The following is a 115,343-nucleotide window of genomic DNA, read 5'->3' on the forward strand; positions in this document are numbered from 1 at the left end:
AATAAATCCTGTAGAAAAAATTAATATACTTACGCAGAATACCCTAATCATAAATAATTTCAATACATCTTGTATACTATTACGAATACGTTGTCCTTCCAAAAAAGTATGGGGCAAAGAGGCGAAAGAATTATTCAACAGGACAATATCTGCCACGCTACGAGTCGCCTTACTACCTCCTTCCATAGCGATCGCTAAATTAGCTTCTTTCAAAGATAGAACATCATTAACCCCATCTCCGATCATAGCTACATAATGACCTTGTTTCTTAAAACTATGGATCAGTTTAGCTTTTTGCTTAGGAGTGACAGAGCCAAAAATTGTCTTAGATTTTGCTGCTTGAATAAACTGATCTTCGTCTAGTTTAGCTAATTCAGAACCAGAAATAACTTGGATATTAGAACTAAGTCCTGCTTGCAAGGCCAAAGTAGCTACAGTCTGAGGATTATCTCCAGAAATCACTTTGATTTTTATTCCTACTTTTGAAAAACCTTCTATAGTCTCACGAGCTTCCGGCCTAAGTTCATCTTGAAAGCTAATAATTCCCAAGGGAAAAAGTTCTGTAGGTAATTGTAGTTTTTCTAAATCCTGGTCTAAGCTACTGATGTTGGGGTTATAGGCAAATAAAAGTACCCGGAATCCCTTTTGTGCTAATTTTTGAATTTGCTGAGTAAATTTCCTACTAAGAGGTGTAACTTCAGCTAATATTTCTGGAGCACCTAGAATGTATGTCCCAGATGGTGAATTTTGCTCTTCAGTGGCAAAGCTCATACCACTCCATTTACGAGCTGAAGCAAAAGGAATTTCAAAGGTTAGAGAACGTTTAGGTCTTGGAAAGACCCTTTCTAGAGCTTCAATAGTTTTATTTTTAGAAGTGGTACTGGCTGCATATTCACCTAATATATTTTCCAACTTGATTTCATCAATTCCTATGGGATAAATTGCTTGTAAACTAATATGGTTAGTGGTTAACGTTCCAGTTTTGTCCAAACATAAAATATCTACATTACTTAATGATTCAACAGCATTAGCTTGCTGAATTAGGACTTCCTGTCCCACCATTTTGACTGCACCCAAAGCATAAGCAAGAGTGATGGCTAAATAAAGTCCACTTGGTACTAAGCCAGCAATTACAGCAGCATATTGAACAGTGTCAACAAATTTATAAAATCCAAAGTACCAGTTAATGGAAACTAGTATCCAGAGAAAGCATGATAAGAGTAAAAAGACTCTGATGACTAGGTTAATTTCCTGTTGGAGAGGGGTATAAATTTGGCGAAATGCTCTGGCACTAACTGTTAGTTGATAGGCAAAACTTTCGGTTCCTACTTTTTGGGCTTCATAATGAGCAGTGCCACTGACACAGAAACTACCAGAATAAACTGGCTGGCCTGCTTGTTTAGGAACTAGATCTGATTCTCCTGTTAGGAGTGATTCGTCTACTTCTATTTGCCCTTTTCCTACTACTTGTCCATCTACTACTATTTGATCTCCAGAATGGACTACTAATATATCTCCTACGACGATCTCACTGGGATCTATGTTTTGTTGTTTAGTTTCTCTTATAACTGTAGCTAATGGTCTAGCTAATAAGGCAATTTGATCTAATTTTTGTTTCGCCCATATTTCTTGGCAAACACTGACTATGACACCACCTAAAATAACGATGATTACCAGGAAAGCATCACCATAACGAGAAAGAGAAATTAAAACTAGGCTAATGCTAAGGAAAACGGTATTAATAAAGGTAAATAAGTTTTCTTTTAATATCTGGCGGTAGGAGCGACTTGTGTCTAGTTTGATATTATTTCCTCGACCGACAGCACGAAGATTTATGACTTGGTCTTTTGTGAGACCGTGAATAATTGAGGTATTGTGAATATTTTGGCGATCATTCATGGCATTTGGACTTAAGATCAAAAAGTTTGTTTAATACCAATTATGAAAAATATTGCTACATTATTTTTTTTTGTCTTCAAAAAACTTAATTGTAGGCATTGTTTGATGATGAAAAGTAATATTACTAATTTATAGAGAAGTTATAAGTAAGGTTAAGTTTGATAAATAACCTTTGGCTTTTTTGATTATGATCAACTTTAGTGATATAGAAATTTTAAATGATTCGATTTAGATTTGCTATATTTTGATAGTATTAGATTATGTCTAATTTGATTCTGGGGGTAACAAGCAAGTTATAAAGTAGATATAATAATAATTTGAGATAATAAATTGAATAATAATTTCATAAAATAAAAGAAAGCTTATTAAGAATGGGGTCGTGGCGATCACCAATTTACTAAGTGCTAAAGTGCTACTACCTGATTTGATTACTTTTTCATTTAAGCTAATGGGTAAAATAGTTAAAAATATAATCAAATAAAAGATAATTTGTAAACTTTACCAAAGTCTTGATTACTTAGTTTTTAGCAATTACTTCTTTCCCGCTAGAAGATTAACAATTATATAGTATAAATATTACAAAAGCCAATTAGAGCAGCAAAACAATAAAACCTTTATCCGATATAATGGTTCAATGATCGCGATCTTAGACACTGAATTACGGCAAAAACTATAATACAAACCTCAAAAAGAATATTTATCAGAACAATTATTGGTAGTTATTTATACTTTAATCTAGCCATGCTAAAAGTACGCAAATATGCCGAATTATATTTTGCATTTGTTCAGGTGTCTGAAGTTGATTAAATTGAAAAAAATTTTCTAATTTATCTTAAAATTGTTGAATATTTATATCCCAGGAAAGGTGATGCAACAGTTTAAGTCTTAAAATATGAATAATATATTCAACTCAATTAAAATTAGGAAAATATGTTGGAGTATGAATAAAATCTACAACAATTTTATCTGAATATTTGAGCATTAATGAGATGAAATTTTAATTGAGATTTCATTTTATTTTTATCTGTCGAGTCCAGATCTAAAATAATAGTCAATTTATCAAATCATTCTGTTAAAAAATCTTGATCTCATTGTAAAAAGTAATCCGAAACTTCCTCTGCTTTAGATTTTTCTTTTAATTTTAAAGACTCTTGAGCTGTAAAGGCATCAACTGAAATCATTCCATTCAGTTTATTTCTACATCCCTTCTCATTACTGGCTACTTCAGGACCTGTCTTTTTTTTTGCCTATCCGTAAAAAATGCTTGGGCGCTCATAAACAGCAAATTCATCAAAAAATACTATTTTTTCTTTCTTTATTTTAGATACCAATTTTTTGAGACTTAAAATAAATATCTTTTACTGTTATTGGCTGGTATTAGGATAATTTCTATGGGCTTTTTGAGCTGATAAATTTAATTCATTGAAAATTTCATATATTCTTGTTGTTTTCAGTTTTACTCCCCATCTTAATTCAATAACATTACTAATAATTTTACCAGCTCCATTTGTTTCTATCTACCACATAATCTCTGGGTAATTCTTCCAGTATCATTATTTTTAATTCCTATTTCTGTTTTATATTTAATCTTGATGATACTTGGTGAGTGATTAGTTATATTAAATTCTTTAACCCTCCTTCTAAAAATTTATCTATCCAAGTAGATAAAGTTTGGTAATGACAATCTAATAAATCTGATACTTCTGCTCTATTTTTTCCTTCATACAAGTATTTAATTGCCAATAATCTTTTCCTTAAATATTCTTTTTGACACTTGTAGTAAAATTATGACCACAATTCTAAATATAATTGGCGATCGCCTAACCTAAAAGTTCTATTCCCTAAAGATTTAATCATGATTCATTCCTTATTATTTATCACGTAATATATATTATTACATAATAGGTAATTTTCTAGCGGGAAGAGAGTAATGCAATCAGATGAATATAAAATAGAAATTAGGGCGTTCCTGAAGCGCGGGCATGATTTTGAAAAAGATCGATCACCAATATAAGTCATACCAATTTTATTAGCCTACATTACTTAATCTTGGTAAGATTATATAATTTCATTATTGAGTATGATGTGTAGCTATACTCAAGTAAATTGACATTAAAATTATTCGGATATAATGTAATTATATTGAATTAAATAATACTGTAAACAGATGTTTTTACTGAGGATATAAACTGTGGACGAAAAAAATCTAATTCCTCAAAGCGGCCTTGATTTAATTAAGGAATTTGAGGGGTATGGGAAAGAACTTCCTGATGGCCGAGCACAAGCGTATGCCGATCCCATTTATGGGTGGGAAGTTGCTACAATTGGCTATGGAACTACCAAGTATCCCAATGGTGTGCGACTCGTTGGCCATTAAACCTTGAACTAGGATATAAATGGCTGTTCCAAGTCAACACATGAGGATAATCTCGACTTGTGAATAACTCTTATGACCTTGTAGGTGAGATTCCTACTGCCTTGTTGTTGGGTTGACAGCGTAGGCCACAGGGTAGAGACTGAACATCAATCCCTGAAGCTGGTCTAAACGAGGTCAAAGCTTTAACTACCAAATAAGTGAGACTTCTAGCAAAGACTGACAAGTAGACGAACAGAAAGGTAATAAAACTCTCGTCAGATATGACCATTCCAAAGGTAGTTATGGAATGTAGGACGAATGTCAGAGGGTCTATGGATAACAATATGCCATTGTTGTTATCAAACAACTGTAAAGAACCCTCCGGGAGATTTTACCCTACTAAATCAGTCGTAACAAAGGCATAAGGGAACGAGGAAACCTCTTTAAGACACCTAAGTATATAGGTCGATAACTTAGGAAGCCATTCAAGGTAAATCTACGCAAAAAAATCGTAGGTCTTAGGGAGAGTAGGATTGGGTAAAAAGTATAATTAGCAGACGTACCCACTGTTAAACGTGATGTAAGGTAACAATTAGTGATGAATAAGGCTAAAACACTAAAAAGACATAATGGTAATTCTAAACCATTTTTAAGTGTGGCATGGGATACAGACGATACACCTTTACAATTCTCTGTATGTCTCAATCTTAAGTGGCAAGACATAGAATGCAAGGGTGTTCTCAAGAATGTATTTAAGTTGCAAAAGTTAATTTACAGAACATCCAGCTGTGGCGAAATCCCCAATATGCCTGAATACTAAAAACTTCTGACTTCTAGTTATTACCCTAGGTTACTAGCTGTTTGGTGCGTGATACAGGACAAACAAGATCAAAAAACTGCTGGAGTGGATGGGATGAAAAATTTACTTTCACTACAGGGGAACTTCACTGTAAGGTTTACTTATTTAAAATTACACATACATAGCAATATTGTAGCGGTATGAGTAATGAGTGAAAACTATGTGAAGAAATAGCTTGATCTTCCTTGCGATGTTGTTGCCTGAATAGCGAAGATAATTTACAGACTGCGGTTTGCGGTATATGGGTAAAACACCGAAGCTAGCTCCAAAGCTTATACAATTCCACAGGTAAGTTTGGATAAGTTTAGTAGAACTGTAAAAACCGAAGTTAAAAAACTACTTAAAAGTTAGAAAAATAGTTACGCATTTTGTGGGTTAACTTTAAGACCAATTGACCTAATAGAGGTAGAGAATATAATGCCTGGGTCTAAAAGTGGTGACAACAAATGTAAGAATAAATGATTGTTGCACAAAATTGCCACGATACTAAAACTGTCTTAGATTACAATAGTTGTCTAAAACTGAAGTTACAGGAATTACCTGATAATTATTTATGGATGGATGACGCTAAGACAGGGATGTACCCTTGAATTAGGGCGTTTAGGAGAGAAGCCGTGTGAGGTGAAAGTCTCACGCACGGTTTTGAAGACGAGTCTGGTAAGGTAACTTACTGGGCTTAGTTTAACAGTAAAGTTCAAAGAAACGATATTATTACTTCTGTTGAAGCACAGAAGTATTTAGCCTGGGAAGTTGAAGAAATTTGTAAACCTGCCTTAGAAAGAATACCTACTTGGTCTCAGATGAATCAAAATCAAAAGGGAGCACTTTATAGTTTTGCCTACAACTTGGGTGCAAATTTTTATGGTGGAGCGAATTTCCAGTCTATTACAAGGGTTTGTGATACTGTTTCTAGGTGGAAAGATCAAGGTTGGATAACAGAGCAATTTGAAAAATATCGAAACCCTGGTTCTGCTGCTGAAGAGGGTTTGCGGAGACGCAGACATGCTGAAGCTAAACTATTTTGTAAGCCTGCAGAAAATATTGAGTTTCATCAAAATAAAATGGAGGAAACAATGGAAATTACTACTGTAAGTTTTACCAATTCAACTTGGTTAAAATCCAAACCTATACAATCTTCAGAATTGTCGAACAATCAGAAGATATTTGTCAGACAGGAAGACAAAATCAAGGTAAAGGGAGTATTTCCAGATGCTAAACAACATACTTTACTTACATTAGAAAAGTCAAAATTAGCAGCTGATGGAAAGACCTCTCTTGAAAAAGTTTATGCTTATACACCTCACCTAAAATTAGAGCAACCACAAAATGAGCGGGTGAAAAAGCTAGATGTGCCTTATTTCTCTCAATTAGATAATTCAACTTTGCTTTTTGGTGCAGGAAGTCGCCAGTGTAATTTAACTTCTTGTTCTATGTTCTTAGCGGCTTTAAAGCCACAGTTAGTAAAAGAATCAAAAATTGATAATTACGAAGAATTTGAAAGTTTTTATGGGGAAAAATTAGTAAAATATGGTGATACCACTAACCATGATGCAGTGCGACTCGTTGGCCACTAAACTAGGAAACTAGGTATACATGGCCGTTCCAAGTCACCACATGAGGACAACCTCGACTTGTGAATAACTCTTATTACCTTGGTGGTGAAATTCCATCCGCCTTGTTGTTGGGTTGACAGCATAGACCACAGGGTAGCGACTGAACATCAATCCCTGAAGCTGGTCTAAAAGCGGGAAAATACCAGTTACCGAGGAACGATACCGCAAGCAAAGGCTGACAAGTGGACGAACAGGAAGGTAATAAAACTCCCGTGAGGTCGAACCATTCCAAAGGTAGCTATGGGATGTAGGACGAAAGTCAGGGGGTCAACGAACATAAGTATTGCTTTGCTTATGTTAACAATCATATAGCACCCTCCGGGGGAGTTTACCCCACTTAAGTTGGCCGTAATAAAGGAATAAGGGAACGAGGAAACCTCTTTAAGACACCTAAGTATATAGGTCGAAAACTTAGGAAGCCATTCAAGGTCAATCTGCACAAAGTTGCAGGTCTTGGGGAGAGTAGGATTGGGTAAGAAGCTCATTGAGCAGACGTACCCACTGTTAGACGTAATGTGGAGTAATAATTAGCAATGAATAAAGCTAAAACCCTAAAAAGATGTTTGGGAAACCCTAAACCATTTTTAAGCGTGGCGTGGGATACAAACGATATACCAAACCCATGTAGTGTTAATCCTAATTTCAAATGGAAAGACATCAATTGGAAGAAGGTAGAAAAGTATGTATTTAAGTTGCAAAAATTAATCTACAGAGCATCCAGCCGTGGCGAAATCCGCAAGGTGCGTAAATACCAAAAACTTCTGACCAAAAGTTATTACGCTAGGTTGCTAGCTGTTAGGCGCATAACTCAGGACAATCAGGGTAAGAAAACTGCGGGTATAGATGGTATAAAAAATTTACCCTCTATGCAGAGATTTAACCTGGTAGACTTATTAAAGAGACATCGCTTCAAAGCAAGCCCAACCCGTAGAGTCTGGATACCAAAACCAGGAAAGGATGAAAAGCGACCGCTCGGAATCTCTACAATGTACGACCGTGCATTACAAGCCCTGGTAAAGCTAGGTAGGTCACCAGAATGGGAAGCACACTTTGAACCTAACAGCTATGGCTTGAGACCAGGACGGTCAACACATGATGCTATTGCAGCAATCTATGTCAGCATCAACAAAAAACCAAAATACGTTCTAGATGCTGACATATCCAAATGTTTTGACCGAATTAACCATGATGCGTTGTTGAGAAAAATAGGACGAACACCCTACAGACGCCTAATTAAACAATGGCTCAAATCCGGGGTATTCGATAACAAACAATTCTCAGACACTCTGGAAGGTACACCACAGGGAGGGGTGATATCAACCTTACTAGTAAACATCGCCTTACACGGGATGGAAAAATGTCTAGAAAAATACGCCGAAACTCTACCGGGTAAAAAGCGTGACAATAAACAGGCATTATCCTTAATACGCTATGCTGACGACTTCGTTATCCTACACGAAGACATCAAAGTAGTAATGCAGGCAAAAACCGTAATACAGGAATGGTTAAACCAGGTAGGATTAGAGCTAAAGCCAGAAAAAACCAAGATTGCTCACACCCTGGAAGAATACGAAGGAAATAAACCCGAATTTGACTTTCTGGGGTTCAACATCAGGCAATATGAAGTTAAGTCAACCAATCAAGGATTCAAAACAATAATCAAACCATCATCCAAGAGTGTCAAAACTCATTATCGGAAACTGGCGGATAGATGTGACAAGAACAAAACCGCCCCCGCAAAAGCTTTAATAGCTAAACTCAATCCGATAATAAGGGGATGGGCCAATTACTTCTCCGCCATAGTTAGTAAGAGTACATTCAATAAGTTGGATATGCTTTTGTGGAAAAGGCTAGGTCGATGGGCAAGTAGGAGGCACTCGAACAAGTCGGCCAAGTGGGTTAAAGAAAAGTATTTCCCTCGCTACAAAGAAACCAGGAACTGGATACTTAATGATGGCGAATATATACTCAACCAACACCTTGACGTGCCTATAATAAGACACGTCAAAGTGAAAGGTAATAAATCCCCATTAGACGGTAACTGGACTTATTGGAGTAGTAGAATTGGCAAACATCCAGGCGTAAGGAAAGAAGTCACAACGCTGCTAAAACGGCAGAAAAATAAATGCGCATTTTGTGGGCTAACCTTCAGGTCAAACGACCAAATGGGAAGTAGACCATATAAAACCAAGATCTGAAGGTGGTGACAACACATATAAAAACAAACAACTGTTGCACCGACATTGTCACGACAGTAAAACTGCATCAGACAAAGAGACATATCCTGAATTCAGGCCAAGGGAAGTTCCCGAAGGATATCAATGGGTTGATGATATGTTGATTCTGAAGCAGGATGTACCTATGAAAAAGGACGTCTAAGAGAGGAGCCGTGTGAGGTGAAAGTCTCACGCACGGTTCTGAAGACGAGTCGGGTAGGGTAACTTACCTGGCTTAGTTTAACCAGACTAAAGCATTAAGAGATTTCGGAGTAGAAACTTATTTTTCTGTGCGACTCGTTGGCTAATAAACTAGGAAACTAGATATAAATGGCCATCCCTAGTCAATATATGAGGATAACCTCGACTTGTGGATAACTCTTATGTCCTTAGTGGTGAAATTCCACCGCCTTGTTGCTGGGTAGAAAGCATAGGTCACGGAGTAGAGACTGAACATCAATCTCCGAAGCTGGTCTAAATGCGGACAAAGCTCTAACTATCAAAAGAGTGAGTTTGCTAGCAGAGGCTGAAATGTGGACGAACAGGAAGGTAATGAAACTCTCGTTAAAGTTGACCATTCCGAAGATAGCTATGGAATGTAGGGCTTATAGAGTCAGGGGGTCAATGGATGACTATGTAGAAAAGTAGTCATTAGCAACCATACAGAACCCTCCGGGAGAATTTACCCCGCTAAATCAGTCGTAATAAAAGGCGTAAGGGAACGAGAAAACCTCTCTAAGACACCTAAGAATATAGGTCGAGAACTTAGGAAGCCATTCAAGGTCAATCTACGCATAGGGTTGTAGGTCTTAGGGAGAGTAGGATTGGGTAAAAAAGCATATCTATGCAGACGTACCCACTGTTAGACGTAATGTAAAGTAATTAATAGTGATGAATAAAGCTAAAACACTAAAAAGAAAGCCTTGTAATTCAAAGCCCTTTTTAAGCGTGGCATGGGATACAGATGATATAACGTCCCAAGTGAGTGTCAATCCCAATCTCAAGTGGAAAGACGTTAATTGGAAACGGGCCCTGAAGAATGTATTTAAGTTGCAAAAGTTAATTTACAGAGCATCCAGCCGTGGCAAAATCCTTAAGATGCGCAAAGACCAAAGGCTTCTGAGCAAAAGTTATTACCTAAGGTTACTAGCTGTTAGGGGTGTGACTCAGGATAATCAAGGGAAGAAAACTGCGGGTGTAGATGGGATGAAAAAACCTTTCTCCAATGCAGGCATTTAACTTGGTTGACTTATTAAACACAGGCTACCTTAAAGCAAGTCTCACCCTAGAGTCACCGATACCAAAACTAGGTAAAGATGAAAAACGATCGCTAGGCATCCCAAGGATGTATGATAGGGGGTTACAACCCTTGATTAAGTTTGGTATGGAACCTTTTGAGGGAGGCACATTTTGAACCTAATAGCAAAGTATGTTCTGGGTGCTGATATATTTAAGTGTTTTGACTGGATATACTATGATGCACTGCTAAGAAAAATTGGTAGAACATCATATAGATAATTAATCAAAAAATGGTTAATGTCTGGAGTGTTTGACAACAATTAATTTGACCTACTCCTCTTGTTACCCTCCTAATGAAGGGATGGGGTTGGTTAACCAAAGGTAGGGGTTGTCTGACCTCTAAAGTGCAAACATAGTCCTACACTTTATGGAATAAAGGCTAATGGAATTTGTCGAAAAACTCCCTCTAAAATATTCAAGTGGGAAAACAGACAAAATGAGATTAACGACACAGCCTATCCTTAATAGGCTATCCTGATGACTTTGTAATCCTACATGAGGACATCAAAGTAGTGCTACCAGCAAAAGCCTTAATACAGGAATGGTTAAACCAAGTAGGATTATATCTAAGACTAGAAAAAACTAAAATTGCCCACACTCTTGAAGAATATGAAGGGAACAAACCCGGATTTGACTTCCTGGGTTTCAATCTTAGGTAAGGTCAGGTAAAGACAGCTAAAAATGGATATAAAACTTTGATTTAACCATATGCAAAGAGTATGAAAACTTATTATCGGAAACTAGCAGATATATGTGACTCTTGTATAACTGTACCAGTTGAAGTTTTAATAGCAAAACTAAATTTGGTAATTAGAGGATGGGCTAACTACTACTCAACCATAGTCAGTAAAAAGGTATTCCATAAAATGGATATGCTTCTATGGAAACCCATAAGGCACTGGGCAAGGTCGTTGGTATCCAAATAAGAACCACACTTGGGTAAAGAAAAGGTATTTCCTAAAAATTGAGAATGATAACTAGATTCTTGATACCGGCAAATATATGTTAGATAAACACTCAGATGTACATACTTAGTTGGGCATATTAAGTTAATGGGTAATAAAGCTCCCTATGATGGTGACTGGAATTATTGGAGTACCAGAACAGGTAAATATCCAGGGGTAAGGAAAGAAGTCTCAACGCTGTTAAAACAGCAAAAGAATAAATGCGCATTTTGTGGATGACACTTTTGACCAACGGATATAATTGAGGCTGACCAAATCATTCCTAGGTCTAAAGGCGGTAACAACACCTATAAAAATCAACAGGTGTTAGACCTAAATTGCCACGACGTTAAGAGTGCCGAGGATTTAAAAGGAGTTAACCATTAGGACTCATTAGGTCTAAGGTGAAATTTTAAGGATGTACCCATGACTTTGGGGCGTTTAGGAGAGGAGCCGTGATGAGGTGAAAGTCTCACGTCCGGTTCTGAAGACAAGCAGACTCTATAAAGGGCAACCGGAAATGGGTTTACTTAGTTTAACTATACACTCTCTATTGCTGATTTAATACTTTGTCTAAAGGCTGGGTATCCAGTAGTTATAGGAGTAGCTTATAAGAGTAGCGGACATATAGTTGTAGCAACAGGATTTGATCTGGATAAAGAGCAAGTTTTTGTTCATGATCCTTATGGTATCAGGTATGGTGCTAGTAATAATTATGAAATAGGTGCTTATGCTGCGTATGATCCTTATAGTTTTACCCTTCTTGAGCAAATATGGGTTGATATGGGCTCTGAGGCAGGATGGGGAAGAGTTACTCTTGCTGTAGATAATAAAAAGACTGGTTTGCCTGATAACCTCTAAAAATAAGCTCTAAAAATAATATTTGCCTTCTAAGGTTATTGATGGTTATTGAGCTATTATACTTATCTAAAAATACCAGTTTTTAAGGGGAAATAAGGGTTTGAGAACCTTTTGAAGAAGAAGCCTATTAGGAATTTATTTTCTCTAGGCAGAACTTAGGCATAAACTGAGTTATGACGCAAGATTTCGTCATTTGAAAGCTAACTATTTGGGCAGTCAACCCTATTTATTGGTTAGTTTGCTTAAGTCCTAATCAAATTAAATTTATCTACCTGTATTTTCAGGTAGATAAATTTATTTATTTTTTGATGAAAATTAGGATGCTATTGGGCTACAGAAAAATTAAAAGTTAAAAGTAATTGCTCAATGAATTTTCAGCTTTGAAATGCTACGGGAACAGTATTTTTCAATGTGCTATACCAAGTATTCTTTCCTAATAATTCAACAAAGGGACTTGGAATATCACCAAAGATACTACAAACAGTAAAATTATACTCCAAGGAGTAAAAATAAGGCTCAAAAGTAGAGATATTAATGCTATTCCTGCTGTTACTACTTTGACAATCATATATAGTAATCCGATCATCAATCGCGCTGAATAGCTAATGATTGTAAAATCCCTTCAGTTTCTTCCAGAGGACTGAGGCCTTCTCTTAATAAATTTTCTCTCAAAGATAATTGGCAGGCATCCTCATCATTGAGAGAGCGGATAACTACAGGGACAGAAGTTAGTCCAGCTATTTTTGAAGCTCTTAAACGCCTTTCACCTGCAACCAACTCGTATAAATTGTTGTCGGTAGATCGTGCTAATAATGGTTCAAGTACGCCAAACTGAGAAATAGAAGTACTGAGTTGACACAGTGTTTCTTCGTCAAAATAAGGATGTGGTTGAGAGGAAGGTAGAACAATTTTAGCTATGGAGTCTCTTTTTGTCCTATTGAATCTTGCTTCTGGACATTATGTGATATTTCTGATGCAGAGGTGTGTTTTGTGTCAAGTATAAAGTTGTGGAGGGAATTCGTTGAGTCATTTCTATGAAGCTTTGGATTTAGAGGAGTTGGATTGAAGAAGACTTAGTTTTTTGAGTAGAGGGTTTTATTTCTATTCCCGCATTAGAAAAGACTTCTTTGAATAATGATTCAAACTCAGATGGTGAGGAAGCAGCTATAGAACTCGACGTATAAAAAGCAGTGATGTTTTGTCCAGGAGCATCAGCCAGGCATTGTCTTTGATAGATGAAAGTTGACAAAGTGGAAATGTCCAATTCTCCTAAAACCTGCTGGGATCCTCTGAGGCGAATCAAGCTATGAAGTCTAAAATTTGGCCAAACATAAAATTCTTTTCAGTTAATAGTTAGGCGATCGCTAGCCAAGAAAAAAGGTTAATCAAGGCAGGAGGAGGAATAAAAAAGTCTTTCAGCAAGACAGAAGAGATAATGTTGACCTTATATTATTTGCATCATGTACCAAAATTTCAGCGACTAGGAGCAATATTTGGAGTTAGCTCATCAACAGCAAATAATATTTTTCAGGATTTGGATAGATATTTTGAGGTAATTATTACCATCTAGTTTACTAGAGGAATTCTCGGAAAAAGAAAACGAATATTTATGGATAAAAGAGGCTTTGACAGAAATAGAATTGATAGTTGATAGTATAGAGCAGGATAGGGAAAAGCAAAAAAAAATGATGATAAACAGAAAAAGTATTATTCAGGAAAGCCAAAAATTTATAGGGTTAAAAATCAAATAGTAATCACAGAAAAGGCAGAAGAAATTATAGATGTAATAGTAGGAAAAAGAGGTCGAGAAGGTGATATAAAGTTATTCAAAAAAACACAAAAAAAAGTTTGATATAGAAGAAATACTTCAAAGAGACAAGGGGTATCAATGTGGTCAAAAAATTAACAAGCTAAACAAAAAAAATAAGCCATAAAATGCCAGAATAAGTAAAGAAATAGAATCAAAAAAAAGATAAAAAAATAATATTTGTAAGATAAAAAAAATAATATTTGTAGAAAAGATTATAAGACTGATAAAAATATTTATATTGGCACGAGAAAGATTGAGGTTGAAAGAGACTAATTATGACAAGTAATTTTAAAATATATGATTTAGTAAGATGAATAAGAGGAGAATTTATATTATTATAAATCATAAGTTTTGCTCTAAAAAAAAGAAATAAATAACCAGATAAACATGGTGAATAATTAACAGTAACTATCTGTAATACTATAAAGCCCGTAAAAAATGACTATCTGGTGGAGCTGGCGATCGCTCCCCAAAAGATATTTACAGTAAGGGAAGTGATAATTTTTGGAGATGTCTATTAATAATTTTGACATAGTAACTAAATGCAGCTTCTCTTAAACTGGAAATATAGAAACTTTCATATTTTGTATTGTTTAAACGCCAGGGTATTTGAGCAGGTTCTTTTAGGTTAATGGATTCAGGAATGACAAGTAAATATTTGATAGGATGTGTCTTTTTAGATTTAATTTATTCAGTTATAACTTTTGATAAAATCAAATAGTGGCAACCAATGAGTAAAAACAGAAGAACAAAAGCAGATTTTTTGGGTTCTTAACGTTGATTGTTTTTTGCATTCTATTATGTCGAATGCTTGCACCAGGATATAACTAACTAACTAACGATAGGAGTATAACCTTCTATTAATTTATGGTTTTAGGGTTACATAATTTATGACTAAAGTTTTGATTAATATAAGAGTTCAACTGTTTGTAATAAAGACGAGTTTTTACACCATAAACTTGAAAAAATATTGAGGTTTTGGAATTATTTACCTTTCAGTAATAGACAAAATTGCTGATAAATTACTAATTTTATTAATAAACAAAGTAATAAATGAGGGTAAGGTTTTCAGCAATTTAGTTCCTGATGCTTTGTATTTTTTCAGCAATTGTTGTAAAAATTTGTTGTGTTGTAATAATGTAGTATTTAGTGCTTTATCTACATAAATTTTATTGATTAATTGCAGAGATTAAGGATTTAATACTGTTAATTAAATCAGTTCTATTTTATCTACTTAAAATTCTTATTTAAGCAACCAATTTAATACTATTTTTCTTTTCGATTCTAGTTTACAATAACGTTATATGGAGTCAATTTTTATGATATTTTACCTACTCTTTGAGATGGCTTAGAAAATATTTTTTCGAGTTTTTTTTAGAAATATATAAATTCTTAATAGTGGTATAATTTCAATATCATAATTTTAGATAATTGTAGATAAAAATTGAGACATTTTAATAATTATTATGGAGAATCATTGTAATTATAATATATAATATAAATAAAAAAATTATTGGCAACAAATACTGTCAAAAATAAATGCTTAGAATACACAGATTAGTAGAAATATTTCCACCTATGACTCCAGAGGAATTTGAGAGTCTAAAAAAAAGTATTCATCGTAACGGTCAACAAGTACCTATTAAAGTTTTAAAGTTAACTAATGAAATTATTGATGGAAGACATCGATACCAAGCTTGTCAAGAATTAAATATTGAACCTTTAATTGAATGGATTGAAGATGATTTGAAAGAAAAAAGGTTACGCTCTCTAGTTGTTAAACTTAATCTGGATCGGAGGCATTTAACACCTTCTCAAAAAGCTTGGATTGCTGCTAGTTTTGCTGATTTAGAAAGAGGACAGTTTCATGGAAATAGATATACTGAAACCTTACATTCTAATATCGGCAATTCTGCCAATACTAAACTACCTCTAGGGCAAACTCAATCTGCAATTGCTAAATGGTTTGGTTCATCTGAAAGAGCAATTCGACAAGTAAAAAAAATCAGACGTGAAGCTCCTGAATTCAATAATTATATATATATGGGAGAGGTGAAAATTGATGATGCTTACTGCTTACTATCTGAAGTTCCAGAAGTGAGGCAGCAGGTATTAAAGAGGTTCAATGAAGACAAATCTTTGAATAAGAAACCAAAAAAGCTTTGCCAATATAAAAATGACATACTTAAAGAACAAGCTCAGTCTAATATAAAGAAGGCGATCGCTAATAACTTTTTAATAGAAATATCAGAATCATTGTTAGTACAATTAGGAGAAACTTGGCAACTTGGTAGACATCAATTAAGTTGCTGTGACTCTTCTACATGGAATCCTCCTTATGCAAAACTAGCCTTTGCCGACCCACCATATAATTGTGGAATAGCAGAATGGGATTTCCATTTTAAATGGAAGCATGACTGGTTAATCAACAAAGCTGATTTAGTGTTAGTCACACCAGGGGATGAATCTTTAGCAGGATTCCTCAAAAAAACTGAGATGCCTTATAGATGTACAATTGCTCACTGGATAAAAAATGGTATGAGCAAGGGAGCAATGGGCTATGGTAATCATATATTGGGATTAGTATTTTGTAAGGAATCTACTCCTTACAAAGTTACAGGAGTCAGAAACCAAAGTTTTTCTACTGGTGTAATTAAATTAGACGAGACTAATGAGACTAGTCATCCTGGCAGAAAACCTTTAGATTTTTTAGTAACTTGGATAGAAAAGTTAACTAAACCAGGGGATTTTATTATTGATCCGTTTTTAGGCAGTGGTACTACTTTATTTGCAGCATAAGCAACTAACAGAACTTGTTATCGAGTAAAGATGTCTCCTAAGTATTTTACAGAAATAATAGGTAGATGGTTAGTATCAAATAAAGAAAAATCTGTTAGGATTTAACAAATTAAAGTAATCATGTGCTAGTGTATTTTTACAACTAAATAAGGACTTCAATCTACTCAACAGAAGGATTTAATTAATAACTTCCATCCTAGAATGGAAGAGTTAATGAGAAAAATACAGGAAAGCAAAGATAAAGATAACATCAGAGAATGTCTCTTACAAAACAAGCATATTTACGAATATAAAGGTGAAGCTAGTGAAGAAGAAGTATTAGGAGTTGATGCAGCTACAGCTTTTTGTGACTATGGAGAAATATCAACGGCTTTAGCTACAGGAGTTGTTTCTTCTACTTCAGAAAATGTCAAACCAGTGTATAAATATAAAGCTGTTTATGGTACATCTAGTGAAACTTTTTCTAGGGCAACTAATTACTTAAGATGTTGGTCTGAATTAGCTGCATTAAAATATGCTACAGAACAAGACACTTGGGTTTTGTATGATGGGAGCTTTACAAGTATTAATTTTGAAATGGGCAAATGGGCATCTGTAATGCCAAAAGAAGGAGATATATCTCGTGATTTTGTGGAATCAGAACTACTAACTGACTTATTTGTTGAGTCTATTAAAAGTGAAGATTCGGATTGGTTTACAGTATTTGGAGATAGAAAATTAAATAAGGTAATTTCAGTTGGGAAAAGAGGGATTAGTAAATACTACTCAACGAATGTAATTAAAGATTTTGAGATAGAAGATACTGCTTTTCTCCCCTCTGATAAATTTATTTTAGGCACAGTTTTGCAAGCTAATGAGTATACAAAATCTTTGTCTTATGAGCAAGTATTTGTCAAATCACATGGCTCAGGAACGCCTGGTTATGGTCATCCAGGATTAAAGTCTGAAGACCGTTTTAATTCAATGCAAAATGACGTGGAAAGAACATATAAAAATTTACAAATTTTGCATTTTAAACCCTGGCCTTGGTCGCCTGTTTTGAAGATAGAATATAATAAGGAACGTTGCGAGTTAAATGATGTATTAGCAGTTATAAAAGGGCAAACTAAGACTCGTTCAATTCTTGAACCAATGGCTTTGTATTTAGCGGATTTATTAGCTAAACAAACTCAATCAGTAATGAATTTTTATGGTGATATAAATACTCGCCGTTATCCTAAACTATTTTCAGCATATCGAACATCAAAAAGAGGTTAAAATGACAAACATTGTTGAGATTGCTTCAATCAATAGTTATAAAGGTGGAAAATTAAATGTAACTATTCGTTCTCAGGCAACCAGAAAGAGCTTAACTGGTAAAATGTGCGAATTTAAAATCGAAACATCAGACCAAGGTACACTTAGAGTATTATGTCGAATCAACTCAGTAGATATGGCTAACCCTATCCATGAGAATCGTGGTTTTCAACAAGCGATCGCCGATCAAGGCAAACTCCAATATTATTCTGGTGATTGTGATGTAGTAACAGCAACAGTTGAAATTATTTCATGTATAACAGCAGATAAATTGATACCTACAAGTATTGCTTGTCCTCCACAGTCGGGAACGCCTTTAAGGGAAATAAAAGGAAATAGTATTATTGACTTTCAACCTGAGAAACAATATAAAGGGACAATTGGAAATTTAATTGATGCACCTGAGATGCCCATGTCAATAACAGTTCGACACTTTGGTGCTTATGACAAAGGAGGTTATGGAGAAGCAAAACATAGTGTAGTTTTTGGTCAAAATGGTTCTGGAAAAACTGTTATTGCCTTGGCTAAAATAGCCTGTGAATTGGTTCAAAATCCGCAAATGGGTTGCTTAATTCCTGATACAGCAGGGGATATTGCTAAACATGGTTCTCATGATAGAGGTGATTTTAAGTTTAGTTTTTTAGAGTTGCTGGATAAAGGAGGTAGATTAGCCGAACAAATTAATATAGAAGATATTCGTCTAGTTTCCAAAACTTTTTTCAAGCAAATGTTAACGCCTATCATCCGACAAAAACTTAATACGATGCCAGATAATGCTACGCGTTTAACAGACAAAATTACCGAAAGCTTATTTGATAAAACAGTTGATATTACTAAGGCAACACCTGATGTAATTTTAAACATGATTGTTGAGAATGTAGCGACCGTTTTTTCAACTAAAGCTAAACAAAAGGAAAAAACAGAACAAGCTCAGGAGCTTACTCAACAACCCCTTAAAAGAGAGTTTATCAAAACTTATAATGCCAACGTCGTTCATTTTTTTGAAGGAAAGTATGCTTTGCCAGAACTCGTTGATGGTTTTCTTGATAGAGGGCGGGTGATTTTACTCAATATGTCTAAACTATCGGAGCAAGCACAGCGCAGTGTAATGTATGAGATATTTGCTTATGTAAAATCAAAGTCGGAAAAGGACTATAAAGCTTTTAGTAAAACCCGAAATGGCTTAATTGTTCTTGATGAAGGACCTCGGTGGTGTCCGCAATCAGGTGGAGATGAAATAACCAGTACAATAATAGACGCTTACAATACTACCCGAAAGCTGGGTATTGGTTGGATGATTATTTCTCAAAGAATTACTGCTATTGATAAAAATATCTTAGCACAAGCTCATACAAAATTTGTCGGGCGTGGAATGGGTATAGGTGCTGATGCTGAATATATTAGTACTTTATTTGGTAAAGAAGGGTTAGTTATGTATGATTCATTAAGACTTAGGGGAGGTTATTTCTGGTTAGCAACAGGACATCAGGTTAACTATGGTCAAGGTTCTCAATATATGGCTTTTGATTCTTTTGGGGGAAATGCAACAGCTAAGATAATTAAAGCTAATCCTCATATTTGGCAAAATCAAGAAGAGATGTCTTTAGTTGTGGGAAGGGATGATAAAACTTTATCCTAACCCTGAGTTTTAAAATTCAGATAGGGGGATAATTAAGGTTACACATTTTCTAGGCATAAAAATTCTTATTTGCGTAGCATGACAAACGGCAAGGTTAGTCTAGGTATAATATATATCAGATATAGTAGCGCTACTTCCTTTTCTCTCAAGTTTATTACTTCAGAGACTTCCCTTTCAAATTTTGGTACAGACTCTCAGAAAATAAATGTTTGAATTCCAAATAATTGACTATTGACTACAGAATTTATTGATAGCAATTCTATTTTATTTATGTATAAAAAACCTTACTGTTTTTAGGAAACAAACAACAGGCAATAGGCAACAGGCATGATTTTCAAGTTTTTTATCTACTTTTTTATTTGTCACAACCTATTTAGGATTGCTATATAAAAAAAATAGATTTATTTGTTTGAATAAATAAACTAAAATCTACTGCAATCAATAGATGTGGAGGTTTTTATTTTAACTGACGTTTTTCGTATAAAATTTATTCTATTTGACTTGAAGTGATTTTGCATAAATTTAACCTCCTTAGTCTATGTAAGCAAAAAAATATAAAATATAGTATAATAAAAATACCTAGAGAAATGCTACCAACATTTTTCTAGGAAGTCAAGTAAATCCTCAGAGACTTAAAGCTGACTAGGCAATTTATCTGAGGCTCTATAATTTAAATATAGCATAAATGCTACAAAAAACAAAAAAAGCTGTAGTTACTACAGTTAAAGTTGGTCATATCGAATTTGAAGGCTTAATGCTGCCAAATGGTAGCTATGCAATAGCCATAAGTCAGTTAGACGCTCTTGGTTTGATCCGACAAAACAAAGCATCAAAAGTTCTGAAAGCTTCGCTAGGAAATAGTTTCCAATTCGACAAAACTATTTCCGAACTAAACCCTAGAGCGGTTAATATAATCTCGTTATTGGATTTTGAAAAGCTATTAATCAAGTTAGACAGAAAGGGACATAAACCTGCGCAAGATTTAAGAGATGAGTTAATTGGTTTATCTTTTAAGCAGGTGTTATCTGAGGCTTTTAGGCAAAAGTTTGAGAAAGATGAGAATCAACAATGGCTCAAAGAGCGTCAAGATGGGAAATATATGCGACGTACCTTCACTGATTCAATAAAAGACTACATTGAAAATAATCCACAACTATCAAATAACGATAAAACCTGGATATATTCAAATGCTTCGGATACTCTTAATAAGCTAATGTTTGGGCGAACTGCAAAACAGCTTTGTAAGTCTTATCAATGTAAGAAAGACCAACTTCGTGACCAGTTTGAGCGCAAAGATATAATAGGCATCCGACGGCTAGAAGAGCATGCAATGAACCTTGTAGATCGTCAAAATGTCCACCCCGTTCAGGCTGTTAAAGAAGCTTTTAGTTTCTGGGATGGTGCTAGGGTCTGATTTCTGTAATTGTTGCTTTTGCTGTGGGCATTAAATTTAATTTGATCATATCTTCATTAACAGTTCTCAACTTAAAGGAGAAAATTCTGCTCAAGAGTCAATAGCTAATATTGTAGGGGTAACTCGGAGTAGATGATATCAAATCTCACAAGCGATAACAGAAGGGGGATATAAGCAAATCAAAAAAATGTTAGTTTTGTTTGTAGAGAGTATAAACAAAACTAACATTCCCAAAAAGAGGCTTTCTCTGAGTTACCTGAGGAAGTTAAATGGTTTATTGAGGAGTAGATTCCAAACTTCCATGAATAGAGAAAGGGGAAAATATAGAGGAAATAGCCCAACAAGTAGAGGTTATGATAGCAAGTTTTGGAGAAAAGATTCTAGAGCATATCCCAATAAAGACTCTTTTACCCCTAATAAAGTTGTTTTTGGCCCCAATGCCCCCTGCTTTTTGGGAGAATTTGCGATCGCAACTAGACCCGATACCTATTTGATGTCCTAAAATATTTAAAAATCTAAGTCCTATTATTGATAGGCCTGCTTTGTTATGGCTTAATAGACTTCTAAGTTAGGCTCGCACAAGATCCCTATTATATGCGCCGAAAAATATCATATCCTCCCGTAAGGGAGCAAATCTCCTCTATTAAATAATACTAAAATATACTTGTAGTATTATTTGACTAATTAGCCATTTAAATAACTAACACTATTCTGATTCAGCTTTTTTATCCAATAAAATCTGATAACCTTTCTGAACTATTTGAGTATTAGGATGTTCATCTCCCAACAGCCTCTTAAATATTTCTAATGCTTACAAATACAAAGATTCTACTTCTTTATACCTTCCTTAATTATCATAAAGTGATGCCAAATTATTGAAGCTACTGGCAACATCAGGATGTTTATCTCCCAACAGCTTCTTATTTTATGATTTTGATACCATTTGATACCATACTATACTATTATTTTTATTATTTTAGATATGTGTAATTAATTTTGTGTACCTATCTTATAAGTATTGCTTTGGATCAAGCTCAACTACAAACAAAAAAAAGAGAGGAAATCAAAGCTTAATATTTAAAGTCTCTCTTTTTTTTTTACAAAAAAAATTACCTCTGGGTTATTTTTAATTGTTTAATTTTTACCTCTGATAACTGGTAATTATTAACTGATAAACTTCATAATAAACTATCTCCAAATTCTTCACTAAAAATATCTAACTGCTCCACAGTTATAATTTCTTCCTCTTCTTTTTTATTAATTCCTTTTCGTAAACCAATAGCTATTTTGCTATGGTTTTCAATTTGCTGCATTACCTGTCTTGCTCTTGCAATTACTGAATCTGGTAAACCAGCTAATCTTCCCGCTTCAATACCATAAGACTTATCCGCCCCACCAGGTTGTACTTGATGCAAAAATACAATTTTATCCGGCAATTCTTTCACTGTTACCTGATAGTTTGCCACATTATCCAAAATAGAAGAAAGTTCATTTAATTCGTGGTAATGAGTAGCAAAAATTGTCCGAGACAAAATTTCCGTTGCCAAATATTCTGCCACTGACCAAGCAATCGAAATTCCATCAAAAGTTGCCGTTCCCCTGCCAATTTCATCCAACAAAACCAAAGACTTTTCCGTAGCATGATTCAAAATATTTGCCGTTTCATTCATCTCCACCATAAAAGTTGATTGACCAGTAGCTAAATCATCCACAGCTCCCACACGAGTAAAGATGCGATCGCTCACCCCTAAAACAGCAGAGCTTGCCGGAACAAAACTGCCAATTTGTGCCATTAATTGAATCAATCCTACCTGCCGTAAATAACAACTTTTACCACTAGCATTAGGACCAGTTAAAATAATTAAATCCGGCGCCGAATAGGGAGTAATTCCCGAATTATTTTTCTCTAAATTTTTACTTCCCAATATAGCAGTATTTGGTACAAAAAACCCAGCAGGTAAATATTTTTCTACCACCGGATGACGACCTTCAATAATTTTCAATTCTCGGCTATCAACCATAGTAGGACGGACATAATTTTGATAAATTGCTACATCTGCCAAACCACATAAAATATCAAGAGCTGCCACAGCGCGGGAAACATTTCTAATCTCTTCTGCATATTCCCCTACTTCATTTCTTAAATCAACAAAAATATCATATTCCAGCTCATTCAAATCATCTTGTGCCGTTAAAATTCTAACTTCTCTTTCCTTTAATTCCTCAGTAATATAACGCTCCTCATTCGTCAAAGTTTGCTTCCGAGTATAATCATCCGGAGCCAAATTTGCCTTTGATTTAGAAATACTAATGTAATAACCAAAAGCCTTATTATAACCAACCTTTAAATTAGGAATTCCAGTCCTTTCTCTCTCCGTTGTCTCCAAAGAAGCAATCCATTTTTGGTCTTCTTCTGCTAACTTCCGCATCTCATCTAATCGTTCATTTATACCAGGGCGAATTAACCCTCCTTCTTTTAACTTTTGAGAAGGAGACTCAACTAAATTGGAATGAATTTTTTTTCCCAATTCTTGTAATATTGGTGGTATTTTTTGCAACACCTTTAAATAAGGAGAATTACCTTGAGAAACGAAAGTAGAAAGTTCAGGAAGTTTCGTTAAAGAGTCAGCTAAAAAAACTAAATCTCTAGCATTTGCCGTACCAGCACCAGTACGGCCAGTTAAACGCTCTAAATCGTAAATTTGACGTAATACTCTTTGAATATCTTGACGTAGATCATTATTTTGTATCAGCTCGTCAATAGTATCATGTCTAGCACGAATACCCTTCAAACTAAGAAGTGGTTGTTGCAACCAACGTCTTAAAGCACGCCCACCCATTGCAGTACTAGTCTTGTCAACTACCGACAACAACGAACCTTGATAACTACCATCCCGCACCGTTTGAGTAATTTCTAAATTCCGCCGACTCTGGTGATCGAGAATCAAAAAATCTGCCAAAGTATAGCTACGCAAACGTTGTAAAGGAACTTGATTTTCCTTTTGGGTTTCTTCAAGATATTCCAGTAAACCTCCCGCAGCACGCACCCCCAAAGGAAGACGTTCGCAACCGAGACCTTCGAGGGATGCCAGTTGAAATTTCATCAACAGTCGCTCCTTTGCCTCCCCCAAACTAAAAGGTTGTTGTGGGCGCAGAGAATAGCAAAAAGAATGAGGGAGATATTCCGGTAAATGATCCGATCTTTCTCCTGGCCGTAACATAAAACCTATATCTGGTGCTTTAGTCGGAAATAGCACCTCCGAAGGTTGCAAACGCATTAATTCTTGGGTTAGCTGGTCTAAACCTTCAGTTTGAGTCGTGAGAAACTCTCCAGTAGAAATATCCGTGTAAGCAAGTCCCCAATAATTTTTGGCAATAACGACTGCAGCTAAATAATTATTGTAGCGTGCTTTCAGCATTCCATCATCGGTAAGAGTGCCGGGAGTAAGGATGCGAGTAATTTCACGCTTGACTTGACGGTTTTCTTTTTTAGCAATAGCAGAGTCTTCTACTTGATCGCAAACGACCACCGCATAACCTTTTTCTACTAAGAAAGTAGCATATTTTTCTACCGCATGATGAGGTACACCAGTCATGGGGACTCTACCAATTTCTTTGCCAGCGTGTTTAGTGGTTTGTACTAGTTCTAATTCTTGCGCGATCGTAACAGCATCCTGAAAAAAACACTCAAAAAAGTCACCTACTCGAAATAGTAAAAGAGCATGAGAATATTGTTGTTTAACTTCCACATAACGTTGCATCATTTCTGACAGTTTGCTAACGTCAATTTTACTATAATCAGCATTAGTAGGAAGAGAATTTTCTAGTTCCTCTTCTTTGGGTTGTGCAGATTTTGGAGTAGATGTAGATGCGGAATATTTCATAGATATTAAATCGTTTATTGAATTTTATTTAGTCTAATTGTCATTAGACTGTATCAGAAAAATTGTGTGTTACTTTAGATAATAGGAAATAGGAAAGAAATTACAGAGAAATGTCCTTTAGTATAGGAATTACCCACGCCGAACAAGGAACCAGGTTTATTGCTCTGATTATTTTTTGGCACAACCAAAATTGCCCATCATAATCAGGTTTTTGTGTAAATCCTAAGAGAGTAGATGGGAGAGTAGATATTAGTATGATGGGACATCTAATACTTTAAGTGAATGGAATATACTTTTTTATGCCGATACTACCAGTACTTTGAGATTTTTGAAACTGAAAATATCTTAAAACCAACTATTACCAAGGAATACATCATTCTTGGCTAAAAATTAGATGAAATCTAGATACATCAAGAAAACAGCTAATTTAATTGAAAAACATTTCTTAATAACATTTTGACCTTATTTTTAACCTATTTTTTCCTAAAGTCCCACTACCAAATTTGATATTACCGCAAACTCCAAATTAATATAGTCCAATTTAAGGAGGTAAATATTTTTTACGTGTTGCTAAATTTAGGGATGAATATAATTAGGGCGGGCATTCTACCTGCCCAAAAATATAACGAACAACATTTGACCATGAGCATAATTTGTGTCAATGCCTTGAGAATTCATCAGCAAGCCCTAAATAGAAAAAGAGGCCATCATGGTCTCTTTTTGAAAATTCAGATTCTCTTTGTAGCTAAAGGCCTGGAGATTCTCCTCAGAATAGGATTACCCATTTGCATTCCCCAACTATAGGCGTTTTATCTTCCAGGGGCAAAATCTTGAGTCCACTTAAATTCAACACTTTGCAACGTTTAATCTAGAGGTGGTTCTGATTTATATAACTGATATAAAACAGCACTTGTTTATGATATTTCAATATTTACAAACTACTTTTGTTCTAGGTAAAGCATTTACTGGTCTGAGCGATCATCTTGATTCCATCTTTGTACTCTTGTACTGGTCATTTATGAAATAATTACCAGTTTTTTTTAATAGCCCCAACCACTATTCCTATAGTTAAATAATCGTAAATATATGCCTTAATACCATTTATGATGTGACTACTTTATTCCTACTTGAGGGAAAGCGCATATATTAACTCCTAATATTTCAATAGCTTCTCTTGAGTTGACAAATTTTACCACAATTATGACGAATGAATTACTAGCACACTCGAGACTCTTAGATTAGTAAATTGTCAACTAAGTTATAGCTATCTTCAAAGATTTGTTTTATTGGAAAAACTGGTTGACCTATAAAATTTTACTATAAAATTTTAGGGGGAAGCTTTGAACCCAATTATTGGTAATTTAAAGTAACCCAGTATTTGCCCCTTGTTTACCAGTAGCCAACTCTACCTTGACAATTTTTCCACCCATTTTCATAATTCTTTGCTGTTCTTTGAACCAGTTATCATAAGGAACAAGCTTGGTAAAGTAGGTATTTTGTAGTTCTCGTTGGGTACGGATCCGAGTTTGACTAGGAACGCAAGCTGTGATCTTAAACATTCTCATGGTAAAAATTTCTCCTAATATTTGGTCAAGGTTTTCTTATTTCCTTACACTGATTTCTTTGTTACAAATGCGCTTAGAAGCTCTTAAATATATAGTTTATAAAAATATAGTTACACAAGACAGAATATCCTGCATGACAGGTATTTTCTTGACTGTGTGAACTACAACAACTATTATCCCATGCTCAGAGACATCAGGAAGCTGCTTTTCTCATAATGTTCAATAATTTTTCACATTACTATTTGATTAATCCTTTACTGTCGATACTTTATGCATTCCTCTTTTTACAATTTTTCCCTAAAAAAAAAGTGCCTTGATTTTTTGTGCTTTTCAAATGAAAACCGAAGAAAATCGTTATCTATAAAACTTGCTTTTGAGGTATGAGGTATAGGCATAATATTCTACAATAACTATTACATTTATCTCTACCCAATACGGCTTTATAAGATTAAATTTAATTAACTTAATTATAAGGGATACAGACAAAATATGAAATATTTCTTTTCCCTAAGTTTACCTTTTGCTTCTCGTCTTCATCTTGGCCTCTTATCAAAGTTACTCTATATCTGATTAATCAGGATATCAATAATCATTCATATATGCTTTACTGAAATAATCATATATGAATGAATTCTTTTTTTAATATCAGCCTTTTCAGTCCTAAGCTTAATTAATGTTTCTAGAGTTAAGATTTTAGGAAGCTTTTAAATTTATTATAGTATTGATTGATAAATTTTAATAGTCTACCATTTATCAAGAGCGGTTTAATTCCGGCTTGATTAAAAATTTCAGCTCTAGAGCCCATAAAAATATAGCTAAATTGTTTAATCCGAAACCAATACTGTGGCAACGATTTTTCTTTAGCTCCTATTGTTTTTAAGTAGCTTCATAAATAACTTTAATTGACTTTATAGTTAAGTCTAGGAACGAGAGGAACTTGTTAGGAATATGAAGTGGGTACTAAGATTTTTAAATAAATCCCAGTTTGGATCATATGAATTATTCCTTGCTTAAATTGCCTCTAGCTGGTGGCTTGTATCGTCAAATATCGAACATTGCTTCTAGTTTTTTTATTTTAATATCTAAAAACCTTGACTGTTTCTCTTTAAAAAATTCATTCGTTGCTAAAAAACTCTTCGGAGTTTCTCTCTAAAATCATCAATAAAAGTTGAGATACTTTAACTAGCATTGCTTAATTGCTTGATAGTCTCCTTGAGATTGCAGTGTTTTTTGTAGATCATAATAGTGACTATAAGTATTTTCAAATATCTATGACTGACGAACTAAATAATTAGTCTAGCCACATAGAGATTTATATATCAAGAAACTAAGTCAATCAATTTAAGCCAAAAACAGATGATTTTTATGAATCATAAGTCTTTCAACTAATCTGATAAATCAAGATGTTAAAATTACTAAAGGAGCCAAGCACTTAAAAATTTTTATAATTATTTATTATTTAAGTATCAGCCAATTTAACTATACTATTAAACATAAATTCTAGAGATATTAAATCTTGTAGAATATTGAGTATATCCTTTGTACAAATAAACGAAGATATTTAACATTATTTGACTATATTTGACTATATTTATGTAAACTTTTAATCTACCAGATTACTAGCACCAAACACCATAACTCTAGTAAAAAATCCACTAACGTTACTAAATAACCTCAAACTCAAGTCTAACAATATCCAAGGCAGGGAGCCATAGAATAAATGCTAGTGTACTAAAACTTATATGTTCATTCAATAAGCCTTTGGTAATCTAACACTCAATCTAGGTTTCCCTAGCCTAGAAATAAAAAATCAATTAGAACAAAAAAGAAAATCAACTCTTTTTTCTATTTTCTATTTTGATGACTGGTTGCTAAATTAGCTTAAACCTGAGCATATATAGTCAAAGTAAACACCCATTTCCCTGCCAGCATCAGGACCAACTAAACTAGCAGTAACTTCCTTCATAGCTTGAATAGCCTGCACTGTAGCACCAATGGGTACACCCAGAGAATTATAAGTTTCTTTTAGACCATTTAATACGCGCTCGTCTAAAATAGAGGGGTCTCCTGCCAGCATAGCATAAGTAGCATAACGTAGATAATAATCCAAGTCACGAATGCAAGCAGCATAACGACGGGTAGTATACATATTACCACCAGGACGAGTAATATCAGAGTAAAGTAGAGCTTTGGCTACAGCGTCCTTAACTATACCTGCAGCATTAGCGCTAATAGTAGTTGCAGCTCGAACCCTTAATTGGCCTGTTTGAAAGTAGCTAGAAAGTCTACCTAGAGCATCATTATCAAGGTATTTACCTTGAACGTCAGAAGAATTGATAACCGCGGTAATTGCGTCTTGCATTGTTGATTGATTTCCTTAAAATTACTGAATCTGGAAAATTATTAAATAATTAAAGGCCATGAATTTAGATGTTTAATCATAGACTTAAACTTGATATTTCAGGAAGTTTTAAATTGTTCAAATATTCCTTGATCATCAAATTTTATCTAACATCTATTTTTATCTAACATCTATAAAGATATTTAGCCTTAACTCATAGCACCGATAACATAGTCAAAGTAAGTAGCAGCTTCGCTACCTGCTTCATAATCTAAAAGTGAACAAGTGACAGTTTTCATGCAACGAACACCTTCAGCAACAGCTTCAATAGGAGTTCCTAAAGACTTATACATTTCACGAACGCCTACAAGTCCGATCTCTTCAATAGGAGTAACATCACCAGAGACAATACCGTAAGAAATTAAACGCAAATAATAATCAAGATCCCGTAAACAAGTAGCAGTCATCTCTTCACCGTAGGCATTACCACCAGGAGAGACAACATCCGGACGCTTTTGGAATAGTTGTTGACCAGCTTCCTTAATAATTTTCTCACGAGATTCAGTCATAACTTGAGCAATCCTAACACGGGTTTCTCCAGCCTTGACAAAGTCTTTGATTCTCTCTAATTCACCGGGACTCAAATAACGAGCCTCGGCATCTGCATTAACAATTGATTTAGTAACAATACTCATGCTCTCTTCCTATAAAGTTAAGGTAAAAGGTTGCTTGACATACTCCTAACGTTGTCCATAGTCAGGCAACATGGAGTTCTTCGACTCAATGTATTTGAATCATTGTTTATACAGAGGTAATGCCGTCCCTCTGTGTTTTTCTAAAACATTATAGCTTTTATTCCTCGGTTCCTTTACAGGAAAACATGGAATTTATGGCCTAGATCTTAAAAATGAGTTAGCTAGTAAGAAGGAAAAATACTTTCTTACATAACTACCTTCAGCAAGTATTTTGAGGCATTTTGTTCACTTTCTCATTATTTCCTTAATAGTTTGTAATATTTCCACAGAAATTTCTAGTTTTTCGGGCCAAAAATCTCATAATAACTTGACATATGACAAATATTCAAAAACTATTGGTAATATATGCCCTTTTTATTTCATTGGAGGGGGCAGACAAAAGGTCATAGGCCTACTGGTAAGTCAAAACTTATAGTTGTTTGAATTAAGATTGAGACAAAAATTGAGTAGAATAATTTTAAGTCAACTAGAAACTATTTTTCATCATACCTTACAGTTTAGACTTCAGACAAAAAGTCATAAATTTTGTATAAAATGGTGGTAAGATTACTGTAGTAGCTCATTTATTTGGAATAGGAGGAGCTTCGATATATAGATGGTTATCTCGCCCAAAATTGTCAGCAACTAAGGTAAAATGTTGTCGAAGAAAATTAGATTGGAAAGAATTAGAAAAAGATGTTAAACCAAATCCAGAGTTTAAATTGGCAGACAGAGCTAAAAAAATTGGAGTTAATCAACCAGCTATATTTTATGCTTTGAAAAGAATTAAATTTCCTTGAAAAAAACAACTTCGTTATCGGGAAATAAATAGATGAGAAAGGATAAAATATTATCAGCTTTCCCTCTAAATTTTATCAAAAAATCTAGAAGTAAAAGCTTTGTATTTATAAATAAATCAGGATTTGAAGATAATCAAGACTGTATTTATACCTGGTCAAAAAAAGGGAAAAAAGTTTATGGCGAGCAAGAGGAAAAACGAGGTAAGAGAGAAAATTTAGTAGCCGGGAGAAGAAAAAAGGAAAAAGATTTAATAGCACTAATTAGATTTAAATGATCCCTAAATACCGTGGTATTTGAAAAATGGTTAGAGCAACATTTATTACTACCATTAACAATTCCTAGTGTACTAATTATGGATAATTTACCAGTTCACAGAAAAAACCTTATTAGAGAAAGTGCTGATTAATTTTTTTAGTCATAAAAATCTCAAAATTCCTAGGGGTAAGAATTAGAGTTCGAGACAGTATCTCAAATTTGTACCTCAATAAATAATAAGTAGTTGACAAAGATTTAGCAATTGCTGTATATTTGAGGTGTTAGGTATAATATATGAAACTCATCTCTACTTAAGGTTTAGAAAATTTATACCAATGTCAAGTAATTGCAAAAAATATCATTTGGTTTATTCTATCCAGGTAAAATTTTTTTATTAGAGGGTAAATTCAATTAAAAGAATAATGAAAACCTATACATATATCATCTAGTAACTAAGCAAGGTTGATACTGATAACTAATAAATGAAATGACTAAGTTGAAGTCAAAGGTAAAAAGTAAGATATGAAAAAAAAGTCAGGTATCTTGCTTCCCAAACTTCTGTTGATAGATCAAAAAAACGCGAGGTAAAATTAACCACTCGCGTTTATGAAATTCACAATAGATTAAAACCTCATTGTTAGACTTTGTAATACTTTTGATATCTTCCCCAGTTGGAACGGAGGGTGTGAGCTTTATCATAATTATATGTAACCGAAGCTCAAGGGCGGGTTGAAGTTTTACAGAATGCTGCAATTAAACTCATGCAGCAAGACTTGATACTAATCTTACCCTTACTTCCACGTCTTTTTTTTTATTTCAGACTGCCCGCCCGCGACTAATTAAGTATATTATAACATATTTATTCAAAAAAAATAACTAAAAAGTCGCCGGCTTATGGGGGAAGCTTTAAACCCAATTCTTCGGTAACTGATACTAGATATCCGATCTAGAGCCAAGAAATCAAAAATTTACTCCAAGATATTTAGGAAACTGCTGCTACTACCTTTTCATCTAAAGTTGTAGCAGTCAAGCTTTCATAAGTTGCACGCATTTTCAGACCAACTAAAACTTGGAATAGCCCACTACCATTATTAGAACCTGGATAGTCTTGATGTTTCATCATTGCATGAGTCATTTCACCATAGTATTTAGTAGAAGTATTGCTGAGATGTCCTTCAACGTAGATCATCTCTTCGAGGTTATCAAAGTTACCATCTACTTCTAATATAGAAACTTCATTGCCATCATAGGAGTCTGGCCCATAGAACATCTTAATTCCAGGATAAGAGCAAGTAAGTTTTCGTCCACAAGGAATCCAGTTAATAGTAGATCCTTCATCAAACAGATAAACTGGATCGAAATTTTTGACTCCTTCACGTTGAATCAAGCGTACCCGTAGAACCTTATGTTCCTGGTCATTAGGAATCAGCTTAGTGGGCAAAACTTGAATGACCACATCTGCATGAACTTTTTGTGGATCAATATAGGATTCAAAGTCGGGACGACGGGCATTAATAGAAGCTAGAACATCTTCGTAACGGTGGCCTCTTTCTGCTAGATCGCGCTTGATTTTCCAAGCAATTTTAACTTCATCACCAATATCTAGATAGACACTAAAATCAATGAGCTCTCGTACACGCTCATCATAGAGAGGATGAAGGCCCTCAATTACTATAATATGATTAGGATGAATTTTTTCTGGTGGGTCAATCATGCCAGTTTCGTGGTTATAAATTGGCTTATCGATGGACTCAAGATTTTTAAGAGCTTTAATTTGCTCGTACATGAGGTCAAAATTATTAGCTCTTGGATCCAGGGCAGTAATTCCTGTTTCCTTACGTTGCTTACGGTCTAGACTATGATAATCGTCCAGGCAGATAACTGTAACGAATTCTGGTCCAAATACATCTGTAATTCGGCGCAAAAAAGTAGATTTTCCGCATCCAGAATCTCCGGCAACTCCAATTAAGACTACTTTATCTGGTTTTTTCACAATAATTTCCCTTTAAGACAAAACAAAGTTTACTGACATATTCAATGGTTTCTTTCTGGATGAGTCTAGGCTTATTAGTTAGTCCAGGACAAATTCCTCAGTATTTCTGGAGCCGATATAAAGTATTGTTACCTTTAAGCAAAACTATATTTATAGTTTGAAAATCAATTTCAGCCACTTTTTCAACTAGATCTCCATGATGAGAGAATTAAGACTTCCTAGGGAAGTAAGCTTTATTAATAGATAAGTCCAATAAATTTGCTCTACATCAAACGACTTCAGTCAAGAGGGTGACTTTGCTACAGGGTAAAATTCTGAAACAATCTCCTATCTTTGGAGTCTTGGACAGACCTTGAAGCTATTCACTCTAAGTTTTTATTACTAACTTTTGTAAAACATCATATCAGAATAGATAGGATCTTCCCTACAAGGATCAAAGAAAATAAAAGCTTTATCTAAAATATATTCTGTAGAAATATGAATGGCAGTCAGAAGGTGTTTTTTTTTTGTCTTATGTCAAAGAGGCCAAATAATCCTTAATTTTTGACGAAAAAATCAATTAAAGATACATAAGAATATAGATATTAGTTATGAGTTTTCAGATTACTATTGAGCCTTTTAAATCATAATTGGGAAATTCAGTACTTTTTAGATGAAGTTGGGGTCTTGATAACTGATTATTTGCAACACATTAGTGACAAAGTCTACATTGACTTTTGATCAACTGTTAAGTTAGAAAAACCATGAGAAATGATGACTACTCTGGGCTTTATATGTTATGTAAAGTCGTTATATTTGATTTTATTACTTCAAGAATAAATCAATGGCGAGTAGCTCTGGAAGTTAGACAAAAGAATTTTTTTTTGCCAAGAGTCAAAAATACCAGCAAAAGATACTTATAGTTGTTTTAATTAAGATTGAGACAAAAATTGAGTAGAATAATTTTCAGTCAACTAGAAACTATTTTTCACTATTCCTTACAGTTTAGACTTCAGACAAAAAGTCATAAATTTTGTAGAAAATCGTGGTATGCTTACCGAAGCATCTCATGTATTTGGGATAAGAATAGCTTCGATATATAGATGGTTATATCGCCCAAAATTGTCAGCGACTAAGGTAAAAAGTCGTCAAATAAAATTAGATTGACAAGAATTATAAAAAGATGTAAAACTAAATCCATAGTTTAAATTAGCGGACAGAGATAAAATTTTTGGAGTTAATCCTACAGCTATATTTTATGCTTATAAAAGCATAAAATATCCTTGAAAAAAAATAAATTCATTATATAAAAATAAATATATAAGAAAGAATAAAATATTATTAGAAACTACGAAATTTTATCAAAAAAAATTGTAAGCAAAAGCCTTGTATTTATTGGAAATTCAGGGCTTGAAGATTATCAAGACTGTATTTATGCATGGTCAAAAAAAGGGAAAAAATTTTATGGATAGCAATATATAAAACGAGGTAAAAGAGAAAATATAGTAGCGGTGAGAAGAAAAAATGAAAAAGATTTAATAGCACCAATTATATTTAAACTAACCCTAAATACCGTGGTATTTGAAAAATGGTTAGAGCAACATTTATTACTATCATTAAAAATTCCTAGTGTACTAATTATGGATAATTCACCAATTTATAGAAAAAAGGTTATTAAAGAATTAGTATAAGCAGGGAGTCATAAATGACTATTTTTGCCAAAATACTCTCCTGAATTAAATGACATAGAACATGATTTTAGTGCATTAAAAAGTGCTAGAATGTATTCACCCATCAATACATCTATTGATTAAATTATTCGTAATTATTGTGCCAAATAGTGTCTCATTCTTATTTAAAAGAACTATAATTGTTAACAAAAGTAAAATTCTTGTCGGTGAAAAGTTTGTATTCACCAAACAAACAGAAAAGTCAATAATGACAAATCAAATTGCACTTCGTGTAAAAAATCATAGTAGGATACTATTACATTTATGTTAAAAAAACTCGAACAACTGTATAGCAATTGAAAAAACTGAAAAATGATCGGTTTGACTTATCCCAATAGTTTTGTCCTATGGGAGATATTTTAATCAGATCATAAAATTAGGAAAACAAAATTTTCAGCGTTAAACCTATAAAATTTAAAGTTCAAAAGTGCTGGCCATTACTTCATAGTATCTTAAAAAACACTTAATTACAAACTTCATCATCTCTTGGCAATATATTTGATATGATGGAAAAGCAAATAATGAAAACTGATATGAGATTGGGCGTAAAAACTAACACAGAATATAGTAATCGTACTTTTGTCTATGAAGTAGAAGGTCTACGTCAGAGTCAAACTGCTGGCGAATTAAATAACCCTATTCGTAGAAGTGGAACTGTCTATATTACAGTACCTTATAGTCGTATGAATCAAGAAATGCGACGAATTACAGGGATGGGGGGAAAAATTCTCAGCATTAAAACTTTGAACGAACACTCTGAAGCTAATAGTCAAAAAACTAAGACAAAACAAAAAACTAAACCTATGACTGAAGCGAAACCTCGTCGTTCTGAGAAGAAGAGTGTTCCTGTAAACACCTATCGTCCAAAAAATCCTTTCATCGGTAAATGCCTTTCAACTGCTGAGTTAGTCAACGAGGGTGGGGAAGGAACTGTTCGTCACCTAGTATTTGACCTTTCTGGTAGCGATCTGCACTATCTAGAAGGTCAAAGTATTGGTATCATTCCACCAGGAAAAGATGCTAAAGGTAAAGCTCACAAGTTAAGGCTTTACTCCATCGCTTCTACTCGTCATGGCGATCATCTTAATGACCAAACTGTGTCTTTATGTGTACGGCGTCTAGAATATAATCACCCAGAAACAGGTGAGAGAATATATGGTGTATGTTCTTCTTATTTATGTGGTATGGAAGAAGGCGCTGATGTAGCTATTACTGGGCCTGTTGGTAAAGAAATGTTGCTACCTGATGATGAAGATGCAACTATTATTATGATTGCTACTGGTACAGGAATTGCTCCTTACCGCGCTTTCCTATGGCGGATGTTTAAGGAAAGGGAACAAAATCCTGATTATCAGTTTAAAGGTTTAGCTTGGCTATTTTTTGGTTGTCCCTACACTCCCAATATTCTTTACAAAGAAGAGCTTGAAGAGCTGCAACGTGAATTCCCTGACAATTTCCGCCTAACTTATGCTATTAGTCGGGAACAAAAGAATAAAGATGGTGGTAAAATGTATATTCAGCATAGAATTCAAGAAAATGCTGAAGAGTTGTGGCAATTAATTCAAAAACCAAATGCTCACACCTACATCTGTGGTCTCAAAGGTATGGAAGATGGCATTGATGAAGGAATGTCTGCTGTTACTGGTCAGTTTGATATTGATTGGGGTGACTATCAGAAGAAATTGAAGAAAGAAGGTCGCTGGCACGTTGAAACTTATTAATATCCAAGTGCTCAGGAGTATAATATAATACTTTTGCATTCATAAAAAAACTAAAAAATGAGTGAAGGAAGTCAGCCTGGGTAGATGATTACCTGTTTTAATCACGGTACATTGTACCGATAGAGATAGAAACGGGTATCGTAATTATGATAACGGCTATCGTAACATTATCTAGAAAGATTTGCCGACTACACCCATCACTTTAATGGGTGATGTCATACAGACCCAAGGTGGATAGCTTTAAGGAGGTTAAATAATAATTATTTGTGATCACAACAACAAATTCTGCTAGCATAATGGTTGGTTTAAGTTACTAGAAGATGGGGACAACTTCATCAACTGAAAACATACAGAGAAAGCTTAAATGTCAGCGGTATGTTAGCTAACCATAAACTACCCCAGCCAATAGGCTGGGTACAGATAAAGATTTTATGAATTTAGGCCACAGTTTAAATATCAAACTCAATAGTACGGTTCTAATTTAGTAGTAGTTGACAAGTCTTTTCTGTAATCAAAAACTTGCTCTAAGTCTGATTATTTATAAAGATATACTATTAATTCTGAGAATCTTTAAGGGCAAAAAATGTGGTATATTTGTTGAGTCTGATCAATCTAAATGCAAGTATAAAGATTTAGAATACGGTCATCTTGACCGTTAATACCTTTGAAGGTTTTACTGCTGTACTGACTGATAGAAGCAGTAAGTAAACATTAAAATGTCACTAATTTTGATGTTTTATATCAGTTTCATGAGCCAGATAAAAATTTCCTAGATATTTTTTGTATTTAGGCTAGTGATAAATATCTCAAATTAAATTAATCTAGAATCATAATTTAGGAGAAAAAAAATGAAATTTGGCAATCTTGCTAAAATTGCTGCTGGTGTTGCTGGTGTTGCTGCTACGGGTTATGGTGTTAAAAAAGCTGTAGACTATTTTAAGAATCGTGATCCAGAAGAATCTGATCCTGATGCAACTGAAGACGCAGAAGTAGAACTAGAGGAAGATGATATTGCTTTTGCTAATGTGGAAACTGAGTCGGTACAGCCTTTCCTCGACGCCTGTTTTGGTGCTGAAGGTCGTTATGTTCCTACTCGTCCACCCAAAATGTTTGAATATAAAGAACAACACTATATGGTAATTTGGGCTTACGATAATGAGAAAGAAAAAAATCAATTGATGGCTTTCCAATATGCTGAGGATGGTCGGCACATGGTTGCTAGCGTAGGATATACTGCTGATGCTACTGACTATAATGTTAATTTGGATGGGACAAATTTAGCTGTGGAAATTAGTGGTAATGGGGAACAAATTACATCAGGGCAAGGTGAAACTGATGGTACAGAGGAAGTTGATTTAGTCCCGGTTGGGTAACTTTATTGTCAAAAATTTAGTAGGTGGCAAACGGTTCCATTTCAATATTTACAGGACTTACGCAAAATATAAAGTGATATACCAAATGTAGATTAAATCTATACTAGATACTATGGTTTTGCGTAAGTCCTAGTTTAGTAACTGTATTTAAGGTTTACTCTCGTTTGTCTTTTTAGGGAGTAGGGATAAATGGGAATTTATAGATAAGCTCCTCAGAAGAATTATGCCTAAATTTTGTTGCCCAAGTTTTGCCTAAAGTGCTGACTTATATGAGCTTTTTGGATATATAAGCTAACATTTTTTAGACTTTCAAGGATAAAGCTTTTATATCTCAATGCTTTAAGAGTTAATCAGTTAGCTCTATTGATACGGCAAAAAAATCTGTTGATTTCAGAACATATTTTTTTGTCAATATATACTTTTTAGATGTTAATACCATAGGATTATTATTATACTCATATTTTTAACTATTAGACCTCTCCAAAAATAAACAATAAAATCAATTAGATTAAATCTGTTCTTTTCAGAGTTATATAATTCCTATGGTTATTATGGGCAAAATGTTGTTAGTACTAGTGTCTAATTGCATAAATTAATATACTTATTGAGCTCATAAAAAAGCCTGGAAGTCAAGGAATACCTAAAATTTATATTACTAATTTTGGCAAATAAACACTAGAATATAGGCTTAATTATGTTTCAATACTAAGTTATATTAATGTAACCGGATTTGATATTACTTATCCCTATTGTCTATTTCCTCTTTTCTGGAGTTCTCTATTTAATAACAATTTATTTTGGTTCTACTAAATATTCAAACTCTTGCTACATCTTCTTGAGATTAGGTGGAGAAGTTGCATGTAACTTCTGTAAAAAATAAGGTTTGACGGAATAAGATATGTTCAAGCTTTACTTTTTTTTATTAAAAACATTGCTTTCACTTACTTATTATTTAATAACTTCTTTGGTAATTGGCATTATTTAATTAATGTAAACTATCGTCAAAAGTTCCTAAAAATTAAGTTTTACATGATATAAAATTAAGTGCTATTAATTAGACATAATAAAAATGCTTTTCTAAAAACAAAAATTTATTCTTATTCCCAGTTATCTAAAATTTTCCCACAGTGGATATTCAAACGGACATGATTATAATACTTCATTATGATTTAGGTAAAGTAAGAATTAAAACAATCTAGAAGATTAGCAAACTGATTGATGTCTGGCTGTGAAATAGTGTTTCTATTGAGCCAAAATGCTTCTATGCCTACATTAATTGCACCCTCATAGTCAGCAGTCAAACTATCTCCAATATGCAGAGCTTTCTCAATAGTAAAATTACATTTTTGTAAGGCAGCAGTAAAAATTTTCTGATCTGGTTTTGCTGCTCCTACTTCTGTAGAAATAGTAATATCAGAAAAAAAATCTGCTAATTTCAATGCTGCTAAGACTGGGTATAGTCGGGAATCAAAATTAGATAAAACTGCTAACTTGATTCCATTTTCATGCCATTTAGTTAAGGCTGGTTTGACATCAGGATAAACAAACCAAGGGGCACCAGTAGCAAAATAATCGTATAGTTGCCCAAAAAAGCTCCTAAAATTAGAAAACTGCTCGAATACTCCTACTTTTTTATAAGTTTCGGCAGCGACTTGACACCACCATTCAAATTCTAAGTCTAGTATTTTTGCAGATTCTGCTCCAGGAAATGCCATCGGTGGCGCTGCTTTAAAACTATCAAAAAAAGCTTGATTAACGGCAGAGGGAGAAACGTCTACTCCCCACTCAATAGCGAATTTTTGATAAACTTCGCCTACGGTATCGCGTACACCAAACAAGGTACCGACAGCATCAAACAAAATGATTTTAGTCATGTTTTCAGAAGTAATAAGCAAGAAGTAAGAAGTAAGAAGTAATAAGAAAAAACGAATGAGTTATCAGGAGACCTTATAGACCTGATAGTAAATCCTGAATAGGATTAATCATCCAGTTGAAAGCAACTTTAATCTGATGCTCTAAGGTTGGCAATCTATATAGATAAACTAAACGCCTTGCCATATATGCTATTTGACCATCTAGTTTAATGCCTAAACTGGTAAGGGTGGCATTATCAAGTCCCAATGCCATCATTTCACCTAATGCTTGATAACGGAATGGTAATAGAGGTCGTCCAGTTAAAGATGCCCAGATATTCCAGGCGACATAATCTGATTGTTGTATTGCTACTTGAGCAGTGGTAGGAACTTTTTGCCCATCTGCATCTTGGCAGTCTGCTAAATCTCCAATAGCAAATATTTTCTGATTGTCTTGCACTTGTAGAGTTGCACTAGTAATAATTTGTTGACGTTCATTTTTTGTTAATGGTAATGACTCCACTACTGGAGCAACTTTTGTACCAACTGTCCATAAAACGATATCTACGGGGATAGTGTCAACTTGCTCTTGATATTTTAAGGAAATTTGAGTGGCTTCTATTGATTCTACTTCGGTTTCTAAGTCAATCCAAATATTTTTTTCTGACAATGCTTTAGTAGCACTTTCTCGGTTAAAGTCTGGGGATGTTCCCAATATCATGTTATTGCGTTCGACTAGTCTAATTCTACCTTTTTCTTGTAAACGGTCTGCTAATTTACAAGCTAGTTCTACTCCACTATAACCACCACCGATAACAGCAATTCTGATTTTCTCACGCTCAGATGCTTCTAAAACTCGTAATTTTTCTTGAAGACGGTAAGCATCGTTAACTGTCCGGAATGGAATAGCGTATTCGGCAGCACCAGGCACCATTTCTATGGGTGTTTCGCCTCCCATGGCTAAAACGAGACGATGGTAACTGAATGCTTGACCATTTTCTAGTTCCACTTGTTGTTGGTTGAGGTCTATTCCGGAAACAACACCTTGACAAAAGTGAATATCAGTGTTTGCTAATAATTCTTCAAATGGTGGAGCAATTTCCCAGGTTTGCAGTTCCCCGGTGACTAGTTCGTATAATAGTGGGGCAAAAAGAAAGCGATCGCGTTTGTCTATCAAGATTATTTCAGGTTTTTTTGATGACTCCCAGGGAAACTGGATTAAGCGAAGGGCGGTATAAAGTCCGCCAAAACCACCACCGAGAATACAAATGCGTTGAGTTTTTTCAGTCATAGTTAGAGTAGGAAGTTAATTTTAAGTTACTTCTTTATAGGATAGCAATATCGGGAGGAAGAAGGAAGGGAAAGGAAGCAAGAAGGAAATATAAATAATTGTACAGTGGTTTTTATGATTAGTAGAATATAGTAGGGACGTTACATGGAAGGTCTGTAGAAGTCCCTAATTTTGGTTTCCATTGTTAATATAATTATCAAAATGATCAAGTTCAAGGATAAAAGTTTTGATTTCAGCAATTTTTAATAATAAGGATACGAAGTCAATTGGGCAAATAATGCCATAATGTAGGGAATATTATTGATATTGGTAAGGCTAAGCATGGGTAATTTAGTATTAAAATTATGGCTGATTTGAGAAGTTTATGAAGTTAAATAATGGAGAGATAAAACAGATTAGATTTTTTTCTAATATCCATCAGCAAATTTCCTTAATCTTCATCTTCATCTGGGGGTCTAGTAATAATATCAAACAAAATTTTTGCTAAATCATTTTTCTCATCAATTTCTTGAACTTCTTCACTTATTGATTTAGCTTTTACCAAGTCTCCCATCTTTGCTATAATTAATCCTGAAGCAGCATAAGCTGTAATAAATAGATTAATTTGTTGTTCATTTTTCCGGCTAGCTAATATACTTTTTACCTCCTGCCAATCTGAGGGTAAATTTTCTCGTTTTTTGACTTCAGCCATTACTTTGTGTGCCAATTTAAGGGACATTTTCATGTTGTTTTTATAGAAAAAATAACGATAAGCACCTATCAAAATATCTAGATTTCCATCAGTCTTAGCTAAAGCTTGATTAATATAATTTTCTGATGTTTCTGTATCTTCCCAATTTTCGATAGCTAACATCAATAAACTTTTGATTTCTTCAGGCACATCATACCAGGAAAACTTATTTTGTTGAACTTGCATTTGTTTCAGATAAATAAGATAAATAATATAGATAATAATTACCTTAAACTAGAAAAAATTGAAAATCTGCTAATCTTAATAAGATTTTTATTTCTGTAGGTTGGGTTGAACTTAAAAAACCCTACAGATAGATAGGAATAGGCAAATGCCTGAGGACATTTTTCTTTTGCCTATTCTCTATTCTCTATTCTTTTCCCACCTAAATTCCTCACTCCAAAACAAAGGATGTAATGCTATGGTTCAAATGAACAAAGTCATTTCATCAAGCATAATGCTCCAATACTTCCTTGGGCAGGAAATTATAACTAATTTTGCTTGAAGCTCATTTGGGTTTTCTGTCTGCACTTCCAAGGTTTGCCTGTCCGAAACTTTTTGGCTCAGGACTTACGCAGCAACCCTATATATAGCGTAGTTTTCGGAATTATTTCAGATATTACCCATACAATTAGTGTCTTGGCGTAAGTCCTGTATACTGAAGATGTTTCCATATTAAGACTAACTCTAATATCTAAAATTAGTATGTTTATTCCTATAGGTTTTGAACAAAAATCAATTGTCACTTTCCAAGGTCGTATGGTTTACTACACCAATGACAAAACACCCTGGAAAACTGAGAATGACAAAAACGACTTACCGACTTTGGTATTCTTTCACGGTTTTGGTGGGGGTTCATCTGCCTATGAATGGTCGAAGGTTTACCCTGCTTTGGCCTCAGAGTACCGTATCCTCGCTCCTGACTTAATTGGGTGGGGGCGTTCGGAACATCAGGCATTAGATTATAAAGTAGAGGACTATATTACAACAATTATCGAGTTTTTAGAACAAACTTGTCAAGCTCCTACCAGAGTTATTGCCTCTTCCTTGACTGCAGCAATAATGGTGAGAGTAGCGATCGCTCGTCCAGAATTATTCAAGTCTCTAATATTGACAACTCCTGCAGGTCTATCCGAATTCGGCGCAAATTACACCCGTAGCTTTTTTGCTCAACTAGTAAGTACGCCTATACTAGATCGTTTTATTTATAATGCTGGGGTTGCAACTTCAGGAGGAATTAGAAATTTTCTAGAAACCAGACAATTTGCTAATCCTACTTTAATTTATAATGAAATTGTGGAGGCATATTTAGAGTCAGCAATTCAACCAAATGCTGAATATGCTACTTTATCTTTTGTGCGGGGAGATTTGTGTTTTGACCTATCTTTATATATAAATCAATTAACAATTCCTACGGCAATTATTTGGGGTAAAAAATCCCAGTTTACTAGTCCAGAAATAGGTCAACGTTTAGCTGATTTGAACCGTCAAGCTGTGGTGATTTTTCAAACATTAGATAATGTGGGTTTAACTCCTCAACTGGAAGTTCCGGCGGTGACTATTGGGTTGATTAAAAAGTTTTTGAAACAGTTAGATGAAGTTCCGGTTAGTATTGTCTAAGTATTTCAATAAAATATTTTTTCAGTGATTAAACTAATAGGTTTCTCTGCTTAAATATCCGGTATTATTCTTTGTGTATTCAATTAAATTTAAATTTTCAGATAGCCTTTTGCTACCTATTTTTTTAACATAAAATCACAGAAATTAATTATGATGTAGGAATGTTGCATCCAACATTTCTACAAAGTTATTTTTGTCCAAAAAAACTTCTCTTTTTCAACTTCTGAATTTGGCTGGAAAATAGGCTAGGAACTTATATTTTACAATCCCTAAAATCTTCAATATTTATGGCACTTTCTTCGACGCCCTGCAATGTAATTGAAAGTTGGTTGGCACTAATTCGAGTATCATTACCTATTTGAGAAATAGTTAACTGCTGGAAACTTAAACCATCACCTAAACCAATAACATCTATTCCATCTTCAAAATCAGTAATAATATTGTTCCCATCATTAGACCTGAAATGAAAGTTATCGCCACCAACTCCACCAATGAGAATATCATCGCCAAAATCACCGTATATCAGGTCTGCTCCTGCACCACCATTGACGATGTCGTTACCCTTGCCTCCACAAAGCATATCATTGCCCTCGTTACCAAAAACAATATCATCACTGCGGTTGCTATATATTAAGTCGTTAGTGACAGAGCCAATTAAATTATCCTTTTCATTAGTAGCAATAATAGTATTGGGAGTAATTACTCCTTGAGTTTTTTCCCAAACATGTTCTGCGACTTCTCGCCCTAGTGCCCTCCCATTGAGATCCCCATCTTCAAAGTGGATACCGCCGTAAATACGAGATATACCAGCCTGATCAGAAGCTTCGCTAAAAGTATTCCACTCAAGAGTTACAGGCACTTTAGGTGTGATACCTGGTTCAAAAACAGACTCGCCTACCTCAAAAGTTATGCCACCACCAAAATCATCGCTACCAGTAAACCGTTTGAGAATTTCAGCTCCTGCAGCACTGAAACTGCTATGACCTGATATATACTCAGCAAAAGGAGGTGAAGGCTCCTCTCCAGGGGCTTGATAAGTAAGGAAATTAGTTGCAAGAATAGTTGCAGTTCCTTCTGTAGGATCCTTCCAACTATCAATAGCAAAACCACCAAGCTCTGGATTAAATTCTCCAATTAAACCTTGTGCTCCGAGTTCCCGTACTACTCGCACGGGACGAGCATAGTCGTAGAAAACTTTAGATCCCCAGGCAGCAATGCCAGCATCAAATAATGCATTGCCCAAACTAAAGAAGAGTTTCACATCTTCATCTAAAGTATGATTATCTCTGGCTGAGATAAATTCTCCAAAATTCATCCAGGTTCCCGGAGGGTAAGATGTACCATGGCCGTCTTCCCAAAATTCAGCAATTAATTTTTGCTCATCAGTTAAGTTGGCGCGAACGTTGGCAATATTTTCTGCTTGTGCGATAAATTCAGGGTTGATAATAGTTCCAACAATATCTTTGCTAATTGCGACAACAGAGCCATCTGGTAATGTAATTGTACTTGCATCTAAGTCAACCTCGCCATCTACAAGCAAGAATGGTTTTGGTGGTTGGGGTCGTATTTTTTCAACTGATATAGAACTGAAGGGGATGACTTTTCCCCATTGAGGTGTGAGGAATGTTTGTATTCGATCTTCTTCACCGGGCTCGGCATCAATGGGAACTGGTTCTGGGGTCCAGCGCTCTATATTAATGGAACTTCCTGGAAAATTAATAGGTTCATAGCTGCTAATATCAGAATAGGGGGTACCGTCGCCATTGGGATCATCCCCGAGTTGATTTGAACCGTCGTTGGACCGGAATCTTAATAGTGCTTCGGCAGAGACGTTACCAATACCAGCAGGGGTAGTAGTATCAGTAGTAGTATTGTTGGTTTCTAGGTCTAATTTGACCATTAATTCATTGAAAGTTTCTACTTGAGCGGGGAATAATTCTGACAATACCCGGTAAGCAGCAAAACTCATGGCTTGAGTTTTATTAAAGTTGGTGTTTTCGGATAGGGGGCGTTGTAAGTCATCTCCCAACTGAGTTCCTATAGCTAATGGATCATAGGCACTCCAGGCATCATACATGGCTGTATGTACCATTGCATAAGCACGAGAGGCAATGGTTGGACCGGAGACGGAGTTTATGACTGCTTCTTGGGCTAGTTCATCCCATAGTCGTGAAATAGTAGGCAAAGGATTTTCAGGTGTGACAACTGGGACTTCAGGGTTGAGGATAGGATGTATATGGTTAAATTTTCCATGATTCGGAATTGGCTGTTGTTGTAAGGGTGACTCCATGATTTTGTTTTTAGTATAAAGAATAAATGATTTTAATTAGGGCTTGCAGTTCAGAATGTTTGAAAGCTTGCTATTAACACCTTTTATATTACAATAATATTATTTCCGGTTCAATAGTTACAGTTTTGGGAAAAAAGCCAGAAAACATAAGAAAACTAAGGGCTGGGGTGTGTTTGCAAATTCTAAAGTAAAACTGTATTTTTTTTTGTATACAATAATTACATTGGTTTCTGAGTCAATATTAATTTTTGCTAAGTTTGAGGGGATATAGGAACTTGATCAAATATGGTTGACGCAAAATTATGGTGAAACGATGGCGAAAGGAGAATAAGTTGTTTGTTATTGTTCAGAAGAACGACTGAATGAAATTATTGAGCATGATCAGGAAAATGGGGTGAATATTTTTAATCCTCATACCTATATTTTGGGAGATGGAGCTATGAAAACTATTGATTTTGAACAGTTAGAATTTAAGCAAAAAGTAGACTGTTATGGTTTATTAAATTCTGGCAAAAAGGCTTGGTTGGAGACCATCGAAAAAAATATTAGAGTTTTGCGATCGCAACTTTTGCAGTTATGAGGTACATTTGCGACTTGCCTAAATTTCTTTTCAAAAGGGGAACTTTTTGTGGGCTCCCCCGCTTCTGATAGCAGTTGTCCGGCACGGTAGACCACTGTAGGGAGGTTCCATGGAATGTCTCTACAAGGTTTTGCTTATGGCCATGTAGTTCATCAATTAAGTAGGGCTCTCAGGAAATATCACAGCCTTATTTTGATCAAAATAAGTTGGTTTTACCTATGTCTGCTTTAGTGGCATCAGGATCAAAATAGAACTTGATGAATACTATCAACAACCCCCTCGATAAAATTTACTGCATCATTAACCATATCTTCATCTATAGGCCAACGCTCTCCTATATTATAGCTAGGATCTATGTCAGCTTCATGAGCAATTTTATTCCTACGTTCTACTATAAAACTAAGCTGTTCTTTAATTTGTTTGATATCTTCTGACTTAGGTTTACCCATTTGAGCACCAACTTCGTCCCATAATTTTTTGTCTGAAATAAGTCTAATCCCATCAGCTATTTTATCTGGTTGCTGAAAACTCTTGTATCCAAGACTTTTGCGAATTTCCTGCTCTAGCCAAGAATTACCATTTAACTTATTAAGCATCATATCAGAAATAGGTTGAGTTAGAGATTTCACTGTATGAGACTGCTGTAGAAACTCATCACCATAGTTTTGTAGAAACTCATCTTCCAGCCAAGATCCGATATCTATCGCTAGCATTCGGTCTTGACGAGCAGCACCAAGGGAAACTTGAAAGCGAGCAAAAGCTGATTGTTTGCTAGACTGAGGTTCAGAACGTCGGCCTTGATAAATTTCCAACATTCCTAAAGTCACGACTTCGTGAATATAGTAGTCTAAAGCGCTGACTGCAAGAACTAAAGCTGCTCTGAGAATATCTGATAGATATAAAGTATTAGTAGCTTGAGTTTTGAGTGAATTGTGAAGGGCTATCAATTCTCGAACGCGATGAATGCTAATATTAAACTGATTGAGTACTGACTGCATGGGAAGTGGTTAGTCCAATAATTTTTTCTGCCAGTTGTGAAAAGGTTTCTCGAAATTCTTTTTGTTTGTTTTGATTATTCCGCAAAACAACTCCTGTTTGGCCTAACTGTTCAGGTGTCAGAGCATAAACTGGTGTTCGGTGTTCTTGAGATAGTGCAATTAGACTATTGAAGTTAGAAATTTTTGTTAAGGTGTAATTATCTTCTATTCCTTGACTACGATAAACTGTTTTTTCTAACAACATTTGATTTTGTTCTAATACTGGAGCTAGTTTATTAGAAACAGTGTTTTGTATTTTCTCAATCCATATTTGAAAAGCAGCAGTTTCTTTCCCACGTATAATTCGATAGTTTTGAACAATAGTTCCGAGAAAACTTAAATTGACATCAGGAAAAGGATAGTTAGCATCTTTGAGAATTGGAAGTGAACTTGCTTTCTTAGCCCAAGCATGCCACTTTGGCATCACTTTTGTTAGAGAGTCAATTGCCATCAAAGAGAAAAAATCAGCAGTAGTAGGAACTAAGAAAAAATTACTGGTCATTAATAAATTCTGATTAATTGAGCCTAAGCTGGGACTCATATCAATTATAATATAGTCAGCGTTATATTTGAGTGCAGTTTTATTAAATAAATCAGTCAAGGCACCTGGTACGTTTTTAAGAGCTGCTATTGAACCACTTAATTCTTGAGCAATACCCAGTGTTACTTCGTATTCGGCAAGTCCAACATGACCAGGTAGTATAAACAATCTTTCCTGACCTATGATCGGAATACAGTCAATTGCTTCAATTGCTCTTGGTTGTGCTTCAAAAGCTGGAGCTAAACCTGTCTTTATATTTGAACCTGTATTATAAATTGTTTCTATTCTTTTTTCGTCGTCCTCAGTTCCTTCTCCCAAGCTGACTCCAGTCAAATTACACTGTGGGTCTGTATCGGCAAGGATAACTGTTTTACCTTTTGAAGCTAACATCCAGCCTAAATTAAAGGCAGTTGTAGTTTTGCTAACTCCACCTTTATGATTAAATAGGGCAATTTTTTGAACCATTGTAAATCACCTTTTCTTCAATACATTTGAGTATACCATGAGGGTAGCACAATAGAGTTGTTGGGAAATCAGGTAAAATAAAGTGCTTGTTGGGTTTTTCTGTAGTTCTACCCAACTTATATTCTGCTAGTAGGTTTGGTTGACGGACAAAACCCCGCCACAATAAAACGTTTTTTACTGTATATAATAATTAGTTGGGAATTTTGAAGCTAGCGGTCATTTTTCCAATTCTCCTTGGCCCAATTCTGAGATAGGTACAAAATATGAATCTGCGTAAAGGTGAAATATTACAATTATATCAACGAGGTAAACGAGAATTTCAAGGGTTTAATCTTAGAGGTCTATCTTTTGAAGGAAAAAATTTGTCTGATGCAGATTTCAGTTTTGCTGATATTCGAGGTACTAATTTTCGTGGGGCCAATCTAACTGGGGCTAGGTTTTGTGGAGCTAAGGCAGGATTACAGAAACGTTGGGTTGTAGTTTTGCTGATCGGTGTTTTTATTTTAGTTGGTATATCGGCTTTTTTGAGTGTATTCACCTTATCCCTGATATCACTAATTTTTGATTCTAGTAGCATAGAAAATCAAGTTACTGGTTGGGTATCCTTAATTGTATTTATTGTATTCTGGATAATGCTTTTTTATAACAGAATAGAAAACGTAGCCGTAGCCGGAGCCGTAGCCGGAGCCGTAGCCGTAGCCGTAGCCGTAGCCGTAGCCGTAGCCGTAGCCGTAGCCGTAGCCGTAGCCGTAGCCGGAGCCGTAGCCGGAGCCGTAGCCGTAGCCGTAGCCGTAGCCGTAGCCGTAGCCGTAGCCGGAGCCGTAGCCGGAGCCGTAGCCGGAGCCGGAGCCGTAGCCGTAGCCGTAGCCGTAGCCGTAGTTCAGACAATGTTAAGTATTTATATTGCTTATCGAGCAATGAAAGGAGATGAAAAATACGCTTTAGTTCGCAATATAGCTATTGTTTTTGCTGCCTCATATGGAACCTCTTTCAGAGATGCAAATTTAACTGATGCTGACTTCACTAATGCTACTCTCAAAAGTACAGATTTTAGAGGCTCTAACATAACCCGTACTTCTTGGAAAAACACGATCAAACTAGACCGCATACGACCAGGGAAAACTTATCTAAAAGATACCAAAATCAGAGAATTAGTCAAAACTGGTGAAGGTGAAAATATCAACTTAGATCGCTCCATCCTCCAAGGAATTAATCTTCAAGGAGCAAACCTAACTAATGCCAGTTTCATAGAAGCAAATCTCAACTCAGCCAACCTTCAAGATGCAAACCTGACTCGTGCCAAATTAGTAGGAACATTTTTAGACCAAGCTGACTTAACTGGAGGCACCCTAACGGGAGCATTTCTTGAAGATTGGGGAATAACCACCACCACAAAACTAAATGGTATCAAATGCGATTATGTTTATATGCGTTTGCCTCCAGAAAAACGACCTGACTTTCTCAAACTTCCACCAAAAGATGCTCAAAAAGATAATCCTCTCCGTGAACCTGCTGACTGGAACAAGAACTTTAAAGAAGGAGAATTTATTGACTTTATCACCCCAATGATAGAAACCCTCAACTTTTATCATGCAGAAAAAGCCGACCCTAAGTTAATTGCCTATTCATTTCAGAAATTGCAAAACAACTATCCAGAAGCAGAATTAGAAGTGATTTCTATGGAAAGGCGAGGGAAAAACCGTCAGGACTTATTAGTAAAAGCTGAAACCGCACCAGCAGCAGACCATTCAAAATTACACGCAGAATATTTTGAGACTTATGACAGACTAGAAGCACTTCCACCAAATGAATTACAACTAATATTAGCAGAAAAAGATAAACAAATAAAACGATTAGCAGCTTGGGTCGATACTGTGATAAAATCCCCAAGTATATATGCAGAAAATTATCATAATCAAGGAGACACAAAAATGTCAGAAAATACTGGAGATAAAGTTGATATAAATGAAAATTATGGGGTGGTTGGTAAAGAAGGAGAAATTCATGGTGCAGTTGGGAACAAAGGAGAAATTTATGGTTTAGCTGGTAGTCAAGGAGAAATTAACAACTCAAAAATTGCTCGAACAATTAATGAATCTCCAGAACAAAATTTAGCACAAGCAGCAAAAGATATTCAAGAATTATTAGAACAACTAGATCAAACTTACCCCTCAGATACAACAATGGACAGAATGAAAATTGCCACAGAAGTAATTACACAAATTAATAACAATTCAACAAAGAAAGAAAGAATATTTGCTGCTATTAAAGCAGGTGGAATTGCTGCTTTTGAACAATTACTTAATCATCCTGCTAGTAGCTTTGTAATTGCGGCTTTAGAAGATTGGCAAAAGACTAAATAAATTAAATAATTTGAATAGTTTTTATCTCTTATGATTTGAGAGAAACTTATATATTTTACTATGGAAAATAAGGCTCTTCTATCATTATTAGGAAAAATTCTCAGAGACTGTTTCTGAGATAAATATTAAATCCAGGAGTAGTAAACTGTACTAGCCTACTACGAAATTATTATCTTGTGAGCTTCTTGTCAAAATCAAAAACTTACAAGAACTAGCTATGATTAGTTCTTAAGGGCGAACGATGGGAATCGAACCCACGAGTGGTGGAACCACAATCCACTGCCTTAACCACTTGGCTACGCTCGCCATAATATTTTTTTTCTCTAGTCTAGTAAGGTAGCATTACTAAGTTATATTTGTCAACCCCTAGCCCAAAATATCCAGTCTAAAACTGACCCCTGAATGAGTTATTGTATTAATCCTGAATTTCCTCAGCCGAAAAACGCTGATACAGTAAGCAATTGCCAGGGTTGCTATTTTCCCCTGGTTATCCAGGGAGACTATCGTGTCTTCAAAAAATTTGGTTAGGAAGCTTGGTTAAAAGATTTTTGGCTATAAACAAAAAAAACATTTTCTCGAGCTCCAATATATTCTGAAGCAAATATAATTTTCGACTCTGGAGGCCCAAAGCTATCAGACAATAGCTAGATTATTGGAGCTTTCAGTAATGCGACTATTACAGTTGGGGCAGTATCCGCAAATTCCTCTATTTTTAGCTAATTTCTAATACAATCAAAATTCGTATTTAGTGCAAGAATATATTCAAGGTCTAAGATTAAAGTAAAAATTACAAGAATAAGGTCTTTTAAAAGAAGAATAAATATGGCAAATTTTGCAAGAGTTACTGCCAATATTAAAATTGATTTATCAAGTTCAAGTTATGCATGGGGATATTTAACTAAAAAATATTATTAGTCGTATTTTTCTAGCTATTAACTATCAAAAACCACCCCACCTATCAAGAGAAAATTAAGGAGTGGAAAAGTTAGAAAAAGTGGAAAAACTGTATTAATTAATTTTGGCGTGGCGAAGTTGCTGACCGGTACTGCTTTAACTTCCACTGGCACTATTATTAGTAGTCCCGAATATATGGCACCAGATGAAATAAGGGGGGCTTGACAGTCAAATAAAAACTAACTATACTTATTTAAAGTTATATATAAATAGTGATATTATAATAGTATGAGTAATTTATTAAGTATACAAGAAGCTGCACATTTATTGGGAGTGAGTTCAAACACGCTTCGTAGATGGGAAGCAGAAGGCAAAATTACCTCTGAGCGAACCATTGGTGGGCATCGCCGTTATCAAGTAAGTGATTTACTTAACCATAAAACTGATGCGAGCCTTACCATTGCTTATGCTAGAGTTAGTGGTCGCGACCAGAAAAAAGAGCTAGAACGCCAAATTATGATGTTAGAGGTTTATTGTACAAACCATGGTTGGAGCCACGAAATAATTTCTGACTTAGGCTCTGGTATAAATTACCGGAAAAAAGGCTTAATTAAGCTACTTAAGTTAATAACTACTTACCAAGTTGAACGTTTGGTGTTATCCCACAAAGATAGGTTACTGAGATTTGGTGGTGAATTAATATTCTCTCTTTGTGAGCAATTTGGAGTAGAAGTAGTTATAATTAATCATTCAGAAAACTCAACTTGTGAAGAAGATTTAACTAATGATATGTTAGAAATAATTACAATATTTTCAGCTAGATTATATGGTTCCAGGAGCAACAAAAATAAACAAATTATTGAAGAACTAAAAAATATTGCATCGAAGCTTTAAAACTAGGTTAAAATTTAAGTTAAAATTTAATAAGCAACTAGTTGCAGGTCATGCTTATAACTGGGGATTAGCCATTTGTATTTTGATTGATGCATCAACTGAAAATATGTCTATTAACTATCAGCTTGCATAAATGTTTGATGACTTAAATTAAAAGCCAAAACTCCTGGTATTATAAGGTGGCTGGGTAGGTGCCTCTAAATAAGCATTTGGTTATGGGAGAAGAACCACTTAATTTTTTTTTACTATACTGTAAAGTGGATTTTCGTCTGTTTAATAAAAAAGAGAAAAAAGATAGTTTATATTTAGAAATAAGTCTGAATATTATTCAAGATAATTATATTAAATTATCCATAATAGGAAGAGAAATAGTCAAAAATTATAAAGTATTACTGTCAGTTACTAAAATTTTTCAGAGGATTAAAAATATGTATAAAAATCTGGAAGTAGACCATATTTTTAGAATAGTTGAAGACGATGGGGAGGCGATAAATAAAATATTATCGCTGGGGTTTTCTGCTTCTGAAATTAGGGAGCATACTGGACAAGGAACCAGTTCAAGGTTTATTTTTTTTGAGAAGAATTATTTAGAATTAATCTATCTTAGAAGTAGAGAAGAATCCGAAAATAACTTTGTTAAATTTCATGAAAGGGTGGATAGTTTCAGAAATAAATCTGGTTCCCCTTATGGAATAGGATTTAGAGGTAAGCTTTCAGAAATAGAGAAAAATGATTTTGAGTTTTATCAACCTCAATACAATTTATCCGGTAAAAGTTTTGCTATCTATATGCACAGTTCCTATTTCACAAATCCAGAAATGCCTGCGATATTTTTCCTGGAAGTAAATAACAGTACAAAAGAAGATTTTTATCCTATAAATAAGGGTGTTTCTTGTGAAAAATATATGCCTTTAAATAAATTTACTGATGTAAAATTAATTTCTCCAATATTAAAAGAAGAGTCTTTTGGAAATTTTGAAATCCAGAAAGGGGATGAGGAAAAATTACTAATTAACGGTAAATTTGCATTTTAATAATTAATTATCAGCAAGATTAGTTGATATGTTATAATTATAATGTTTCTAATAGCTTGGCTACTTGATGTCAAGAATTATAATTTTGAGTAATATGATATTCAGTAGAACAATTATAATAAAGCTCCTATTTTAGCCTGATTCCTAACATAAATATTGGTTGGGCCTAAGCCCAATTACAAATAAAAAATTTATAAGATGAGGGAGTTTTTGTTTGCTTTATCAATCTTATATATGTATATATAGTAATCCTAAATTATTCGTGAAAATTACTAGTTTTATTGAAAAATAGCTCCAACCACTTTGACTTTTGGTTTCTTTCTTCAAGATAAGTATTTTCTAGTTGCCTATCTCTTTGATTTTTCAGATAGGATTACTATAATAAGCTATAGTTTTGATTGACTATTTATTTAACCAATATATTAAAAATATCTCAGTTTTCCCACTGCCATCTACAAATATTCCTCCATATTTATCCATATTAATCAGTATATCTGTAGGCAAACTCTTGTGTTTTATTCCTCTAAAAATCATCTTTTCAAGTTTCAATGAATAAATTTTATAGCGCTATTCTACCGAATTTTCACTAGTTGATTTTGTGAATTTACAGTAGCATAACTCATCCTTAAATGTTCATCTTTTGTTAGTTTCCCAATTTCATCTACTACAAAACTAGGCACATTAACTTCTGATCCTTTTGCTAAGCAACAGTCTCTAACTGCCAACAAAAAGCCTTGAATTTTTTCGTGACCCAACTTTTCTTCGGCTGTTACCAGGAATTCCTGCCACTTTTCGTGATCATCCTTATTCTCCTTGAGCAAATATAGTGCAGCCAGATATTCTGCTAAGGGTTCGAGGGTAAAGCGAATTTGGTTTCTGTCTTGAATTTCACCATATCCAATAGGCCTAAGCAGTTGCAATTGTTTCTGAAAGTACTCAAGACATAGTACTGCATCATCTCTCCCTAACTGCTCAAAAGCTTTAACTACTTTTTCCCGTTCTATATAGGATGGTCTATAATTTTGCTCCACACATTTCCAAGCAATGAGTTGAGCATCCTCTGTAACTTTAGGATATTCACTCCTAGTCTCTATTTCACCTTTAGCGTTTAACTTTTGTAAGTGCTTAAGCATGAGATCGGGAATATTGTCGAGTGAAGGCTTCAAGGTAAAATTATTCTCCTTACTATTAACCATTTTTTCAGCATAAAACTTTGCTAACAAAGGAGTAATAGTCTTTTGGTTCTTAAAAGTGCCTGCAAGTTGAGCGCATTCTTGCAAAAATTCTTCTTGATCTGCTTCAAACAAATGCCATTTACCGCACTTCTTCAAATACTCCTTGAGAAAGTGAACCAACTTTTCACCATCAAACCGGTTCGTCTTAATTTTGGCATCAATACCCAAGAACTTTTCCTCTATTCTAGAAACAAAAACCAAAGCATTTGCCGGAAATTCTTTGTCATCAGGATTAATTTTTTCTTGAGTTTCTGGGCTCATCTCTGAATAACGATCTACTATCAAGAAAATTCGGCGCTTTCGCAAGAGTTGTTCAATTAAGAATTGATCTGCTATTTTTTCCTTGTCGCTCAACTCCTGAATTTCGCTCAAAATTGTTTCTATTATCGGTATGGTATCATCATCTTCAGTCTGATCAATTTCCCGGTTAATTAAAACTGGTAACATCAAATGTTTATGTACGGCTTGATCTTTTTCCGGCTTTTTCATTGCCCATTTAGCAATTTGACAAGCAATAGTTGTTTTTCCTGAGCCTCCCTCGCCCCAAATTAACAGTCGCATTCGCTTTTCTTGGTGATAAGAATTAATCAAGGTTTCCCATGTGAGTTCTTCAATTTCTGTACCATTTAATTGAACAGGAAGAGGAACATAATTTTTTTGCTCATTAACAATAGATTTTTCTAGAAACTTTTTTTGCCAAGTTGCCAGATGTTTATTAACCCAAGCATCTAGTACCCTAGAGTTATACTTGAGAAAGGATAAGAGACCACCAAGTAGTTTAATTTCTGGATTTAATGGTGTTTTCGGTATCTTCAAATGGTTAGGTAGTAATAATAACATTGTGGGGCGCAACCAGAAAACTGGCAAATATATTATGATCAGTAAAAGGATTAAAATTAGTAACTTAATCTGTTTGACAGCAAAATTTATTATTTCTAAACTTTCCTGTTGGAGATCCTCTCTAATAATTTTGAATCTAGAGTTTACACTAGTTTCTGAATCTTCCTGTGTTTTTTGTTCGGTGGGTTGAGTTGTATTGTTTTCCTCAAGGTTAGCAGTAAGGTTAGGGTTGGTCTTAACATTTTCTTGAGCAAATACTAGGCTATTAATTTGCTTATTGCCTGGATATACTGAAGAAAAACTTGTTGCCATGAAAGATAATGTATATGAAGTAGATAAGAGTGCTATTTTGAGCACAGCTAATAAGGTATGTTTAGGTGGTGTGGTCATGAAATCAAATAGATCAAAGAAAACTTTTACTAGTATATTATAACACATATTAGCTGTAAGTGAATACGTACAAAGAGATCCCGTTACCACGGAAATTTAAGGCAGCTTGCTCTGTTTTGTTCTTTCTCAATGTCTAGTTTTAGAAGAAAATAGTCTTATAGCTTACTATGAAAAACTTTGGTGTTCCTAACCTAACTTTTGGGTAGGGTAAGGGGCGGAGTCACTTTTTACCTCCGGCTCCGGTCCCTTCTACCTCCTATTTTTTGCCTCCTACTTCCTGCCTTCTGGCTTCTGTTTTTTTTGTTGGGTTGCATGTCACTTGGTGACCTATAAAATTAGTTATTTGACTCCGGATGTCATTAACAGACCTACTTTTTCTATTGTAGCAGTGGCAGCATCTAGAATATCAACAAATTTACCTTCATATATTATAGCTATGCGATCGCTCATAGTCATTATTTCTTCTAGTTCTGTAGAAATATATAAAATAGCTGCGCCCTTTTGTTTCTGAGCTAGTAACACTTGTTGTACATATTCGGTGGCACCAATATCTAAACCACGAGTAGGTTGCATCGCCACAATTAAATTTGGTTCCCCAGAAAGTTCCCGCCCCAGAATAATTTTTTGTTGGTTTCCCCCAGAGAGTTGACTTGCTTTTAGCTGTGGATGGCTGGCACGAATGTCAAATTTTTCTATGGTATTTTTTCCATAATTATTGATCGCTCCAAGTTTCAAAAAACCATAACGACAAAAAGGTAAAAACTGGAACAATTTTAAAATCAAATTCTGAGCAATACTAAAATTAAGAATTAACCCCATTTTCTGGCGGTCTTCTGGGATGTATCCAACTTGGAATTTATCAGTTAAATTATTGGTAAATTTGATCTCGCCCTTTTCCAGAGAACGCAAGCCATTGATCCCATCAGCTAATTCTCTTTGACCATTACCATCTATTCCTGCCACTCCCAAAATTTCCCCACTATAGAGTTGAAAAGATAAATCATCCACAGCAGATAAACCTTGGTCATTTTTCACTTCTATGTTTTTGACTTCCATAACAATATTGCCTTTTTGAGTAGGCTTTTTTTGGGGAATTAAATTTACTTCTCGCCCTAGCATCATTTTAGCTAATTTATGAGTAGTAGTTACTGCTGTTGTGATAGTATCTACAACTTGACCACGGCGTAAAACTGTCACAGTATCACAAATATTAATTATCTCTTCTAGTTTATGGCTAATAAAAATAATTGTATGATTATTCCCTGCTAATTTTCGCAAAATATTGAGTAAAGATTTTACCTCTACTGGAGTTAATACTGCTGTGGGTTCATCTAAAATTAAAATTTTAGCTTGGCGATAAATTACTTTGAGAATTTCTACTCGTTGCTGAGTACCTATTGGTAAATTGGCAATTTTAATATTAGTTGGAATTTCTAAATTATAGGCTTTTGCCATGGCATTAATTTCTCTAGACTTTGCCGATAAGTTGAGATGAAAATTTCCACTAGTTCCTAAGATAATATTTTCTGTTGCTGTTAATTGTGGTACTAACATAAAGTGTTGATAAATCATACCAATACCATAATTAATTGCTCTACTGGGGGAAGAAATTTTGATTGGTTTATCTTCTAGATAAATTTGACCAGAGTCTGGTTGGTATAGTCCTGATAATATGTTCATTAAAGTGGTTTTTCCGGCACCATTTTCTCCTAGGATGGCGTGGATAGAACCAGCAGCAATAGAAATACTAATATTATCGTTGGCGATCAAGTTTCCGAAACTTTTGGTGATGTTTTCTAGCCGTAGGTATGCCATTTCAGTTATTACTTATTAGGTAAGTATTCAGGGCTCAAGATTTAGTTATGAGTTATTAATTCATTATATTGGAAGGAGAAATTAGCCTCCAAGGAAAATTAAAAAGTTATATATGCAATTTTACTACTGGGCTTGGCTGATGACGATGTGGTTTATCAATCTCAAAAGCGCTATCCAGTAGCCAGTTTTTTGATTAGGATATATATGCAGATTTTTGTTATTATAGAACCCTTTTTGCAAGGGTAATTACTACAAATTATTCTTTGCAATTGTATTTGTATTTTTATTCCTAATTATTCGGGATTTTATTTAAAACAAACTTGTTCTTCACCATTTTCTGAACAGTCTTCAAATTGCAACTTTCCAGTTAATATTTTCTGCTGACTTTTTTCTACTATTTGCTTGATTTTATCTGGCACAATATTATTGAAACGACCTAATTTAGTAATTTCTGGGTTTTCAATTCCTAAAATATATTTTTCTCCTTTAAGTTGATTGTTTTTGGCTAAATTAGCAATATAGGCGATCGCTTCTCCCACATTCTGAACTGCACTGGTTAGAACTGCTTTTGGAGCAATATCTAACTGATCTGTAGTATTACCCACTGCATAAATTCCTTGTTCTTGTGCAGTTTGTAAAACTGCCGGAGCGGCATTATCTAATAAGTGATAAATTACATCAACTCCTGTGGAAATTAAGGCTAAAGCTGCTTCTTTTCCTTTGGCAATATCATTAAAGTCTCCAGTGTAACTAATGACGACTTCAACTATAGAATTTACAGACTTAGCTCCTAACTCAAATGCCCGACCTTGTAGGTTAGTTCCCTTAAAAGATAAACCAGTAAGATAAGCAACTTTATTAGTTTCAGTCATCAAGCCAGCAACAACACCAGCAAGATAACCAACTTGGAAGTAATTTGTTGTTACTGAAGCATAATTTTCTCCGGCAATATTACCATTAACTCCTAAAAAAAATGTACCTGGAAATTGACTAGCTATTTGTTCAATAGCAGCATCAAATTGCCCTCCATGACCAATTACTAAATTATAACCTTTCCTGGCAAAGTCTGAGATGGTTTCTGTTTGGTCTGCTTGAACAACATTTTCTACATAAATCATCTCAGCATTGAGTTTTTCGGCTGCTTTTTTGACTCCTTCATAACCAGATTGATTCCATCCTCCATCGGTTATAACTCCCGGCAAAGCAATGGCAATTTTAAAGGTTTCAGAACTACTACCGGAGTATATAAAATTATTATCGGAATTTTCTGTGGTTTTAGAAGCAGAATTAGTACAAGCTTTTAATAAGAAGCTAATTGCTAAGGCTGTTGACATATAGCCAAGAAATGAACGTCTATTTAATTTTTTATTCATATTTTAATATTCCTCTAAATATAATAATTTACGGTGGAGTTAGGAACCAGAAAATATTTACTATTGTTGGTTTTTTTGACTATCTAAAATAGTATTTGTAACTATCTTAATTATTTTAATAATATCATTATTTACATATTGCTAACCTAACTTTATAAATTAATTAGTAATGGAAAATAGGGACTTAGTTAAACATTTTACCATTAAATCTTAATTCATGGTTTATCTACTTGGGAAGTTAACTTTTAATCTTTATTAACTTAATGCTATGGTAAAAGTTTTTTATGTTTTTAACACATATCTTAGATTTTAGATTTTTCTAAAGTTGCAATTTTTGCGGTGGAATAGCAGATGTAGTTAATAGAGGCAAGCACAAGAATATTGTGGCCCAATTTTTCATTTTTCTTTGTCCTTAAATTTATGTAAGTGTTAATATGACGGAAGTACAATTAAAAGGTCAAGAACAGTTAATGTATCGAAGACCTGAAGACTTGAGGGAGTTATTTAAGGGTATTCTTAGTGATGATTCTGATACTCGCAAAGAAGCTAAGAATAAATTGTCAAAATGGCTCTGGAAACATCCGAAAATTGGTATGGTAGTTAGGAAAAGTTTTTCTCGGATTAATTTTGATGATTCACAGGAGTTTTATAATGATTCTTTGGTGGAAGTTTTCTTTAAATTTGACTTAATTGTTGAACTTTTTTTGAAAAAAAATCAAATTACTCTTAATCAGCTTGATGATATTTCTGAGAAAAAATTGAGTGCTTCTTTTATTAAGTATTTTAATCGCGCTCATTATAATAAGGCTTGCGATTTATACCGAAAATTTCAAAATAAACGTGAAATTAATGGGCAGATTATTATTAGTTTAGACCAGGTTAAAAAGGATGAGAATGGTCAAGATTATAAAACGGTTGGTGATGAAATTACAGACCACAAAAATTTAAACGATTTAGATAATTTTAATCTGGGGGATTTTTCTGAGGAAGCTATAGATAATTTACCTATTTTTAATGGTTATAAGGAGAAGTTGCGTAACTGTTCTAAAAAGGTTGACTGTTGGGAAATTTTACGGCTGAAGTGTCAAGGATTTAAGCAAACAGAAATTGCTGAAAAGTTAGGTGTTCATCAGTCTAAAGTTAGTCGCAATTGGAATACTAAATGCCTGGAATGTGTGAAGAAAATTATTGGGGAAAATAATCTGGATTTAGAGGTTTAGAATTAGGTAATTAATATTCCTCCGTTTCTCTATTAACTTTTTACATAATCTGTCTGTCAATCTTTGGATTAATTGTTAACTAAAATTTGGTTATTTTAACTATGAATAATATTACGGAATCATTGATTTTTCGAGTTCCTTTGTCTCCAAAAAGTCACGCTCTGGCTGAAAATTTTGCTCAACAACAATTGGTTAAAAAACGGGCAAAAGAAGTTTATCTTAATACTCTGGCTGTACATATTGGTCAGGATTTTCTGGATGGCTTAGGTTTTGAAACAAATTTGGAGAATGCTGACTCTTTTAATGCTTTTTTGCGGATGACTGAGGATGTGGCTGATGTAATTATTCCAAATTTGGGGGCTGTCGAATTTAGGCGAGTTTTACCGGGGGAAACTGGTTTTTTTATTCCTGATTTTGTCAGAGAAAATAGGCTAGTTTATGTGGCTGTTGCTTTTGATGAATCTTTGGATTTTGGGGATATTTTAGGGTTTGTTTGTTTGAGTGATTTAACTGAGTCTGATGGTTATATTCCTCTGGATATTTTACAACCTGCTGAAAATTTATTGGATTATTTAATGCAGTTAGAAGCGGGTAGGGATTTTCTGTTGAGTGATGATTCTTTGGCTGTGGAATTTCGTGATGTTGTGGGGGCGGAAACTCGGGAAAAATATTTGGGTTTTATGGCGGCAGCATTAGAGGCTATTTATCGTCAGTCTCCTGATGATGGTGGTAACTGGCGCGCTCAAGGTGGAAATATTTTGGCGGGTGACTTGCCTTGGGTGGGTAAGGATGCTGAGGAAAGAATGGTTATTGCTTCCAGAGAAAGAGATGAGGCGGAAGATCCTGTGGTGGAAAATAAGTCGGTGCCCCGTAGTACTCAAAAGTTGGCTAAACGACTTTTGGGAAAACTTAAGGATATTTGGGAGTAGGTTTGGTTGAGGTATGGAAACGTATGTATCTAATATTAAAATATTTTTCATTTCGATGTATTTGATAAACGCAGAAATAAGCTGCTAGGGTTTTGTCTGGGAGTTTACCCAAGTCCTGACTATGTAGTATTTTTGAATAAGTTTTGATTAATTATTATGACTTCAAATAAAAAAAACTATGGATGAACAACGCCTAACCGCATACGCTAAACTAATTCAACAACTCCTAAAGTGTCCTGAAGGTCAAGAGTCAAATGTTCTCCAAAACCACCAACACCTCATAGATGAAAGATTAATTCCTGTAATGCAGAAATATGGTCAATATCTGGCTAAAACAGGTAATGAAAATCAAGCTCAATGTTTTTTGAATATAGCTCAAACCCTAGCACAACAGTTAAATAAGTTGCCAAATGCTGTTGCTGAGGAGTCTTACATGACTCTACTGGAACAGCTAAGAACAGCAAAGTTAGAAAATTGCGACGACTCGGCACCTGTCTACCATATCCTAGATCACAACCGAGACCTTCTTGATGAAAATATTGCTCGTGTTCTCCCACAATATGCATCTGACTTGATCACCAAACTTACTGCTGAAGATACTGGTGGTTTTGTTGACTTGATCGAAAGCCTGAGTTATGATTTTTATAGTTTTCCACGGGGCAACAGAAAAGCTAATATAGAAATAGCGATCGCTGGATATTTATTTGTCCTCAGCTACCGTCAGGAAAATACAGAAAAATGGGCAGGAGCTCAAAATAATCTCGGTGCTGCCTACTTTTACAGAATAAGGGGAGACAAAGCCGAAAATATTGAAGCTGCCATTGCTGCATGCAAACAAGCTTTGCTGGTGTTCACCCAAACTGACTTCCCCATGGACTGGGCAACAACTCAAAATAATCTCGGCGGTGCCTACTTTTACAGAATAAGGGGAGACAAAGCCGAAAATATTGAAGCCGCCATTGCTGCATTCCAACAAGCTTTGCTGGTGTTCACCCAAACTGACTTCCCCATCAACTGGGCAGGAACTCAAAATAATCTCGGCCTTGCCTACATTGACAGAATAAGGGGAGACAAAGCCGAAAATATTGAAGCTGCCATTGCTGCATTCCAACAAGCTTTGCTGGTGCACACCCAAACAGACTTCCCCATGGACTGGGCAAATACTCAAAATAATCTCGGCATTGCCTACATTTACAGAATAAGGGGAGACAAAGCCGAAAATATTGAAGCTGCCATTGCTGCACACGAACAAGCTTTGCTGGTGTACACCCAAACTGACTTCCCCATGGACTGGGCAAATACTCAAAATAATCTCGGCATTGCCTACAGTGACAGAATAAGGGGAGACAAAGCCGAAAATATTGAAGCCGCCATTGCTGCATTCCAACAAGCTTTGCTGGTGTTCACCCAAACTGACTTCCCCATCAACTGGGCAGCAACTCAAAATAATCTCGGCATTGCCTACAGTAAGAGAATAAGGGGAGACAAAGCCGAAAATATTGAAGCCGCCATTGCTGCATACGAACAAGCTTTGCTGGTGTACACCCAAACTGACTTCCCCATCAACTGGGCAATGACTCAAAATAATCTCGGCCTTGCCTACATTGACAGAATAAGGGGAGACAAAGCCGAAAATATTGAAGCTGCCATTGCTGCATTCCAACAAGCTTTGCTGGTGCACACCCAAACAGACTTCCCCATGGACTGGGCAGGAACTCAAAATAATCTCGGCCTTGCCTACATTTACAGAATAAGGGGAGACAAAGCCGAAAATATTGAAGCCGCCATTGCTGCATACCAACAAGCTTTGCTGGTGTACACCCAAACTGACTTCCCCATCAACTGGGCAAATACTCAAAATAATCTCGGCATTGCCCACTGGGAGAGAATAAGGGGAGACAAAGCCGAAAATATTGAAGCCGCCATTGCTGCATACCAACAAGCTTTGCTGGTGTACACCCAAACTGACTTCCCCATGGACTGGGCAAATACTCAAAATAATCTCGGCATTGCCTACAGTGACAGAATAAGGGGAGACAAAGCCGAAAATATTGAAGCTGCCATTGCTGCATACCAACAAGCTTTGCTGGTGTACACCCAAACTGACTTCCCCATGGACTGGGCAATGACTCAAAATAATCTCGGCGCTGCCTACAGAGACAGAATAAGGGGAGACAAAGCCCAAAATATTGAAGCTGCCATTGCTGCATACCAACAAGCTTTGCTGGTGCGCACCCAAACTGACTTACCCAGGGACTGGGCAATGACTCAAAATAATCTCGGCAATTCCTACAGAGACAGAATAAAGGGAGACAAAGCCGAAAATATTGAAGCTGCCATTGATGCATACAAAGAAGCTTTGCTGGTGTATACCCAAACTGACTTCCCCATCGACTGGGCAGCAACTCAAAATAATCTCGGCATTGCCTACAGTGACAGAATAAGGGGAGACAAAGCCGAAAATATTGAAGCCGCCATTTCCTGCTATGATGCTGCTTTAAGAGTCACAAAACCAGAAAACCTACCAGCAGAGTGTTTACAAACTGCCCGTAACCTAGCTAGCCTTGCCGCAAAACAACAAAACTATGAACTCGCCATTAAGAACTATGAACTCGCCATTGCCGCCATAGAGAAAAGTCGAGACTGGATACCCGATGAAATGGCAAGACAAGAAATCTTGCGCAACAATATATATGTCTATGAAAACATGGTTCAAGCTTGCGTCAAGACCCAACAATATGACAAAGCTTTAGAAACAGTAGAAAGGTTCCGCTGTCGTCGCTTGCTAGATTTAATTCTCGCTAAACATTTCTACAAAGCTCACGAAGTTCCAGAAGATATCCGCAACTTAGAAGCACAGATGGAAGATAAACAACGAGAAATTGACTGTTTACGTCAGCGGCTAACAACCCCCAAAGGTGTTCAGGAACAAACTGGAGGAAGTCCTCATGTCTCCCGGGATGAGTGGGATGATATTACCGAAGAAGTTGAAAAGTTGATAACAGAAAAACAGGAAATTTGGCAACAGCTCCGGGAGTTAGACCCCGTATTATCAGAAGGTATTCAAGCGCCCACTGTTAGTGTGGAGACAATGAAAGAATTATTAGAAACTCCACAACAACCAGGAGCAGCATTTGATGTCACCGGATCAAAGAGTCCTTCCCCCCAACAAAAGGGAGGGAAACAAACAAAGGATGTTGCTCTCCTGAGTTTCTACACAACAGATGATGATACTTATGTTTTTATCCTCACTCAAGCAGGGGTAAAATTGCACTTTTGTCAAGGGCAAGGTTACACCAAACTTCAATTGTGGTTACGAGAGAGTTGGTTAAAACCATACTCCGAAAGAAATTATTTAGCAGAAAAACATGCTGCAGCAAACTTAGCCAAATGCGATATTGATGCCATTAAGTCAATTGACTCCAAGCCATCCAAAGTCCTAGTCAAACTCACCGATGGCACAACAACAGAAATTGAACTTGCCCAGTTTGAAACAACCCGGAAACAAGAGAAACACAAACTATACAAACAATGGCAAGACCAAATGGAAGAGACCTTAAAAGAATTAGCAGACAGACTGCAAATAAACCAACTCATAGAAAAACTCACCGACATCAAAGAAATTATTCTAGTACCCTTTATGTATCTGCATCAAATTCCTTTGCTAGTGTTGCCCCTAGATAACGGTCAATACTTAGGAGAAAAATTCCGGGTGAGAACGGCACCCAGCACCCAGGTCTTAACATTTTGTCAGAAACAACCCCCAACTCGAGAAAAAAACCTGCCACTTTACGGTATCGTCGAAAATACTAAAAATGATCTACCATATACCCCCACAGAATGTCAATTGGTAGCACAAATTTATGGAGTCGCCCCCGAACACCATCTCAAAGGGAGCAAGGAAGCAACCAAAGCCAAATATAAAAAGTTGTTGACCAGAGAAAAAGTATTAGGTTTGCTCTCCAGTCACCACGCCACATCTAATTTAACTCAACCTTTAGAGTCTAAGTTATTACTGGGAGACACGGACTTAACATTAGGGGAGTTGCTCAATGCCACCATTCGTTGCCCCCAGTTAGGAGACCTATTTCTCTCCTGTTGTGAAACAGCACTAGGAAATTCAGAATTAACGGACGATATTTTTACACTCAGCGCGGCATTTTTATCAGCAGGAGCATCAAACGTCATCAGTAGTTTGTGGGCAGTCAATGACTTGGCAACAACAATATTATCATATTTTTTCCACCGCAACCGGGCGGCAGGTATTCCTAGTGTAGATGCGTTATGGCAAGGACAGATGGAGTTAAAAGAGTTAACTTTGGCAAAAGCGGAGGAGAATTTGAATAATGCAGAGGCAGTATTAGAAGAATTTGTAGAGGGGAGCGTAGAATATCAGGAAAAGGAGAAAATAGCTGATAACTGTCAGGAAATTTATGATTTAGTATTCAAGGCTAAAAAAGTAATAGGGAGAGAAAAACCTTTTGATCATCCTTTTTATTGGGCTGGTTTTGTTTGTCAAGGATAAGTTAGAAGTCACAAGTTTAATAATTGTAGGTATGGTTGAGGGAGGAAACCTAACTATCATCAAAGGTTTGTTGGTTTCGCCTCCCTCTACAAGGGCCGACATTAGTCAAAAGTCAAAAGTTAGAATAATGTTTGCATAACTTCCTCAATATTCCGAGAGAAAACTACTTGATGATGCTTCTGTAACTTCTCGTCTGAAGAAAAAGGTCTACCTATTAAAGTTTGTTGTTGAATGTAAGTCACAAATGGACGACGCAAAGCTTCATATTTGCTAAAAGCTGCTTCTATAGCTGTTATATCATCCCACTTATTTTGCTTATTAATTTCAGCTACCAAAGTAGCGATCGCTGCAGCATCCTCTAGTCCTTGATTAGCTCCTTGAGCAATAAATGGTGGCATACCGTGGGCAGCATCTCCCGCCAATACAACCCGTCCTATATTCCATTTAGGCTGGTCTGGAGTTGAAGCCGTGGCATGATGAATATAATACGGACGTTGTATGATCTGATCTGGGTCAGATAAAGCTACCAACTGTTGAATTATCTCTGGAAAATCTGCTTTTTTCAACTCTTCTACAGCAATATCAATTAACTCTTCTCCCGATTTTTCTAGCAATGACTCTAATGGGAAAGCTCCATAGAGTAAATATCCAAACTGACAAGGTTGAAAAGAAAATAAAATGATACTGGGAACATCACTGTCGGGAATTTGATGATTTTTGATAGTCACTATCCTAGAAGAACTATGCAAAAATCTCTCCTTTATTTCTTTTGAAAGTGCTTCTGCCACCTGAAGCATTCCACCACTGCCTATTGCGCCAACACCACAATATTCTGGTTTACTGTATCCACTGTCTGGAGTATTCTTATAGATGACTTGGCGGACCCGAGAGTTAATTCCATCCATTCCTAACAATAGTTTAGCACGAATTGAGGTGATTTCTGATTCAGGAAATTGGGAGGAATTCACGCTGCTGCTTTCATTCTTTTCTTGTTGATCATCCCAGTGAGCATAGGAGTTAGTTTCTACTTTCTGATTAGACACAAAATCCGCTCTAACACATTGAAATTCAGGCTCATTAACTACATTAAAACAATGATGATTAGCTTTGACCCGCTCAACTGGTAATAGTTGTCTTAGTTGAGTTTGTAACTCGTACCAAGGAATAGAGACTCTACCCTCCCCGTACTTTTGAAAATATTCATCGTATCCCAGGGGAATAGAACGAATTTTTTGCCCGTCCACATTTATGACATGCCATTCTGGTGAAGCCTGTTTTTTTTCTGTCTCGGTTTTCTGACTTACCTGTGGTGAATTATTTGGTTGATCAATAGTAGCTGTAATATTCTCGTAAGCTTTAGCATCAATATATTTAAGCGCTTTCAAGCCATTGGGTAAAAGATCAATAACCTGACCAACTTTACGGAAAGCCCTGGTTTGGTCGAGAACAATAATATTTTCAATTCCACGTTGGCGTAAACCCAGGGCAGTCGCTAACCCCACTGGGCCAGCACCGACGATCGCGACATCATAATCAATTTTTGGACTGGACTTTTCCCCTAACAATGACTCTGTTTGTTTTAGCTTCATAACTTTATCTTAAATAATTAGGACTTACACAGGCAAACTCAGAAACCCGGTTTCTCGTAGATATTTATGTTTAAAAACAATCATTTACTGTAGAAACCAGGTGATTTTTTTTGTTTTAGTTCCACAAATTTATCTTAAATAATCACTAAAGCTATTGTAGAACAATATACAGGACTTACACAAGAACTCTGATCATTAAATACCGAATAACACCGACTAGCACCCAGCACCCAGGCCTTAACATTTTGTCAGAAACAACCCCCAAACCGAGAAAAAAACCTGCCACCTTACGGTATCGTCGAAAATACTAAAGACGACCTACCATACATCCCCACAGAATGTCAATTAGATCTAAAATAGTCAGGACTTACCCATGGTGGTGTCCTGACCGTGAGTGCAGATGCAATTCGCCCCTACATGTTTGACCTAAATGAATTTACGTAGTCCTGATCTTCAAAAACAAATTCTTCTAGTCAGAATTTCCTACTTTTTGGGCAATGAGGCGGTCAAGAGAAAATGAACCACCGCCATTAAAAAAACAGAATAAATACATAGTTGCGTAGAGTGATGCTGTCTCAAAAGAAGAAACTACAAACCCATCTTCCCGCAGATGAAAATATATAGCTACCATCATAACAGATAATAACGCGATCGCAGCCGGTCGTGTCAGTAGTCCCAAAATCAGCAATATGGCCCCAACTATTTGGGTATAGGCGGCACAGTAGGTTAGAAACGTCGGGAATGGAAAACCCAGTGTCTCAGAAACAACATGAGATGCAAAACCCTCAACATCGGCAAGCTTATCAAAACCATTATGAATCATTATGACCCCAGAAATTACCCGTAATAACGTCCACCCTATTTGAAATATCAGATTAGAATCTTGATTAGAAGCGAAAATCAAAGATAGGAAATTCAGAGGTTTTTTATTTGTGATATTTGAAGTACTGTCTGTCATAAATTAAACTCCTTTGTATTAAACCTAAAGACTTGCTTGTCTTATTTGCATAAATACTTTTTCAAAAATCATTAAGCAAAAAAGTTAAAAAGGCTAAACAGAAAAGACTACTAGGGGTAACTACCTAAATAATCTTTGGATCACTAATTTTTTTGCTGCACCAACTGAATATCTAATTGTAACAATATTTTAAGAATTAAGACAAAAGTTTAAATATATCTATTATCTAATCTGAAAAGTATGGCATATTCAAACTCCACAAGACTTAGAAAATTCAAGCGATCGCCTTTTAGAAGAGCTTAACCATATTCCTGTAGAACAAAAATGGAACAAAGAGAAATCAAAAGTTAAAAATCAAAAATCAAAAGTCAAAAGTGAGATGAATGAAATTAGAAGTCAGTGCCATAACTGTAGTTAGAGCTGAGGGAAGAAACCCAACTACAATAGAAAGCTTGTTGGTTTCACTTCGTTCTATAAGGACCTAAATTTTTCTACATGCTTTGAGATTTTTTCCGTGTTTAGCTCCACTACTCTCCTACAATAATGTTTGCATAGCCTCCTCAATATTCCGAGAGAAAACTGCTTGATGATACTTCTGTAACTTCTCAGATGAAGAAAAAGGCCTACCTATTAAAGTTTGTTGTTGAATGTAAGTCACAAATGGACGACGCAAAGCCTCATATTTGCTAAAAGCTGCTTCTATCGCTGTTATATCATCCCACTTATTTTGCTTATTAATCTCAGCCACCAAAGTAGCGATCGCTGCAGCATCCTCTAGTCCTTGGTTAGCTCCTTGACCAATAAACGGTGGCATACCATGAGCAGCATCTCCCGCCAATACAACCCGTCCCATATTCCATTTAGGCTGTTCTGGAGTAGAAACAGTGGCATGATGAGTATAATACGGACGTTGTATAATCTGATCTGGGTCAGATAAAGCTACCAACTGTTGAATTATCTCTGGAAAGCCTGCTTTTTTTAACTCTTCTACGGCAATATCAATTAACTCTTCTCCCGATTTTTCAAGCAATGACTCTAAAGGGAAAGCTCCATGGAGGAGATATCCAAACTGACAAGGTTGAAGAGAAAATAAAATCATTCTGGGAACATCACTATCGGGAATTTGATTATTTTTGATAGTTACTATATTAGGAGAACTATGAAAAAATCTTTCCTTAATTTCTTCTGAAAGTGCTTCTGCGACCTGAAGTGTTCCACCATTGCCAATTGCACCAATACCAGAATATTCTGGTTGACTATATCCACTGTATAGAGTATTTTTATAGATTACTTGACGGACCTTAGAGTTAATTCCATCTACTCCTAATAATAGTTTAGCACGAATTGATGTAATTTCTGATTCCGGATATTGGGAGGAATTCACACCACTGATCTTATTCTTTTCTTGTGGATCATTCCAGTGAGAATAGGGGTTAGTTTCTACTTCCTGATCAGACAGAAAATCTGCTCTCACACATTCAAATTCTGGCTCAGTAACTACACTAATACAACGATGATTAGCTTTAACACACTCAACTGGTAATAGTTTTCTTAGTTGAGTTTGTAACTCGTACCAATAAATAGGGACTCTACCCTCCTCGTAATTTTGAAAATATCCATCGTATCTCAGGGGAAAAGGACAAATTTTTTGCCCATTCACATTTATGACATCCCATTCTGGCGGAGGCTGTTTTTTTTCTGTTCCAGTTTTCTGACTTGTCTGTAGTGAATTATTTGGTTGATCAATAGTAGCTTTAATATTCTTGTAAGCTTTAGAATCAATATATTTAAGAGCTTTTAAGCCATTGGGTAAAAGATCAATAACCTGACCAACTTTACGGAAAACCTTAGTTTGGTCGAGAACAATAATATTTTCAATTCCACGTTGGCGTAAACCGAGAGCAGTTGCTAGTCCCACTGGGCCAGCACCGACGATCGCTACATCATAATCAATTTTTGGACTGGAGTTTTCCCCTAAAAATGGTTCTGTCTGTTGTAGTTTCATAAATTAATCTTAAATAATGATGATAATTATTTTTTAATAAAATAAAGCAACTATTGTTGCAAGCATCAGCTAAAATTTTTATTTGTATTAGTCCTTTAATTATAAACATTCAACTAACTGTTTTTATGGAACCTGCCAAATTTTAATAGTTTTATCATTACTCCCACTTGCTAAACTCCTACCATCCTGACTAAACACCACTGAAAACACATCGCTAGAATGACCATTAAGAGTTTCCAACAACTCCCCAGTCACAGCATCCCACAAATTAATCACGCCATTGCGATACCCAGCAGCAACTATTTTTCCATTCGGACTAAACCCCACTGACAAAACATCACTCACACCATACTTCAAATGTTGTATCGGTGTAGAAATAAGTTCCCCTCCATAAACCTGCCATAACTTAACAGTACCATCCCGACTACCACTGCCTAATACTCCTCCATCCGGACTAAAACTTAGCGATCGCACCCAGTCTGAATGACCTTGAATGCTAAATAATTCTTTTGCCTTTTGCAAGTCCCATATTTTAATAGTTTGGTCGCGGCCGCCACTTGCTAAAATTCCACCATCTTTATTAAAAGCAACAGTATAAACCCGGTCTTGATGTCCGGCCAAAGTAAACCAGCGTCTTGCCTTCTGCAAATTCCAAATTTCAATAGCTCTATCCCTACCTCCACTCGCTAACATTTGATTATCCGGACTAAACGCCACCGTATCCACCCAGTCAGAATGACCAAGAAGAGTAAACCAACGTTTGCCTTTTTTCATATCCCAAATTTCAATAGTTTTATCCCGACTGCCACTCGCCAACATTTGATTATCCGGACTAAACGCTACCGAACTTACCGAGTTACCATGACCAGTGAGAGTAAACCAACGTTTACCTTTAGTCATATCCCAAATTTCAATAGTTTTATCCCGACTGCCACTCGCCAAAATTTGATTATCCGGACTAAATGCTACTGAATTTACCGAGTCAAAATGTCCAGTCAAAGTCAAGACACATTTCCAAGTTGACTGTTGTGGTTGAGGAAGAACTGTCGGCTGTATAACATAAGGGGGCGCAGTGATCGAATTTGTAGATTGTTTTGTTGGCTGTTTGGGAGACGTATATGTCGCCATCGTTGGCCTATTAGGAATGGGAGAGCTTGTCGATCTTTTAGTTGTGGAAGCTGTCGGTGGAAAAGTATTAGGAGCAGTAGGAAATGCCTGAGTTGGGTTTAACTCCTTCATTACTTCTAGAGCAGACTGGTAACGTATTTGGGGGTTAGTCATCAGCATTTTATCAATAACTTTTCCGAGTTTACTATTAAAAGGCTGATTTAAATAATCTCGCCATACCCATTTATCTGCCATTACATCAAATAAATCAAAAGGAGATATTTGAGTCAACAAATAAATACAAGTTACTCCCAAACTATAAATATCACTAGCAAAAATAGCATGACCTCTTAATTGTTCTGGAGCCACATATTCTGGACTACCAATTATTGTTCCTGGCTGCATTAAAGAAGTTCCAGTAATAACTTTAGCCGCACCAAAATCAACTAAAACTAATTTATTAGTATTAGTCATCCATCCTATAGTTTCTGGAGTAGAACTACGACAAATAATATTTTCTGGTTTCAGGTCTCGATGAATTACTTTCTGTTCGTGAATAAACTTTAAAACTGGTAATAATTCATTCAACATTTGTTGAATTTGATTACTATCAAAAGGACCATTTTTTATTGACTCTTGAGCTAAATTAGAACCATCAATAAATTCCTGTACTAAATATTGATAATTATCCTGTTCAAAGTGAGCTAATAATTCTGGAATTTGTGGATGTTTACCAAGTTCATCTAATCTAACTGCCTCTTGTTGAAATAACTCAGCAGCCTTTTTTGGATCCCCAGTATTTTGAGGTAAAAATTGTTTAATTACACAGGGAGGATGAGAAGGTTTATCTTCATCCACAGCAAAAAAAGTCCGACCAAACCCACCCCTACCGATAGGTTTTATGGGGCGATATCTTTCTCTGAGCAGTAACTTTGACCCACAGGCGATGCAATATAATGTCCCTTCAGGATTTTGGGGATTTTGGCATTGAGGATTTAAGCAATAACTCATTTTAACAAGATTGGGCTAATATCTCTATGTTAATTATTTTCAGGAACTGATACCAATTGATTTTAAAGATGTCACAAATAGTTTCAAACTTTAAATGTCAAGTAATTTATTAATATTAGTGTACATTAAAAGTATGGTATTAGGGGTGGGTTTTCTACTTCCGCACTAAAAACAAATTTTGACCTCCTAATTATAGGAATTACTATATTCCTAATTTTCAATTTATATAATATTCGTGAGACGCAATTCTCAACCAAGAAATATATAAGAATAAATAAAGTCTCTTCAATGAGATTATTTTTTTGTGATACACACCATTAACTAATTAGCAAATCGTGAAAGTAGAGTGTTTAAGATTTGCAATTTATTGCAAATCACCCAATCCTAATTTTCAATTTATATAATATTCGTGAGACGCAATTCTCAACCAAGAAATATATAAGAATAAATAAAGTCTCTTCAATGAGATTATTTTTTTGTGATACACACCATTAACTAATTAGCAAATCGTGAAAGTAGGGTCTTTAAGATTAGCAATAAATTGCAAATCACCCAATCCTATAAAATGTACAATCTAATATTATAAAAAATGTAAAAAAGCAGATTATTCTACTTTTATAGCATCATCATCCTAGCAATTTAGACTAACAAATTATCCTACAAGCTTAGTAGGATACATTTATTCCTTTATTCCTTAATTTTTATATCTAGCTCTGAGAAAATACTCGCAAAGTTATCTCTCAGGAACAAAAACTAGATACTTTTTTAAAATACCTAAAAAGGCTAAAGTTAACATTAATAATTATAGCATAAAATTAAAATATATGGCAAAATCAGGATAGTTAAAGTAATTGTCAAAAAATCATATATCAAATACGACTTTTTTAGAGCTAATTGTTCAAGTAAATATTAAGAGGCTAAATTACTTGCTATACTTAGGTTGAGCGAGTTATTTACCACTCAGCCCCAAATTACTAAAAGCTAAGTAAAATAAGACTTTTAGCTAAGTTCACAAATCAACCCTTACCAGGAAAAGTCTATATATTCCCGCCCTAAAGCGCGGAGTATTATAAATGCCAAAATCCAACTTTTAGATCAATTTATAATACCAATGACAATAACTAAAACAAAACTAATAAATTGGGATGACTTAGCATCAGAGCTAACAGATATCGAAATTATTAGAGAACCAAATCAAGTTATTAAACTCTCCTTAGATTATTATCATTTCAGTCCGATTTTACAATCAAAACTGAAAGATAAAAAAGCTAATTTAGTTCTCAGACCCACCAATGAAACAGAAGTTTTACAAATAGCTAAAACCTGCGTTAAATATCAAGCACCTTTAACAGTTAGAGGAGCTGGAACTGGTAATTATGGGCAATGTATTCCTTTAGAAGGAGGGGTAATTCTCGACACTACAAAAATGAATAATATTAATTGGATTAAACCAGGTTTATCTTCTGTTGAACCAGGGGTAAAATTAGTCGCTTTAGATAAAAAAGCTAAAGAAATTAGTTGGGAATTAAGAATGTTTCCCTCAACTTATCGTACTGCTACAATTGGGGGATTTATTGGTGGTGGTAGTAGTGGAATTGGTTCAATTAATTATGGTGCTTTGAGAGATCGTGGTAATCTTTCTGCAGTGCGAGTTGTTACTATGGAAGACGAACCAAGAGTTATAGAATTGCGCGGTGATGATGTACAAAAAGTTAATCATGCTTATGGCACAAATGGAATTATTACTGAATTAGAAATACCTCTAGCTCCTACTTATCCTTGGGCAGAATTAATAGTAACTTTTGATGATTTTATGACCTGTGCAAAATTTGCTCAAGCATTAGGAGATAGTGATGGAATTGTCAAAAAGTTGATTACTATTTTTGCTTGGCCGATACCTAGTTTTTTTGCTGGTTTAAAAAAATCAATTCCTCAAGGAAAACATTGTGCTTTTTTAATGATATCTGAATATAACTTGGAGCTATTTCAGGATTTAGTTAAAGAATTTAAAGGTGAAATTTCTTATCAAAAAACTGCTCAAGAGACAAAGAATGGTACGCCAATATATGAGTTTACTTGGAATCATACAACGTTACATGCTCGGAGTGTAGATACAAATTTGACTTATTTACAAAGTGGTTTTCCAAGTGATAAAAACTTAGCACTTATAGAAAAAATGTATCGGCATTTTGGGGATGAAGTAATGATGCATTTAGAGTTTATGCGAATAGATGGTCAAACTACACCAGTAGGATTACAAATTGTCCGTTATAGTTCAGAAAAACGACTGAATGAAATTATTGAATATCACGAAGAAAATGGGGTAAATATTTTTAATCCTCATACCTATATTTTGGAAGATGGAGGAATGAAAACTACGGATTTTGAACAGTTAGAATTTAAGCAAAAAGTAGATCCATTAGGATTATTAAATCCGGGAAAAATGAAAGCTTGGTTAGAGAGATAGGAAGAGATATAGAAAGAGATACAGGAAAAAATATTAGGGTAGTTCTTGTAGGGTATGTTTTCCTGGGAAATGTCAAAGGCGAGTCGTAACATACCATCTATATTATGCGATCGCCGTAAATTTTATGTTGGTAGTTCGACTGGTTTTGCTATTTTTTTTCATCAAGAGATATGAAATGGTTAGGATTTAAAATAGGTAAGTTATCTACTTCTGCTTAACAAACAACTTGAGTAATTAAAATATCATCAATTCTACTTCCTATTCAATTCAAAGTAACCATTTTTAAGAATATTTTGATGACCTTTAATTATGCTTTTAACTTAATAATATTCTTATTCAGCAATTAATTAAATCTCTTACAAGAATAAATATAATATAATTCCCCGATAAATTGTGCCAAAAAAACTATGGATATTGACACATTTTTTGATGATATTTTTGTGCTTTTATTTTGATTAAATTACCATTAAAAATAATAACTTAATTGCTACAATTTATTATCCTATAATATCATATTTTTGATACTATTTTTACCTTTATCTGCAAACAAGCAAAGATGACAGATCAACCGAAAAACTCTACTGATATTATTCGAGCTGGAAATCAACTACCATCTCCTCCAGAATGGTTAAAAATTGGCGCCAAAGTCTATTCTCCTGAACATGGAATAGGTCAAATTACAGCCGTATTAGGAAAACGTTTAATTGTAGACTTTTTAGAAAGCCATAAACCAGTACATTTTTTAGATTGGCAAATAGCAATTAAGAAGAAAGAGATTAATCCCAGAGATGGTAAAAATTTTAATCATCAAAAATTACAAGAAGCCAAAAAATCAAAGATATCCTCAGCAGAAATAGAAGCTATTCCTCGACCTGTCTTTCAAAAAATAGCCCAAGAATTTTTAGATAATTTAGTAGCAATAGATAACACGCCACCAACTCCAGGAAAACTCTATCCTTTACCAGAAGATTTACCAATTACTCTCAAAAAAACTCTGATTATACACAATATTAGACAACTCTATGAACATCAAATTGAATCATTAACTGCTCTGAGAAAAGGATTAGATCTTTGTATTTTTACTCCCACAGCTTCTGGCAAAACTCTCTGTTATAACCTCGCCATTTTAGAGTCATGTTTACAACAACCTGAGACGAGAGCATTATATATTTTTCCTCTCAAAGCACTGGCATTAGACCAAACCCAAAAGCTAGAAAGAATGGTCTCATATTTTCCCAAAAATTCTGTCAAAATTGGATTAATTACAGGTGACATATCTTCAGAAAACAGGAAAAAATTATTTATCCCCAACCCACCCAATATTTTAGGTGTCAGTCCAGATTTATTACATTATCAACTATATAAAATTACCAGCAAAGATAGAGAAAAATGGCGCCAATTTTTTCAACAACTCCGATATGTAGTTATAGATGAATCTCATACTTATATAGGAGCTTTTGGTGCTCATTTTGCCAACTTAATTCGACGGTTAAAAATGGTAGTAGATATCGTAGGCGGTAGTTCAGAAAAATTACAATTTATCTTTAGTTCAGCAACTATTGGAAATCCCGCAGAAATGGCAATGAGATTTAGCGATCGCTCCCACCAACCAGAACGACTTCATCTAATATCAAAAAGTGGTGCTGATAGCTCGGGTAAAACAATTTTATTTCTGGAACCAAGCCAGATTGCTAATCCTGATTCTTGCAAAATAATTCTATCTTGGTTACGCTATAATTTGACTGGAGTAGTATTTTCTAATTCCAGGAGTGCGGTCAAAAAATTGTTAGGAATAATTAAACGAACAGCTGATAAAAATGGAGAGAGTTATTTAGCAGATAAAATAGCAATTTTTTATGGTTCTTTAGAGTTTCATAGGCGACAGGATATTATCCAAAAATTACAAACTGGTGTAGTCAAAGTTATTCTTTCTACTTCTGCATTAGAAGCAGGAATTGACTTACCTGAACTTGACTGTTGTTTAGTCCGTGGTTATCCAGGTAGTTTAATGTCTTGGAAACAAAGAATTGGTCGGGTAGGAAGGAAAAATCCAGGGTTAATTATGTTTTTACCAGTAGCTCAAAATACTTTAGATAATTTCTATGGAAATAAACCAGATTTATTATTAAATGGTGAGGCAGAAAGTGCTACTTTTAATCCTAATTATCCAACAATTTTGGGCAAACATTTAGAATGTAGTTGTGTCGAAAGTGGAATACCTTTGAGTGAAATAAAAAAACGTTTTGGAGAAGTAGCTAAAGTAATTGTTGATAGCTTATTAAAACAGGAAAAAATATATATTAATAACTCTAATCAACTTTGGGGGTATGGTTATCCTCATCGGAATGTTAATTTGCGTGGTCATGCTCAAAATGATGTGGATTTAATCAATGTTAATACTGGAAAAAGCTTTGAAAAAATGCCAATGAGTCTGGCGCATAAAGAAGTATTTCCAGGAGCAATTTATTGTGCTCAAAATTATGATGGTGATTTAATAAGCTATCATTCTGAAAATCTTGACTTAGATCAAAAACAAGCAATTTTAAAACCTTTAGCTAAAAATTATAACTTAGAAACTGTACCAAATAATCAGTTAGCTATTAAAGAGATTCAGCAACTAGAGATACCTCAAATAATTCAAACAAATATTTCCCACGCGAGATTAAGATTAAGTCTATTTTGGGGAGAAGTTACATTTTTAGTAAATGGTTATCAGCTACTTGCTACTAAATATGAAAAAGGAGTTGAAAAGACTACAGTTTTAGATGAAAAGAATTTCGATCCTCCCTATCAAACTCAATATCAAGCTCCAGTTCTTAAGGTTGAAATAAATGATGCTTTTAGTCAAGCTATACGGGAAAGTATTCGAGAAATTCAGTATAAAATTAAGGATAAATATAAAACAAAAATTCCAGATAATTTGAAATGTTTATGGAGTTGTAATCCTGATTTTATTGCATTGCATAGTATGGGTCATCAAATCATATCTGCTATTCCATTAGTAGTGTTAAGTTCGAGTCAAGATGTCGAATTCTTTGTTCAGCGACAAGGAGGAGAAACTATAGGTTATTTTTTTGATACTTGTGATGGTGGAAATGGAGCGAGTGAGGCAATTTTTAATCAACTGTTGAAGTTTGTTCATAAGGCAATAGCATTAGCAAAAAATTGTGATTGTGAATATGGTTGTCCCCGGTGTTTAACTCACCATCGTTGCCCTCAAAAAAATAAAGGTTTGTATAAAGATTTAGGGTTGTTGCTATTGCAAGCTATATAATATTTAGCTACTACATCTAATAGCATTTATCAAAAGCTTTTCTATATTTTATTGAGTAAGAAAGTAGAGAAGTAGAGAATTAAATAAGAATTAAATAAGAATTAAATATAAGAATAAATAACATTAACTTAGATAAAGATATAGGAAAAAAGTTATTTATTTTATCTTTATTATTTAATAACTGAATTATTACAAAGAGTTAGCATTAATGCATGGGAATTAGTATATAATTAAAGGGATAAAAAACTAGATGGTTTTTATTAGAGTTAAAGCCCTACCTACAAGTTTGTTACCCCATGAGCTTCACATCACAACCAAAAAATTGTAGGGACCTTGCATGCAAAGTCCCCATAGCTTCAGTTCTTTATCATCAGAGATGCCAAACAAGATAACTCCAGGAATTCCCAAGTCATAGACTTCCTTTGCTTCCTCAACAATTTTATCTACTGAGAGCTGATATACCCCTGGCATTGGCATTAACCAATATGCTTAGTATCCCTCCTTTTTTCGGAAAGAGCTGTTCATAGGCAAAGAGCTTTTCATAATCTTTGAGGCTAGTTGTATGACCTTTTGATTATTCTTCCATTAAAAGTTTTACAGCTCGCCCTAAAATATCAGAAAATATTGAGAAGTCATTTTTCTTGATCAGGGAAAACAAGAGGTCATCAATTTCATGAAAATCTTTGGATACACCTTTAATCAACAATTGGAGCAAAATTTTACTGACTTTAGCTATAACTCTAATTTTTGTTGAGATTTTTTCTTTAGAGATGACTTCACAGATATATTTAACTACATCATCTCTTTTTCCTTCATCACCATAATTTCCTCGGTTTGCAATTAGAGTATTTATAAAAAGAAGACCTATGGTTTTCGCCAATAAGAAAGACCATTCACTAGATGGTTATTCTTGAGGAGGTAACTTATCCAACATTGCTACAGAAGGAATGTATGTATAGTTGTATTGATATTCCTATCTGGCTATTTCCAAAAGCTCATTTACCGATGAACTTGTAATATGTTTTAATGAGTTAGTCATGTTCAATTATTTCCTTCCACTAAAAACTAGATAGAGTTTTTTCAACAAGAATTCAGGAGTTAGGACTCTCTAGGAAATCAAGGTTTGATTTACTAGAGCACTATTACAAGTCAATGTAAATTTATCAAAATAGTTCTGAGTCCTGGCTCCTCCCTTCAAAATTAAATATATTTCTGCAGTAATAATTCCAACTTTTTCTTAGTTGCAGTAGGTGCTTTATCTAAAGGAGTGAAAATAGCATCTTTTAAAGCTGAATGAGAATCAGAAACAAACTGATTTTTACTCAATATGCGCACAGTTTCCTGAATAACTTTTTGAGCATTCGCCACATTCTTATTTAAATTATTAACTACCATTTCTACAGTCACGCTATCATGTTCTTCATGCCAACAATCATAATCTGTAGACAAAGCTAATGTTGCATAAGCTATTTCGGCTTCCCTTGCTAATTTTGCCTCTGGCAAGTTTGTCATCCCAATGACTGTTGCACCCCAACTGCGATATAAATTTGACTCCGCTTTAGTAGAAAAAGCAGGCCCTTCCATACATAAATAAGTGCCACTACGATGCACATTTACATTTTCTAACTTTAAACTTTCCGCAGCATCCGCTAGTATCTTTGCTAGTTCAGGACAAGTAGGATTTTCAAAAGTAATGTGTGCTACTATTCCTTCACCGAAAAAAGTAGATATGCGATCTTTTGTCCTGTCAATGAACTGGTCTACTACTAATAGGTCTAGTGGCTTGACTTCTTCTTTGAGAGAACCAACTGCAGAAGCAGAGATTAAATATTTTACACCTAAACTTTTCATACCATAGATATTAGCACGAAACGGTAATTCAGATGGTAATAAAGTATGGTTGCGATTGTGTCTGGGTAGAAATGCTACTTGTATTCCTTCTAGAGTACCAACAATAAAAGCATCAGAGGGAGAGCCAAAAGGTGTATCTAGTTTGATTTCTTCTACATCTTTGAGTGCTTCCATTTTGTACAGACCACTACCGCCAATAATGCCAATCTTTGCTTTGCTCATTATATTTCTATTACTCTAATATTTTACCAGATATAGGCTTGTATTATTTGAAGCCAAATTACTTTGGAGTGATTTTAATTGTTAAAAACAAATCAAAAAAATCTATCTTTTGATTATACTCGTAATTATCTATGATTTTTATGAAATCTTCATAAAAACTACCGAAATTTTACCGTAATATCGCTCAAAAAAAACTTAACAAAACTATTAATAATTTTTAATAACTTATTTTTTTTCTGGTCTATACATTTTTAGTTTCTTATGTATATCTATCATTGATACAATTTTTTTTCTTTTGTTGCCAAATTATCTAATTATTTAGTTTATAAAAAAATCAATAATAGTACAATTAAAGTTATAAAATTTTCACAAAAATAAGCTATAAAAAAATATTTTTACAATTCATAAAATTTCAAGATTAGAGTTATTATTTTTGATTTTTTTTACTATCTATTAAAGAAACAACTAGATTAAAAAAGTTTATTAAAATATTAGTAGAGCAAATTAGTATTATCAAATAATATGAGTTGAAAAATATAGCAAAAATATTCAGTTATAGCTTTAAATATTGAGCTATTAACTAAAGTCAAGACTATTGGCTTTTAAGGATTTCAATTTTATTAATCTCCTCACACTTTTTTAAAATTTATCTATTGCTCATAAGTTTCTAATTAGTATTAAGAATAGATCTAGTTTAATCACTTTCCTAAAATAAATTTTAACGACAGTATTTGAGCTAAAAAATACTTACTATTTTCTTGATAAAGACTTTGACAAAATTGATTAATTAATTTTCCAATTTAATTTGACTCTAATAACCAAAACCCACTATAAGTCATTCCAGAATCATCAGGTTGCACTAATAAAAAATGTAGTCCTTCGCTCTGCTGTTTTCTTTGCTCATAAGCCTGAGCTGCTCCTGATACTTCTTGGTCTGCAAAAGTAGCAACTACCCACCGATCTACTAACCCCGTCTCTAAAATTAACCCATCAGGATCCCCAGAAATATATTTTAAAAGGTATGGTCGTGTAGTTTCTAACCATCTCGCTAATTTCATAGACTGACGACCACCATCAATAACTACTCCTGGTATTGGTAGTGTTGAAGATAATCCTAAATTTAACGGCAAAAGAAATTCTGGTGCTTCTAAAACAGGTATAGGGCGTTCAATAATATCCCCAATATTACCAGCAGGTAATGAAGCAAATCTCCAGCGATCGCCCCACAAATTTTCAGCTAATGGTACAGGTGGAGGAACATCTAATACTAAAGGTTCATAAAATTCCCCAGTATATGCTTCCATATCCTGATATTGTTGCACCCTTTCCAGTAACCATTCTTTTAAAGCTGTTGTGCGTCTAGTCGGTTCTATTTTCAATCCTAACATTTGAGCGGCAACTTCTATTAACCCCAAAGACTGAGGTCGAAATACTTGAATTACATCTGGTAAACCTTGGCCTTGAGCCATTTTTTGCAGTTGTGCCACGAGCCAACTCGCTTTAACTTCCGACTGGGGACACATAGCAATAAATTCTAAGCTACGAGTAGGAGTGCAAATTAATAATTCCCATAATTTTTGGCCTTGTTTATCTTGGAGGGGACGGCGGTAATAATCTACTTGCCAAATAGTTATAGTATCCATTTTTGACATCAAAATTTAATCAGAAAATTTGAAATATTTGAGATTTACTCCTCAGCAGTGCCAAGCAGAAAGGTTACATCTGAGAGTAGGCCAGAAAAAACAGGTACATCAAGAAGGGAACTAAATGCTCCTTCTCACCAAAAATTTCAATACATTGTCAAATTGTCAAGTAACATCAGCTATACTCCGTTCTCTTGTTTGACAATATTGTTCTAAGTTTTCCCGTTATCTGTCATCTAGTCTAGTATTTATTTATTCCATGTTTACTTATGATATATATCTATGCTATTCCTTACTAAAACTATCATAATTAAGAGTAACAGATTGTATTAGCTCATTAATATAAATCTTTGCCAAATACAGAACAAAAGCAAACGAAGAGTGAGGGGTTAGATATGTTCCGCTATCAATATAATTATCTATTGGCGAGTTTGAGAAGTGCTAAAACTTTTATGATTTAATGGCCAGAAAAAGCTGACGCCAAACCCCACAATTCAAATTGTGAAAGCGAAATAATTGTTGACAATTTTACTTCATTATCAGAGATAGTGACCCAAGCTAGTTCGAAAGTTTATACAGTTAGTTATAAAGATCCCAAACCTAAGCCAGACTTACACAAGGGAGAATAGAAGGGAAAAAACTAGTTTAAGTCATTAGCTATGCCAGATTTGAGAGACGAAGCTTATGCTACTCAAAATCTTACGATTGGATATGTTCAACTATTCCTAAATAAATATCAATAATAAATAAATGATCACAAATTCAAAAATGTATAAGTTCAGTTATTGATTCATGTTTTAAATTATCAACGCCTTTTAAATTATATCTAAGTCAAAGAATTAATTTATAAAAATAAAATATAATACTACGTTTGCAATATCAAATTAGGATAAGCTTACCATTAAAGTTAATATTACAGTCAAACTATTACACATAATAATAATTATATACTATTTGCTATAATTAAGCAAATGTCAACCCAAATTATTAATTGAATCCTATGATTAATCCTGCCTTGAGTCAATTTGGTACAACAATGTCCCGCCTGACAGGTGTGCGGGCTATTATGGCAGATATTATTGCCACCCTACGGGGGGGTCAAGGTCAGGAATTTCTTGACTTCAGTTCTGGAAACCCGCTTGTTTTACCAGAAGTAGAAAAATTATGGAAAGACTGTACCACAGAATTATTGGCAAGTCCAGAGTATGGGGAAGTAGTAGGACGCTATGGTTCTTCTCAAGGTTATCAACCTTTTATTGATGCCGTTGTTAATGACTTTAATTCTCGGTATGGGTTGAGTTTGAGCGATCGCAATGTTTTGATTACTCCTGGTTCTCAGTCTATATATTTCTATGCTGCTAATGCTTTTGGAGGATATACTGACAACCAAACTCTGAAAAAAATTGTTCTACCCCTTAGCCCAGACTACACTGGTTATGGTGGAGTTAGTTTAATTCCAGAGGCAGTAGTTGCCTACAAACCAACTCTGGAAATTGATGATGAGGATCATCGCTTCAAATATTGTCCCGACTTTAGTCAACTCGTCATTGATGAAAATACTGGTTGTGTTATTTTCTCACGCCCCTGTAACCCCACTGGTAATGTCATTAGTGTTGATGAGGTCAAAAAAATTGCCCATCAAGCCAATGTTTATGGTGTGCCAGTATTGGTGGATGCGGCTTATGCTCCTCCCTATCCAGGATTAAATTTTGTCGACATGGAACCTGTTTTTGGGGACAATATTGTTCATTGTATGAGTTTATCAAAGGCTGGACTTCCAGGAGAACGAATTGGCATTGCTATTGGAGATGAAAGAATAATTGAGGTTTTGCAAGGGTTTCAGACTAATATGTGTATTCATTCTCCTCGTTATGGACAGGCGATCGCTACTGATGCAATTAATTCTGGGGCTCTGGCAGAAATTTCTACTAAAGTAATTCGGCCTTTTTATCAAAATAAATTTTCGATTTTAGAATCAACTTTAGAAAAAGCTTTACCAAAAAATTTGCCCTGGTTTCTCCATCGTTTTGAAGGAGCTATTTTTGCTTGGTTGTGGTTAAAAGATTTACCAATGACTGACTGGGAATTTTACCAAAAGTTGAAGGAAGTAGGAATTATTGTTGTGCCTGGTAGTTCATTTTTCCCTGGTTTACGAGAAGAATGGCCTCATAAACAACAGTGTATTCGTATTAGTTTAACAGCTCCCGATGAGCATATTCAAGAGGGAATGGAACGCTTGGCAAAGATGATAATTTCAATTTTTTAATCACATCATCTGGAGAAAGAAGCAACAGCAAAAATATACTAATAATTAAGTTTAACTAGTTTTTTTTAGTTGTGATTATCAAATATAATTGAGCTTTCTTTTAGTCAAAATAATTTGTATTCAAATTATTTTAAATTCCCTATTCGTTACTTCCTAACTGAATGCTTAACTTTCAAAATTTAATTTTTGAAGTTAAAAATTATTCTCATGCGAGGGTGTTATCAGATATATAAAGATATTATAAATAGAAAAAATTCATTATTGAAATATGATAACTGTCAAAGAAGCAAGAGAAAAAGCACTACATTTTCTTAGTGAACAAGGACTGGAAAGAGAATTTCTTGAAAATGTCTCAATCAAACTTGATGATGCAGAAAAATTAATTAATATAAGCCGTCACAAACAGCCTCAAAAAATATTAGAAGTTAGTACTTTTGTGGAAGTCTCTACTGCTGTATTAGGATTGTGTTTAGCAGAAACAAAAATTGTTTGTATAGATGCCGACTTTCCTGTAGAGCTTCAAAATATCCTCTGTGTTAAACAATTTAAAATTGACAATCAAAAGACTAATTTATATTTTGTTGAAAAAGTTTTACTATACTTAAAAATTTTGACAAAATTTACCCTGAAGCGAGGTTTTTTTTCCTGTTTTTTTCCCAATCAAAAAGATTTGAATAAAGTTGTGAATTATGGAATTAAACCTGAAGACAGAAAAATTATTGGTCCAGAAGTCTGTGAAAAATACGGACCATTTGATCTGGGATTTCTAGATGGAAACCATCGAAAGGAAGCTGTAAAACAAGACCTAACATTACTATCTAGTTATATTAGACCTGGAGGAGAAATAGTTCTTCATGATGTAGGTTTAGATTACTGGGGACAAGAAGTAAGACAAGGTGTCGAGCAATTTTTAAAAGAACATCCTCAAAAAAAATTTCGTATTGAAGGTGAAATTGGCTTTATTTCAGTTTAACTTTGCAATGTATAGTTGAATGTGCTCAAAAATTCTAGATGCCGAATTTTTCATACTTTTTATAGTTTTTTTATAGTTAGAGAGCTCATTCTATAATATTAAATTGGTAGTCCTAAACAGATAAAAATATTAAAAGATATTAGTTGCTATATTCCTTTAATTGTCAGAAGGTAGACGAGAAAAACCATTACTTGTTTACCACTACCATTAAATTTAATAGCGGTTTTCACTTTATAAATACAAAACTTCCCCTGAAAGCCAAAATCTCTGTATCCTTGAATCATGAAAACTGCTATGAGTTGAGCGTGTTTTAGCTATCAGTTGTTGTTACCTTTGTATGATTATGCCAATATTTATAAGCAGCATAAGCTAAAACCACTACACAGGTAACAATAGAAGACTCATCTACCTCAAACTGGGGATGATGAAGAGGATAATTATATTTATCTTTATACCCAACTCCTAGACGAAACATCATACCAGGCACTTTTTGAAGATACATAGAAAAATCTTCTGCACCAAGAGAAGGCTCTGGTAAAACAATAACTCGATCGCTACCCCAAGCCTCCAAAGCTACTGACTCAACTAATTGAGTCAACACCGGGTTATTTTGCACAGATGGTACCCCCTGTCGATAATTCAGTTCATACTTAGCGCCATAAGAATTACAAATATTGGCCACAATATTTTCAATCCAGGCAGGTAAAGTTTTGTGGGTATCTGGATGAAGCGATCGCACAGTTCCCGACATTTTGACCTGATCTGCTATCACATTTGGCGCCCGACCGCCACTAATCTTACCAATTGTTAACACTACCGGTCTCAAAGGATTATGAGTTCTACTAATGGCCTGTTGTAAATTAGTAATTATCTGAGAAGAAATCCAAATAGCATCTGTGGCTTCGTGAGGGCGGGCACCATGACCAGACTCTCCAATAATTGTTAATTCCAAATCATCAGCAGCAGCGGTTAGTGCCCCATGGCGAATACCCACCGAACCTGCAAGAATACTTGGGTAAACATGGACTCCTAAAATTGCCTCTACATTCTCAAGGACTCCATCTTTAATCATCCAATTTGCACCTTGAGATATTTCCTCTGCTGGTTGAAATAGAAAACGGACATCTCCTGGTAGAAGTTCTCCCAACTCAGATAATACCATTGCTGTACCTAAGCCTACAGTAGTGTGAATATCGTGACCACAGGCGTGCATAACTCCAGTATTACGAGAAGCAAAATCCAAATTAGTACATTCTTTAATGGGCAAACCATCCATATCAGTACGAATTGCCAGCCATTGATTATTGTTAGTACTACCTTTAAGTTCCCCCACGATGCCAGTTTTACCAACAGCTTCCCGCACATGAAGACCGCAGGAAGATAATACACCTGCAACATAGGCAGCGGTTTGGTGTTCTTGGCCACTTAATTCTGGGTGGGAGTGAATATGGCGACGAATTTCAATCAGACGAGGTGCTAGAGTAGTTGCTAATTCTTTAATTTTGTTTAACATAGATAATTTTTTTGCCTATTCTTTAGATTTATTTAACTTAATAAAAAGCCTTTTTCTGAAATTGTAGGTTGGGTTTTAATGCCTTAACCCAACCTCTTGATTTATGTTTATTTACTGATATTACCCAGCTCAACAATGTTTCAAGAATTTTAGTGATTAGTTGAAAAGGAAATATCAAGGGTTTCAGATATAGGGTGCCTAACATCAGTTATTTCCTAGAAATAGGAAGCAATAAAACCTATAATTACTTTAATAAAAGTAATAATTAATAACTGGTATATTGATAACTGAAAAAAAAATTATCTGAAAGAGCGATCGCTTTACCTCAAAAACTTTACAAAAAATATGTCAAAGTTTTTGTACAACTAGGAACAAAAAAACTATAATAGTTAATACAAAGTATAAAATTTAACTTTTCTACTAAATTTGATAAAAAAATATTAATTAATGAAACATTCAGATATTCCACTTTACACTTAGGTCGATGTCAAAGATATTTTGCTAGATATACAACCCGATAAATTACCTAAATAGTTAGTTTGGGCTAGATGTTATTGGGATGAATTAAGTATAGGAATTAGTGTTGAGAAAAAACGAAGCTAAAAATTGGCGGAAATAAGTTTTTGGTTCTAGATTTCGAGTATATAAAACTAAAGAAATAATCGAAAAATTCATAATATTTATAATATTAAAAGGCCTAAAAATACAAGATAATAATGAGCCTAATTTTAGAGTATTAAAAAGTAATAAATTCGCGAATATTTCATAAAATTAGAAAGCACGAAAACAGAAAAAATAAACCTTACTATTTGGTTTGAATAAACAGAGCAAAAAGCGCCAAATCCTAAATGAAAACCTAGTTTTGAAAGACCATAATTTATTTAGTTTGAGCACAAAAATATAGATCTTCAACCTCCCCAAATATTTCCATCAAATATTCCTCCAACCATAGCTTTTCATTCATTTAGAGGGGGAGTAAGAAGAACAACTCATGCCCAAGCTTGAGCTCAAGCTTAGATTTCAGAAAAAACTACTAAAAAACGAAAAGTACTTATGGTAGATGGAAACCTAGAAGCACCAGAAAAAAGACTCTTATAAACTATTCAACCTTTTCTGGAAAAAGACCAAAAACAAATGAGCATAATTACACCATTTGCACAAAATTTATTAGTATTGCCCCAAATTTGGAAAGATATCATAAATATTCTTCAAGAGTCAGAAATAGTCGAAAAAATGCGCATTCTTTTAGAATGGTTACCAAAGGATTTAAATATTTAGGTGACACAACTAAAATAGTTCAATAAGCGTAGGTAAGATTAAAGTATAAAATTTAACAATAATAGAGTTAGTATTAAATTGCACTATTGTTAATATAATATCTAAATTTATTTGGTGTGTTTGATTAGGTGTAAGTGGAGTTGAGGTATAAAAATGAACAATTAATAATAGAGCCAGTATAGGTTTTAACTGTTTTTCTAATCAGACCCACATTTGTTTTATTAGGTTTAGTATAACAGAATAAAAAAATATCTTAATTTCCAATCATTTGATGCCAAAAATTCTTAAGTCAATTCTATTCCCAATATTCGCAGTCTTAGCCGCATTATTAGTAGGAGCAGGTTTAATGATCTTAGCAAAAACTAACCCTGTAACTGCCTATACTGCCCTATTCCAAGAATCTCTAACTACCTACTTTGGTTTCAGCAATACCCTCAGCAAAACCACACCATTATTATTAGTAAGTTTAGGAATATTAATAGCATTACGAGCAGGTTTATTTAATCTCGGTGGCGAAGGACAAATTTATATGGGTGCTTTAGGCAGTGTTGTCATCGGACTATATTTGCCGAATTTACCAATGTGGATACATTTACCCCTAGCATTAGTAGGAGGTTTTCTTCTAGGAGCAATTTGGGGAGCGATCGCTGGTTACCTCAAAACTGCCCGTGGTTTAAACGAAGTCTTGACCACCCTACTACTAAATTACATCGCTCAAAACTTTGTCAATTATATGGTAAATGAGCCACTTATCGCCCCCAACGCCCCCAGTCCCTACACCCCCCTAATTGCTGAGTCAGCACGTTTGCCCATAATTTTACCCAAAACTCAAGCTCATGCCGGAATTTTATTGGCCTTAGCTATTGCAATTATTTTAGCAATAGTCTTGTCCTTCACCGCCTTCGGTTATCAAGTGGATGCTGTGGGACAAAACCCTACTGCAGCTAGTTACGCTAAAATACCTGTTAAACAAACTATTATCACAGTAATGGGTTTATCCGGTGGCTTGGCAGGTTTAGCAGGAAGTACAGAAGTATTAGGAGCAAAATATCGGTTATTTGAAAATTTTTCTCCCGGCTATGGTTTTGACGCGATCGCCATTGCTTTATTAAGTCGGAGCAACCCACTAGCAGTAATTTTAACATCCTTATTTTTTGGTGTTCTCAGGAGTGGAGCCAATGTAATGCAACGTAGTGCAGGAGTATCGATCACTGTTATTTATGTTATTCAAGGCTTAACAATGTTATTTTTAGCAATAAGTCTAGCATTTGAGTCTAGATCCAAGTAAAGACATCCCACAAACTTGCCAGGAAATTTTTAGCACTCCTGTATAGTCATGGTAGATAGGGACGAACAATGAACAACACCGGGAACAGGATACTCCTAGTGCCTTTTCCCTGAAAAAATAATTAAAAACAATTAAAAATAATTACAGTTATTTCCTTCCAGCTCTTAAAAAATCCTAGTTTCCCACTCATCTAATTTTTACAATGAAATTTTCAAACATCGACTTTTTTTCTGACTATTTATCTGCCACAATTCGACTTTCTATACCTCTAGCTTTTGCTGCTTTAGGTGGATTATTTTCCGAACGTTCCGGCGTACTTAATATTGCTTTAGAAGGAATGTTATTAACAGGAGCTTTTGTCAGTGCAGCTGTTTCTATTGCTACTGGAAATCCTTGGATAGGAACCTTAGTAGCAGTTTTCGCCGGGGGAATTTTAGGCTTAATTCATAGTTATCTTTGTATCAGTTTAAAAGTTAATCAATTAATCTCTAGTTTAGCAATAAATTTAGCAGCATCAGGATTAACTGCTTATGGTGCTAGATTATTATTTAATAGTGGCACAATTGCTTTGCCAGGCATTGAAAAAATCAATCTTTTCGGATTAAAAAAATTACCTATTGGGGAAATATTTTTTAATCAAGACTTATTATTTTATTTATTATTGTTATTAATTATAGTTGCTAATTATATCATTTTTAATACCAGTTGGGGTTTAGCTATAAGAGCAGTTGGCGAATATCCTCAAGCAGCAGCAACAGCCGGAATATCTGTTAGTTTAGTCCGTTATTTAAGCGTAAGTATTAGCGGTTGTTTGGCAAGTTTGGGAGGAGTTTACTTAGCATTAGTTCATGTGAAATTTTTTACCGAAGGCATGAGTAGTGGAAAAGGTTTTATTGCCTTAGCAGCCATAATCTTTGGTAGATGGCATCCAGTTTATACCGTTTTAGCCTGTTTATTATTTGGAGCAACAGAAGCTTTGCAATTGAGAGTTCAAGCTTTTAATCTAAACATTCCCTATCAATTTTTAAAAATGTTACCTTATATTATTACTCTATTAGCCTTAATTGGTTTAGCAGGTAAATCTACCCCTCCTGCTGCTTTAGGAAAAGTGTATTTTAAAGATAGTAAAAATTAGGAGGTGTAGTAGAGGAGAAAATTTTCCGAAAAATAGCTACTGACACTTAAACAAAACATAACTAGAAAACAGACTCAAATTATCTTCACCTTAATGCTTATACTTTGGCGGATATTACCAGATAGCAGAAAGCACTTATTCTCAAAGGTTAATTCCAATTGCGGCTATATTTTATACGCAAACTTTATACACAAACAATGCTACCAAACATGATTAAAAACTAAGTAAGGACCTTCTATAGAACATCCCTACTTAGGCTTCTAAAATCACCCAGACTGTTGAATCAAGTAATCTCTAGAGCAACTAATAGCAATGCTTCAACAGAACTATCAGCAAATAAATACAAACTCATATGTGAAAGTGACAGCTATTGAAAAACCGTATTTCTCTACTCAACCAGACGTTAAAATAGGCTGGCTAACTTTCTGCCACGATTTTTTTGGTTTCACAACCATCCGCATATTTGCTGGTGGCGCCATAGTTAACCCTCTCCGGACAGGGCTAATTCTTTGGTTAGGCAATAACTTAAGTTCCCACTGTGATAAAATTGTTGCCAATACCAATTTCATTTCAAATAAAGCAAAAGCTGAACCTATACAACGACGACTACCCCCTCCAAATGGTAAATATTCATAAGGTGAAAATTGTCTTTCCAGAAAACGTTCTGGTTTAAACTTTTTAGGTTCTGGATAAATATCCTCCCGATGATGAGTCAGATAAATAGGCACTATCGCCACCATTCCCGGTTCAAGTTGATAACCCATAATTTCTATAGGTTTCTGAACAACTCTAGGGAAAGCATTCATAGCAATAGGATAAATGCGAAGAGTTTCTTGACAAATAGCGCTGAGGTAAGGAAGTTTAGTAATAGCAACTTGATCCGAGTTACTAGGAATAGTTGCTAATTCTGCCATGAGTTTTTCACCCACTGATGGGATCATATCAATCCAATATAATGCCCATGCTAAAGCTGATGCCGTAGTTTCGTGACCAGCGAAAAGCATTGTCAGTAGTTCATCCTTAATTTCTTCGTCGCTCATAGCATTACCTGCTTCATCACGGGCTTCTAGTAATAAACTAAGAATATCATCACGATGATTTCCTTCTTTCTTTGCAGTTTGAATTTCTGCAATTATTAGTTCATGGAGTTCTTGCTTTTTGCGCAAAAATCTCCCCCATGGACTCCAAGGACCCCAGTCTTTTCGTAAAAAATTGAAGAACAGAAAAGTAGAGCTGAGGGGAGAACTCATAGAGTCTAGAAGATCAGACATAAGAACTCTAAGTTTTTCATAACTTTTTCCTTCTTGATCTAAACCAAATACAGCAGCAAGAATTACTTTGAGAGATATTTCTTGAGTTGACTTGCGAATAGGAAAAGGTTGTTCTATTTTCCACTGACTAATAACATTAGAAGTGATGTTATAGATTAGGTCTCCATATTTACGCATCCGATCACCATGAAAAGGTGGCATTAATAGTTTTCTTTGTCGTTTGTGGCGATCGCCATCTTGGAGCAATAGAGAATTTAGGCCCACAAAATATTTTAAAATACCATTTATACTTCCTGAGGTAAAAGTATCAGGATCCGCGGTAAAAATTTGTTGAATGGCTTTAGGATTGCAGAAGTAGATGAAAGGATACAAGGAGTTAGTATTCGTTCTAAAGATATCTCCATATTCAGAGTATCGCTCTTCTATGGCAGATAAGGGACTAAAAATAAATTTCCATGTCCGGAGTCTTCGTTGTAATGGTGACAGACTTGGGCCATCAGGTAGGGTCATATTATAATTTTTGTGATACTTAATTAAGTTCTATTTTATCTATTTTATCTATATTAATGGCCACAAAAAAACCAAATATTAGGCTCAATTCTGTAAAAATGATTAAAATTAAACACTTATGTATCGTATATCACTTTTAGTTGATACTTTATAGAATTATTTTGTTGCCTAGACTTAGTATAAGGAATATAATATAAACATCTACTCTCACCTCATTTAAAAGTTTCCTATAGAAAAACTCCTGTATGGTAAAGCTAGTAAGTATACTAACCTGATCTACTGAAATTAAATTGAAGACAGTAAAATTTAAGGAGCGCTAATGAATAAACCTGTAAATAAATCTGTAAACTCTACTACTAAAACTCAAATTCAAATAGAAGACGATCGCACAGGCATGAGTGTCAAGACTCTGAGAAGGGCCTTAGCTGATAATTTATTTTATCTACAAGGGACTTATGAGTCAATGGCAAAAAAGGACGATTTTTATCGTGCTTTAGCTTATACTATACGCGATCGCCTACTCCAACGCTTTCTCTCTACAATTCGTACCTACAATGAGAAAGATGTTAAAGTAGTATACTACCTATCGGCCGAATTCCTCATGGGTCGTCACCTAGGTAATAGTTTAATTAACCTAGGCATATATGAAGAAATTCGTCAAGCCGTTAGCGAATCTGGATTGAACTTAGATGAACTACTAGAACAAGAAGACGATCCAGGTTTAGGAAACGGGGGTTTGGGTAGGTTAGCAGCTTGTTTTTTGGACTCTCTAGCTACCCTAGAAATTCCCGCTATAGGTCATGGTATTCGTTATGAATTCGGCATTTTCACCCAAAACATACAGGATGGGTGGCAAGCAGAAATACCAGATAAATGGCTGCGCTTTGGAAACCCCTGGGAAATAGCTCGTCCAGGAGAACAGGTAGAAGTCAAGTTTGGTGGCACCACAGAAGGATATCATGATGAGAAAGGTAATTATCGGGTAACATGGGTTCCAGCTCAAACTGTTGTGGGTATCCCCTATGACACTCCCGTTCCTGGCTATAAAGTCAATACAGTTAATCCCCTACGTCTTTGGCGTGCAGAAGCCAGTGTAGATTTTAAGTTTGAAGAATTCAATTCTGGAAACTACGATGGTGCAGTAGCAGAAAAAATGAGTTCAGAGACCATATCAAAAGTACTCTACCCGAATGACAACACTCCCCAAGGTAAAGAACTTCGGCTCAAACAACAATATTTCTTTGTTTCCTGTGCTTTACAAGATATTCTCCGCCGGCATTTATTGCACAACCAAAACTTAGATAACTTAAGCGATAAAACAGCAATTCAATTAAATGATACTCACCCTGCTGTTGCTATTGTGGAAATGATGCGGTTGTTCATAGATGAGTATGATATTGACTGGGATCGTGCTTGGCATATTACTCAACATACTTTTGCCTATACTAACCATACCTTATTACCAGAAGCGTTAGAACGGTGGGGGATCACCTTGTTTGGTAGTTTGCTACCTCGACATTTAGAGCTCATCTATGAAATTAATCGGCGCTTCATAGAGCAAGTACAAACTTGGTATCCTAAAGATAAAGAGTTAATCTCTCGTATATCTATAATTGAGGAAAGCCCAGAAAAAGCAGTGAGGATGGCTAATTTAGCGACTATAGGCAGTCATGCGGTCAATGGGGTAGCAGCTCTACACACAGAATTGCTCAAAAAAGGCGTACTTCAAGATTTCTACAAACTTTTCCCAGAAAAGTTCATGAATAAAACTAATGGAGTAACCCCCCGTCGTTGGATTTTATTATGTAATCCTAAACTTTCGGCCTTATTCTCTGAGAAACTAGGAGATAGTTGGTTACGAAATTTAGATCAACTCAAGGAACTTGAAAAATATGTTGATGATGTAGAATTTTGTAAACGTTGGCGACAAATTAAGCAGGAAAATAAAGCTAAACTAGCAGAATACATTTTAAAACATAATCGGATAGAAGTGGATACTAATTCTCTGTTTGATATTCAAGTCAAACGTATCCATGAGTATAAACGCCAACATTTGGATTTATTCCACATCATTACTCTTTACAACCGCATTAAGCAAAATCCTAAGATTAATATTCAACCTCGCACATTCATTTTTGGTGGCAAGGCAGCTCCTGGTTACTATATGGCTAAGTTAATTATTAAGTTGACTAATGTTGTAGCTGATATAGTTAACAACGACCCAGATGTGCACGGTCGTTTGAAAGTAGTTTTCTTGGCTAACTTTAATGCTTCATTAGGTCAGTTAATTTATCCTGCTGCTGATTTATCCGAGCAAATTTCTACTGCTGGCAAAGAAGCATCGGGAACTGGTAATATGAAGTTTGCCATGAATGGAGCGATGACTATTGGTACTTTTGATGGAGCTAATATTGAGATTCGAGAAGAGGTGGGAGCAGAAAACTTCTTCCTTTTTGGTCTAACTGCTGAAGAAGTTTTTGATTTGAAGGCTAAGGGTTATCAACCTTTAGATTACTATAATACAAATTCAGAGTTAAAGGCTGTGATTGATCGAATTACTAGTAGTCAGTTTAGCAAAGGTCATCCTAATTTATTCAAGCCTCTGATTAACTCTATACTGTACAATGATCAATATATGCTATTAGCTGACTATCAGGCTTATATTGAATGTCAGGAAAAAGTTAGTCAAGTTTTCCAAGACCCCAAAAAATGGACAAAAATGTCTATTTATAATTCTGTTCGCATGGGTAAATTTTCTTCTGACCGTACAATTCTTGAGTACGCGAAAGAAATTTGGGGAGCAACACCAGTTAAGATTAATCAAGGAAAATATAATCAAAATGATGCTGGTTTGAAAGTAGATAATTAATTGGTCTAATTTTTAATTTTGTAGGATCAGGTATAAAACTGATTTGATTTAAGTTAATCTGATGAAGAGACATTCTTAGGAATGTCTCTTTATTATTAGAGAAGTTAAAGGCAAAAGGCAAATGGCAGGAGGATGAAATTCTCAATCATTTGTAGGTGTTAAGTCATGCATTCATAGATTAAGATTTTATAGACTCAAAACTTTGATACTACAGTAATTTCAGAAAATTATTGGTAATATTCTTTGGGGAATTAGTATAAATCTCATTATATTAACACACTAGGCAGTCAATCAGTCTTCTCCATTGACTAGTCATCATTATATTAACACATTAGGCACTCAATCAGTCTTTTCCAGTTACTAGTCATCTCAGGTAAGTCCTGTAATCTTTAAACTTAAACAATAACTATGTATGATAGGTTGACACGAGGAACTAACAATATCGTCCATAAAGAGACAAATGGTTATAATTCTCCGGCTCCTTGGCATTATTTTATAGAAACCATTTGGTATCTTTTGAGGAATAAGGTATATAGTTAAGTAGCGATCGCCAATTATCCTAAACAAAAGTTAGGCAAATGCCATATTCAAGCAGTTTAACAGATCAAAAATGGGTTCTGATTTAACCATCCCATACCAAAAAAGAAGAAAACTTGTCCAACAAAATGGAGCAAGAGAGAAATTTTAGATGGTATCTTGTATCAATTAAAAAATGGTTGTAACTGGTGCGATCTACCCAAAAATTTACCTCCTTATTCAACAGTATTTTGGCATTATAAACAATGGCGAGAATCAGGGATAATTGAGAAAATTAGAGATATATTGCATTATCAAGTACGTCAACAGGTAAAAAAAGCGCTCCGGGACAACTTTAATAATCATTGATTCACAAGCGGTAAAAAATACTTGTAATGCTAGAGTCAAGTCCAAGGGATTCTGTTTTTACAAGGCTAATAAAGGAATTAAGAGAAACCTAGCAGTAGATAGTCTCGGCTTTCCTTTTTTTACTCATTGTACGAAAGCATCAGTATCTGATGATGTTGGATGAATAGAAATGTTATCAGATAATATTAACTATTTTAGATCTAAACCAATTAACATTCCTAAAATTACTATCTTACTTGATAATGGATATCACCCCGAAAAAATCATACAGGAGTTAGAAAAAATTTATCCGGCAATTATGACCAAGATTCGGTTTAAACTATCACCAAAACCATCAAAGACGGAGAAAGAAAATCTTGGAAAAACAGGATTTATTCCTGTGAAAGTAAGGTGGGTCATAGAAAGAACTAATTCCTGGATGGAAAGGTGTAAAAGCTTGACCAAAAAAATTGATGCGAACCCTGGAAAATTCTACTGCCAAGATTAATATTTGTTTTATTCGACTAATGCTTAAGAGATTGGCGTTGGAAGAGGATGGTGGCGGTAGCTATATCGCCTAAGTTTTGAGAGATACACTCAGGGGTTCCATACAAAATTATTCGTATTGACGCACTACTACGGTGCTTATTTGTTGGGTTTCGTTCTGCGACCCAACCTACAGGGCTGACTATCCCCTATCCCGTAACCCCTGTTTTCTAATCTAATACAGCACTTGACCTTGTTATGAGGTATCTCTAAGGGAGCAAGATGCTTGCACTACATAATTTTATAATTTTTACTATCCATTTTGTACCTTATATCCCGAAATCTGCTGTATCATTTCCGGATAATCGTTCGTCAACCACTATTATAGCAGTAAGTATTATGGTTAGGATACTTATAAATACTAAAATAATTCAGGGACTACCTTTGACCTTTGAATTAGTACGGTACTTATTTGTTGGGTTTCGTTCTGAAACCAAACCTACAGGGCTAACTATTCCCTACTCCGTACCCCCTGTTGACTGCTATAACTAGCAATAATAGCCACCATCAACCACCAAATAGTATTAACTTGGGGACGATACCAGACCGTATCCACCAAACCATGACCTATCAAGCCCACCATAGCAGCTATCGCACCAATTAACCAATATCCTTGAGGGTTATCAGCATCTCGCAAACGTTTCAACTGCAATACACCCTGATTAAAAGTCACCAAAAGCAACCACAAAAAAGCAGTCAAACCAATAAAACCAGTTTCCACAACAATTTCCAAAGGCACAGAATAAGAACTCAAAGCACTATAACGGGGACGCTGATAGAGAGGATAAATCTTATTAAACACATCATTACCCGGTCCAATACCCAAAATAGGGCGATCGCGAATCATATCAAAAACAGACATCCAAACATTCATCCGAAAATTATTACTGCTATCTTGACGACCCGCAAAAACACTCAGGACGCGATCGCGCAAAGGTTCTAACAACACCACCGCTAAAATCAACAACCCGGCAAAACTACCCACAGCTATAGGCAGAGACCAAATTTGCCAAAAACTGGGCATATAGCTCCTCCACCAATACCACATTAAAATCAACATAGCAAACATCAAAGCTAAAAACCCAATCCAACTACCTCGACTACCTGTATAACGCAAACAAGCACAACTCACCAGCAATATTGTTACTGCCAGAGATTTTCGAGCCCAACTACTCCAAGCAAAAATTGCCACAAAACTCAAAGCAATAGCAGGCAACAAATATCCACCCAATAAATTAGGATTTCCCAAATAACTATAAACACGAGTCGCACCTGCTTGAGCAGAAGTAGGATCATTCCAGGTAGCCAGAGGTTCAACCTTATCTATCCATTGGCGAATACCATAAAAACTAACAACTAGAGAAACCAACAAATAAATATTGATTAACCAAGAGCGGAGTCTAGGGGATCTTAATACCAAAGACCCCGAAGCAAACAACAATAAATAAAGAGTCAACTTTACCCAGCCACTAAAAGCAGCAGTCTTTGCCGGAGATATCACCACTGCCAATGTCGCAATACTCCAGTAGAGGAATATTAATAGATGAATAGGAGTTAAATATTCCTGGGTGTTATCCGAGACCTTCAGCAATACCCAAAAACCAGCGCTAGCAAGTAATAAGAAACCAATGAGAGTAGTATTTACAAAAGGAGCTAGAGTAAATACAATTGCTAGCAACACAAAACCAAGAGGTTCTCCCCATTGCATTAACCAACTACCACGTCGCCAGTTATAGAGGGAACCATTAAGTAAACCATAGAGATAGCTTGCATTTAACCATTCAGAGTCAGAGAATGAGAGATTAGTTAGTGTTAACTTTTTCCAAACTGAGTTCATTGTTTATTTTATGATACCAACAAAAATAATAACAGGAGTTACCCACATAATAGAAATTATCCCATTTCTCAAAACTTATCTACATTTCCTAATAGTAGGAGACCCAGCCTCAACCCCGACTTTAGAGAGTAAGTGGGTAGGGACATTTGATCAGGACTTCTCTACAACATAAGAATAATTAACATGAACTTGGATCAAATTAAGCAAGAAGTTATTATAACCGTGTTCATCACTTAAATTTCTAAGGTGCTACCTAAGTATAGGATTAATGCATGGGAATTGGTATAGTACTATGTCCAGTTAAATACTTATACTTTGGAGGATTTTGGTAGAAAGCAGAAAGCAGAAAGCAGAAAGCAGAAAGCAGAAAGCAGAAAGCAGAAGGATAAAATTAACAATTATGGGAGAAAGTTTTTAATCAGTGATTATCCGGGTATGATATAAGTCCTGAAAATATTAAGCATTGACTTGATCACAGAATAATGATATAATAAAGAAAGTGTGCTAATATAGAGACTCAGTTTTTTCCTAGATATCTATTATTAGTTAAAAATAACTATTTATCCCAGAAGCCTGGTATTTTTTAGCTTGAGTTGGAGGGAAAACTTTCAAGCCTCAAATAAATATCTAATGAATAAAAATTAGCCAACCTTAAGATTTAATCATTCCTTCAAGGGCATTTTGCAAATCTTGAGTTAGATCTGATATTGCTCTACGACGTTGAGTTTGGTAAGCTGGCCATCGTTGAGAAACAGAAATCGGCTTTCCCACCGTCATTTCCACCCTTTGTTTTCCTAATCTGGGACGTTTTAAAGTATCACGACCTTTAATCCGATTAATCATATCCCATATTAACAAAATTGTATCAGCAAATCTATCTACTGTAGGCTTTTCCTTAATATACTCACCACTAATAGCCACACAACTTTCTACCAATCTCAGGTGCCACATATGGAGACTAGCTTCTTGTGCTAATCTGTCTGCCAAACCTCTATCTACAGCACAAAGAGTTCCCAGACTTTCAATATCTTCTCTATAAATACAATTCCATATTGCTTGTTCAAGGCGACGACAACGATCTATCAAATTACCCTTAGAATGAATATTAAAATATTCTTCTGCAACTTCTAGAGCAACATTGAGAAGAGTATTGAGGCGAGTCTTTATCATTTCATTCATCTGATCATCTGCTAGAGGTTCTTGGGAAAAACTTTCTTGAGTTAATTGAGGTAACTCTCGGTGATATGATCGTTTATAAAAATCTTCCATTTTTCCCAGTAAATGACCAGCTAACCTCAAAAGTCTTTGATAAAGTTTAGAAGGAGCTAATTTTTCTTGGTCAGAAAGATTTTCCATCCCTGGAGACAACCCACTATCTTTTTCTAATGTAGTTAAAAGTTTTTCCAAATTTTCCCAAGGTTCATCCAAATATTTGTATTGAATACCCACTGGGAGAATAAATACCTCTTCAGAACGACCTCCCTTAGATATGTCTTCAACGCACCAAAATCCCATTTGGGCAATACCAGGTTCTAAAGAACTAACTATTTCATTATGACCATTGGTAGCCCCTTCTGGAGCAGCCATAATTGGTAAACGACCATTGGCAAATAATTCACGGGCTGATTTTAGTCCTTGACGATCTAGTTTCCCCCGGTGAATTGAACTTCCCCCCAAATACGAATACCATTTACCTACAAAATAACCTGCCCATAAAGGAATACCTCGGTCAAAAATAAAGTGATAGTGGAGAAGAGATGGAAGGATAATTCCTCTTTGTTTAGCTTCTTTGGGCAATAGATACCAAATCATATATCCTATGCACAACTGGTCCTCAGTACTAGGATGACGAAATGCCATAAGGAAACGAGTTTTCCCTTGGTGAAAGCTTTGATATAGTTGAGCTAAAGTTTTTAGGTTGTCTACTTGTATATCAACAATAGATGTTTGGAACTTCAGCCACCAAGGTAAGATGAATTTAGTAACTTTTTGTACTAGAGGTTTGAAGTTAGGTGGGATCAACTCTAAAGGGGGTTGAGCTTGGATAATTGGGTGAGGCATTACGATTTTTGATTTTGGATTTGGTTATTTTCAAATATTTAATACCAATATAAATTATGTGATGTCTAAGAGTCGAGTGTCAAATTGCTAAATTATTTAAATTTTTATTTCAGAACCTGAATTTTCTAGCTTTTTGCTCATAGAATCAAGAGATATTAGTCCTCACTGCCAGCTTCTTATGAGCAGGAATTGCGATTACCATAAATACTAGTCATAGCTAAATTCACCCCGGACTCATCAACAATTACTAGATTATGTATATCTATGAAATCTAACTATTCTTGATACTTGTAGTCTTTTTTATTAAATTTTTATCACTCCTGTTCCAAAGCAAAAATACTTTTTTTTTACACTTATATTGAGTGATTTCAAAGTTAGATATATTGTTTATAAACTAACTTTTACTCCTGTTTTACTTTTAAAAAACTGGCAGAGCTCACAAAGCAAAATATCTGGTTTTTGTTGAATTTTATGTTCTTGTTAAAAATCAAAATTATCCTCAAATTTAGTTTTTAGCCTAACTCCTGTTCCAAAGCAAAAATACTTTTTTTACACTTATATTGAGTGATTTCAAAGTTAGATATATTGTTTATAAACTAACTTTTACTCCTGTTTTACTTTTAAAAAACTGGCAGAACTCACAAAGCAAAATATCTGGTTTTTGTTGAATTTTATGTTCTTGTTAAAAATCAAAATTATCCTCAAATTTAGTTTTTAGCCTAACTCCTGTTCCAAAGCAAAAATACTTTTTTTACACTTATATTGAGTGATTTCAAAGTTAGATATATTGTTTATAAACTAACTTTTACTCCTGTTTTACTTTTAAAAAACTGGCAGAACTCACAAAGCAAAATATCTGGTTTTTGTTGAATTTTATGTTCTTGTTAAAAATCAAAATTATCCTCAATTTTAGTCTTTAGCCTGACTCCATGTTATTTTAAATTGACAGTTCCTGTCCTGTGTTTTGATAATGCTAATGAAATTAGGGAAAAAGTCAAACTTACTTGAAATTTTTGGTAATACATCAAAAAAGTATTAGGAAAGTGATCAAGTTATATCAAGGACCGGAAGCGAGCACTAAACCAGAGCTTTATACTGCTGTGCTACCCTTGCAGCTAAAATCTAAATCAAATTGAAATAGTTAACCACCAACCTAACTGTGATTTCAGTTTGCTCCCAAACCTTGACAAGTTTATTCTCAAGTTTATTCTCAAGTTTATTCTGTCGTTGATGCCTGAGACCATTCTTTTGTCTGACTATACCATTAGTTCACTCTAATTGTGGAGTTCGCTATGTCACCAAGATAACTCAAACGCATCAATTTATTATAAGGGATATCTACAGTTTGTTTGAGGTAAGACACATCCGTATTGACTATCAACTACTACTATAGCTCTATGTTATAAGCAGGAAAAAGCTTGGGTTAACTGTTCACTTAACTTACTCATAGCAGTATCACAACCATTAATTCTTTCATGTATTAAAGGTAATGCCCAACTGCCCTTTGCTTCTGAAATTTAGGCTAATGTGCTATACCCAAAACCTACCCCTATTGGTTGATTGACTTTGATTTTACCAGGTTGATATTCATCGGTTCTTTCTTGCAGTACCACTGTATCTTGTCTGAGGCAAGCACTATGGTCTCCTAACAATAATAGTCTTTGATTTGAGGTGATACAATTAATATAAATTTCCATCAACTTGTATTTTGACGGATAACAGTCTTTTATAGCTTCCTAAACACTATGTTATTGTCACTGAAACACAGACGCCAAAGATAATTATGCTAGATAAATGGGATTTGAAGTTAAGATGCCTGCATCAGTAAGCTCAAAAACAGCATTCTTTGCATTTGCGAATAAATGATTAACTTGGTATCATCATTATTTTAACTTGTAACCAGGGATTTTGGCAAGATAATTTTTATTTCATGGTTGATTTTTTACCTTTTATTGACTTACCAAAGAACTAGATACTTACAAGCAAGACCAATCATACTAAATAGTATAATCATTAGTCATAAAAATGCTGGGATCTTCAATTGATATCAAATCTTGTTTCTCAAATTTATTGATTGTTTAATTTTCTTAAATCCTCTCTTTGATTGCATCTTCAACTATTTAGTCTAAGCTCCAGCACCAGAATTTGAACCTAAAATATTTACTTGAAAAGATTGCGACTCTGTCTATTGGGCTAGGTCAGCACAAAACTTTTTGTTCTCTCTCTAATTTGAACTGAGGAGATGATCACAAAAAAAAATAGCTATGATAAAAGACTTTTCCTGATTATTAAGTCTAGACTTGATCAACAATATTAGAATATTAGCGATCGCCTTAATTATATGGTAACAAATACTAACTCGATTAACATGAAAATTTATCTTTGATGACAAACCTACTATTTTGAAAGTAAGTTCTGACTAATATTTGTTCTCTTAGTAGATAGATAACTAAATCTTTATCAGGAGTTTAATTTTCCTTGTTTCTCCAACACAATCTACTTTTTCCCCAAGTCTACTTTGTCTTACCCCAGTTCTTCAGGTCAAACCCATCTTCTTTTAGAACTTATCATTCCCTTTGGATCTAAGAGCTCCAAGTATTTATACTCATTACTCCTTAAAAATGCCACAAGTTTCTAGAATGATTGATACATTCGCTCTGCCCTATTATCCCAATTATGCCCTTGTAAGCACTCCCCTATTCCCTAAACACGAAAATCATACATGCACTTTAGCGAGGCTAATCTTAAATATTTAGTTAACAGTACTTCACAAGATAGGTTACTATGGTTAAGGAAAGCTTAAAGTATTTTTAAGCTACACCTAGAGCTAATAATTTACTACCACCGAAAAATAACAATCCTGATTAGGAGTTAAATTTTAACAATGACTGATAACTGCTCTTCAAATACAGAAGAATTTTTCGTACATTACCAAAAAATAGATAAGCCAGAAGAAGCTTGTGGTGTTTTTGGGATTTATGCCCCAGAAGAAGATGTAACTAAACTTACCTACTTTGGTTTGTATGCTCTACAACATCGAGGTCAAGAGTCAGCAGGTATTGCTACTTTTCAAGGTGATAAAATATATATACATAAAGGAATGGGGTTAGTATCTCAGGTCTTTAATGAGTCAATCTTAGAACAATTGCCTGGTGATATAGGAATTGGTCATACTCGTTATTCTACTACTGGCTCTAGTCGTATTATTAATGCTCAACCTACTGTTGTTGAAACTCGTTTAGGGCAATTAGCCTTGGCCCATAATGGTAATCTTGTTAATACAGCAGAATTAAGGGAAATGTTAATTGAATGTGGGTGTAGTTTTAACAGCACTACAGATTCAGAAATGATTGCATTAGCGATCGCCACACATGTGAAAGTTGGTAAGAGTTGGCTAGAAGCTGCTATTAGTGCTTTTCATCTATGTCAAGGAGCCTTTAGTTTAACTATTGCCACTCAAGAAGGTCTAATGGGAGTGCGTGATCCCCATGGAATAAGACCTCTGGTGATTGGTACTTTAGAAAATACTAACTCAAAAAGATATGTTCTTGCTTCAGAAACTTGTGCATTAGATATTATTGGAGCAGAATATCTTCGAGATGTTGAACCAGGAGAATTAGTTTGGATAACAGAAAAAGGCATAGCTTCTTTCCACTGGAGTCAAAAAACTCAGAAGAAACTATGTATCTTTGAAATGATTTATTTTGCTCGCCCCGATAGTATGATGGAAGGGGGTAGTTTATATAGCTACAGACTCAGAATTGGACGTCAGTTAGCAAGAGAATCTTTTATAAGCGCAGATATGGTAATAGGCGTTCCTGACTCTGGTATTCCAGCAGCAATCGGTTTTTCCCAAGAATCAGGTATTCTCTATGCAGAAGGATTAATTAAAAATCGCTACGTTGGCCGTACCTTTATTCAACCAACTCCGCACATGAGGGAATCAGGTATCCGCATGAAACTTAACCCCCTCAAAGATGTTTTAGAAGGCAAGCGAGTAATTATAGTTGATGATTCCATTGTACGTGGTAATACTAGCAAGAAAATTGTTAAGGCTTTAAGAGATAATGGTGCCACAGAAGTCCACATGAGAATTTCTTCCCCACCAGTCACGCACCCCTGTTTTTATGGAATTGACACAGATAACCAGGAACAGTTAATAGGGGCAACAAAATCAGTCGCAGAAATTGCTGAACAAATAGGTGTTGACTCTCTAGCATATTTGAGTTGGGAAGGGATGTTGAAATCAACACAAGAGGACCCCAACAGTTTTTGTTCTGCCTGTTTTACTGGCAACTATCCTATTCCTTTACCAGAAAAACTGAAGCGTTCTAAATTAATATTGGAAAATCAAGTTAAAGTTTAAATAGTATCAGAGCTAATTATTTAATTTAGCTAAAATAAAGTTTTTATTTAACTTGGCTTTCATAAATATTAAACAACGGATGCCATAAGTTGCTCAACCTAAGTTGATGGAATTTTTAATTAAATAATTAAATATAGAATACAAAAGAATACAAAAAAATTAGCTGGAAAGCACTTATGTATTGATGATTCATAGATAATTATTGTAGTAATCAAGTAAAAAATGCTATAAAAAGCAATTTATTTTTTTCAATATATACTCTATCAATAAGCTCTTATCTTTGGTTGATTAATGATAATAAAGAATAAGCTTTTAAGCATTAATATTACCTACAGCAGATCAGGAGCAAATTATGTACAGAGTTATGAGTAAAAATTATGTAGTGCGGGCATCTTACCCGCCGCCTAGCTGTAGCATTAAACAACGGAAAGGGCTCTATAACAAAAAAAAGGAAAGACAAGAAAATACTAAAATATACTGGCTAAAAGTTGTAAGTAGTTGTGCAAAATTAATTACACATTTATATAAGCTAATTTTTTGGCTTTCTTGTGAGCTCAAATAATTATTGCTTACTGAAAAAAACTGTAATAATTTACAGATAAAGACTTGGGATTTTTTTGTGTGAAAAAGTTACAATCTTTTTACTCTAGTGAGCTGAAGCTTTAGAATTGTGAGCTTATTCGGGCAGAAAAATTGGGGGAAAATATTTCTTTTAAACGGAGGATAAATGAAGAAAAAATTATTCTTAAATGGAATCCTCAAATAACAAAAACAATTCTGTTAACATCATTTAAATACATAACAGCTTATATTGATAATTAAATACTAATAATCAATTTTTTTTTCCAAAAATAACCACACTGATTTTTCATATTATAGTGTGGTTTTGGAAATCAAAAGTCATACTAATACTTAATCCTTCTTTTTCATATTATCAATTCTTTCTTTATATTTATCCTCACCTTCTGTTTTAAACAAATCATCCTTTAACCAATCCAATAACTCGTATTCATCATCATCCCACTTACCATAATCGATACCAAAAGTTTTATAGAAATAGCCTAAGTCTTTCGTGTCAAGACTATAATAAATATATGTTTTCTGTAGCTTTTTTGACTTGTTTTATCAACTCTTGAAGTTTTTATTTATCTTTTTTTATTAACTCTTCTTTATCTTCTTTGGTTAACTCTTGAAGTTTTTCTTTATCTTCTTTATTACTCATATTTTATCTCCATTTTCCTCTAACTTAGAAACTTTAAACTTAAAGTATTTACTTACATTAAAAATAAAATACTTCATACAATCTTTGATAATTCTAATTTTTTAATAAAGTCTTAACATTTATACTTATGAAAAAACTAACAACTATTACTCCGGAAAATCCCTGTCCGTAATGCTTGTTTGTCCCAAATATTTGTTGAGATAAGGCGAAAACACCTCATAAATTAATGTCAGTGGTTGGCCATGATGCCAAAATAGATAATGTCGTCCCCAAAAAGGCCCTGACTCACCAAAAGCAAACTCTAATTCTCTAGAATGCCCATAATAAATTCCCTGGACATCTCGATACAATTCTGTACGCAAACGAGCTAAACTTGCCCAAATTGGTAAAGACCGATTTTGCAAATACTCATCTACATGACTCGCTTCCCACCAAGATGAAGCATAAGCCAATCTTTGTCCAGAAGCTGTTCTTAGCCATACTTGTCGCCGTAATCTTGGGCCAGGTACAGTATGAATTAAATCAGGAGCATTATCCAGGTTCATCCCAATTGAGGACATATCAATTACATCAACTTCTGTTGGTTCAGTTGTTAATAGCTGCAAGTGACGAGTTGGGGAGCCATCTCCCAGAAGTAATATTTGCCATGGGGGTGAAAGTAGCGAATGAGGTAAACCTTGGCGAACAACTTCTTCTCCTCCTTGCCATAAGGGAGTTAAGGAATACCATCCTCTCGGCTGTATTGTCTGGTTCTTAGGTGAAATAGTACTCATTTGAATTATTAGTTATTAGTTATCAGTTATCAGTTATCAGTTATTAGTGCCTCTGGCTAAAGTCTATAAATGAAATACTAAAGTTTATTCTTTTTATCTCTTATCTAGTGGAGCAGGGGATATAATTTTTTGGTCAATGTTCTTTTTTGCAAAATTTAATTTTTTAGTATAATTATAGCGTCTTTACTTAATGATTTATACTAGCATCACTAAAAAAAGTAAGTCTGAAGTCTCACCCATAAGCGGGGGGATTTTTATGCATTAAAATAGTAATAATTATGCTATTATGTTATTAGTTTATATAAAAATCATGAAGGATATATTTAAGTATTTTTATTTAAAATAATACAACTAATTTAGGATTACTGTAGAGTGTTAATAATCAGATTATTTATTATTTGGGAAAAAAAATTACAGTATTTATTCAATAGTTATATTATTTTTTTTCAAATTACCATGATAAAAAAAATACAATATAAATTAATTTTAGGCAATCAAAAAAAATGAACAAAAAACAGGAATCATTCTTCTGGAAATCAATAAATAGCCAAGCATCAAAATTCAGAAAAAATCTCGGAAAAAAAGCAATAAATGTTAGGGATTCAATCAGGGATAATTATTGGGAAGCTTCTCAAAATAAAGCTTCAGAAATGGAAGAATTTATCAGCAATAAAGCATCAGATGTTAGCAAATATTTTAGAGAAACTGCTAAAGAATCTACTTTAGGGAAAAAGCAAATTAATTCAGAAGTCTCGGAAGAAACAGAAAATAATTTAGAACAAGAAGAAATATATCATATATTTGTTGCTTATCATATTGCTAGTCAGGGAGGTACTCAGAAAGTTACTCTTAAATCTGGTAAAAGCTATAATGTGAGAATTCGTTCTAATAGTACGGAAGGTTCTACTTTAAGATTACAAAAATGCGGTTTACAAGGTAATGATGCTTTCCTGGTTTTACATACTTTTTATAATCCCGAATTAAACCTAGACCGCCGGATGAATAGTTTAGTAATTCGTGCATCAATTTATGAAAGAAGTAAAACTAGATGTTTAGAAGCTTACAGCAGAATTAATTCTGGTTTACATACCTATGATTTGCCAGCACTAAATCTATTGGATTTTATTGTAGAATTATCAAATATAGATTCACTTATTGGTTTACGCTACAGAATTGCTAGTGAAAATTCTCGGTGGGTTGCCATTGATAAAGGTTTAGAACAAGTTTTATCTTATGGTAATTTAATGGAAGTTCAAAAGCAAAATTTAAAAGGTATTTATCTATATATTAAATCTGGAGAACCTCTACCTGATTTTGCTAATTTTAGACAATTAAATGCAATTATTTTAAATTCAGCGATCGCTTCGGAGTTAAAAAATAAATATTTATTAGCAAGTGCAACTTCTATGGCGATGAAAATAGATATATTAATTATCAATCTGATTTATAGTAATACGGAAATAGATCAGAGTAAATATCGTAAATATTTATCTATTTATCAACAACTTAGGGAAGAAGGAAAAGTAATAGATAATAAAATGATACAAAATTTAGATGGTGTAATTTTTAAATCAGAAATTCCTCGAATTTGTAAAATCGTATATCAGCTTTTAAGAGATAGATATTTTGAATCAAATTTGGAAAGAAATATCAATAATTTTAATGCAGCTTTTATGAAATTTAAGAAGGCAGAAAAGTTTGTTAAACAAGCAACAAATTCAGAAAAAACTACAAATAGCTTTGGTAATATTATTATTCAAACAGGTATGTTAATTCAGGAAGTTGATGATGCTGTAGTTAGTGGTGGTGTTGGAATATTAGCAGGAGTAAAAGTATTGAAAGGTGGAGAAGCTTTAATTGGTGCAGTAGGTTTAGTGGCGATCGCCTCGACTTTAGAAATGAGTATACAAGAGAAAATTAAATTAGGAATTACTGAGGAAGGTAATTTTTCTGGGGAAGTTGCTTATAGTGAAATGATGAATATTATTAATCAAGTTAGTTGGGTTATTGCTGATGGAGAAGAAAGCAAATTAGAGCAGGAAATTGATATTTTTAAGATATTTAAGGGAAATAAAAATAGAAAGCAAATTTTGAAGGACTTGGAAACTAAGTTGTATAGTTAGAATTCATAATATTTTATTGATGAAAAGTAAGCATTCAGCTCTTAGCAGTCAACTATCAGCAATTAACAATGAGCAATTACTGTTAATATGAAATACAAAAAATTGTACTAATATCCTAATATTTCTTTCTACCCATTTCCCCCAGAACCCTACCAATTTTTAGTGGCAAATATTAACGTATTTTATAGATAGCACTACCTGCTAACCTCAGAAGATTTTGAAATTACTCAACAAACTTTTTGAGATATTGAAAAAGTTATAAAGTATCCTAAAGTCTTGTTATATTGCCATAAACTTAAGGAAAATTAGTTGGGTAGTAAATTTTAATTTTATTTCAATTTCTCAGTTTTTTTTACCTCCTTTTTTAAGCAATAAGTGATAAGGCAGGTCTTCTGCAAGAGACTAGTTAATAGCTGATGGCTGAATACTTATGATTAAATTATCCAAACTTTATTTAATAGCTAAATAAATTCAGAGTGATTTTTTGATAATATGGGGTTTGGTTACTAAACCCCAAAGTTGAGTTTGATACAGCCTATTTCTTGTCAAGTATGGTCAAGTAATTTTAGTATATTTGCTCAACAAGAATGAAAACTTAGTTTTATACTTCAAAAACTATCTAACAACCTACTATCACCGTAACTTATAAACCCAGAATGCGCCCTTAAATATAATAATTAAAAATATACCAATTGCCTCAAGCATAGCTATATATTGTAAAATATAATTAAATCACATAATCTTATAAAATACAGCCATGTAGCCTAAATTTATAAAATTAGTCTTACACTCTATAGCTATAGTTTTTTGCTTCTATTTTATTTGTATTTCAAATTTTTCTATCTGAAAATATCGAACTAATTGAATTAATATGTCAGAATCAATAAAAGCACAATATCCTATTATTTCTTATAATCATATACTCTCAGAACTTTCTGTTAATAGTCAAGATCCATGTGAAGTTATTCGTGAGTTAATCTCTAATTCTTATGATGCTGAGGCTTCTCAAATTCAAATATACCCAATTACAACAGAAAGAGAAAAGGGATTTATATTTTTTGATGATGGCATTGGTTTAAATGAAACAGAAGAAACTAATGGCATTACTCCTTATCGTGCATTTTTTTCAATTGGAAAATCTACAAAAGTTCAAGGAGATTATATTGGCTATAAATGTCAAGGTTCTAAGCTTTGCTTTGCATCTAAAAAAATTACTATTATTACGAAATGTTCAGGTGAACCCTCGTGGCGATATATATCAATAGATAATCCACAAAAAAATATTAATGAGTCATTTAATATTTCTTCTCAGCATAGTGATCAACCTTGGAGTATTCTAAGCAAACTTTTTCCTATACTAAAAAGTTCAACAAAAAACATACTAGAAAAATTAGATAAAGATTTTTTTGACCGTAATTTTAAGAGTCAAGGAACAATGATTATTTTGGAAGGACTACACATTGCAAACTTTAATAAATTTTATTCTACAGATGAGTATGCACGAGACGACTGGTCTTATTTAAAACATTATATCCGCTTCAACACAAGACACGGTGATATGAGAATACTTAGACCTGATAAAACAGGTTTTCCCCAAAGAAAATAAGCTTTATTTAAAGGAAGTATGGGATACAATGATCAATGCAAACTGTTTCTATGGTCTAATACAAAAAAGGAATATACATTAAAAGAAATTGAATCGGGATATCCTTATTTACAAAAACCAAATGACAATGAAGAAATAAAAATAAGCACTCCTGCTAAAGTATCAAGCCTTGAGAATGGTAATTTTTCAGGGCGTTATTGTTCTACTTTTAAGTATCAAGAAACAATCTATTGTATCACTTTAGCAATAGATGGAAATAGAAGAGCATTAAATAATTATAAAGAGCTAGGTAGACAAGGGAAAGATAATAGCAAGTCCGGAATTAGATTAGTAGATCAAAGAGGAACATTCATTTCATCTGAAGGTGTGAAAATTTGTTCTTACAATAAAATTTTTGAGCATTTATTATTAGAAAAATATTCCATTCTTGCAGAGAATAAAGTTCAACGCCATTATATTTTGATCATCAACGGTAGTTTTAACGTAGTCACAAATAGAAATTCTTTAACTGATACTTCTAAACAAATTTTAGAAGACCCTCCATTTATAGAAAAAATCAAAAATTTTTTAGATGAAGCTGAACGAAACGTTGTTGTTTTTCGTGAATTGATTGAAAGATTAAAGAAAGAAAATCAAGAGAAAAAATTCGAAAAATATACTGAGAGGTTAAAAAAACTTAAAGAAAGTATTCAATATAGACCAAGGTTTAAAGTTAATAACATAGAACAATTAAAAGATAAATGGATTATAGCACCAGAACACGGAGAAGAGCATTGGGTAGGAGCATTATATACAATGTTTTCTCATTTAGTTACTGTTAACTCGCCTTGTCAAAAATTATGGGTACGCCCAAGAACTTTTTGTGGTAATGGTCTTGATAGCATAGCTGTTCCTTTAGAAGAAAATAGTTTAAAAGAAACGGTTCATGAAGGACTAGAATATAAGTATACTTTTTCCGCTACTGATCAATATAACCATCCTTTTATTCAGACTAATTGGATCGTTTGTTGGGATATGTCTATGCCAGAAAAAGGAGCAAAAATTGAGGATGCTTATGAATATTTTGGATATGTTTCTTTTGAGAATGAAGAATTAACTAACATTGGCTATGAAATTGTTGATATTGAACGTCTAAAAGGTGAGAGTCATTCTTCCCCGATTAAAGTAATTAGCTTAAAGAAATTACTAAATGAGACATTTGATTGTAAATGGACTACTCCACCCACCAAATAAATATCTTTTAATATTTAGGGCTATGGTTTTTTTGTAGGGTAATTGTTAATATTGACTTAATTAGGGTTGTCTGATGAAATCTAAAAGTATTGACACATATAAACGTTCAAGCATTTTTTTTACCTTTAAAAAATACTTGTTTTTTAATCTTTAAAGCTCATGTATAGCAGTGCCCTCTGGTGTATTTACACATTATTTCTTTGACACCTTTTCTAGACTGGGCTTTGATCTATAATTTATAAATACCTCAGAGAGCAGCGCTATATGTTATGATTCCTATATAGCAAATATATCTAATTTGCTGATTTGCCGATTACTATATATAGTGTTTTTCAAATTAAATACACACTATCTGTGGAAAATATATTGTCAACCATTACAATTTTTGCAATAAATTCTAGCTTATTGACAATTCCCATGGTTGATTGTAATTGATGGGTTAGCTCTGACCATGAAATAAAAATCAAAGTACAAATATATCTAACCCACTTTCCGCACTTCAACTTGTAACATTAAAAATAGTATAAAACCCGTAGCTTGCTACTAAATCGTTAATTCTTATTGGCCACTATGATTTTTTTCTTAATACCTGAATTCCCACTTTGAGGGATATCATCAAGGAGATTGAATGCATGAGTTTTGAATTATATTTATGCTACATTTTGTATTAAAAAATGTAGGGCACAAGCAGTCTCCTAGACCTTAAAAAGACCTTTTCCCCTAAACCCTAATTAGTATATATCTTAAACTATAGCGCTATAGTTTTTTTCTCTTCACATCAACAGGACTTACGCAGAGAAACTATATATAGCGTATATTAAATAGAGCGATCGCTAAAAAAATCATAGCCATCCCCCAGCTTTTATTCATTAAAAACAATCCATAAAAACTTAAACAACTGTCATTTTAATTGTCGGATATTTGAGTTCAGAGACTAGATATTTAGATGATAATTGATGTTTTAGTTGATCAATAGTTTTTCCCAAATTATTGGCAATTTTTTTCAAATTATTCCATACCAACATAGCACAAGCAATGTGATTTTTTTGAATTTTTCCCCGACGACATTGACAAAATTCAAGTCCTGTTAACTGTTTAATTTCTCTGTGGAATTCCTCAATTTTCCACCTAGTTTGAATCTCAAACTCAACATCATCTGTACTTTGACAACTAAGGTCATTAGTAGCAATATATTCTGCTGAAGTTTGTGGAAACACTACCCCAGAATAATTTAACTTTTTTATCTCTAGGAAAACCTTTTATTTTAATAATCTTTCCTGATGTTAATTCCCACTCATTCCATTTTAATTCTTCCAGTTTTTGATACTTTTTTACACCCCCACTATCGTCTACTAAACCATTGCTTTTTAAAGGGCAATAGTAAATTTTACCTAAATTATCTATTAAAGCCATTAGTCTTTGGGTTGCATACCAGCTATCCATTAATACTGTTTTGACTGGTATTTTCTGATTTTCCACCATATCAACCAACCTCAACTTCTACATTATCTATTTTACTCTTTTCATCATTTTCTGGATTATAAATACGATAATCTATTATCCAGAATCGCTCTATTTTAGGATGAAAATATAAGCAATTAACTATTCCTATCCCACTCACTACCCCATGTTCATTTCCACTGTACTGACGGCGGACAAGTTCAATTTTTAGGGAATATTTTTTATTAATAACTGTATCATCAGGCCTTTAAATAACCATCTTCAGAATTGACAATTTCTTTCCTGACATTTTGCCACAAAATTTCTGAACCTAAATCAACACTTTTCAAATAACGATTAATTTGATCGTGGCTAATTTTTTCCACCTTGGATCGGCAAGATTTGTTAGAGTATAATTTTTATGACTACTTATTAAATACTGAAAATATTTGATATAATCAAAGTTCATATTAAAGGTATTACAAGTAATTTATATAATATTAATCAAGCATACCAAATAATTTGGGCTCAAGCAAATTTTTAAGGTTTTTGTATTTTGCTGTTCAAGCGATCGCTAAATAGATAAATCTTTAAGGGTAAACACTATATATAGTGTCTTTGCGTAAGTCCTGATCAAAAACAATTAACCCTCAAACCCCAAAATACCCAGAGACCATTTAGTTCGCCTATGAGTATTTTAGGAAAGCGGATGGCGAGAGTCGAAACTTTTGAATTATATTTATGCTACATTTTGTATTAAAAAATGTAAGACATAAGCACTCTCCTACTCCTTAAAAAGACCTTTTCCCCTAAACCCTAATTAGTATATATCTTAAACTATAGCGCTATAGTTTTTTTTCTCTTCACATCAAAAAAAATTAACCCTCAAACCCCAAAATACCCAGAGACCATTTAGTTCGCCTATGAGTATTTTAGGAAAGCGGATGGCGAGAGTCGAAACTTTTGAATTATATTTATGCTACATTTTGTATTAAAAAATGTAAGACATAAGCACTCTCCTATTCCTTAAAAAGACCTTTTCCCCTAAACCCTAATTAGTATATATTTGAAACTATAGCGCTATCCTACTCCTTTAAACCCTAATTAGTATATATTTGAAACTATAGCGCTATCCTACTCCTTTAAACCCTAATTAGTATATATTTGAAACTATAGCGCTATCCTACTCCTTAAAAAGACCTTTTCCCCTAAACCCTAATTAGTATATATTTAAAACTATAGCGCTATAGTTTTTTTTCTCTTCACATCAAAAACAATTAACCCTCAAACCCCAAAATACCCAGAGACCATTTAGTTCACCTCTGAGTATTTTAAGAATGCGGATGGCGAGACTCGAACTCGCAAGGCAAAGCCACACGTCCCTCAAACGTGCGCGTATACCAATTCCGCCACATCCGCTTTAGTTAGTTAGGATTTGTCAACTAAACCTCTATGTAATTAGAAATATATTAGCTAACAATATATAACGATAACATAAAATTCTGGAATGTTTACAAGAAATTTTCCCAAATATTTTTCAGATAGCAGTCCTCAGAATACTAAATAAATTCTCCACACTCCCAAATTGAGTCATAGTAAGAATATACAGTACACCCAACTTCTGAGTCAAACAAAAACATCTTTCCAGATTACCCAAAATACTCTATGCTAACTAAAATAATTGAGTGAAAAGCACGAAAATGCGTTTCTCTAAAATTCTAATAGCCAACCGAGGTGAAATAGCTCTGCGTATTCTGCGCACCTGCGAAGAAATAGGCATAGCTACCATTGCAGTCCACTCAACCATAGACTGCCATGCCCTCCATGTGCAACTAGCAGACGAAGCAGTTTGCATTGGTGAACCTACTAGCAGCAAAAGCTACCTCAACATACCCAATATTATCTCGGCAGCTCTGACTCGCGACGCCACTGCCATTCATCCAGGGTATGGCTTTCTGGCAGAAAATGCTCGATTTGCAGAAATCTGTGCTGACCATGATATTACCTTTATTGGTCCATCTCCAGCAGGAATTAGGGCCATGGGGGACAAATCTACAGCCAAAGAAACCATGCAAAAAGCTGGAGTTCCTACAGTTCCAGGAAGCGATGGTCTTCTGACAGATGAAAATGAAGCAGTGGCGATCGCCGAAAAAATTGGCTTTCCCCTAATTATCAAAGCCACAGCTGGAGGAGGAGGACGAGGGATGAGACTGGTTCGCCATCCTAATGATCTGTCCAAATTATTCCAAGCAGCCCAAGGAGAAGCAGAAGCAGCCTTTGGCAACCCAGGAGTTTACATGGAGAAATTCATTGAACGCCCACGTCACATTGAATTTCAAATATTGGCCGATAGTTACGGAAATGTGATTCATTTGGGAGAAAGAGACTGCTCAATTCAACGTCGCCATCAAAAATTACTAGAAGAGGCTCCCTCTCCAGCATTAGATCCTAAACTCCGGCAAAAAATGGGGGAAGCTGCGGTCAAGGCAGCCAAGTCTATCAACTATCTTGGTGCTGGTACTGTAGAATTTCTTCTAGACCAGTCAGGTAAATTCTACTTTATGGAAATGAATACCAGAATTCAAGTAGAACATCCAGTCACAGAAGCAATTACAGGACTTGATTTAATTGCCGAACAAATTAGAATTGCCCAAGGAGAAAAATTACAGTTAACCCAAAAACAGGTCAAGTTTAATGGTCATGCTATAGAATGTCGCATTAATGCCGAAGACCCAGAACACA

General features: G+C 34.6%; 72 protein-coding genes, 2 tRNA genes and 6 pseudogenes (2 of these 80 running past the window's edge). 45 read left to right on the plus strand and 35 right to left on the minus strand.

The features are described 5' to 3' along the window. Nucleotides 1–1,899: the 5' portion of an HAD-IC family P-type ATPase gene (locus TERY_RS17440; protein WP_011613029.1), read on the minus strand. The gene continues 597 nt to the left of window position 1, outside the view; only the first 1,899 of its 2,496 coding nucleotides appear in the window; its start codon is at nt 1,897–1,899; its stop codon lies beyond the left edge, outside the window. 1,614 nt (nt 1,900–3,513) lie between these two features. Beyond that, nucleotides 3,514–3,645: pseudogene (locus tag TERY_RS28550) on the minus strand (helix-turn-helix domain-containing protein); the annotation flags it as partial. 445 nt (nt 3,646–4,090) lie between these two features. Here TERY_RS28550 and TERY_RS17445 point away from each other — a divergent pair. The 11 genes and pseudogenes from TERY_RS17445 to TERY_RS31090 all read left to right on the plus strand — a co-directional run bounded on the left by TERY_RS17445 (nt 4,091) and on the right by TERY_RS31090 (nt 12,047). Further along, a complete protein-coding gene (locus tag TERY_RS17445; protein WP_044136897.1) occupies nt 4,091–4,276 on the plus strand; it encodes a hypothetical protein in 186 nt (61 codons plus the stop codon). 1,296 nt (nt 4,277–5,572) lie between these two features. Continuing rightward, nucleotides 5,573–5,704 carry a hypothetical protein gene (locus tag TERY_RS37325; protein WP_370495746.1) on the plus strand — a complete coding sequence of 44 codons (132 nt, stop codon included), beginning with the start codon at nt 5,573–5,575 and terminating at the stop codon, nt 5,702–5,704. Between the two features lie 210 nt (nt 5,705–5,914). Continuing rightward, entirely contained in the window at nt 5,915–6,688 is a 774-nt protein-coding gene (locus TERY_RS35310) for a glycoside hydrolase family protein (RefSeq protein ID WP_011613030.1), read from the plus strand. A gap of 572 nt (nt 6,689–7,260) precedes the next feature. Further along, a pseudogene (ltrA, locus tag TERY_RS31065) lies at nt 7,261–9,168 on the plus strand (group II intron reverse transcriptase/maturase). Nucleotides 9,169–9,891: 723 nt separating this feature from the next. Beyond that, complete coding sequence (locus TERY_RS37330; RefSeq protein ID WP_370495748.1) at nt 9,892–10,182, plus strand: reverse transcriptase N-terminal domain-containing protein; 291 nt, start codon at nt 9,892–9,894, stop codon at nt 10,180–10,182. A gap of 1 nt (nt 10,183) precedes the next feature. Then, nucleotides 10,184–10,357, plus strand: coding sequence for a hypothetical protein (locus TERY_RS37335; RefSeq protein ID WP_011613033.1), 174 nt, complete (start codon nt 10,184–10,186; stop codon nt 10,355–10,357). Between the two features lie 397 nt (nt 10,358–10,754). Then, the gene (locus TERY_RS33435) at nt 10,755–10,901 is read left to right on the plus strand and encodes a reverse transcriptase-like protein (RefSeq protein WP_011613034.1); all 147 of its coding nucleotides are present in this window, start codon (nt 10,755–10,757) and stop codon (nt 10,899–10,901) included. A 60-nt stretch (nt 10,902–10,961) separates the two neighbouring features. Beyond that, complete coding sequence (locus tag TERY_RS33440; protein ID WP_155994475.1) at nt 10,962–11,168, plus strand: group II intron maturase-specific domain-containing protein; 207 nt, start codon at nt 10,962–10,964, stop codon at nt 11,166–11,168. A gap of 126 nt (nt 11,169–11,294) precedes the next feature. Further along, the gene (locus tag TERY_RS37340; RefSeq protein ID WP_370495751.1) at nt 11,295–11,426 is read left to right on the plus strand and encodes a hypothetical protein; all 132 of its coding nucleotides are present in this window, start codon (nt 11,295–11,297) and stop codon (nt 11,424–11,426) included. Nucleotides 11,427–11,465: 39 nt separating this feature from the next. After that, nucleotides 11,466–11,573 carry a hypothetical protein gene (locus TERY_RS35315; protein WP_370497266.1) on the plus strand — a complete coding sequence of 36 codons (108 nt, stop codon included), beginning with the start codon at nt 11,466–11,468 and terminating at the stop codon, nt 11,571–11,573. A gap of 165 nt (nt 11,574–11,738) precedes the next feature. After that, on the plus strand, nt 11,739–12,047 hold the full coding sequence (locus TERY_RS31090; RefSeq protein WP_081432560.1) for a C39 family peptidase: 309 nt from the start codon (nt 11,739–11,741) through the stop codon (nt 12,045–12,047). A gap of 585 nt (nt 12,048–12,632) precedes the next feature. On the opposite strand, the gene TERY_RS31095 is transcribed toward TERY_RS31090, so the two are convergent. Then, a complete protein-coding gene (locus TERY_RS31095) occupies nt 12,633–12,965 on the minus strand; it encodes a ParB/RepB/Spo0J family partition protein (protein ID WP_081432481.1) in 333 nt (110 codons plus the stop codon). Nucleotides 12,966–13,095: 130 nt separating this feature from the next. Beyond that, nucleotides 13,096–13,311, minus strand: coding sequence for a hypothetical protein (locus tag TERY_RS17485; protein ID WP_155994476.1), 216 nt, complete (start codon nt 13,309–13,311; stop codon nt 13,096–13,098). Between the two features lie 171 nt (nt 13,312–13,482). Here TERY_RS17485 and TERY_RS37345 point away from each other — a divergent pair, with 171 nt between their 5' ends. The 6 genes from TERY_RS37345 (at nt 13,483) to TERY_RS33450 (ending at nt 21,507) form a co-directional block, all read left to right on the plus strand. Beyond that, nucleotides 13,483–13,617, plus strand: coding sequence for a transposase family protein (locus tag TERY_RS37345; protein WP_370495753.1), 135 nt, complete (start codon nt 13,483–13,485; stop codon nt 13,615–13,617). A 1,779-nt stretch (nt 13,618–15,396) separates the two neighbouring features. Further along, on the plus strand, nt 15,397–16,656 hold the full coding sequence (locus tag TERY_RS25650; RefSeq protein ID WP_011613037.1) for a DNA methyltransferase: 1,260 nt from the start codon (nt 15,397–15,399) through the stop codon (nt 16,654–16,656). A 213-nt stretch (nt 16,657–16,869) separates the two neighbouring features. Further along, nucleotides 16,870–17,913 (plus strand): hypothetical protein, encoded by a 1,044-nt coding sequence (locus TERY_RS17495; protein ID WP_155994477.1) that lies wholly within the window; start codon nt 16,870–16,872, stop codon nt 17,911–17,913. Between the two features lies 1 nt (nt 17,914). Continuing rightward, a complete protein-coding gene (locus TERY_RS17500; RefSeq protein ID WP_011613039.1) occupies nt 17,915–19,591 on the plus strand; it encodes a zonular occludens toxin domain-containing protein in 1,677 nt (558 codons plus the stop codon). Nucleotides 19,592–20,276: 685 nt separating this feature from the next. Then, nucleotides 20,277–21,005 carry a hypothetical protein gene (locus TERY_RS17505; protein ID WP_011613040.1) on the plus strand — a complete coding sequence of 243 codons (729 nt, stop codon included), beginning with the start codon at nt 20,277–20,279 and terminating at the stop codon, nt 21,003–21,005. A 301-nt stretch (nt 21,006–21,306) separates the two neighbouring features. Next, complete coding sequence (locus TERY_RS33450) at nt 21,307–21,507, plus strand: hypothetical protein (protein WP_047165189.1); 201 nt, start codon at nt 21,307–21,309, stop codon at nt 21,505–21,507. Nucleotides 21,508–22,183: 676 nt separating this feature from the next. Here the strand turns inward: TERY_RS33450 and mutS are convergent. From mutS to TERY_RS17535, 4 genes are all read right to left on the minus strand, one after another. Beyond that, nucleotides 22,184–24,889 carry a DNA mismatch repair protein MutS gene (gene mutS / locus TERY_RS17515; protein ID WP_011613042.1) on the minus strand — a complete coding sequence of 902 codons (2,706 nt, stop codon included), beginning with the start codon at nt 24,887–24,889 and terminating at the stop codon, nt 22,184–22,186. Between the two features lie 1,361 nt (nt 24,890–26,250). After that, nucleotides 26,251–26,454: a phycobilisome linker polypeptide gene (locus tag TERY_RS17525; protein WP_011613044.1), complete on the minus strand. Its 204-nt coding sequence runs from the start codon at nt 26,452–26,454 to the stop codon at nt 26,251–26,253. Nucleotides 26,455–28,330: 1,876 nt separating this feature from the next. Then, entirely contained in the window at nt 28,331–28,816 is a 486-nt protein-coding gene (apcB, locus tag TERY_RS17530) for an allophycocyanin subunit beta (RefSeq protein ID WP_011613045.1), read from the minus strand. Nucleotides 28,817–29,004: 188 nt separating this feature from the next. Then, on the minus strand, nt 29,005–29,490 hold the full coding sequence (locus TERY_RS17535; protein WP_011613046.1) for an allophycocyanin subunit alpha: 486 nt from the start codon (nt 29,488–29,490) through the stop codon (nt 29,005–29,007). Nucleotides 29,491–30,095: 605 nt separating this feature from the next. Here TERY_RS17535 and TERY_RS37350 point away from each other — a divergent pair. Next, nucleotides 30,096–30,724, plus strand: a pseudogene (locus TERY_RS37350) (IS630 transposase-related protein); the annotation flags it as partial. An 843-nt stretch (nt 30,725–31,567) separates the two neighbouring features. On the opposite strand, the gene TERY_RS17550 reads toward TERY_RS37350, so the two are convergent. Beyond that, nucleotides 31,568–32,581: a phosphoribulokinase gene (locus tag TERY_RS17550; RefSeq protein WP_044136900.1), complete on the minus strand. Its 1,014-nt coding sequence runs from the start codon at nt 32,579–32,581 to the stop codon at nt 31,568–31,570. Nucleotides 32,582–33,550: 969 nt separating this feature from the next. On the opposite strand from TERY_RS17550, the pseudogene TERY_RS31110 reads away from it, so the two are divergent. The 3 genes and pseudogenes from TERY_RS31110 (at nt 33,551) to TERY_RS17565 (ending at nt 37,381) form a co-directional block, all read left to right on the plus strand. Then, nucleotides 33,551–34,371 (plus strand): annotated as a pseudogene (locus tag TERY_RS31110) (IS630 transposase-related protein). Nucleotides 34,372–34,820: 449 nt separating this feature from the next. Continuing rightward, entirely contained in the window at nt 34,821–36,008 is a 1,188-nt protein-coding gene (gene petH, locus TERY_RS17560) for a ferredoxin--NADP reductase (RefSeq protein WP_370495757.1), read from the plus strand. An 848-nt stretch (nt 36,009–36,856) separates the two neighbouring features. Next, a complete protein-coding gene (locus TERY_RS17565) occupies nt 36,857–37,381 on the plus strand; it encodes a hypothetical protein (protein ID WP_011613053.1) in 525 nt (174 codons plus the stop codon). A gap of 1,169 nt (nt 37,382–38,550) precedes the next feature. On the opposite strand, the gene TERY_RS17570 is transcribed toward TERY_RS17565, so the two are convergent. The 3 genes from TERY_RS17570 to TERY_RS17580 all read right to left on the minus strand — a co-directional run bounded on the left by TERY_RS17570 (nt 38,551) and on the right by TERY_RS17580 (nt 41,441). Continuing rightward, the gene (locus TERY_RS17570) at nt 38,551–39,255 is read right to left on the minus strand and encodes an HAD-IA family hydrolase (protein WP_011613054.1); all 705 of its coding nucleotides are present in this window, start codon (nt 39,253–39,255) and stop codon (nt 38,551–38,553) included. Between the two features lie 73 nt (nt 39,256–39,328). Continuing rightward, nucleotides 39,329–40,525: an FAD-dependent oxidoreductase gene (locus tag TERY_RS17575; RefSeq protein ID WP_011613055.1), complete on the minus strand. Its 1,197-nt coding sequence runs from the start codon at nt 40,523–40,525 to the stop codon at nt 39,329–39,331. A gap of 430 nt (nt 40,526–40,955) precedes the next feature. Next, the gene (locus tag TERY_RS17580; RefSeq protein WP_011613056.1) at nt 40,956–41,441 is read right to left on the minus strand and encodes a hypothetical protein; all 486 of its coding nucleotides are present in this window, start codon (nt 41,439–41,441) and stop codon (nt 40,956–40,958) included. Between the two features lie 519 nt (nt 41,442–41,960). Between TERY_RS17580 and TERY_RS17585 the strand changes: the two genes are divergently transcribed. Further along, the gene (locus TERY_RS17585) at nt 41,961–42,875 is read left to right on the plus strand and encodes an alpha/beta fold hydrolase (protein WP_011613057.1); all 915 of its coding nucleotides are present in this window, start codon (nt 41,961–41,963) and stop codon (nt 42,873–42,875) included. 253 nt (nt 42,876–43,128) lie between these two features. Here TERY_RS17585 and TERY_RS17590 read toward each other — a convergent pair whose 3' ends face one another. Then, nucleotides 43,129–45,165, minus strand: a complete 2,037-nt coding sequence (locus TERY_RS17590; protein WP_011613058.1) for a DUF6851 domain-containing protein — start codon at nt 45,163–45,165, stop codon at nt 43,129–43,131. A 394-nt stretch (nt 45,166–45,559) separates the two neighbouring features. On the opposite strand from TERY_RS17590, the gene TERY_RS17595 reads away from it, so the two are divergent. Next, a complete protein-coding gene (locus TERY_RS17595; protein ID WP_011613059.1) occupies nt 45,560–45,745 on the plus strand; it encodes a hypothetical protein in 186 nt (61 codons plus the stop codon). A gap of 242 nt (nt 45,746–45,987) precedes the next feature. On the opposite strand, the gene TERY_RS17600 is transcribed toward TERY_RS17595, so the two are convergent. Both TERY_RS17600 and TERY_RS17605 read right to left on the minus strand, forming a co-directional pair. Beyond that, nucleotides 45,988–46,743, minus strand: a complete 756-nt coding sequence (locus TERY_RS17600) for a HEPN domain-containing protein (RefSeq protein WP_011613060.1) — start codon at nt 46,741–46,743, stop codon at nt 45,988–45,990. Further along, nucleotides 46,718–47,788 carry an AAA family ATPase gene (locus TERY_RS17605; RefSeq protein ID WP_011613061.1) on the minus strand — a complete coding sequence of 357 codons (1,071 nt, stop codon included), beginning with the start codon at nt 47,786–47,788 and terminating at the stop codon, nt 46,718–46,720. The genes TERY_RS17600 and TERY_RS17605 overlap by 26 nt, the downstream gene beginning before the upstream one ends. 263 nt (nt 47,789–48,051) lie before the next feature. On the opposite strand from TERY_RS17605, the gene TERY_RS17615 reads away from it, so the two are divergent. Beyond that, a complete protein-coding gene (locus tag TERY_RS17615) occupies nt 48,052–50,151 on the plus strand; it encodes a pentapeptide repeat-containing protein (protein ID WP_011613062.1) in 2,100 nt (699 codons plus the stop codon). A gap of 233 nt (nt 50,152–50,384) precedes the next feature. Here the strand turns inward: TERY_RS17615 and TERY_RS17620 are convergent. Next, nucleotides 50,385–50,457 (minus strand) — tRNA-His (locus TERY_RS17620). 96 nt (nt 50,458–50,553) lie between these two features. Between TERY_RS17620 and TERY_RS37355 the strand changes: the two genes are divergently transcribed. The 3 genes from TERY_RS37355 (at nt 50,554) to TERY_RS17630 (ending at nt 52,973) form a co-directional block, all read left to right on the plus strand. Further along, the gene (locus tag TERY_RS37355; RefSeq protein ID WP_370495762.1) at nt 50,554–50,679 is read left to right on the plus strand and encodes a 4-Cys prefix domain-containing protein; all 126 of its coding nucleotides are present in this window, start codon (nt 50,554–50,556) and stop codon (nt 50,677–50,679) included. A gap of 654 nt (nt 50,680–51,333) precedes the next feature. Then, nucleotides 51,334–51,939 carry an IS607 family transposase gene (locus tag TERY_RS17625; RefSeq protein ID WP_011613063.1) on the plus strand — a complete coding sequence of 202 codons (606 nt, stop codon included), beginning with the start codon at nt 51,334–51,336 and terminating at the stop codon, nt 51,937–51,939. Nucleotides 51,940–52,154: 215 nt separating this feature from the next. After that, nucleotides 52,155–52,973, plus strand: a complete 819-nt coding sequence (locus TERY_RS17630; RefSeq protein ID WP_044136902.1) for a VOC family protein — start codon at nt 52,155–52,157, stop codon at nt 52,971–52,973. A gap of 572 nt (nt 52,974–53,545) precedes the next feature. Here the strand turns inward: TERY_RS17630 and TERY_RS17635 are convergent. The 3 genes from TERY_RS17635 to TERY_RS17645 form a co-directional block, all read right to left on the minus strand. Continuing rightward, nucleotides 53,546–55,405, minus strand: a complete 1,860-nt coding sequence (locus TERY_RS17635) for an NACHT domain-containing protein (protein WP_196797105.1) — start codon at nt 55,403–55,405, stop codon at nt 53,546–53,548. Between the two features lie 372 nt (nt 55,406–55,777). Then, complete coding sequence (locus TERY_RS17640) at nt 55,778–57,253, minus strand: ATP-binding cassette domain-containing protein (protein ID WP_011613066.1); 1,476 nt, start codon at nt 57,251–57,253, stop codon at nt 55,778–55,780. Nucleotides 57,254–57,558: 305 nt separating this feature from the next. Next, the gene (locus tag TERY_RS17645) at nt 57,559–58,626 is read right to left on the minus strand and encodes a BMP family ABC transporter substrate-binding protein (protein WP_011613067.1); all 1,068 of its coding nucleotides are present in this window, start codon (nt 58,624–58,626) and stop codon (nt 57,559–57,561) included. Between the two features lie 434 nt (nt 58,627–59,060). Between TERY_RS17645 and TERY_RS17650 the strand changes: the two genes are divergently transcribed. From TERY_RS17650 to TERY_RS25660, 3 genes are all read left to right on the plus strand, one after another. Further along, nucleotides 59,061–59,846 (plus strand): sigma-70 family RNA polymerase sigma factor, encoded by a 786-nt coding sequence (locus TERY_RS17650; protein ID WP_011613068.1) that lies wholly within the window; start codon nt 59,061–59,063, stop codon nt 59,844–59,846. A 101-nt stretch (nt 59,847–59,947) separates the two neighbouring features. Beyond that, entirely contained in the window at nt 59,948–60,775 is an 828-nt protein-coding gene (locus TERY_RS25655; RefSeq protein WP_011613069.1) for a DUF1822 family protein, read from the plus strand. Between the two features lie 178 nt (nt 60,776–60,953). Further along, entirely contained in the window at nt 60,954–65,300 is a 4,347-nt protein-coding gene (locus tag TERY_RS25660) for a tetratricopeptide repeat protein (RefSeq protein WP_011613070.1), read from the plus strand. A gap of 119 nt (nt 65,301–65,419) precedes the next feature. Here TERY_RS25660 and TERY_RS17665 read toward each other — a convergent pair whose 3' ends face one another. The 4 genes from TERY_RS17665 to TERY_RS17680 all read right to left on the minus strand — a co-directional run bounded on the left by TERY_RS17665 (nt 65,420) and on the right by TERY_RS17680 (nt 71,970). Next, entirely contained in the window at nt 65,420–66,889 is a 1,470-nt protein-coding gene (locus TERY_RS17665; protein WP_011613071.1) for an FAD-dependent monooxygenase, read from the minus strand. 469 nt (nt 66,890–67,358) lie between these two features. Further along, nucleotides 67,359–67,847, minus strand: a complete 489-nt coding sequence (locus tag TERY_RS17670; RefSeq protein ID WP_011613072.1) for a DoxX family membrane protein — start codon at nt 67,845–67,847, stop codon at nt 67,359–67,361. A gap of 535 nt (nt 67,848–68,382) precedes the next feature. Continuing rightward, nucleotides 68,383–69,852, minus strand: coding sequence for an FAD-dependent monooxygenase (locus TERY_RS17675; protein WP_011613073.1), 1,470 nt, complete (start codon nt 69,850–69,852; stop codon nt 68,383–68,385). Nucleotides 69,853–69,975: 123 nt separating this feature from the next. Next, nucleotides 69,976–71,970, minus strand: coding sequence for a protein kinase domain-containing protein (locus TERY_RS17680; protein WP_011613074.1), 1,995 nt, complete (start codon nt 71,968–71,970; stop codon nt 69,976–69,978). A gap of 1,111 nt (nt 71,971–73,081) precedes the next feature. On the opposite strand from TERY_RS17680, the gene TERY_RS17685 reads away from it, so the two are divergent. Together TERY_RS17685 and TERY_RS17690 are read left to right on the plus strand one after the other, a co-directional pair. Next, complete coding sequence (locus TERY_RS17685; RefSeq protein WP_011613075.1) at nt 73,082–74,437, plus strand: FAD-binding protein; 1,356 nt, start codon at nt 73,082–73,084, stop codon at nt 74,435–74,437. A gap of 556 nt (nt 74,438–74,993) precedes the next feature. Continuing rightward, on the plus strand, nt 74,994–77,711 hold the full coding sequence (locus TERY_RS17690; protein WP_011613076.1) for a DEAD/DEAH box helicase: 2,718 nt from the start codon (nt 74,994–74,996) through the stop codon (nt 77,709–77,711). Between the two features lie 345 nt (nt 77,712–78,056). On the opposite strand, the pseudogene TERY_RS33455 reads toward TERY_RS17690, so the two are convergent. From TERY_RS33455 to TERY_RS17705, 4 genes and pseudogenes are all read right to left on the minus strand, one after another. After that, a pseudogene (locus TERY_RS33455) lies at nt 78,057–78,182 on the minus strand (porphobilinogen synthase); the annotation flags it as partial. 103 nt (nt 78,183–78,285) lie between these two features. Continuing rightward, the gene (locus TERY_RS17695) at nt 78,286–78,591 is read right to left on the minus strand and encodes a hypothetical protein (protein ID WP_011613078.1); all 306 of its coding nucleotides are present in this window, start codon (nt 78,589–78,591) and stop codon (nt 78,286–78,288) included. A 320-nt stretch (nt 78,592–78,911) separates the two neighbouring features. Then, entirely contained in the window at nt 78,912–79,784 is an 873-nt protein-coding gene (locus TERY_RS17700; RefSeq protein WP_011613079.1) for an S-methyl-5'-thioadenosine phosphorylase, read from the minus strand. An 800-nt stretch (nt 79,785–80,584) separates the two neighbouring features. After that, on the minus strand, nt 80,585–81,418 hold the full coding sequence (locus tag TERY_RS17705) for a Tab2/Atab2 family RNA-binding protein (protein WP_044137759.1): 834 nt from the start codon (nt 81,416–81,418) through the stop codon (nt 80,585–80,587). A 1,012-nt stretch (nt 81,419–82,430) separates the two neighbouring features. Here TERY_RS17705 and TERY_RS17710 point away from each other — a divergent pair. Together TERY_RS17710 and TERY_RS17715 are read left to right on the plus strand one after the other, a co-directional pair. Next, the gene (locus tag TERY_RS17710; protein ID WP_044137761.1) at nt 82,431–83,693 is read left to right on the plus strand and encodes a valine--pyruvate transaminase; all 1,263 of its coding nucleotides are present in this window, start codon (nt 82,431–82,433) and stop codon (nt 83,691–83,693) included. A 268-nt stretch (nt 83,694–83,961) separates the two neighbouring features. Further along, nucleotides 83,962–84,666, plus strand: a complete 705-nt coding sequence (locus tag TERY_RS17715) for a class I SAM-dependent methyltransferase (protein ID WP_011613082.1) — start codon at nt 83,962–83,964, stop codon at nt 84,664–84,666. 310 nt (nt 84,667–84,976) lie between these two features. Here the strand turns inward: TERY_RS17715 and TERY_RS17720 are convergent, their stop codons facing one another. Next, complete coding sequence (locus TERY_RS17720) at nt 84,977–86,179, minus strand: amidohydrolase (RefSeq protein ID WP_011613083.1); 1,203 nt, start codon at nt 86,177–86,179, stop codon at nt 84,977–84,979. 1,134 nt (nt 86,180–87,313) lie between these two features. Here TERY_RS17720 and TERY_RS33460 point away from each other — a divergent pair. From TERY_RS33460 to TERY_RS17730, 3 genes are all read left to right on the plus strand, one after another. Continuing rightward, on the plus strand, nt 87,314–87,457 hold the full coding sequence (locus TERY_RS33460; protein ID WP_155994478.1) for a hypothetical protein: 144 nt from the start codon (nt 87,314–87,316) through the stop codon (nt 87,455–87,457). Nucleotides 87,458–87,803: 346 nt separating this feature from the next. Next, nucleotides 87,804–88,745, plus strand: coding sequence for an ABC transporter permease (locus TERY_RS17725; protein WP_370495770.1), 942 nt, complete (start codon nt 87,804–87,806; stop codon nt 88,743–88,745). A 202-nt stretch (nt 88,746–88,947) separates the two neighbouring features. Then, nucleotides 88,948–89,880 (plus strand): ABC transporter permease subunit, encoded by a 933-nt coding sequence (locus TERY_RS17730; protein ID WP_011613085.1) that lies wholly within the window; start codon nt 88,948–88,950, stop codon nt 89,878–89,880. 392 nt (nt 89,881–90,272) lie between these two features. Here the strand turns inward: TERY_RS17730 and TERY_RS17735 are convergent, their stop codons facing one another. Continuing rightward, the gene (locus TERY_RS17735) at nt 90,273–91,661 is read right to left on the minus strand and encodes a cytochrome P450 (RefSeq protein WP_011613086.1); all 1,389 of its coding nucleotides are present in this window, start codon (nt 91,659–91,661) and stop codon (nt 90,273–90,275) included. 319 nt (nt 91,662–91,980) lie between these two features. Here TERY_RS17735 and TERY_RS17740 point away from each other — a divergent pair, with 319 nt between their 5' ends. The 3 genes from TERY_RS17740 to TERY_RS37360 all read left to right on the plus strand — a co-directional run bounded on the left by TERY_RS17740 (nt 91,981) and on the right by TERY_RS37360 (nt 95,902). Next, entirely contained in the window at nt 91,981–94,530 is a 2,550-nt protein-coding gene (locus TERY_RS17740) for a glycogen/starch/alpha-glucan family phosphorylase (protein WP_011613087.1), read from the plus strand. Nucleotides 94,531–95,163: 633 nt separating this feature from the next. Next, entirely contained in the window at nt 95,164–95,415 is a 252-nt protein-coding gene (locus TERY_RS28600) for a transposase (RefSeq protein ID WP_196797333.1), read from the plus strand. A 169-nt stretch (nt 95,416–95,584) separates the two neighbouring features. Further along, a complete protein-coding gene (locus TERY_RS37360; RefSeq protein ID WP_370495773.1) occupies nt 95,585–95,902 on the plus strand; it encodes a hypothetical protein in 318 nt (105 codons plus the stop codon). A 489-nt stretch (nt 95,903–96,391) separates the two neighbouring features. Here the strand turns inward: TERY_RS37360 and TERY_RS17750 are convergent, their stop codons facing one another. The 3 genes from TERY_RS17750 to TERY_RS25665 all read right to left on the minus strand — a co-directional run bounded on the left by TERY_RS17750 (nt 96,392) and on the right by TERY_RS25665 (nt 101,535). Continuing rightward, on the minus strand, nt 96,392–97,777 hold the full coding sequence (locus tag TERY_RS17750; protein ID WP_011613088.1) for an IctB family putative bicarbonate transporter: 1,386 nt from the start codon (nt 97,775–97,777) through the stop codon (nt 96,392–96,394). 651 nt (nt 97,778–98,428) lie between these two features. Next, nucleotides 98,429–99,838: a hypothetical protein gene (locus TERY_RS17755; protein ID WP_011613089.1), complete on the minus strand. Its 1,410-nt coding sequence runs from the start codon at nt 99,836–99,838 to the stop codon at nt 98,429–98,431. A gap of 1,517 nt (nt 99,839–101,355) precedes the next feature. After that, complete coding sequence (locus TERY_RS25665; protein WP_052845834.1) at nt 101,356–101,535, minus strand: hypothetical protein; 180 nt, start codon at nt 101,533–101,535, stop codon at nt 101,356–101,358. Nucleotides 101,536–102,722: 1,187 nt separating this feature from the next. Here TERY_RS25665 and purF point away from each other — a divergent pair. Beyond that, nucleotides 102,723–104,204: an amidophosphoribosyltransferase gene (purF, locus tag TERY_RS17765; protein ID WP_011613090.1), complete on the plus strand. Its 1,482-nt coding sequence runs from the start codon at nt 102,723–102,725 to the stop codon at nt 104,202–104,204. A 1,368-nt stretch (nt 104,205–105,572) separates the two neighbouring features. Here the strand turns inward: purF and TERY_RS17775 are convergent. Then, a complete protein-coding gene (locus tag TERY_RS17775; protein WP_011613091.1) occupies nt 105,573–106,199 on the minus strand; it encodes a chorismate lyase in 627 nt (208 codons plus the stop codon). 503 nt (nt 106,200–106,702) lie between these two features. On the opposite strand from TERY_RS17775, the gene TERY_RS17780 reads away from it, so the two are divergent. From TERY_RS17780 to TERY_RS17790, 3 genes are all read left to right on the plus strand, one after another. Next, nucleotides 106,703–108,322 (plus strand): hypothetical protein, encoded by a 1,620-nt coding sequence (locus tag TERY_RS17780; RefSeq protein ID WP_011613092.1) that lies wholly within the window; start codon nt 106,703–106,705, stop codon nt 108,320–108,322. Nucleotides 108,323–109,193: 871 nt separating this feature from the next. Further along, nucleotides 109,194–109,928, plus strand: a complete 735-nt coding sequence (locus TERY_RS17785) for an ATP-binding protein (protein ID WP_011613093.1) — start codon at nt 109,194–109,196, stop codon at nt 109,926–109,928. An 18-nt stretch (nt 109,929–109,946) separates the two neighbouring features. Next, nucleotides 109,947–111,161 (plus strand): hypothetical protein, encoded by a 1,215-nt coding sequence (locus TERY_RS17790; protein ID WP_011613094.1) that lies wholly within the window; start codon nt 109,947–109,949, stop codon nt 111,159–111,161. A gap of 890 nt (nt 111,162–112,051) precedes the next feature. Here TERY_RS17790 and TERY_RS31115 read toward each other — a convergent pair. Together TERY_RS31115 and TERY_RS17805 are read right to left on the minus strand one after the other, a co-directional pair. Further along, a pseudogene (locus TERY_RS31115) lies at nt 112,052–113,070 on the minus strand (transposase). Between the two features lie 869 nt (nt 113,071–113,939). Beyond that, a tRNA-Leu gene (locus TERY_RS17805) sits at nt 113,940–114,020 on the minus strand. A 281-nt stretch (nt 114,021–114,301) separates the two neighbouring features. Here TERY_RS17805 and accC point away from each other — a divergent pair. After that, on the plus strand, nt 114,302–115,343 hold the 5' portion of the coding sequence (gene accC / locus TERY_RS17810; RefSeq protein WP_011613097.1) for an acetyl-CoA carboxylase biotin carboxylase subunit. 314 nt of this gene lie beyond the right edge of the window; the window shows 1,042 of its 1,356 coding nt (coding positions 1–1,042); its start codon is at nt 114,302–114,304; the stop codon falls past the right edge of the window.

Source organism: Trichodesmium erythraeum IMS101 (genome assembly GCF_000014265.1).
Classification (GTDB): domain Bacteria; phylum Cyanobacteriota; class Cyanobacteriia; order Cyanobacteriales; family Microcoleaceae; genus Trichodesmium; species Trichodesmium erythraeum.

What these genes read in the sequence shown, in the direction of transcription:
- TERY_RS37325 (WP_370495746.1), top strand. Translation starts at nt 5,573, where the DNA reads ATGATTGTTGCACAAAATTGCCACGATACTAAAACTGTCTTAGATTAC.
- TERY_RS35310 (WP_011613030.1), top strand. Translation starts at nt 5,915, where the DNA reads ATGAATCAAAATCAAAAGGGAGCACTTTATAGTTTTGCCTACAACTTG.
- TERY_RS33440 (WP_155994475.1), top strand. Translation starts at nt 10,962, where the DNA reads ATGAAAACTTATTATCGGAAACTAGCAGATATATGTGACTCTTGTATA.
- TERY_RS37340 (WP_370495751.1), top strand. Translation starts at nt 11,295, where the DNA reads ATGGGTAATAAAGCTCCCTATGATGGTGACTGGAATTATTGGAGTACC.
- TERY_RS37345 (WP_370495753.1), top strand. Translation starts at nt 13,483, where the DNA reads ATGTTGACCTTATATTATTTGCATCATGTACCAAAATTTCAGCGACTA.
- TERY_RS25650 (WP_011613037.1), top strand. Translation starts at nt 15,397, where the DNA reads ATGCTTAGAATACACAGATTAGTAGAAATATTTCCACCTATGACTCCA.
- TERY_RS17495 (WP_155994477.1), top strand. Translation starts at nt 16,870, where the DNA reads ATGAGAAAAATACAGGAAAGCAAAGATAAAGATAACATCAGAGAATGT.
- TERY_RS17500 (WP_011613039.1), top strand. Translation starts at nt 17,915, where the DNA reads ATGACAAACATTGTTGAGATTGCTTCAATCAATAGTTATAAAGGTGGA.
- TERY_RS17505 (WP_011613040.1), top strand. Translation starts at nt 20,277, where the DNA reads ATGCTACAAAAAACAAAAAAAGCTGTAGTTACTACAGTTAAAGTTGGT.
- TERY_RS33450 (WP_047165189.1), top strand. Translation starts at nt 21,307, where the DNA reads ATGAATAGAGAAAGGGGAAAATATAGAGGAAATAGCCCAACAAGTAGA.
- mutS (WP_011613042.1), bottom strand. Translation starts at nt 24,889, where the DNA reads ATGAAATATTCCGCATCTACATCTACTCCAAAATCTGCACAACCCAAA.
- TERY_RS17525 (WP_011613044.1), bottom strand. Translation starts at nt 26,454, where the DNA reads ATGAGAATGTTTAAGATCACAGCTTGCGTTCCTAGTCAAACTCGGATC.
- apcB (WP_011613045.1), bottom strand. Translation starts at nt 28,816, where the DNA reads ATGCAAGACGCAATTACCGCGGTTATCAATTCTTCTGACGTTCAAGGT.
- TERY_RS17535 (WP_011613046.1), bottom strand. Translation starts at nt 29,490, where the DNA reads ATGAGTATTGTTACTAAATCAATTGTTAATGCAGATGCCGAGGCTCGT.
- petH (WP_370495757.1), top strand. Translation starts at nt 34,821, where the DNA reads ATGAGATTGGGCGTAAAAACTAACACAGAATATAGTAATCGTACTTTT.
- TERY_RS17565 (WP_011613053.1), top strand. Translation starts at nt 36,857, where the DNA reads ATGAAATTTGGCAATCTTGCTAAAATTGCTGCTGGTGTTGCTGGTGTT.
- TERY_RS17570 (WP_011613054.1), bottom strand. Translation starts at nt 39,255, where the DNA reads ATGACTAAAATCATTTTGTTTGATGCTGTCGGTACCTTGTTTGGTGTA.
- TERY_RS17575 (WP_011613055.1), bottom strand. Translation starts at nt 40,525, where the DNA reads ATGACTGAAAAAACTCAACGCATTTGTATTCTCGGTGGTGGTTTTGGC.
- TERY_RS17580 (WP_011613056.1), bottom strand. Translation starts at nt 41,441, where the DNA reads ATGCAAGTTCAACAAAATAAGTTTTCCTGGTATGATGTGCCTGAAGAA.
- TERY_RS17585 (WP_011613057.1), top strand. Translation starts at nt 41,961, where the DNA reads ATGTTTATTCCTATAGGTTTTGAACAAAAATCAATTGTCACTTTCCAA.
- TERY_RS17590 (WP_011613058.1), bottom strand. Translation starts at nt 45,165, where the DNA reads ATGGAGTCACCCTTACAACAACAGCCAATTCCGAATCATGGAAAATTT.
- TERY_RS17600 (WP_011613060.1), bottom strand. Translation starts at nt 46,743, where the DNA reads ATGCAGTCAGTACTCAATCAGTTTAATATTAGCATTCATCGCGTTCGA.
- TERY_RS17605 (WP_011613061.1), bottom strand. Translation starts at nt 47,788, where the DNA reads ATGGTTCAAAAAATTGCCCTATTTAATCATAAAGGTGGAGTTAGCAAA.
- TERY_RS17615 (WP_011613062.1), top strand. Translation starts at nt 48,052, where the DNA reads ATGAATCTGCGTAAAGGTGAAATATTACAATTATATCAACGAGGTAAA.
- TERY_RS37355 (WP_370495762.1), top strand. Translation starts at nt 50,554, where the DNA reads ATGAGTTATTGTATTAATCCTGAATTTCCTCAGCCGAAAAACGCTGAT.
- TERY_RS17625 (WP_011613063.1), top strand. Translation starts at nt 51,334, where the DNA reads ATGAGTAATTTATTAAGTATACAAGAAGCTGCACATTTATTGGGAGTG.
- TERY_RS17630 (WP_044136902.1), top strand. Translation starts at nt 52,155, where the DNA reads ATGGGAGAAGAACCACTTAATTTTTTTTTACTATACTGTAAAGTGGAT.
- TERY_RS17640 (WP_011613066.1), bottom strand. Translation starts at nt 57,253, where the DNA reads ATGGCATACCTACGGCTAGAAAACATCACCAAAAGTTTCGGAAACTTG.
- TERY_RS17645 (WP_011613067.1), bottom strand. Translation starts at nt 58,626, where the DNA reads ATGAATAAAAAATTAAATAGACGTTCATTTCTTGGCTATATGTCAACA.
- TERY_RS17650 (WP_011613068.1), top strand. Translation starts at nt 59,061, where the DNA reads ATGACGGAAGTACAATTAAAAGGTCAAGAACAGTTAATGTATCGAAGA.
- TERY_RS25655 (WP_011613069.1), top strand. Translation starts at nt 59,948, where the DNA reads ATGAATAATATTACGGAATCATTGATTTTTCGAGTTCCTTTGTCTCCA.
- TERY_RS25660 (WP_011613070.1), top strand. Translation starts at nt 60,954, where the DNA reads ATGGATGAACAACGCCTAACCGCATACGCTAAACTAATTCAACAACTC.
- TERY_RS17665 (WP_011613071.1), bottom strand. Translation starts at nt 66,889, where the DNA reads ATGAAGCTAAAACAAACAGAGTCATTGTTAGGGGAAAAGTCCAGTCCA.
- TERY_RS17670 (WP_011613072.1), bottom strand. Translation starts at nt 67,847, where the DNA reads ATGACAGACAGTACTTCAAATATCACAAATAAAAAACCTCTGAATTTC.
- TERY_RS17675 (WP_011613073.1), bottom strand. Translation starts at nt 69,852, where the DNA reads ATGAAACTACAACAGACAGAACCATTTTTAGGGGAAAACTCCAGTCCA.
- TERY_RS17680 (WP_011613074.1), bottom strand. Translation starts at nt 71,970, where the DNA reads ATGAGTTATTGCTTAAATCCTCAATGCCAAAATCCCCAAAATCCTGAA.
- TERY_RS17685 (WP_011613075.1), top strand. Translation starts at nt 73,082, where the DNA reads ATGACAATAACTAAAACAAAACTAATAAATTGGGATGACTTAGCATCA.
- TERY_RS17690 (WP_011613076.1), top strand. Translation starts at nt 74,994, where the DNA reads ATGACAGATCAACCGAAAAACTCTACTGATATTATTCGAGCTGGAAAT.
- TERY_RS17700 (WP_011613079.1), bottom strand. Translation starts at nt 79,784, where the DNA reads ATGAGCAAAGCAAAGATTGGCATTATTGGCGGTAGTGGTCTGTACAAA.
- TERY_RS17715 (WP_011613082.1), top strand. Translation starts at nt 83,962, where the DNA reads ATGATAACTGTCAAAGAAGCAAGAGAAAAAGCACTACATTTTCTTAGT.
- TERY_RS17720 (WP_011613083.1), bottom strand. Translation starts at nt 86,179, where the DNA reads ATGTTAAACAAAATTAAAGAATTAGCAACTACTCTAGCACCTCGTCTG.
- TERY_RS33460 (WP_155994478.1), top strand. Translation starts at nt 87,314, where the DNA reads ATGAGCATAATTACACCATTTGCACAAAATTTATTAGTATTGCCCCAA.
- TERY_RS17725 (WP_370495770.1), top strand. Translation starts at nt 87,804, where the DNA reads ATGATCTTAGCAAAAACTAACCCTGTAACTGCCTATACTGCCCTATTC.
- TERY_RS17730 (WP_011613085.1), top strand. Translation starts at nt 88,948, where the DNA reads ATGAAATTTTCAAACATCGACTTTTTTTCTGACTATTTATCTGCCACA.
- TERY_RS17735 (WP_011613086.1), bottom strand. Translation starts at nt 91,661, where the DNA reads ATGACCCTACCTGATGGCCCAAGTCTGTCACCATTACAACGAAGACTC.
- TERY_RS17740 (WP_011613087.1), top strand. Translation starts at nt 91,981, where the DNA reads ATGAATAAACCTGTAAATAAATCTGTAAACTCTACTACTAAAACTCAA.
- TERY_RS37360 (WP_370495773.1), top strand. Translation starts at nt 95,585, where the DNA reads ATGTTATCAGATAATATTAACTATTTTAGATCTAAACCAATTAACATT.
- TERY_RS17750 (WP_011613088.1), bottom strand. Translation starts at nt 97,777, where the DNA reads ATGAACTCAGTTTGGAAAAAGTTAACACTAACTAATCTCTCATTCTCT.
- TERY_RS17755 (WP_011613089.1), bottom strand. Translation starts at nt 99,838, where the DNA reads ATGCCTCACCCAATTATCCAAGCTCAACCCCCTTTAGAGTTGATCCCA.
- TERY_RS25665 (WP_052845834.1), bottom strand. Translation starts at nt 101,535, where the DNA reads ATGGAAATTTATATTAATTGTATCACCTCAAATCAAAGACTATTATTG.
- purF (WP_011613090.1), top strand. Translation starts at nt 102,723, where the DNA reads ATGACTGATAACTGCTCTTCAAATACAGAAGAATTTTTCGTACATTAC.
- TERY_RS17775 (WP_011613091.1), bottom strand. Translation starts at nt 106,199, where the DNA reads ATGAGTACTATTTCACCTAAGAACCAGACAATACAGCCGAGAGGATGG.
- TERY_RS17780 (WP_011613092.1), top strand. Translation starts at nt 106,703, where the DNA reads ATGAACAAAAAACAGGAATCATTCTTCTGGAAATCAATAAATAGCCAA.
- TERY_RS17785 (WP_011613093.1), top strand. Translation starts at nt 109,194, where the DNA reads ATGTCAGAATCAATAAAAGCACAATATCCTATTATTTCTTATAATCAT.
- TERY_RS17790 (WP_011613094.1), top strand. Translation starts at nt 109,947, where the DNA reads ATGGGATACAATGATCAATGCAAACTGTTTCTATGGTCTAATACAAAA.